Genomic DNA, 115,343 nt, shown 5'->3' on the forward strand with positions numbered 1-115,343 from the left:
TTTAGAATCATCAACTTCCATAAGTTGCAAATGTGCTGCTTTTGTGATGCGTTCTTTTGCTCTTAGTTCATCTTCTTTGGTTTTAATCCCTGCAAGTTCAACCAAAATCTTATCATCACCTTGTTTAGCAACTGTTGGCTCTGCTAAACCAAATTGATCAAGCCTATTTCTTATGGTTTCAACTGCTTGCAAAAGTGCAAAATTTTCTATATTTTTTACTTCTTCTGAGGTAAAAGAAATTTTATAGTGCATATTTTCACTTTGTATATTAATTCCTTTTATTTCTTTAAGCAAATTTTCAACTTTTGCAATATCTGCATTATCAAGCAAAGTAAATTCTAAAATATCATCATGGGTATTTAAGCCATCATTTAAAATATTTTCTTTATTAAAAGAATAACTCAATGAAGATGCAATTGATTTTATTTTAGATTTTACAGCTTCTTCATTATCTACACCTAAGAGCATATAAAGCCCACCTTGCAAATCAAGCCCTAAATTAATCTTCGCACCACGTTCTGACTGCAAAAAAGAAGGGAGTGAAAAAGCCACTCCAAAAATAAATACCGCTATAAAAATAATCAAGCGATAATTGATTTTAGAATTACGCATCAATTTTCTTTGCTATAAATTCTCTTGAAATTTTTGCAGTAACATTGTCTTCATTAAGCTTAACTTTGATAAAATCCTCCTCTGGTTTTACGACTTCACAAATAAGTCCGCCATTGGTGATGATTTTATCTCCTTTTTGCAAAGACTCAAGCATTTGTTTATGTGCTTTTGCTTGTTTTTGTTGTGGTCTAATTACCAAGAAATAAAAAATTGCAAATAACACTACAAGAGGTAACAATGAAGTTAAAATTGAATTTTCTGCCATATTTTTCCTTTATTCCAAAAAAATTAAACACTAATTCTATCATTTTTAAAATAATAAAAGTCTTTTTTATTGCAATTTTACTTTCAAATTCTATTTATCTATCATTTTTTGAAAATATTTTTACACAAACCATTAGTCCATTTTTAGCTATTTGGGGGTTAGTTTTACTTCTAAAAAGTAAAACTTCTAAACAATATTTTTGGATAGGTTTTTTTGTAGGGATTCTTTGGTTTTGGTGGATTGGTTTATCTTCAATTTATTTTAATCTAAACTATTTAGTACCAATTATACCAATTATCATTGGTTTTATTTATGGACTACTTTTTAGATTATGTTATTTATTAAAATTTGATTTTTTAAGGCTTTGTGGAATTTTTTGCATAAGTTTTATCCATCCTTTAGGATTTGATTGGCTTAATTGGGGAATTTTTACAGTTTATGGTTTTTTTGACCCAAGTTATCGTGGTATTATTTGCATATTTTTAATAGCATATTTCATCTATGAGGGTTATATATCAAGATATTATAAAATAGCGATTGTTCTTATTTTATTCTTTAGTGGATTTCAATATAATGAAAAACAAGCTCAAACTCTTAATTTAAACTACAAACTCATCAATACTAATATCTCTCAAAATCAAAAATTTTTACAAGAAAATTTAAAATCAAATTCTGATATCTTAATTCAAGATATACTTCAAGCTATAAATGAAAAAAAAGAACTTGTAATCTTGCCTGAAACCGCTTTTGCTTTTGATTTAAAAAATACCAAATATGAGCTCATGCTTAAAGAATTATCTTATAAAATCACCATTATTACAGGAGCATTTCATGTTGAAAAAGAGCATACTTACAATAGCACTTATATCTTTAAAAAAGGCAATGTCTATATTTTAAATAAGCATTTTTTAGTTCCCTTTGGTGAAGAAATTCCATTTTTTAAAGACTTAACAAAAAAATATTTTCTCAAAAATATTGAAGAATTTTCCAAAGGTCCTGTACAAAGCAAATATAAATTAGATAATCAAATTATCACAAATGCAATTTGTTATGAAGCTACCAAAGAACAAAACTATCAAAATTCACAAATTATTATAGCCCTAAGCAACAATGCTTGGTTTAATAATAGTAGCGAATACAAACTCCAGCAACTCTTAATGAAATTTTATGCAAGTAAATATGGGGTTAGTGTTTATCATGCTACAAATGGCAAAGAGAATATAGTTATACTCCCTAAAAAGCTTTTAAGCAAAGATTGGAAAAATTTATCCAAAGAAATATTTAATGATAAAAAATAATATTAAAATTTTAATTTTAAAGTAATTTAAGTTATTTTATATTATAATTCTGTCAAACAATATTTTGACTTAGAGGGGTTTTTACCCCAAAGCTAAATTAATTTAGCTTCCTTCCTAACTTTTATATTTATGAGGGATATTGAAAAATATCCCTCTAAGTCAAAAATTAATATAACTTTATTAATTCTTTATAATTATACAAGCCTTGTTTAAGCTTGTATAATATTGTTAATTTTTTAAAGTAGCTTTTTAAACTGTTCTAGAGCATCAAGTTTTTCCCAAGGATAGTCCTTTTGTCCTACTTGCCCACGAGCTGCTACATCCGCATAAAGAAAAGTTTCTTTACTTGGTTTATCCAGATGAAATTTATCACGGATCCAATTTGGCGTTAAAGAGAAATTTTGCATTACAAAATCACTTAAAACATCGTCATTTACACTGGTATTTGTGCCCATACAATCCACGCTTACCGAAGTAGGTTTTGCAACACCTATAGCATAACTAAGTTGAACTATACATTTTTTAGCAAGCCCTGCTGCAACTATGTTTTTAGCTAACCATCTACCTGCATAAAGTCCACTTCTATCAACTTTAGTATAATCTTTGCTCGATTGCGCACCACCACCTATTGGAGAATAACCTCCAAAACTATCTACTATAAGTTTTCTTCCTGTTAAACCACTATCATGTAAAGAAGAATGATTAACATATTTACCAGTTGGATTGATTAAAATTCTAGTCTTATTAGGATCAAAAAGTTCTTTTGGTAAATTACTATCTAAGATAAGTTTCATCACTAAAGATCTTAAATCTTCTATTTTCATACTTTCAACACAAGGTGCAGAAACTACTATAGTATGAATACTTTGCGGTTTGCAATTTTCAAAATTCGCCTTAGTGCCATAATCTATAGTCACTTGAGTTTTAATATCCACTCCAAGTTCATGTGGATTTGCTTTTGCATAAGCATAAACTCTATCACATAGCATTCTTGCATAACTAATAGCTGCTGGCATATATTCCTCAGCTTCACAACTTGCAAAACCAAACATAATGCCTTGATCACCTGCTCCTGTTTCGCCATCTTCTTGATCGACACCTTGGTTGATATCAGGGCTTTGTTCATTTAAAAACACCATAACATCAACCTCATCAGGATGTAAACACTGCTCTTTGCTAAAATGGCCTGCTCCGTCATAACCAATGTTTTTTAAAACATCTTTAACTAAATTATCGTAATCAGCTTTACTAAGTTTGTGATTTGACTTAACTTCGCCTCCTATCACAACCTTATTTCCTGCGACAAAAACCTCACTCGCCACCCTTGAATTTTTGTCATTTTTCAAGAGTATATCCACTATCGTATCAGCGATTATATCAGCGCACTTGTCTGGATGACCTGCACTTACGACTTCTGAAGTGAATAGATACATAAAAAGTCCTTTCATTTAAAATGAACCACAATTGTATCCAAATAAACTTATCAAAGCTTGATAAATTAAAAATTCTCTAAAATTAAGCAAAAGTTAGTTAAAATCAACTTTTGATATAAAAAATATTTAAAAGGTTTTTATGTTTTCTAAAATCATTCAAAGCTACGCTAAAGGCAACCTCATAGTTCAAATTTGCATAGGTATAGCACTAGGAATACTTATAGGCATTAGCTCTAAAGAAATATCTGAAATTGCAAATTTACTTGGAATACTTTTTACAAGTGCCTTAAAAGCTATCGCTCCTATGCTTGTTTTTATTTTAATTTTAACCTCAATTTGCACTAAAGATTTTTCTCAAAGTGGTGCTAAGATCAAAAATATTATCATTTTATATATAGTAGGCACCTTTTTTGCTTCAGCTTGTGCAGTTCTTGCTAATTTTTTCTTCCCTGTAAAGCTTGTTTTAGATGGAGTTCAAACTGCTACAAACTCATCTCCAACCCACATGAGTGATATTTTCAAAGATCTTTTATTTAAAATTGTCGATAATCCCATAAATGCTCTTTCAAGCGGAAATTATTTAGGAATTTTAACTTGGGCAATAGCTGGAGGTATAGCATTAAAACACTGTTCTAACGAAGCAAAACAAGTTTTTATAGATATCAATGAAGGGGTTTTAAAAATCGTTAAATTTGTAGTAAAACTTGCCCCTTTTGGAATTTTTGGACTTGTGGCTAATTCTGTAGCACAAACAGGAGCACAAGGTTTGCTAAGTTATGTAAAACTTTTAATTTTACTTGTAGCTACTATGCTTTTTGTTACTTTTGTTATCAATGCCTTAATAGTCTTTTTTTATACAAGAAAAAATCCTTTTCCTTTAATTTTTATCTGCTTAAGGCACAGTGCATTTTTTGCTTTTTTTACAAGAAGTTCAGCGGCAAATATTCCTGTAAATATGGCACTTTGCGCTAAACTTGGCATAGATAAAGAATTTTATGGCATTTCTATACCTTTAGGAGCTACTATCAACATGGCAGGAGCAGCAGTTACTATAGCTATTTTAAGTCTTACTGCAGCCAATACCATTGGTATAGAAATCAGTCTTTTACAAGCCTTTTTATTAAGCATTATTGCCACCTTTGCAGCTTGTGGGGCTAGCGGAGTTGCGGGCGGATCTTTACTGCTTATACCTTTGGCTTGTTCTTTATTTAATATAGACTATGATATTGCTATGAAGGTAGTTGCCATAGGTTTTATTATAGGGGTTATTCAAGATAGTGTTGAAACTGCTTTAAATAGTTCTACAGATGTTCTTTTTACAGCAATTTGTTCTAAAAATGAATTAAATTACAATATCAAATAAGGTAAAAACATGCGTCATCTCATCACTACAAAGGATTTTAATAAAGTCGAAATTATGGAGCTTTTTAAAGAAGCAAGTGATTTCTTAGATGAAAAACCTAGGACTTTTCTTAAAGGAAAAAGCATCACGACAATTTTTTTTGAAAACTCTACACGCACCCTTTCATCTTTTGAAAGCGCTGCAAGAAGATTAGGTGCTAGGGTTTTACGCCTTGATGTTTCAAGATCAAGCTCTAGCAAAGGAGAAACTCTTTATGATACTGCTGCTAATTTAGATGCCATGAGTCCTAATGCTATTGTTGTAAGACACGCAAACTCAGGAGTTCCTTTGATATTAGCAAAGCATATGCATTGTCCAGTTGTTAATGGAGGAGATGGAAAACACGCCCATCCTACCCAAGCTTTACTCGATTTGTTTACGATTTATAATCATTTTCAAGGTAATGTTGAAGGTAAGAAAATTTGCATCGTAGGTGATATTAAAAACTCTCGTGTAGCAGCGTCCAATATAGAGCTTTTAAGTAGATTTAATCTTGATATTACCCTAGTAGCTCCACCACATTTTATGCCTAATACCCATCTTAAAAAACATTATAAGCTTGATGAGAATATCATAGCAAATTCAGATATTATCATGAGTCTTAGAACACAAACAGAAAGACATAATAAAACCGTTTATGCTTCACTTAAAGACTATGCAAATGATTTTTGCATTCAAAAAAGCTTAGTAAAGGATAAAAAGCTTATTTTACTACATCCAGGCCCTGTAAATCGCAATATTGACATAAGCGATGAAATGATGAGCAATGAAAGGACTTTAGTTTTAAAACAAGTTAAAAATGGAGTGGCTATTAGAATGGCTGTTCTTAAAAAACTCATACTAGAAAATGAAGGATAAAAAATGTTAGAATGGGATTTAAGTGCTTTATTTCACGATAAAGAAGCATTGCAAAATTTTACACAAGACCAAATCCAACAAAGTTTAAATTTTAAAAAAAACTATGAAAATAAACTTTATACATTAAATGCTAATGAGTTTTTACAAGCTTTAAAAGATTATGAAAATTTAAATCAAGCCCTTGGTAAAATCATGACTTATGCTTATTTGCTTTTTGCTAAAAACACTCAAAATGGTTCTTTTTATGCACAATACGAAGAAGAATGCAAAAAAATAGAAGAAAATTTACTCTTTTTCGAGCTTGAATTTTGCGAGTTAGCTCCTGAGAAAAGTCGAGAATTTACAACTTTTTGCAAAGATTATGATTTTTATCTTTCTAATTTATTGCAAAACAAACGCTATAATCTTAGCAAAAACGAAGAACGCATTATGCTCTATCTTTCCAATACAGGTGCAAATGCTTTTAGTAGACTTTTTGATGAAAGTATGAGCGCTTTAAAAATCCCTTTTGAAGGTAAAAAACTTAGCGAAGAAGAAGTTCTAAGCAAAATGTATGATGAAGATAGAAAAATACGCAAAAAAGCTGCTAAAAAATTCAGTAAAGTTTTGCAAAAAAATAGCAGACTTTTAAGTTTTATTATCAATATGATAAAAACAGAAAGAAAAAACATAAGCTTATTAAGAGGTTATGAAAATGCTGAAATTTCAAGACATATCAGCAATCAAATTTCACAAAAAAGCGTTGATTCTTTGATAGCAAGTGCGCAAAAACATTTTAACTTAGTATCGCAATTTTACAAAAGAAAAAAACAAATTTTAGGCTATAATGAGCTTAAAGACTATGACAGATATGCACCCATAGGAAAAGAAGCAAGTTTTGATTTTAAAACAAGTAAAAATATTGTTTTAGAGGCATTTCAAGCTTTTTCTCCTCAATTTTATGATATAGCAAAAAATGCTTTTGATCAAGGTTGGATTGATGTTTATCCGCAAGAAAATAAACAAGGGGGTGCTTTTTCGCATTCTGCAACTTCTGATGCACATCCTTTTGTTTTATTAAACTACACCAATAAAAGACGCGATCTTTTTACACTTGCACATGAATTAGGACACACTATCCATCAAAAACTTTCTTATAATGTAAGCTATTTAAATCAAAATACACCTTTAACCACCGCAGAAACAGCTTCAGTTTTTGCTGAAATGCTCGTATTTGATTTTATTAAAGATAAGTTAAAAAAAGAAGAACTCTTATCTTTATATGCAAATAAAATCGAAGATATTTTTGCAACTTTTTATAGACAGATTAATTTTACTTGTTTTGAAAGACGCTTACATGCTCAAGAAAATGAACTTAGCACTGAAGAAATCAATAAAATTTGGATGGAAGAATCTCAAAAGATGTTTCAAGACAGCGTAAAACTTACAAAAAATTATGCTTCTTGGTGGAGTTATATTCCTCATTTTATCCATTCTCCTTTTTACTGCTATGCTTATGCTTATGCACAACTTTTAGTTTTAGCTCTTTATGGACTTTACAAAAGTAAAAAATGTGAAAATTTTAAAGAACTTTATATCAAAATGCTTTCTTTAGGTGGAAGCGTGAGTCCAAAAGAACTAGTAGGAATGTTTGGATTTGATATAGAAGATGAAAATTTTTGGGAAATAGGCATAAAAGAAATTCAAAAACTCATCAATGAATTCATGGAGTTACAATCATGCTAGAAACAATCTTAAAAAATGAAAAATTTATCCATACCATGCAAAAGCATTGTTATGAAGTTATTTCACACCTTATAGAAGAAAATATAGAATTTTCCATAGTTGCAAATACAAATTTCATAGATTTTAACCCTGAACTTCCCAAAGAGCTTAATATTAAACAAAATCCTTATGCTCTTTTTGCTCTTGGAGGATACACCTTTGAATCCATACAACTAAATAAAGATTTCATTCAATTTCACGCAGGTTTTGGAAATGATGATTTTGATAGTTTTGTAAAGGTTGATTTAGGAGCTATCACGCAAATTCAAGTAGAAAATAGCATTTTATTCGTTAATTTTAGTCTTTATAAACGTGAAGATAGCAAAAATTTACAAAAATCTAAAAATATATTTTTAAATAATCCAAAAAATAAAGATATTTTCAAAAAATGAACCTATTTGAAGATTTAAATGATAGTCAAAAACAAGCGGTAAGCCACATTGATGGAGCCATGCTTATCCTAGCAGGCGCAGGTAGTGGAAAAACCAAAACTATCACCACTCGTCTTGCTTATCTTATCGGTGAAGTAGGCATCCCCTCACATAACACTCTTACTCTTACTTTTACAAATAAAGCAGCTAGTGTTATGCGTCATAGAGCATTAAATTTTCTACAAGGCAATCACAATCCTTTGCTTTGCACCTTTCATAAATTTGGACTTTTATTTTTAAAACTCCATTTTGAAAGATTGGAGCGTAAAAATAGTTTTATTGTTATCGATACAGATGATACAAAAAAAATAATTAAAGACTTAATCCATGATAAAAACAAAGATAATGTCTATGATATTATCCAATACATATCTTATTGCAAAAATGAAGGCAAAAGAGTAAGCAATGTCTTTGAAGATTTAAATTTACTAAAAGAACATAATTTTGAAAAATATCAAAATGAATACAAATTTGCCAACTATTACCGTGCTTATGAAGAATACTTATTAAAACAAAATTTTGTAGATTTTGATGATCTTTTATTGCTAAGCAATCTCATTTTAGAAAATGATATAAATTTTGCCAAAGAACAAAGCTTACTTTATAATTACATTACAGTTGATGAGTATCAAGATACTAATACCTTGCAATATAAAATTCTAAAAAATCTATGTTGTATGCATGAAAATATCACAGTTGTTGGTGATGATGATCAAAGTATTTATAGTTGGCGTGGAGCAAAAATTGAAAATATTTTAAATTTTCAAAATGATTTTAAAAATGTTAAACTTGTAAAACTTGAACAAAACTATCGTTCAGTAGGGACTATTTTACAAGCAGCAAATAATCTCATATCTCACAATGAGCAACGACTTGGAAAAACTTTAATCTGCACTAAAGATACTGGGGAAAATATTAAAATATTAAAAAACGAAAACGAAAAAGATGAAGGTTTATATATCGCTCAAGAAGTGAAAAAATTGCTAAATTCTGGAGTAGAAGCTAAAGAGATCGCCATTTTATTTCGAGTTAATGCACTATCAAGAGCAATAGAAGAAGCATTTATGAAGAAACAAATTTCTTATAAACTACTTAGTGGTATGCGTTTTTATGAGAGATTAGAAATAAAAGATTTAATCTCGTATCTTAGACTTATCTTAAATCCAAGCGATGATTTGTCGTTTAAACGTATTATTAATCGCCCCAAAAGATCCATAGGAGAAAAAGCCCTAAAAAATTTAGAAGAATATGCAAAAAAACGTCAAATTTCACTTTTTGATGCCCTATGCGAAAGCGATGGTGGTGTAGGAATTTTAACAACAAAAAAAGCACAAAATGAAGCAAATATTTTTATACAAAATATTCACACTCTAAAAAGCTACGATAATGCAAAAAAGGTTTTTGACAATATAGAAGAATTATTTAAAATCAAAGATTATTTTTCAGAGCAAGATGATGGAGATGAAAGAATCAGAAATCTTGATGAGTTTTATGCTAATCTAAGAGAAAAACTCAAAGAAGATCCCGAAGCTTCTTTAGAAGATCTACTTAGTGAAATTTCTTTATTAAGTGATCAAGATAATTTAGATGAAGAATGTGTTTGCTTGATGAGTATTCATGCTAGCAAAGGTTTGGAATTTGATTATGTTTTTATAATAGGCTTTGATGAAGGATTTTTTCCTTTAAATAGCGAAGAAAATCTCGAAGAAGAACGCCGTCTTGCTTATGTTGCCATCACTCGCGCCAAGAAATTTCTCACAATAAGTGTTGCAAATTCTCGTTTTTATCATGGTTCAAGAGCAAATATCAATCCTAGTCGCTTCTTAGAAGAAAGTAAATTAATCAATGAAAAATCAAAAAATCAAAATATACAAAAAACTAGTTTTTGCAAAGGAGATCTAGTTAAACATAAAATTTTTGGCATTGGCAGGGTTGTTGAAGTTAATAAAAGCGGAAAAGAGGAAAAGCTTAATATTAATTTTGGTGGTATAATGCGTGTAATCATGGCAAGCTTTGTGGAAAAAGCAGTATGAACAAGATCTTTGCAGCCTTTAAACCAAGGGGTTTGAGTTCTAATGCCTTTTTAAGTACTTTAAAGAAAAAATATAAAAATAAAAAAGCAGGATATTCTGGCACTCTTGATCCTTTCGCCAAAGGGGTTTTAATCGTTGCATTTGGACAATATACAAAACTTTTCCGTTTTTTAAAAAAAACTCCAAAAACCTATAAAGCTACTTTATGGCTTGGAGTTTACTCCTTAAGTCTTGATGATCAAAATATAAAAGAAATTAAAAATATAAAAGAATTTGATCTTGCAAATTTACAACAAATCATTGATCAAATGCAAGGAATTATCTCCTATACACCACCGCAATTTAGCGCCAAAAGAATCAATGGAACTCGCGCCTATGAACTTGCAAAAAAAGGTATAGAAGCAAATTTAAAACCTTGCCAAATGGAAGTATTTGATTGCAAGATCTTAAGCTATAATCATCCTTTTTTAAATATTGAAATCACAGTCAGTGAAGGTGCTTATATAAGATCTTATTGTGAACTTTTTGCTAGAAAACTAGGTATTAATGCGACTTTAAGCTCTTTAGAGCGCATTAAAGAAGGCAAATTTGTTTATAATAATGAGAAAAGCTTAAATGTGTTAAAATACATTAACCTAAAGCCAAATTTTATCAAGGATTTAAATAAACTCGAAAATGGTGCTAAAATTTTTGTCGAAGAATTAGAATTTCATGATGAAGGAGATTATTATATTGAAACAGAAAAATATTTTAGCATAATTAATATTAAAGAAAATACAGTAAAATATCTTCTAAATAAGGTTGAAAAATGTTAATATTATCAAGAAAAGAAAATGAAAGTATAATTATCGGAGAAGGTATAGAAATCAAAGTCGTTCAAACAGGGAAAGGATATGCCAAAATAGGCATAGAAGCTCCAAAATCCCTTATGATACTTAGAAAAGAACTTGTTCAACAAGTAAAGGATGAAAATTTGCATTCTGTTGTTCAGAATGATATTAAACTTGATGACTTAAGCAAAAAACTAATCAAATGAAAGCTTACGCTAAAGCAAATATTTTTTTAAAACTTACCGGTTTTGACTCAAGAAAATATCATCTTTTAGAATCACGATTTATACTTTTAAAAGATCTTTTTGATGAGCTTGAGCTTGTTGACAAAGAATCAGATTCTAAAAAAGAATTTGAAATCATTAGTAATTTTAAATGCGAAAATAATATTATTCAAAAGGCTTATTTGCTACTTTCTAGAAGATACAATAACGAATTAAAAGAATTATTTAGCAAAAAAAGCCTAAAACTCACAAAAAATATCCCAGTATGTGCTGGACTTGGCGGTGGAAGTAGCGATTGTGCGAGTTTTTTACTGCTAATGAATGAAACCCTAAATTTAAAATTAAACCTACAAGAGCTTATAAATTTAAGCATACAACTAGGAAGTGATATTGCCTTTTTTTTAAGTGGCTTTCACTCTGCTAATGTAAGTGGCTGTGGTGAAATTATAAAAGAATTTGAAGATGACATACCTAATTTAAAATGGACTTTTCCACAAATATCTTGCCAAACTAAAGCTGTTTATGATGAATTTGATAGAAAAATATTTGACTTTCAAAAAAACAATAATCAAGCGCAAATCTACAAAAAACTCAGCACAAAAGAGTTGTTGCAAAACTTTAAAAACAAAGAATTAAATGATTTATTTACTCCTTGTGCAACTTTATATCCTAAAATGAAGTCTTACTTGCAGGAAGATTTTTTTCTAAGCGGTAGCGGTAGTAGTGTTTTTAAGGTTGATCGATGAAAATTATTGCGAGAAATAAAAAAGCTTTATTTGATTATAGTATCATAGAACGCTTTGAAGCCGGAATTGTCCTTAAAGGAAGTGAAGTTGTAGCCTTAAGAGCAGGAAGAGCAAATCTTAAAGACTCTTTTGTTCGCATTATAAAAAATGAGATTTTTTTACTTAATTCTCATATTTCATTGCTTTACACTACACATTCTTTCTATAAACACGAAGAAAGAGGCGCTAGAAAGCTTTTAATGCATAGAAAGCAAATTGATAAATTATTAGGTAAAGTAAGTATAGAAGGATATACTATCGTTGCATTAGATCTTTATTTTAACACAAAAAATAAAGTAAAAGCTACCCTTGCTTTAGCTAAAGGGAAAAATTTGCACGACAAGCGTGAAACTTTAAAGAAAAAGCAAGCCGATTTAGAAGCTAGAGCTGCTATGAAAAATTACAAATAAAGGAAAATAAATGAAAAAAATTTCAGCCCTATTTTTAATAAGTTTAGCATTTTTTCTTAATGCTTGCTCCAAGGAAGAAGAAATTCAAAATGATTTTATGTTTGAAGAGTATCACAAAGGAGATAAAATAGTCTTAAATAGTGTAAATGGTGGAAGCAAAACTTTAATAAGAACAGATAAAGGTTTTGTGGTGGAAGGAGAGGAAGGAAAAGTTCTAATGTTTGATTTTTTTGGCACTTTTTGCACCCCATGTAAAGAAGAAGCTTTAGATCTTAGCAAACTTTGGAAAAATAATTCTAGCAAATTTATCATTATAGGACTTACACATTTTGAAGATGTTAGCGATGAAACAGTTAAAAAATTCGCGGATGATTATGGTGCTTACTATTTTCTAAGCAATGGCAGCTCTAATGATCGTATTATTGCTCAAATTTTAAAAGATATAGACTATCAAAATATGGAGCAACTTCCTTTTAAAGTTGTTTTAAAAAATGGAATTTATCAAAAAATAAGCGATTACTGGAATAATAATACTCCAACAAATTTTTATCTTGGTAAAATTCCAACAGAACTCATGCAAGAAGATTTAAATAAAATCTACAAAGGAAAATAATGCCAAAAACCCAAACTCTAGAGCAAACAAAACTTAGTGAACCAAAAATGTATAAAGTTATACTCTTAAATGATGATGTAACAACCATGGATTTTGTTATAGAAATTTTGATGAATATTTTTCATCAAAACCTTGAGAAAGCAAGTCAAACAATGTTAGAAATTCATCACAATGGTTCTGGAATTTGTGGCATTTACACCCAGGAAATAGCTCTTTCAAAACAAAAAAAAGTTATGGATGCGGCTAAACTTGCTAATTTTCCACTACAAGCAAAGGTGGAAGAAGAATGAAATACCAAGAAAATTTACAAAAATATCTTGATAATGCCAAAAATCTAAGCTTAATAAATCACCATGAATTTGTTACCTGTGAACATGTACTGTTTGCATTACTAAAACTAAGCACTGATTTTAAGGATATATTTGAAGAATTTTCAGATGGAGATCTTGAACTTCTAGAAACTGAATTAAAAAATTACATTTCTCAAAACAATCAAGTTATTAAACAAGAAATAGAACCTACAATATCTGTTGTTTTAGATGAAATCTTACTTTCATCTAAAAATAAAAATAATGAAATTAAAATTATAGATTTTTTAGAAAAGCTCATACAGGATTCAAGAAGTTATTCTAGCTATCTCTTAAAAAAACACAACATAAATCTTACCAAAATTCAAGAACTTCAAAATCATGAAAATATACAAAATTTAAGCAACCACACAAGTGATTTAACACTTTTGGCTCAAAATGGCAAGATTGATCCTTTAATAGGAAGAAAATTTGAACTTGAAAGAATGATGCAAATTCTTTCACGTCGCAAGAAAAATAATCCTATTTTAGTAGGAGAAGCAGGAGTTGGCAAAACGGCCATTGTAGAAGGATTAGCATTAGCTATTGCGGAAAAAAAGGTGCCTAAAAACTTACAAAATGCAAAAATTTTTAGTCTTGATATGGCTAGTATACTTGCGGGAACAAAATACCGTGGAGATTTTGAGAAAAGAATTAAAGAAATTTTAAATGAACTTGAGAAAATACCCAATGCTATTTTATTTATTGATGAAATTCACACTATAGTAGGAGCTGGAAGCACAGGAGAATCTCATACTGATTTTTCCAATCTTTTAAAACCAGCTCTAAGTAATGGAACTTTAAAATGCATAGGTGCAACAACTTTTATGGAATATAAAAATACTTTTGATAAAAATAAACCCCTAAGTCGCCGTTTTGCTAAAATAAATGTAGATGAACCAAGCCAAGAAGAAAGCTTGCAAATTCTTAAAGGATTAAAAAACAAATATGAAGAATTTCATCATATAAAATTAAACGATGAAATTCTTCAATATGCTGTAATTTGGGGTAAAAAATTTTTTAATGATAAATTTTTACCTGATTGTGCTATAGATCTGATCGATGAACTTGGCGCTTCTTTTGCTTTAAATCCAAAAGCTAAAAAAAATGCCAATTTAAAAGATTTAGAAAATGTTTTAGCAAAAATGACCCACCATCACAAAATATTTGAATTCGATCAAAATAAAGCTTTAATGAATTTAAAAACAAATTTAAAAGCAAAAATTTTTGGCCAAGATGAAGTTATAGATAGCCTTGTTTCATCACTTAAGCAAAGTTTTGCGGGATTTAAAAATTCCAATACACCACGCGGAGTGTTTTTGTTTACTGGATCAAGTGGAGTTGGAAAAACAGAACTTTGCAAAGCTTTAGCTGAATTTTTAGGTTTAAATTTAGAACGCTTTGATATGAGTGAATATGCAGAAAAACATACTATAAGTAAACTAATAGGATCTCCAGCTGGATATATAGGTTTTGAAGAGGGTGGACTTTTAAGCAATGCTATTCGCAAAAATCCTTTCAGTCTTGTTCTTTTTGATGAAATAGAAAAGGCTCATCCTGATTTAAGCAATACCTTTTTACAGATTTTTGACAATGCTGAACTCACCGACAATAGCGGTCTTAAAGTAGATTTTAAAAATACAATCATTATTATGACATCTAATCTAGGACTTAAAGAAAGCAATGAGCTTGGTTTTTTAAGTAAAAATGAAGAAAAAAGTAATCGTGCTATCAAAGATTTTTTTGCTCCAGAATTTATTAATCGCATTGATAAAATTTTACATTTTAATGATTTAAACGATGCTATACTTGTTAAAATTATCGAAAAAGAACTTGATGAAATTTCTAAAAATTTAAATAATATAAAATTATCAATGGATGATAAAGCCAAAATTTATTTAGCTAAAAAAGCCTATAATAAAGAATTTGGAGTAAGGCTTTTAAAACGCATAATTTCTGAGGAAATAGGAGAAAAAATCAGTGATGAAATTTTATTCGGAAAGCTTAAAAAAGGCGGTATAGCTAAAATCAAACTTGGTAAAAATGGAAAGCTCGAATTTATATTCTAAATTACTCAATGCACCTAAAAATGCTCCTGTATTTTTAAGTCAAAATTTAGAAGCTGATTTTATTGTAAAAGCTTATACTTTTGGTCTATTCCCATGGACAAGTAAACCTGTAACTTGGTGGTGTCCAGATCCTAGATGCATTTTAATTCCAAATCAAATTCACATCCAAAAAAATATGAAAAAATTTATTAATCTCTATCAAATTAAACTTGATTATGATTTTTTAAAATTAATTACATTATGTCGCGATACACGCTCTCAAAGCTGGATAGATGATGAATTTATTACCACTTATTATAAGTTATTTACCCAAGGCTATGCGCATAGCCTTGAACTTTATGAAAATAATGAACTTATAGGTGGAATTTATGGTTTAATTTTAGGCAAGGTTTTCTTTGGTGAAAGCATGGTAAGCATTAAAAAAAATGCATCTAAAGTTGCCATGATTAAACTTTGTGATTTATTAAAACCTTATGATTTTATCATAGATTGTCAAGTTTATAACCAACATTTAGAATTTATGGGTGCTCATAATATTTCTAGGAAAGAATTTTTAAATATTTTAAAAGAAAAATGCAATCAAGAAAGTGGTTTTAAAAATTTTAAAGATTTAATTACTTAAAAATAAGCGTGAAAATCACGCTTATGACATCGCTTTAGCAACTTCAGCAGAGCTTTCACGAATTTTCTCCATACACTCTCTTGCTTCTTTTGCAAGTTCAACACTCTGATTAACATCCTCTAAACCGCTTTTAATACTCTCAACCACTTGTGATGTAACATTACGAATAGAATTAATCGTAGTGGTAATTTCATTAACCGAATGCCCTGTTCTTTCAGCTAAATTTCTTACTTCATCAGCAACAACAGCAAAGCCTCTACCATGTTCACCAGCACGTGCTGCCTCAATAGCAGCATTTAAAGCAAGCAGATTAGTTTGATCAGCGATATCACTAATAGTCTGAATAATAGATTTAATTTCATCTGATTGTTGATTTAATGAGGAAACAAGATTTGAACTTTGAGACATCATATCAGCAATATTCTGAACATTTGAAACAGTGTTTTCAATTACACGATCTCCATCTTGAGTAAGATTATCATTTTTTTCTGCAAGTTCGCTTATGAGGCAAAGTTTTTCTTGATCTTTTTTAACTTGTTCGCTTATATCTGTAGCAAATTTAATAACCTTGTAAATTTTTCCATCATCATTTTTAACCGGATTATAACTTGCTTCAAGGTATACTTTTTTATTATTTCTTCCGTATCTTATATATTTACCTGATTGAAATTTGCCCTCTCTTAAATCTTCCCAAAATTGAACATAGTCCTTAGAGTGTCTATAATTAGAATCACAGAACATGCTATGATGCTTTCCTTTAATCTCATCAATATTAAAATCCATAGTTCTTAAAAAATTTTCATTAGCCGTAATAATAGTCCCATCAGGTTTAAATTCAATAATAGCCATAGAACGATTAGCAGCAGCAATAGTATTTCTAAGATCAAGCATTTCATAATGTCTTTGAGTTATATCATTGGCAAATTTAATAATTTTATAAACATGACCATTATTATCACTAATTGGAAGATAATTTGCTTCTAAATAAACATCTATCCCTCCCTTAGCTATACGTCTAAAAAGACCACTTCTAGCTTTTCCATCTCTTAAATCTTTCCAAAAATCACTATATGCTGAAGAATTAACAACTTCAGGCAAACAAAACATACTATGATGCTTACCCTTGATCTCTGAAAGGGAGTATTTCATAGTTGTTAAAAAATTTTGATTTGCCTCTAAAATAACGCCATCGGTAGTAAATTCAATTACCGCCATGGTATTCCCAATAGATCTTAAAATATCTCCTAAACCATTACATTTTTTTTCAAGTTGTTCAATTATTTTAGTATTATTTTTCTTAGCACCAAACATAAAACTCACCTTTTTAATAATAAATTATTTTAAAATTATATCATATTTATATAGTATTATTTACTTAAAATTATATTAATTTATAAGTTAAATATATCCTTTAAACCTACAATAATCATCTTAAACCCCATAGCAACAATAAATACTTGTGCTATACGAGAAAAAACATGTAAAATCAATTTTCCAACTATTTTTTCTATAGTAGCTGCAAAATGAAAAAGTATAAACATAAAAATAAAAGCTATCATTACTCCGCCAAGAGCAACATCAAGCCCACCATCTTCGGCTATAACAATAACGCTAGCTAAAGTTCCAGGCCCAACAAGCATAGGAAATGCCATAGGTATTAAACTCTGTCTTAAAATTTCCTTATCATCCATATCTTGATAAGGACTAAAATCCTTAGTTGCAATTTTTGTTGAAAAAAGTAAATTTTTAATAGCCATTATAATAAGAACCAAACCACCAGAAACCCTTAAATCATCCAATGAAACTCTAAAAATATAGTTCATAAATAAAGGTCCTGATAATAAAAACACCAAAACTATAGTAAAAGCTGTATAGAGAATAGTTCTAAAAAGTTTTTTTCGAAGCATTAAAGGCAATCCATCACTCATAGCCAAAAATTGAGTTAAATTACCAAAAGGATTTAATATAGCAAGTAAAGTAATTGCAGCAAAAAACATCAAATAAAGCTCAGAACCCATACTAGAAAACACTATCAATCCTTAGTTTTTACAAATTCCAAAGAAATAGAATTTACACAATGTCTTACATTTTTAGCAGAAAATCCTTCTCCTTCAAAAACATGACCTAAATGTCCATTGCAATTTGCACATACAATCTCGGTTCTAATCCCATCTTTATCAGGAATTCTTTTAACAGCCCCTTTTATTTCATCATCAAAGCTAGGCCATCCACAACCTGATTTAAATTTATCTTCGGATTTATAAAGCGAAGCTCCACATTGTTTGCATTGATAGATTCCCTTTTCATAAAAATCATTATATTTCCCACTAAAAGGAGCTTCTGTTCCTTTATTTAAAATTACTTTTTTTTCTTCTTCATTTAATTCTTTCATGATCTACCCTTGTAAAATAATTTTTATATTATATAATTAAATTTTCAATTTTAAATGATAAATTTTTATAATTTTCAAGAAAGTTTTAAATGCAAAAAGAATTTTTTCAAGAACTTCAAGATATTTTATATGAAAAAAATATAACTATAAAATTTCACTCTTTTCAAAATTTTTATGAAGACTTTAAAAGCCACAAATTTAATTTTAATCACGAGCATCAAAGCATTTTCAAAAAAAATACATCACAACAAATTACCTTGCTTCATCCTACGCGTATAAGAAGGCCTAAATTTGTCAATTCAACTCATGCGCTTGCTAAAATAATTCATTCAGTCGCTCATATAGAATTTAATGCAATTAACCTGGCTTTAGATGCGAGTTATCGCTTTAAAAATCTACCTTTGCAATTTTATTACGATTGGCTGGAGGTAGCAGATGAGGAAATTAAACATTTCAAACTTTTAAATTCAGTACTTAAAGAACTTGGTTACAAATATGGAAATTTTCCAGTGCATGATAATTTAGAATCTGCTCTAGAAGCTACAAAAGACTCTTTAAGCTTTAGAATGGGAGTAGTTCATAGAGGTTTAGAAGCTAAAGGGCTTGATGCCAACCCCTTTGTTGTTCAAAAACTTCAAAGTTCCAATCATTCCATTAAAAATCTTCTAATGGAATATCTTGAAATTATACTTAATGATGAAATAAAACACGTTAAAAAAGGAGATACTTGGTGGAAATTTGCAAATCAAAACAGGTATGATTTTATTGAGCTTTGCAAAACGTTTAAACAATTCTCTCTTGCGGGAAAAAAACTTAACATTCAAGCAAGAATCAAAGCTGGCTTCACTCAAGAAGAATGCGAAGTCATTGAAAAATTTTACTCTTGATTTCTTATCTTAAATTTTGAAACGATAATGGTATATAAAACCCGAATAATTCCATAAAGCACATACAAGCTTGCTAAAATTACTAAACTTTCAAGAGGGTAAAGATATAAAAATGAAAATATTATAATTAAAATAATCAAAACTTTTAAAACACTAGAACGATTAAAATCAAGCTTTTTAAAACTAGGATAACGTATATTACTTACCATTAAAAGCCCTAAAATTGCTTGAAGCACCAAAAAAACTACGCCATAAGGCTTTAAAAAATCATAACTGATAAACGCATAAGTCCATATAGTACTCACAACTGCTGCAGTAGGTATAGGAAGACCTATAAAAACGGAGGGTTCATAAGTGCCTGTGGTAACATTAAATCTCGCCAAACGAATAGCTCCAAAAACCACAAAAAAAGCTGTAATCAAAGATCCAAGTTTTCCAAAATCATAACCTATAGCCATATAAAAAAGAACCGCTGGAGCAACTCCAAAAGCTACTAGATCAGCCAAAGAATCAAATTCTACTCCAAATTTTGAAGTAGAATTTGTAAGTCTTGCAACACGGCCATCAAGCCCATCGCAAATCAAAGATAAAATAATATAAATCAAAGCTGTATAATAATTTCCATGTATTGAAGCTATAATAGAAATAACCCCTAAAAAAGCTGAAGCAGCTGTAAAAAGATTGGGTAAAATATAAATTAGTTGCGGTCTGTTATTCATTATTTTTCCTTACGCAAAATAGCCTAGCAATGAACCTGCTTTAATTTCATCATTTAAGCCTATATGAATTCTAGTATCTTTTGGTAAAAGTAAACTTATAGAGCCATTAATTAAAAAACCCATTCTATCTCCTGCTTTTAAATCATGAGAAATATTATCAAGCTTTAATTTTCTATCAAAAGAACCTGCATAGATTCGCAAGGCTATCGTTTTATTCTCTTTAACTTTTGCCAAAATAAAAGCTCTTTCATTCATCATTTTTGCAGATTTTAATTCACTGCACAAAAAAAGCCCATGTCGTAAACGAATATCTATTATAGACATTGCAAAAGGTGTATTAAAATTCCCAGCATCATAAAGAGCATTTTTAATAGCAATTTCAACACATTCACCCAAATCTTTATGATGAATATTTTCTATTTTAGTAACCCTACCATCCATAGGTGCAAAAATAGCTTTTTCATCGCTACAAACAAGTTCTCTTTTGGGCGCTCTAAAAAGAAAAATACAAATTACAATTAATGCTAATAGCAAGATGGAAAAAGAATAAAAAATCCACACAAAAATAAAAATTAAGCTTAAAATAATAAGACTTAAATATCCATATTTTGCAATAAAATCTTTCATTCTTCTACTTTAACTTCAGTTTTAACTTCTTCGAGTTCTTGTAAACGAGTTGGTAGACTATTTTGATCCTCAAACTCTTTAATAATCTCGCGCACTTTATTACCTTCAATAGTTTCTTCTTCATAAAGGGCTGCAACCATAGTCTCAATCGCTCCCTTATAAGTATTTAAAGTATCTTTAACATCTTTATAGCGTTCATCCAAGGTTTTCTTTACATAATCATCTAAAGATTCTGCCATCTTTTCAGAATAATCTTTGATAGTTTGTCCACCACTTAAGAAAGTATTTCTTTGTTTTTCAAGTACCATAAGTCCTGCAATTTCACTCATACCATACATAGAAATCATAGCTTTTATGATATCGGTTGCTCTTTCTAAATCATTACTTGCACCCGTTGAAATTTCACCTATAAACACTTCTTCAGCTGCACGACCACCCAAAAGTACATCTACTTCAGCGATAAGTTCATGTTTTTGCATTAAAAATTTATTTTCCTCAGGAGTATTTAAAGTATAACCTAAAGCCGCAAGACCACGCGGAATCACAGAAACCTTACTTACACGTTTTGCGCCTTTGGTAGTTTCAGCAATCAAAGCATGACCGCATTCATGATAAGTAACAATTTTCTTTTCTTTTTCATTAATACGACGTGATTTCTTCTCAAGCCCTGCTATAGCTCTTTCAACAGCTTCAACTAAATCATTTTGTTCTACATATTTTTTAGAATCCCTACCCGCTAAAAGCGCTGCTTCATTAATAATATTTGCAAGATCAGCTCCTGCAAGCCCTGCGGTTAAGCGTGCTATATCTTCTACTTTAACTTTTGGGGAGATTTTGACATCTTTCATGTGCACTTTTAAAATATCACACCTACCTTTAAAATCAGGTTTATCAACTAAAACTTGTCTATCAAACCTTCCTGGTCTTAAAAGCGCTGCATCTAAAACTTCTGGGCGATTTGTTGCTGCTAAAACAATGACTGGGGAACTTTCTGTCCCAAAGCCATCCATTTCAGCCAAAAGCTGATTTAAAGTTTGCTCTCTTTCATCGTTTCCACCCATCATGCCACTTGCTGCACGACTTTTACCAATAGCATCTATTTCATCTATAAAAACAATAGCAGGAGCTTCTTTTTTTGCATTTTCAAATAAATCTCTCACACGAGAAGCACCTACACCCACAAACATTTCTATAAAAGACGAACCTGAAACACTAAAAAACGGCACATCAGCTTCACCTGCAACTGCTTTTGCAAGCAAAGTTTTTCCTGTACCTGGAGGCCCAACAAGTAAAAGCCCTTTTGGAATTTTAGCTCCCAATTTAATATATCTTTCAGGATACTTTAAAAAATCTACAATTTCTTTTACTTCTTCTTTAGCTTCTTCAACACCAGCTACATCGCTAAATTTTACTTTAGGTTTTTCTGAATTTACAAGCTTCTTAGAACTTCCTATACCCAATATAGAACTTCCCATATTTTTTTGCATACGACTTGCCAAAAACATCCAAATACCAAAGAAAATAAATACTGGCAAAACCCATGAAAAAAGTATATCCGTAAACCAATTTGTTTCAGAATACGCACCATAAGCGATATTTTTACTATCTAGTAAACTCACAAGCTCAGGATCATTAACTTTTTTTGCTGTATAAACAGTATTGTGAGAGCTTGAAATCGCTTTGATTGTTGTTTGTCCTATACTAACTTGATTGATTTGTCCACTTTCAATAAGCTTTTTTAACTCAGAATAAGGGACATTTTTATTTACTTCATTGCCATTCAATGCCCCGCCAAAAGAACCATTGCCATCAAAAAATCCCTTAAAAATAATTATCATTATAATTGCAAAAATCGCAAAAATAAAAATGGGATTTTTGTTAAAAAAATTATTACCCTGCGGATTACCCTTATTATTTTGGGTATTATTATTCATTACTTATCCTTTTTTATTATTTTTATATACAAAACTACACCACTCATTGATTTGCATTTCATCAATGAGTTCCAAATCTTGAAATTTTTCTTTAATTCTTGTTGAATATTTATCTAAAATTCCTGACAAAATAAGTATAGCATTATCTTCTAAATGGTTTTTAATATCTTTTTCTAAAATTAAAATCACATCTGCAATGATATTTGCAACAATTAGATTATATAAACCATTTGCTTTATCTATAGATCCACACCAAGCCTTGTGAAAATCGACACCATTTAATCTTGCATTTTCTAAAGAACTATCAATAGCCAACTCATCAGTATCACAAATTTCAACATTACAACCAAACTTTGCCATAATAATACCCAAAATTCCACTACCACAACCAAGATCTAAAGCTCTTAATTTACTTTTAGAAAATTTTTGTAAAAATTTTACACAAGAATATGTGCTTTCGTGATGTCCTGAGCCAAAGGCTAAGGCTGGATTAATCTTTATATTTATACAATTCTTCTTTTCTTCTTGCCAAGTTGTATGGATGTAAACATTATCCACTAAGATAGGTTTTATGCCTTTTTTATATTCTTGTATCCAGTCCTTGTTTTCTTTCTCTACAAGACTTAAATTAGAAATAATTTTATGGTTTAAATTGAAAGTAGTTGTAAGTTTTTGAGCAAATATTTCAAGTGCCCATGAAAACTCTTCTAAACTCTCATGGGATCTAATGTAAACACCATTATCTTTCTCTTCTATGGCTTCTATACCTAAATCAAAAGCAAAATCAAGAAATAAATTTTTATACCGCTCTTCTACGATAAAGAACAATTCATAATATTTTTTTTGCATTTAGAATTTTAAAAATCAGCCTTTACTCAGCTGCACCTTCTCCACTTCCTGTTCCTAAAACATCTTCAAGTTTTTCCTTTAAAACTTGTGGAGTAAAAGGTTTTACAATATAGTTATTTACGCCAGCTTTTAAAGCAGTAATCACTTCAGCTTTTCCGCCCTCAGTTGTAACCATGATGATAGGCATATCTTCATATTTTTTCTCTGCTCTTACTTTTTTTACCAACTCCAAGCCATTCATTTCTGGCATATTCCAATCTGTAATTAAAACTTTTACATCTTCATTTTTAGTTAATAAATCCCAAGCTTCAACGCCATGCTCAGCTTCTAAAACATCATCGTGTCCAAGTCTTGTTAGGGTATTTTTAATAATCCTTCTCATAGTAGAACTGTCATCAACAACTAACAATTTCACAATTTCGTCCTTTCAAAGTTTTTATAGTTTTATTTTACCCTTTTTAGCCTTATTAATCAAGCTAAAAAATTTTAAAAAACAGCATTATATCATCTTTTACTTAAATTTTTACTCAAATATTATTATTTTTATACTTAACCGTAAATAAATATACACTTAAACCTAAAAGAAGCAAGCTCACTCCACCGATAAGATAAATCGCATAAATCATCTGAGAAAGATCACCAATAGCAAGTTTAAATACCAACATCAAAGCTTCTATAGCTAAAGCAATGATAATAGAACCCAAAAATCTCACCATAGTTTTTTGAATTCCACCTTCTTCTTTTTTTGTCCTTCCTAATACTTCTTGTTCGATCAAAGTTTTTGCCAAATCAAAAATAGCTAAAGCCAAAGTTATAGCGATGGTACTTTCAAACATATGTTCTATACCTATAGCTTGATTATCAAAAAGACTAAAAAAACCTTTTTGAAATAAAAAACAAGTAATCACAAATAAAACCAGTGCGAAGCAAAAATATACCGAACGACTAAATTGAGTAAAAACAAATTCAAATTTTCCTGCTTGAATAATCTTTAAAATATCTTCAAGTTTTATATCAATACAAACAACAAAAAGCAAGTTATTTTTATCATCGTAAATTGGCATAGAAGCTGTCACGCAAAGCTCATTATTTAAAACCGAAGGATAAGGATCGCTCAAAACACATCGTCTTAATTTTACAGCTCTATAAAAATAAGAACGAGTACTTCTATCCTCACCCTGCCCTATTTCATGAGCTTTATTTAAGGAAATCGCATTTTCTATTTGCATGCCTGAAATATCTAAAATATACAAAGCATCAAAAACAACAACTTCATGAGCTATTTTATCCAAAGCTGTTTTAATCGTTTCAAGGTGAATATCAGGAAGTTTATTGGGTAGATTTCTTGTTAAAATATAACTCATATAAGCTCTAGCACGATAGCGATTATCTTCAAATCTTTGTATATCTTTTATATACATTATACACCTTCTTTATTGTGTTTAAATTCAGGTACAATCTTTAATAAAGCCTCTGAAATATCTTCACATATTTGTAAATTTTCTATCTCTTTATTAAGCCAATCAAGATCAACCTTCTCATTCTTTGCTACAAAAATACTCTCATATTGCGTTTTAGCATCATTTTTATCAATCAAAAGCTCTTCATAAAGCTTCTCACCTTTTCTTAAGCCTGTGATTTTAATCTCTAAATCATTGCGATTAGAAAGTAAAAGCATTTTTTTAGCTAAATCTATGATTTTCACAGGCCTACCCATATCCAAAACAAAAAGTTCTCCCCCTTTTGCGATAGCCCCAGCTTGTAAAACAAGTTGCACTGCCTCAGCCACAAGCATAAAATAACGCACTATATCAGGGTGCGTTAAAGTTAAAGGCTCATTATTGGCAATTTGTGCTTTAAATTTCGGTATCACACTACCACTAGAACCTAAAACATTACCAAAACGCACACAAGCAACTTCAAAATTTTCATCACTCATACTTAAAGTATAAAGCTCGCAAACTCTTTTAGTACAGCCCATAATATTTGTTGGTCGCACTGCTTTATCTGTACTTATCATCACAAATTTAGTTACTTTATTTTCTTTAGCACTGTCGCATAAAATTTTGGTTCCTAAAATATTATTGATTACTGCTGAATGTGGATTTTGTTCGCAAAGAGGCACATGTTTATAAGCGGCTGCATGTAAAATAAGCTCGGGTTTATAAGTTTTTAATACCTCATCTAAACGTTGCTTATCTAAAATACTCAGTAAAATAGGAGTAATTTTTTCTTTATATAAATTTAAATCATCATTGATCTTATAAAGATTATACTCACTATGATCAACCATAATAAGATGCTTAGCACCAAATTTAATACATTGCTTACAAAGTTCACTGCCTATAGTTCCACCTGCTCCACTTACCAAAACTACCTTGTCTTTTAAAAAAGCCGCCACAGCACTATCATCTAAATCTTTTGGTTTTCTAGCAAGCAAGTCTTCTATGCTGATATCTCTTGCTTCGTTTCTTGTAAAAGAAAATATTTTTACATCGCAAATACCATAAGCTACAAGTTCTTCAAAAAGTTTTTTAAGCTCTTCTTGTTCAAGTCTTAAAGCAATAATGGCAGTTTTTACCCCTTGTTCTACATAAGATTTTATTTTTTCTTTTTCTTCTACAATAAATTTATCACAATAAGTCCCTATAAGCTCTTTTCTCGCATCAACTACGCCTACAGGAAAAAGCCCTAAAGAACCTTCTTTTGCACCTTTTAACAAATGCAAAGCCTTAGAAGTTGCCCCTACTACAATACAAGGAGTTTCTTCTTCTTTCATTCTAGAAGGTTTAAAATCCACAAGCATTCTTTTGCTAATTCTTAAAGTACCTATAAACATATAAGAAAGAACAAAATCTATCACAATAGCACTTCTTGGAAAAGGATTAAAAAAATCACTAAAAAAATAAAAAATAAGAAAAAAACAAAACTCAGCTAAAAGCAAAGCGATAAAAATCTTTCTTGCTTCATTGAGAGAAAAAAATCTCCAAGCTACTTTATAAATTCTAAAAACAAACAAAAATGAAAGTTTTAAAACAAGCAAAATAATAGCAGAAACCATCATACCATGATAAAAAATACTCGGAATATCTCCACTAAATCTCAAAGAAAAAGCCAGATAAACGCTAAGTAAAATTAAAACAATATCTGAAGTTAAAAAAAATGCTAATCTTTTGCTTTTATAAAAAATCATTTTAAGCCTTTATGCTCTTTAAGATCAGTTTTGAAATTTCATAAACATCATCTTTACTCATCGCCGTGCCACTTGGCAAACAAATTCCTTTTTGGAAAAATAACTCACTATTGCCATTAAGATAAGCCTTAGCTCCTTTAAATACTTCTTGAGCGTGCATAGCTTTCCATAATGGTCTTGTTTCTATTTGTTCATTTTTCAAATCTTCTATGAGTTTTGAAATTTTTGGATGCAAAGTAATATTTTTTTGACTGATATTTATATCTTTTTGACAAGAATTAAGTTCATTTTTATCAAAATCAATCAAAGCTGTACTTAACCAGCGATTGCTTCTTGAATTTTCTAATTCATCTAAAAAGCTAAAACACTCTCCTAAAAATTCTTTATACCACTCATAAATTTCTCTTTTTTTAAGCACTCTTTGTTCTAAAACCTCCATTTGTGCTACGCCAATAGCTCCTAAAACATTGCTTAAGCGGTAATTATAACCATAATCTAAATGTTCATAATGCAAACAATTTTCCCTAGCTTGAGTGCTATAAAATCTTGCTTTTTCAATCTTTTCTTTATTTTTTCCTATAAGCATACCTCCACCTGAAGTGGTGATAATTTTATTGCCATTATAAGAATAAGCTCCAAATTCTCCAAAAGTTCCTAAAGCTTTATTCTTATAAAAACTTCCTAAAGCTTCAGCAGCATCTTCGATTAAAACAATTTCATTTTCTTTGCAAATTTCAACAATTTCATCCATTTTAGCCGCATTGCCATAAAGATGAGTTAAAATCAATGCTTTTGGTTTTTTTTCACATTCTTTAATAGCAAGCTTTAATAAATCTACATCGATATTATAAGTTTCATCACAATCTATAAATACAGGTTTTGCTTTAAGATAACAAATAGGTGCTACTGAAGCGATAAAAGTGAAAGAAGAAGCCAAAACAATATCATCTTGTTTTACCCCTGCCACCCTTAAAGCTAAATGCAAAGCCGCTGTGGCTGAATTTAAAGCTAAGGCATTTTCACTTTTACTGTAAGCCTTGACACTTTGTTCAAAGCGATTTACAAATTCACCCAAAGGTGCTATATAATTGCTTTTGAAAACTTCTTCTATATATTTTAATTCATTACCACCCATATGCGGAGGAGAAAGAAAAAATCTCATGATTTATCCTTTGTGTAAAACAAAATTTTTATAAATTGACTCTATTTTACCTAAAAAAATTTACAAAGAATCAAACAAAAATCTTTTTATAATCATTTCATATTTTTCTTTTTGCAGGTACTCCCACAAAAACACCTTTTTCATCTTGATTTTTAACTAAAGTTGCTCCACCACCTAAAATACTATCATCTGCCAAACTTAAATTAGGCAAAACACAAGAATTAATCCCTAAAAAACAATTTTTACCAATTTTTACATTACCCGCACATTTAGCCCCCACACTCACATGAGAAAATTCCCCTATCACACATTCATGCTCAATTACGCTTGAAGTATTTAAAATCACACCTTTTTCTATTTTAGCTTTAGCGTTAATCACTACATAAGGCATGATTAAAATTCCTGCACTTTCTTCCACGATTGCGCTAGGACTTATAAGTGCACTTTTATGGATAAGATTGACAATTTTAAAGCCATTTTCTGAAATTTTTTGATAAATCTTTTTTCGAATTTCATTGTTTCCTATGGCTATAAAAAAATCATATTTAGGTAAGGTACTTTCAAATTTCATTCCTTTAAAATCATCTAAAAAAATACATTCTTTATAACCCATATTTTTAGCCACATCTTCACAAACAAGCCCATGACCACTAGCACCATAAATATAAATTTTTTCAGTTCTTGCCATTAAATTTCTCTGTTGTAACATGGCCTTCTTTGCTTACCCCACTTCGTTTTAAAACCTTTAAAGCTGTTAAAAACATGATTTTTAAATCAAGCAAAAAAGAAATATTTTTCACATAATACACATCAAGTTCGAATTTTTTCTGCCAAGAAATAGCATTTCTACCATTTACCTGCGCCCACCCTGTTATACCTGGACGCACTTTATGACGCAATTTTTGCTCTTCATTATAAAGGGATAAATACTCTACTAAAAGAGGTCTAGGTCCCACAAAACTCATATCCCCTTTTAAGACATTAAAAAGTTGTAAAAGCTCATCCAAGCTTAAGCTTCTAACAATTTTTCCAAAAGCTTTTAAGCGAAGCTCATCGCTTAATAACTCACCCTTTTCATCTCTTTCATCGCTCATGGTTTTAAATTTATAAATTTTAAAAATTTTTTCATCTAACCCGGGGCGATTTTGGGTAAAAATCACACCTCCTTGAGTGATTTTTAAAAGTAAAGCAGTGATTAAAATCACCGGAGAAAAAAGTACTAAAAGCACTAAAGCTAAAATAAAATCAAAAATTCTTTTAAAAACTTTTTCATACATTCTTAATTACCCTATCATAAAGTTTTAAATAACGCTGTGCGATATTATTTTCATCGTATTGTAAAGCATCTTGGGCGGCATTTTTAGCTAAATTTAATCTTAATTTTTCATCTTCTAATAAAAGTGAAATTTTTTCGCTTAAATCCTTAGCATTTTTTGTTTTTGCCCAAAGTCCATCATAAGCATTAGAAATAGCCTCTACACAACCTTCACAATCGCTCACCACTATAGCCTTACCACAAGCTTTTGCCTCCAAAACACTTACAGGAAAGCCTTCTTTATAGCTTGGCAAAACAAAAATATCACAATTTTGCAAAAGTTCTACGATATCACTTCTAGCACCCAAATAATGCACTGCGCCAGAGTTTAAAAACTCCAAACTCGCACAAGAAGGATTTTCATCTCTTCCACCAACTAAAACAAAATTTGCTTTGTCTTCTAGCATAGTAGCACTTTCATAAAATTCTTTTACACCTTTATGCCATAAAGCTCTTGCTATCATAAGTACAATGGGTTTTTTATCTATGTTTAAATTTTTCCAAAAAAGCTCTTTTTTTTCCGATTCTACATAAATAGGAAAAAAATTTTTTAAATTGATCCCTACGGATTTTATCACACAAATTTTACTTTCCTTAAGTCCTAAATTCCGCATAAACTCAGCATTACCTTCATTGACAAAAATAAATTGGTGTGCAAATTTAAAACTTAATTTATAAAGATTATTAATAACAAAACGCACTAAATTTGCCTTAAAACCTTGATCTATATAAAAAGATCCCAAGCCTTCTACCAAAGCAAAACGATAAGGAATTTTTGCCCATTTTGCTGCTAAAATTCCAAAGGTATTGCTTTTGTGTGCCGCACTTTGAATAAAATCAAGATTTAAATTTTTCAAAACCTTAGCAAGATAAAAAAAATTCTTTAAAACCACAAAAGGATTTAAACTAGCTCTTGAAAGCTCGTAAACAATTACTTTCAAGCCAAGATCTCTAAGTTTTTGTGTGTATTCATCTTGTGGCACTATAACAAAAACTTCATCTTTTCTATCTTTTAATGCTTTTATAATAGGCGTTCTAAAATGATAAATACTTGCTCCTGCATGTGATAAAAATCCTATTCTCATTTTCAACCCTTAAATTTTAAGTTTAAAAACCTTAGCATCTCTAGAATTAATCACCAAGTCAAATAAATTCTTATCATAATTTCCCAAAAAAAACATTTGCACATAAGCACTATTAAACATGGTTTTATCCATTAAAATAAATTGTGCGTAAGGAATAGCACTATCCTTTAAATAAAAAATATAAAACTGAGCCTTATCATCAATTGGAGTGATTTTGTATTCACCTTGTTTAATAGAATTAATCTCTACGATACTATTTACAGAAACCACATTATCACCTATTTTAAAACTTCTAAAATCATCGCTTAAAACCACTCCGTTGCTAAGATAAATTTCTCCATTTTTAACATCAAGTGGATAAGCTGTGCTAAAGGTAAAAGGTTTATCCAAAACTCCTGTATCTAAATTAATAAAAGAAAAACTAGCCACCGTAGAAAAAATCAAAGACATTCTAGCGGGCATATAAAGATAAATATCACGAGTTTTTGGTGTATCGATTTTAAAATCAGGTTTTGATAATGAAGCTAGAAACAAATCCACATTGCTTTGATTATAATCTTTCATCATGGCTTGTAAAATGTCTGTTTTTAAAATATCATTTTGCGGAGCATAAAAGCTTTTTTCTGTATATTCTACACTAAGTCTTGCCATATTAGCCGCAGCTTGTTCATCTTTGCTTAAAGCAAAAGAAGGGAAAAAATTATCCTTACCTAAATGCTTTCCACCATCTACTAAAGTTTTCGCATCGCTATAATAACGCACGGGATAACCATAATCCCACCAAGTTACCACATAATCTTCTCTATTGGCTATATTTTTTAATTGATTTAATAATGATGCTTCATTTTGAGAAAAAACTGTTGGTGCTTTATAGTTGTAAATATGGATAAATACTGGAGCTAAAGTCAAAATAGTTGCAAAAACAATACAAATATTTGAAGTTAATTGGCTATATTTTTTAACCAATATAGCCTTAAACTCGCTCAATAAAAAACCAAATCCTAAAGCCATTACAGGTACGGAATAAATGGTAAATCTAAGCCCCCCTTTTAAGGCTAAAAACCCAAGCACCAATATAGGTAAAGCCATAATCATACTTTTATGTTTTCTCAAAAGCCATACAAAACCAAACAAAGAAAACAAAAAAACAATTTCACTACCGCTAATTCTTCGCATAAATTCGCTAAGATCTACATTTTCAACTTCTTGTATGGTTTGATTGACATTAAAATACATAAAGCCCTGTGTTAAATTCGCACTTTCATCACTTCTAAAAATATAAAATTTAAGCTGATAAAGTATGGGATCAACCCCACCACTTAAAATCAAAAATATCAAAGTTACACTACCTAAAATTCCTATAATCATAAAATTTAAGCGTTTTTGCTCTAAGGCGAATAAAGCAAAAAGTATTACTATAATGGCACTTTGATAAAACCATGCTATATTTGAAAGAGTAAGAGAAGACAAAATCACAGCTATATAAAAAATCTTTTCTTTTCTATGAAAAATAAGTGTATAAATTAAAAAAAGTCCGATTAAAGCTACATTTAAAGTATAGCTTGAAGGATACCACCAAAGATAAATTCCTATAAATAACGGCAAGGCAATCAATGAAAAAAAGTCTTTTTTTAAAATCATTCTTACCATAAAAAATAAAATAAACATAGGCAAAACAATTACCAGCATATCCGTATCATAATACCCACTCATAGTGCGATTATAATAACTGTTTGCTATACTTGCTAAAAGAGCAGCTACAAAGCCCATTAAAGGGCGTTTGTATTCGTTAGCTAGTAAAACAATAGGAATCACCACTAAAGAAGATAAAAAAGTACTCATATATAAAATGATACTTTCAAAAGAAAAAGGTGTGATTTTATAAAGCCAATAAGTAAGCGTAGATAAAGAAGATCCATAATAACTCAAATCATTAGGCTGATGAAAACCTGCTATCATATCTCTTGCGCCCTCAGCAAAGGCATAGCCATCGTTTGAAATGATCATTAATTGATTATTGAAAAAATACTCATTAAACTCACTTGCCCACCAAATCCAGTAAAATCTACACAATACACTAAAAACATAAGCTAATATAATCATCGCAAACAAAACTAAATAAGGGTTTTTTAAATACTCTTTTTTCAACATCTTTTATCCTAATAAATATTTCAAAGCATCGCGTGCAATTTTTACTTTATCAAAGGCTTTAGCCCTAGTTTTAGCTTTGTTTTTATACGCTTTTCTTAATTTATCGTCTTCAAGCATAGTTTTTAAACCCTGAAACATAGAGTTTTCATTATCTACTTCTACTAAAAGTCCAAATTCATCATCGCCAAAAAGCTCTCTTGCACCACTTTTATGATCAGTGCAAACCACCGCACAAGAACAAGCCAAACTTTCGATTAAAACATTTGAAAAACCTTCAAAGACAGAAGCAAAAGCAAAAAATTCGCATTTAGCCATGTATTTATAAGGATTATTATCAAATCCTAAAAGCAAAACCTTTTCTTCCAAATTTAATTCTTTAATCAAAGCTAAAAGCTCATCTTTAAGCACACCTTCACCTAAAATCACAAGCTTTAAGCCTGTTTTCAATCTCGCATAAGCACGAATTAATAAAGCATGATTTTTACCTTTATCAAGCCTGCCTACACTTAAAATAAATTTATCTTTTAAAGCTATATCTTCAAGGGCTTTTTGCCCTATGTTTTCTAAATCGATGGCATTGTATAAAATTTCACATTTTTTTGGATTTATACTAAAATTTTGCACCAAATCTTCTAAATTTCCCTTAGAATTAGGCAAGATTAAATCAGCTTTTGGGTAAAGCAAAGAAATTAAAAATTTATTTACCAAAGAATTAAAATTATTTTTCATATACATCACACTTGGCGTAGTGCATTCATTGATCACAAGGCGAGTTTTGTTTCCAAACATTCTTGCCATTAAGGCTATATAATTAGGTCGATTTAAAAAAACAAATTCTGTATCAATACCCAAATTGCTGCAAAGTTTTTTGTATTTTAAAGCCAAAAAAGGTAGTTTTAAAAATTTCAAAATAGGATTTTCACTAGGTTTTGAACATTCTAAAAAATGAATTTGACACTCTGGAATTTCATAAGAAATTTTATCATTCATCAAGATCAAATGCACTTCAAATTTCAAACTTAAAATAGGCAATAAAGTCGCCACAACTCTTTCAGCACCACCACTTCCTAAAGAATAAATAAAAATGCCTAATTTTTGCATAAAGCCACCCGAATTTTTGATAATTTTTCAATCATATTATTTGGAATTATACTTAAAATGAGTAATATCAAAGCAGGAGCATTGATTTTTATACTCAGGCTTTTAAACAAACATTTATAAAGGGCTTTATAATTTTTTGCCAGTTTTGCATAATAAGCTGCCATTTTATAATAACTCACACAAGTTTTTTTATAATCTTTATCCTTACTCATTCTAAGTTCATTTTCTAAAATTTTAGCAAGCTCTAAATATCCCAAATACACCCTATGAGCATTTTTACTCGCACCCAAAGTCACGCTATCTTGCCTAAAAATCCTATAAATCCTAAAAGCCTTATGGATATAAAAACTTTTTTCCTTGTATAAATTTACCCAAAGCGTGGCTTCATTGCCATAAAATTCTTCATTAAAACGCTTGTTTTCAAGTAGAGATTTTTTAAAAACAGAAAAAAACTCTCCGCTAAATTTAGCCATTAAAAAATCTTTTTTAGAAATTTCACTATCTTTTTCCAAGCCCTTACCGCTAAATTCCTTGCTTAAATTTCCTTCTTTTTCTATCAAACAATTTCCAAAAACATGAGCATAACCCTCATTTGCTTTTTGCATTAAGGTGCTTAAAGCCCCAGATAAAAGTTCATCATCATCATCTAAAAAAGTTACAAACTCGCCACTTGCTTGATCTAAGCCATTATTTTTATTGCCATTTGGGCCTTGTTTGTAATTTTGATTTAAAAAATACTTAATGCGATCATCATCTTTTTGTAAATTTTGCACCACACTTTTAGTATCATCGCTAGAATTATCATCGCTTACAATAATTTCTAAATCTTTAAAATCTTGATTTTGTATGCTTTTAATAGCCTTTTCTAGTAAAACTTGACGATTAAAAGTTGGTACTATAACAGAAAGTTTAGGCATTTTTAACCTCAGCTATAAGCTTAAGCCATTCTTCTTTGATATGAGAAATTTCAAAGTCTTTACACCTTTGTTTGGCATTATTTACAAGTTCTTTTCTAAAATTTTCATTATTTAAAACAAGTTCAAGTTTTTTAGCAAGTGCTATTTCATCATCACAACCTATCAAAAGCCCATCATGATTATCTTTGATTAAATCCTTAGCACCATTATAATAAGAACTTGAAATTCTACAAACCTCAAAATACAAACTTTCAATTAAAACCGTTGGCAAACCCTCTACAAAAGAACAAAGACAAAGCACTTTTGCTTTTTCATAAAGAGTCTTGACATTTTCAACTCGTCCTAAAAAATCAACTTTTATTCCTAAAGATTTTACCTTGTATTCAAGTTCTTGCCTTAACTCTCCATCTCCTGCTATAACAAATTTATAATTTTCTTGCAAATTTTTATCCAAATGCGCTATAGCTTTTAAAAACATTGCAGGGTTTTTGTTGTGATCTAAACGCCCTATAAAAAGAACCAAATTTTCCTTTTCAAAACTAGAATCAAAAGGAATTTCATCACTAAAATGACAAGGATTTAATAAAAGCCTAACCCTTTTTACAAATCTTTCATAATACACCTTATCACTGCTCCCAAGCACACTTAAAGCATCACAAAAAGGATAGCTTACTCTTCTTAAAAAACGCCAAATTTTAGGTTTTAAATACGCTTCATTGCTATGCTCACTTATAATGAGTGGAGTTTTAAACCCTATTTTCGCAGCAATACAAGCAATATTAGTCGTATCCAAAAAAGAAATAAAAACATCAGCCTTACTTTCTTTCAAAGCCTTTCTTAAAGCAAAAAATTTCTTAAAACGACTTGCGATTTTATGATAAAGCGTATCAAATCTAAATTGTTCTAAACTTGTAACTTTAACTTCATTTTCAAGCTTATAAAAAGATTCTCCTGCATGAAATTTAATAATACTTACTTCATGCTCTTTGCAAAGTGCATTAGCTAAGGTTACTAAAACACGCTCAGCGCCTCCTGAATTTAAAGTTGCGATAATAAAGCTTATTTTCATCATTTCCCCTCTTTAAGCTTACCGTGTTCTAAACGATAAACCTTATCACATTGCGTTATCGTAGAAAGGCGATGTGCGATAATAATCATGGTTTTATCTTTAGAAATTTTATAAATTTCATCCATGATTTTTGCTTCACTTTGAGTATCAAGCGCAGAAGTTGCTTCATCAAGCACTAAAATTTCAGGCTCTAAATATAAAGCTCTTGCTATAGCTATGCGTTGTTTTTGTCCCCCGCTTAAATTACTCCCCCCATCACCCACTTTTGTTTGCACTCCTTGAGATAAATTTTTTATAAAATGCTCTAAATTTGCTTGTTTGATAACCCTATTAAGTTTTTCTTCATCAACCGCATCTCCAAAAGTGATATTTTTAGCTATACTGTCATTAAAAAGATAGATATTTTGCGGGATATAGCCTATTTTTTGGCGATAATTTTTTGTATTATTTGCATTTAATTCTTGCTCATCAATTAAAATTTGCCCTTCTTTTGGTTTTAAAAGTCCTATGATAAGATCTACTAAGGTACTTTTTCCGCAACCACTCTCCCCTATAAAAGCGATTTTTTCGCCTTTTTTAATGTTTAAGTTAAGATTTTTAAATAAATATTTTTTTCCCTCATAACCAAAGCTAAGGTTGTAAATTTTAAGCTCTTGATTAAAGCTTAATTTTTCCTCGCCCAAATTTTCTTCTTCTTGTCTTAAATTTTGATAAATAATATCCAAAGAAGAATGATAATAAAGCAAATCATGATAACTTGTAATAATACGATTTGCACTTGGCATTAAGCGATAAAGTGCTAAAACAAAAATAGAAATCGTGGATAAAATACCTGAAATATCACTTTCATTTTTCAACACCAAAAATACCACGATAAAAACAAGTACACAAAAACCTATTCCTTCAAGATAAATTCTAGGCACCGCAGCTACGCTTTCGTTGGTAATATTTGCTTTAGAAAAAGCTTCACTTTGCGCTTTAAAAAGACTTAATACTCCATCTTCTTTGGTTTTAAGCTTAATAAATTTGAAATTATTTAAATTTGTATTTAAAATTTCAAAGAAATTTTTCATCGCTTCTTCGCGTCTTGCTCCTGCTTTTTTAATGATAGGGCTTAAAATTTTCACTAAAATAAAGGCATTTAACACCATAAAAATACTTAAAAATAAAGTGATTTTATAATTAATCAAAAGCATTAAAGCATAAAGCAAAAGCACTACAAAAATTTCACTCATCAAAAGCAAAAATGATGAAATCATAGTGCTTAGATTATAAACTTCTCCTGTAATAGACTTTAAAATTTCAGATTGATTTTTTTGAGTAAATTTTTCATAATTAATATTTAAAAATTTAGAAAAAACCTTATAAGCGATCGCATGATAACGCCCTTTAGAAAATCTTGCCAAAAGATGAAAATAATACGCATTTAACAAAGCTCTAAACACATAAAAAACAATAAGCCCCACTCCAAAATAAACAATGATTTCAAAAACAGGGATATTAAGATATTCTTTTAGGCTGATTAAATATTTATTACGATCAAAATAAGAAAAATCACTGGCCAAAGTGATAAAAGGCATTACCAAAGAAATCGCAAAAGTTTCTATAAAAGAAATAAATATTGAAAAAACAAGCAAGAAAAATAAAAAATTTTTATCTTCCTTACTTAAAATAAAAAAAAGTTTTTTTAACACTGTTTTTCCCAATCAAAAGCAGATTTGCAAATAAGCTCTAAATCATCATATTTAGGCTGCCAAGAAGTAAGATTTCTGATTTTACTTGCATCAGAAATCAATACACTAGGATCACCCGCACGGCGTGGGGCAAGTTCTACTTTAAAATCCACTCCGCTAACTTTTTTCATCGCTTCAATCACTTCTTTTACGCTAAAACCATGTCCATAACCTACATTAAAAACATTGCTTTCATTCTCTTGTAAATAATCCAAAGCCGCTAAATGCGCACTTGAAATATCATCTACATGGATAAAATCTCTTATGCAAGTACCATCTTTTGTATCATAATCATCGCCAAATATGAAAAGTTTATCACGTTTTCCTGCGGCACATTCAGCTGCAACTTTTATGAGTAAGGTTGCTTTTGGATAGTGTTGTCCTAAAGTATAATCCATACAAGCACCTGCAACATTAAAATATCTTAAAATACAATGCTTAAATTCAGGATTTGCCATACTTGCATCACGCAAAACCTCTTCACTCATAAGCTTACTACGCCCATAAGGATTAATAGGTGCTAAAGGGCTTGTTTCGCTCACAACAGGAGTTTGTGGTTCGCCATAAGTGGCTGCCGTTGAAGAAAATATAAATTTATTTACTCCAGTTTGCAAACAAGTTTCGATGAGATTTGTCGTATTAACAGTGTTGTTCATATAATATTTTAAAGGGTTTTGCATACTTTCAAAAACTTCAATGCTTGCTGCAAAATGCACAATAGCGTCAAATTTTTCTCTCTCAAACAATGCTTTTACGCCTTGAAAATCACTTAAATCTTGTTCGAAAAATTGAAAAGCTCTTATTTTTTGCAAATCTTCTATTGCGATTTTAGAACCCTTAGAAAGATTATCTAAAACACAAATTTCATGATCTGTTTTTAAAAATTGTCTTAAAGTATGAGAACCTATATAACCTGCACCACCGCTAATAAGAATTTTCATCATCATTCCTTTTTTTTAAAAATGTCAAAAATAAATTTTAATATATTTTCTTAAATACTTAAGATCGAACTTTTGAAATTTCACTCTCACAAGCTTTTGCAAAAACTTCTGTATAAGAACAATCTGATTTTTTTGCACACAAGAAATCTCTCATATAAGAAAGAAAATTAACATAATCTTCTTCATCAACATTAGCTTTAATAAGTTCATATTTTAAAAAAAGCATATAGGTGTTTAAAACATCGCTTTCGCAATATTCGTGGATTTTTTCAAGTTTATTTTCATAAAAAAGTTCCATTACCTCATCGCCATGCACATCATATTTTCCTGGCAAACCCACCATAGAGCAAAGTGTATCAAGCTTTATTCCACGCCCATTAGATCCTAAGGATTCTAATAAATCACAATGTTTTAATTCTGAAAATCTTGTTTTATAATTATTCCATTTATCGCTTTGAGTATCTAAATAAGTTGCTGCTTTTAAATTGTATTTTAAAGCCCTTAAAACAAGAACAGGCATATCGAAATTTTTACCATTAAAACTGACTAATTTTGGCTCATAATTTTCTATAAAATTGAAAAAATTCTCAATCATTTCTTTTTCATTTTGCCCATCAATTTTATTTACTTTGATAAATTTTCCAAAATTATCGCTTAAAACCGCACAAATACTGATGATTTTATGATAAGGCAAAGGCAAAAACTCACTCCCGCTTTGTTCTTTTTGCCACTGAAGTGCTTTTAAACTTACCTCCAAATCACTTCCTTCAAAACCTAAAGTTTTGCGGATAAGCTCAACATCTGGCACACTCTCACAATCAAAAACACAAATATAACCTTCATTTTTTGCCATTTTTTAACCTTTTTTTAAATAATTTCGCTAAAATCATAGCAAAAATTTTAAAATATTAGGCTTTTAATGAAAATAGCAATTGTTCGTTTGTCAGCACTTGGTGATATTATCCAAAGTGCCGTGGTTTTGCAATTTATCAAAAATTTTAAAAAAGATATAGAAATTCATTGGTTTGTAGATGAAAAATTTGAAGGCATACTTAAAAACCATCCTTTAATAGACAAACTCTATGCCCTGCCCTTAAAAGACAAAAAAATTTTAAAAAGCCTAAAAATTCTTCTTAAAGCAAGAAAAAACAACTATAATGTAGTAATAGATCTACAAGGGCTTATAAAATCTGCTATTGTAAGTCGAATTTTAAGTAGAAATAATTTTGGTTTTGATAAAAATAGTCTTAAAGAAAGTTTTGCTCATAATTTCTATAACCAAAAACTTGAGTTAGATTACAATGAAAATGTATTTGTAAGATACTTAAGTCTTACCTCCTTTATGTTAAATACTGATTTTAATGTCAAAAATTTAGCCTTTAAACAAGATATTTTTAGCGTAGATGAAAATTTAAAACAACTCTTAAACAATAAACTCAAGCTCGACAAAAACGAAAAAAACATACTCATACACGTGGGTTCAAGTGTAGAAAATAAAATCTATCCTAAAACCAAACTTGCTATACTTTGCAAACTTTTAATCAATGAATTTCAACAAGCAAAAATTTGGCTCGCTTGGGGAAATGTAAAAGAATACGAATTTGCCAAAGAGGTTTTAAATCTTAGTGGTATTGATGAAACACATATAGAATTAGCACCAAAATTCAGCCTTGAAGAGCTAATGGCTTTTACAAAAATGATGAATCTTATCATAGGAAATGATAGTGGTCCAACACATTTGGCTTTTGCTTTAAATAAGGCATCTATTACGATTTTTGGTGCAACACCAAGCTACCGCAATGCTTTTCAAACTCATATCAATAAAATCATTGATGCAGGTAAAAAAATCCAAAATGCCAAGCATATCGATAAAAGTGATTTTTGTATCACGCGTATAGAAGAAGAAGATATCTTCAAACTTGCCAAAGGCTTACTTAATGAAAAATAGTGATAGAATATATCTTAGTCTTTATTATATTTTAAAATTTTTTGTTACTTTTATGCCTGAGTGTATCTTGCATTTTTTAGCTTTAATTGTAGCAAGAATCACTTTTTATCTTAACAAAAAACATCGCAAAATCATCGATACAAATTTGCAAATCTGCTTCCCTCAATACACTCAAAAAGAACGCGATAAATTGTCTTTGAAAATTTATGAAAATTTTGCTCAATTTGGAATTGATTGTTTGCAAAATCAAAACACCACCAAAGAAAAAATTCTCAATAAAGTAAATTTCATCAATGAAAATTTACTTATAGACGCTCTAGCTTTAAAGCGTCCTATTATCTTCACAACTGCACACTATGGAAACTGGGAAATTTTAAGCCTTGCTTATGCAGCTAAATATGGTGCGATTGCCATAGTAGGGAAAAAGTTAAAAAGTGAAATTATGTATGAAATTTTAAGCCAAAGTCGCACCCAATTTGACATAGAACTTATCGACAAAAAAGGCGGCATAAGACAAATGCTAAGCGCTCTAAAAAAAGGGAGAACTTTAGGAATTTTAACCGATCAAGACTGCGCAGAAAACGAAAGCGTAAGATTAAAATTTTTTAACAAAGAAGTGAATTATCAAATGGGAGCAAGCCTTATCGCACAAAGAAGCAATGCTTTGATCATCCCTGTTTATGCCTATAAAGAAGATGGTAAATTTTGCATAGAGTTTTTTAAAGCAAAAGATTCTCAAAATGCAAGCTTAGAAGAACTGACACTTTATCAAGCACAAAGTTGCGAAGAAATGATTAAAAAAAGACCTTGGGAATACTTTTTTTTTCATAGACGCTTTGCAAGTTATAATAAGGAAATTTACAAGGATGCAAAATGAATCTAAAGCAAATAAGTGTTATTATCATTGTAAAAAATGCAAAACAAACCTTGCTTGAATGTTTAAATTCTTTAAAAGATTTTGATGAAATTATTTTACTTAACAATGAAAGTAGTGATAATACCCTAAATATAGCTAATGAATTTAAAAAAGATTTTGCTAATTTGCACATTTACCACAGTGCTTTTATAGGTTTTGGAGCTTTAAAAAACCTTGCTTTAAGTTATGCAAAAAATGATTGGATTTTAAGCATTGATGCTGATGAAGTGCTTGAAAATGAGTGTATTAAAGAGCTTAAAAATTTAGAACTTCAAGAAGATAATATCATCGCACTTAGTCGTAAAAATCTCTATAAAGGCGAATGGATAAAGGCATGTGGTTGGTGGCCTGATTATGTTTTAAGAATTTTTAATAAAAATTTCACTCGTTTTAATGATAATTTAGTACACGAAAGCCTTGTTTTACCAAGTAATGTTAAAAAAATTCATCTTAAAAATGGATTAAAGCATCATGCTTTTAGAGATATTTCTCACTTAATTAATAAAATGCAGCACTACTCAAGCCTTTGGGCAAAACAAAATATACACAAAAAAAGTGGTGTTTTAAAAGCAAATTTAAGAGCTTTTTGGACTTTTTTTAGAAATTATTTTTTAAAAAATGGCTTTTTGTATAGTTATAAGGGTTTTATAATTAGCGTTTGTAATGCCTTAGGGACTTTTTTTAAATATATGAAATTATATGAACTTCAAAAGCAAAAGCCAAAAACTTGTGCTTTAATAATAACAACCTATAATCAAAAAGAACGCCTTAAGTTAGTGCTTGATAGTGTTAAAAATCTAACCTTTTTACCCAATGAAGTTTTAATCGCAGATGATGGTAGCAAAGAAGATACAGCAAGGCTTATTGAAGAATATCAAAAAAATTTTCCTTGCCCTTTAAAACACATTTGGCAAGAAGATGAAGGGTTTAGGCTTAGTAAAAGTCGCAACAAAACTATAAAAAACGCTGATAGTGAATATATAATAATTATTGATGGTGATATGATTTTGGAAAAAGATTTCATAAAAGAACATTTAGAATTTGCACAAAGAAGACTTTTTTTACAAGGTTCAAGAGTAATTTTAAATGAAAAAGAAAGCGAAGAAATTTTAAACAAAGATGATTATCGCATAGCTTTTAATAAAAAAGATTTTAAAAGTTCTAAAAATTCTTTTTTAGCTAAAATGCTTTACAGTCTTTCAAAAAAAGATGAAAAAATCTTTAAAAAAACCACTCTTATTAAAGGTATTAGGGGTTGCAATATGAGTTTTTTTAAAACTGATTTTGATAAACTTGATGGTTTTAATGAAAATTTTATTGGTTGGGGTAGAGAAGATAGTGAATTTGTTGCTAGATTTTTATTTAATAAAGGCATTTTTAGACGCTTAAAATTTAAAGCTATTGCTTATCATATTTATCACAAAGAAAATAGCAAAAAAATGCTCGAAAGCAATCATCAAATTTATTTAGATACCATCAAAAATAAAAAAATTTCTTGGAGAAATTAAGTTTTAAAAATAGCATTTTACATTTATAAATTTTTTTTAATAATTTATATTTAAAATAATTTATTTTTTTATTATTAAATAAAAATTTTAAAATATCAATTTGCAAATAAATCAAAACATATGACTTTAAATTTTCTTTAAGAATTTTATTTTCTTTTATATATTTTAAAATATAAAAATAATCATCCAAACATTCCTGAATTTTCTCTTTATTTTTTTGTCGCTTAGTAATCGAAAAAGAATGATCTACATAATTATACAAATGCAAATCAACTTGCAAGTATTCATCATCTTTTAAATTGTTTATCAAGAAAAAAACCGCAAGCATATCTTCGGCTACAAGGAGTTTTTTATCTATCAAAAAAAGTTCTTCTAGGGATTTTAAATAAAAATCCTTTTTTACAAACAGAGTGCAGATATTCCAATAAATTCCTTTAAATTCTTTTAAATTTTTAAGTGTATCTTTAAATACTGATTTTAATTTAATTCCATTACTAATCTGAGTAAAAGAAAATTGGCATATTTTATAAGTATTTATTAAAAGTATTAATTTTTCGCAAGCATCAAGCTCCAAATAATCATCAGGGTCTAAAAACATCAAATACTCACTATTTGAATGTTTAACACCATTATTTCTTGCTGCAAAAGTACCCAAATTTTTTTCATTGTGAATTATTTTTATTCTTTCATCTTTTTTGGCATATTCTTTAGCTATATCTATACTTTTATCACTCCCACAATCATCCACTACAATTATTTCTATATCTTTAAAAGTTTGATTGATACAACTTTCTAAAGCTTTGGCTATATATTTTTCTACATTAAAAGTTGGCAAGATGATTGAAATTTTAGGCATTGTTTTTCTTAAAAATCTTTTTTGGGTGGCGAAAATATAATCTTAACATAAATTTAAATCTAAAAAGTTTTAAATTGATACCCACTAAAGTAAATAAATCATTTATATTGAGATAATTTAAGGGATAGTATTGCTCAAGATAATAATGAATATAATGTAAAAATATTTTATTTGGAGTTTTTTTGTCTAAAATATTACTTTCTTTGCAAAAAAGCAAAATATTAACCCCAATTACACACATACAATAAGCTTTAAAATAAGCTCTAAGCTTAGAATAATCATCGAAATAATATCTTAAAGGTTCTAAATAAAAAGGTATGCTTTGTGGTATTATCTTTTCTTTTTCACTTTTTATTATAGAATTAGCTCGAATTCTATAAATTAATAATTCTTCTTTAACACAAGTTATTTTTTTAGCACTTAAGAATAATATAGTTCCAAAATCATGATCTTCGTGATAAATCCCATAAGTAAAACGAAGCTTATAAATATTTAACAACTTTGCTCTAAAGCTTCCTTGCCAAGCAAAATAAAACTCACAAATATTATTTTTTTTAAAAAAATCAATCCCACTGATATTTTTAGTGTATTTACAATTTAAATAAATATCGCACTCTGCTTTTTGTCTAAAAACTTGCTCTTCTTCAAGGAATTCTTTAATATTATGTGTGCAAATATCTATATCATCTTTACTCATCTCATTTACGCATTTTTCAATACAATCAAGCTCTAAATAATCATCGGAATCTAAAAAGTGAATAATATTATCAGGTAAATCTTGAATGATAAAGTCATTAAGATTTTTAAGCTTTGTTTGGATTATATTTTTACTAAGTTTTGTAAAGTTTTTATTTATTTCTTCTTTTGTAAGTTCTTTTGTACTATTTTTAAAAGTGTTTGATTGTTTATAACTAATAATATTTTCTTCATTTTCAAAAAAATCTCTTAATTTAATGCCTTTTATAAATTCCAAACCCGCATTTCTAGCTGAACTTAAGCCACCATTTCCTTTTGCAATAAGAAAAATTCTTTCATCTTTTTTGGCATATTCTTTAGCTATATTTAAGCTATTATCAGTACTACCATCATCTACTAAAATAATATCTAGATCTTTATAAGTTTGATTTATAACGCTTTTTAAACACTCATCTAGGTATTTTTCTACATTATAGATTGGGATTATGACGGAAATTTTACACACATTAATTCTTTATTAAATTTTAAGCTTAACAATACCAATACTCCAACATGGTATTCTAAGCGATAATTATAACACATTTAATTAAATTTATTTTTAAAATACTTTTCCATCAAAAATCTTTTCAATAAAAAATATTTTATTATAAATTTATTTTTTATTTTTTTCATTGTATATATCATATAATTATATTTTAATCGATATAGTTTTATTTCTCGATGTAATTTATATACGATTAATTTACCAATCATTATTTTTAAAAAAACATACAAATACAATTCAATATTCTTTTTATGATGATTTAAAAATTCTAGTAAAATTCCAATAACCATTTTTTCATCTTGTAAGTTTTTTTCAATTTTGACAATATCATTAGTCCCAACAGAACTATTGTCATTTTCACAATAATAATAAATATTTTTTGCACTAGTAGTAATTTTTCCACAATTTAAAATAATAAAAAAATAAATTAATGCATCTTCTGCCATAATTAATCTAGTATTTAATATCTCTTTTTCTAAAAAAGAAAAAGATGCTAAATATATTTCTGTTTTAATAAGTTTAGAACAAAGATTCCAATAACAGATATTTTTATTTTGAATTATGATATTCTCACAATATTCAAAAATAGTAAAAGTTTGATCTTGTAAAAAATTTCCCCTATTTATAACCCCTGAAATTCTTTTATATATAAAATCAAACCATATAAAATCACTTTCTTTTTCAGTGTTTAAAATTCTCACACACTCTTCACAAGCATTAAGTTCTAAATAATCATCAGGGTCTAAAAACATAATATACCCCCCCCCGCCAGCTGCCTTAACTCCTTCATATCTAGCTCTTAAAAGACCTAAATTTTTTTCATTGTGAATTATTTTTATTCTTTCATCTTTTTTGGCATATTCTTTAGCTATATCTATACTTTTATCACTCCCACAATCATCCACTACAATTATTTCTATATCTTTAAAAGTTTGATTGATACAACTTTCTAAAGCTTTGGCTATATATTTTTCTACATTAAAAGTTGGCAAGATGATTGAAATTTTAGGCATTGTTTTTCTTAAAAATCTTTTTTGGGTGGCGAAAATAAAATCTTATTTTATTTTTTATATTAATAAAAGGAAGGAATTTATCATAATGTTTATCGCAAAAACTAAGATTATAATTTAATTTAAGACATAAATCAAGGATATTGTGCTTTTGAAGTAAAAATCCATAAATACACGATTTATAAAAATGATTTTTATTCATTTTATAAATTCTCCACATTTCAGAAAATAAATGCAAACAAAGTCTGTTTTCATCGAAAATTTTTTTATCTATAAAATCTCTAGTATTACCACAAGAAATTTGACAAGTATCTTTATAGTCTAGAGCATGTTTTTCTAAATCATATTCTTTAACCCATTTAGCTAAAAACCAAGGACCTATAATACCCCAAGGAATTATTTTGTTATCATCAACAATCTTTTTTGCTTCATCTATAATTAATTTTCCAAATTCACTTTGTTTTGGGAATTTAAGGAGTGAAGTTGTGATTCTAGCTTTGCTTGGATCATCATCAATTTCTTTAGAAAAAATATATTCTTTTTTATCATAATCATAATGGTTTAAACACACCATATCAAGATCCACCCATACCCCCCCCCCTGAGATAAAGTAGATTAAACCTAAAAAAATCTGAAAAAGCAGCTACTCCAGCTCCCCTATCATCGCTAAAATATTCTTCAAAAGGTATGATTTCATTTGCATCTTTAAGTATAAAATTATCAAACAGCTCTTGGAATTTTAAAAAAATTTTATCTTCTAAATTATAAGTATATAGATGGAATTTATACCCATGATCAAGCCAAGATTTAATCGTAAGAATTTCCATTAAACCTATACCCTTATAGCCTTTAGGAGTATACCAAAAACTTGAAATTTCAGTCATTGTTAGCCTTTTAATATTAAAAATATAAAAACTTAATTATATAAAATCTAATCTTAAATTCTATTTTTTAAATCCATCTCTTCTTTCTTTAAAACCTCAAATAGCTTTTGATGAAAGGTATCATTTTCAAAGTCTAAAGAAAGCTTTCTTATAAGTTCATTACTTTTCTTTTTATCATAATAATTTTGATTTAAAATTTCTTTATTTTTATTCTCATATCTTCCATTTGGATTAAATTCATAATGATAAATGCAAGTTTTAAAAACAGCTATTTTCTCACAAAACATAAAATAAACATAACAAAAAAGCACATCTTCGCCATAACTTAAACGCTCATCTATTTTAATTTTCTCAAAACTTTTTAAGATGATATCTTTTCTAAAGCACTTCGCCCAAACCGACCAGCAAAAATGCCTTTGTTTACTTAAAAAATCTAAAAATTCCTTTTGATTAAAAACTTCATCTTGTTTAAAACGATAAAATTGTTTGGTTTTTACTCTATGCACAAAGGCATCAAAACAAAGCAAATCAAAACCTTTTTTCATCTCTTTAAATGTTATTTCACAAGCATCGAGTGTTAAAAAATCATCACTATCTAAAAACATTATAAAATCAGAACTAGAATGCAAAACCCCCAAATTTCTACTTGCAAAAGTGCCTAAATTTTCTTCATTTTGAAAGATTTTTATCCTTGGATCTTTTTTGGCAAATTCTAAAACCATATTTAAACTATTATCTTTACTTTTATTATCGATAATCAAAATTTCAATATCTTTTAAAGTCTGATTTATACAACTTTGTAAAGCTCTTGAGATAAAATCGCAAGAATTAAAAAGCGGGATTATGATAGAAAGTTGTGGCATATTTTTCCTAAATTTTGTTAAAATAATAAAAACAATTCTATCAAAGTTTAGGAAATTTATGAAAATTTTTATACACCTTCCCACTTGGCTAGGCGATGCGGTGATGGCTTCACCTGCTTTATACGTTATAAAAGAACATTTTAAAAATGCTCAATTTATCCTTTATGGATCTTTGGTTTCCACAGCACTTTTTAAAGAATTTCCTAATTCTAAAATCATCATAGAAAATAAACAATCCCGCTACAAACAAGCCCTATCTTTACGCAAAGAACTTGGTAAGATCGATTTTAGCTTTGCTTTTAGATCTGCGTTTTCTTCTAAGATTATCTTACATATTCTTAAAACAAAACAAAGATATTTTTTTGACAAAAACAAGCACAAAGAAGAACATCAAGTTTTAAAATACCTTTATTTTATAGAAAACTCACTTCACATAAAAGCTCACCTTAAAGACTTAAAACTTCCCTTTAAGCTAAAATTTCAAAGCCCTCTTGTCTTAAAAAATGGCAAAAAAATTCTAGGACTCAATCCTGGTGCAAGCTTTGGAAATGCAAAAAGATGGGATGCGAGTTATTTTGCTAAAGTGGCTTTAAATTTCAGCCAAAGTCATGAGATTTTAATCTTTGGCGCAGGAAAAGCCGAACAAGAACTTTGTAATGAAATTTATCAAATTTTAAAAGAACAAAACATAAAAGTAAAAAATCTTTGCAATAAAACTACCATCAAAACCCTTTGTCAAAATATCGCTTTTTGCGATCTTTTCATCACAAATGACAGTGGCCCTATGCACATAAGTGCAGTTTATAAGGTAAAAACCGTGGCTATTTTTGGCCCTACAAAATTTACTCAAACCTCACCTTGGCAAAATGAAAACGCAACATTAGTGCATTTAAATCTAGCTTGTATGCCTTGTATGCAAAAAACCTGCCCTTTAAAACACCACAAATGCATGAAAGATTTAAAGCCTGAAGTGATTGTAAAAGCGATTCAAAATTTAACTAATATCTAATTTTTTCTTAATGTAAAAAGTATAAGATAGTTTTAAAATATTTCTATAAAGTCTAAAAATTTCTCTAATAATTTTTCTGTAAAATTTAGCCTTCAAAAATAAACGTCTAGCTTGAGAAATTGAACTTTCTATTCTACAATCATGTTTTAATAATAAAGGCTTTTTAACTATATTTAACACATTATGTTTATAAAACATATCCATATAATCATCTACGGCATAGATCCAATTTTTAGCATATTTAAGAAATTTCATTGCAGCACTTACTTGCAGTACATAACCTTGAGTTCCAGCAAGCTTTTCAAAACTTAAATAATATCCACCCTCGCTCAAAAAATACAATCTTTTATCGAACAAATAACAAAGTCTTATATATTCATATTTGCTCTTTAATAGCTCATCTATATATTCTTGCCCCATTATTAAAAATTCATCGCTAAATTCTACATCATCTTCTAGGATGATTATAGGCTCATCAAGCTTCACACATTCTTGCCAAAGTTTATAATGACTAGCAAAACAAGCTTTTTCTCCATCAGAAAGCTCTCTGCCCAGCACCCAAGAACCCCACCAAGGAAAATGATCTTTAAATTCCAAATGTTCTTTATTTTTAGCATCAATAGCTTTAAAGAAAATAAATTCTAATTTATTTTTTAAACTAGGATTTTTTTCAAAAAGCTTTTGAATTTGTTTTTTCATATGCTCTTTTCTATCTAAAGAACGCTCTAAATTTATGATAAAAACTTTCATTAAAAACCCTCATCGATGATCTGACAAAGTGTGTGTATGATTAAAATGTGCATTTCTTGAATTCTAGCCGTATCATCGCTTGGCACAACAAGATTATGATCACAAAGCTTATTCATCATTCCACCGCCCTTTCCACTAAGCCCTAAACAAAGCATATTAAGTTCTTTTGCTTTTTTAAAAGCTTCTAAAACATTGAGACTTTTTCCACTGGTTGAAATGCCGATTAAAACATCATTTTCATTTCCTAAAGCCTCCACTTGTCTTGAAAAAACAAACTCAAAACCATAGTCATTTCCTATAGCACTAAGCGCTGAAGTATCGGTTGTAAGCGCTATACCTGCTAAAGCCTTGCGTTCTTTTTTATAACGCCCACTAAGTTCAGCTGCAAAATGCTGTGCATCAGCTGCACTTCCACCATTTCCGCAAATTAAAATTTTACCACCTTTTTTAAGACATTCACATAAAAGCTCGCCTATTTTAGCGATTTGTCCTTTTAAAATTTCACTTTCTTGAACGATTTTTTGATGTTCTTGCCATTCTTTTTCTACTAAATTTATCATTTTTTATCCTTAATCTTTTCTATAATCTTACTCGTACTAAATCCTTCTTCAAAATCGATTAATTCAACTCTTGAAATCAAATTTGAACCTACAACAAGCTTATCTTTATAATCAGCTCCTTTAACCAAAATATCAGGCTTTAAAAAGCTTATAAGTTCTAAAGGTGTGTCTTCATCAAAAATCACTACAAAATCTACAAAATAAAAAGCTGCCAACATACAAGCTCTTTGAAACTCTGAATTTACAGGACGACTCTCACCTTTGAGTCTTTTCACACTCGCATCTGAGTTCAAACCTACAATCAAAACATCGCCCAATCTTTTAGCTTTCTCAAGATATTTTATATGTCCAAAATGCACGATATCAAAACAACCATTTGTAAAAACAATCTTTTTATCATTTTGTTTTAAAAGCGTTAAAAGCTCTTCTTTATTTTTGATCTTTTTCTCAAAACTCATACTTTTAAAACTTCTAATCTCATCAAAACTCACACTCACACTACCTATTTTACTTACTACAACGGCTGCAGCTTCATTGGCAAGTTCACAAGCTTTAAAAATTTCAATTTCATTTGCCAAACAAAAAGCCAAAACGGCAATCACACTATCGCCCGCTCCTGTTACATCATAAACTTCTAAGGCTTTAGCAGGTGCGATTTTTAAACCCTCATTAAAAAGCGCAATCCCCGCTTCTGAAAGAGTGATGATAGAATAACGCAAAGAAAAATCTTCTTTTAATTTTTTAATCCCTTTTTCTAAATTTTCACCCTCTAAATTTTCAAATTTCAAAGCCTCTAAAGCTTCTTTTTTATTAGGCGTGAGTAAGGTTGCACCGCTATATTTACTAAAATCACTGCCTTTAGGATCAACTAAAACAGGGATATTTAAAGCCTTAGCCTTTTCTATCACAGCCTTACAAACCTTAGGCGTTAAAATACCCTTAGCATAATCGCTTAAAACCACAGCCTTAAAGTCTTTAATCTTTTCATCAAACAAAGCTATAAGTTCATTTTCAAGCAAAATTGCACTTATGTCTTCTTCATCTAGTCTTAAAACCTGCTGATTATGTGCCATAATGCGATTTTTAAAAGGGGTTTTGCGTCCTTTTTGGATCAAAAATTCTCCTTTTAAATTTTCTTGTAAAAATTTCCCACTCTCATCATCACCCACAACACCAAGCGCAAAAACATCAGCCCCTAAACTTTTTAAATTTGCATAAACATTCGCAGCCCCGCCTAATCTTTTATCTTCCTTAAGAGTTTTAGCTACCAAAACAGGGGCTTCAGGACTGATACGCGAACAATCACACCAAGTATAATTATCCACCATAAAATCCCCTATAATCAAAATTTTAGGTTTTTGCTGGCTTAAAAACTCAAGCATTTACTTCCTTTTCAAAAAGTCTTTTTATCTCATCTAAATAATCTTTAATCCCCTCTTCAAGACTAAATTTTGGTTGATAATCCCAAGTTTGATCTAGTTTTGCTTCAGTATGGAATTGATAAGATTTTGCATAAGGATTTGGGATATATTCACAAGGCAAATCAGTCTTTAACTCTTTTTGCAAAATATCGACTATATCTTGAAAGGTTCTTGCTTTACCACTGCCTACATTATAAACCCCGCATTTTGAATCAAGGGCGATTAAATTGGCATTAATAACATCTTTAATATAAGTAAAATCTCTATAAATTTGATCACTTCTTTCAAACAAGCGTGGATTTTTTCCTGCTAAAATTTGATGGCCAAATTGTAAAACCATAGAAGCGGTTTTGTCTTTATAAAATTCGCCTTTTCCATAAACATTAAAATATCTAAGTCCTACCAAATGAGCTTTATCGTAATATTTTTTCGCTAACTTATCCATCATCAATTTTGAAAAAGCATAAGGATTTTTTGGTCCTTCATCCTTACCTACAGTTTGTGGACTTTTTGCATCACCATAAACCGAAGCTGAACTTGCATAAATAAGCTTTGCATTAAGATCTATGCTAAGTTCTATAAAATCTTTAAAAGTATTTAAATTGGTTTGCAAAACCTTAGTTTGATCAAAAACCGTAGTGTCTGAAATTGCTGCTTGATGAAAAATAATCTCTGGCTTAAAATCTTCAATCTTTTTTAAAACTTTTTCATCGTTAATATCGCCTGCAAAAAGTTCTCCATCAAATTCAAGTAAATTTTTAAAATGTCCAAAACTTTGTAAATTTCCATTTTCAAAAGTCGCACTGCTACGCATTTTATCAATGATTAAAATTTCATGTTTTTCTTGCAAATTTAAAGCCAGTTGCGAACCTATAAATCCTGCACCACCTGTGATTGCTACTCTCATTTAAATGTCCTTTTCTTTAAAAAAACTCAAAATTTCTTTTAAATTTTTAAATTGTCTAAAAAAATCGCCTTCTTTTTTTTCTTCATTTACCAAAATCAAAGTGCCAATATTAGCATTTAACCCTGCTTGCATATCGCTTAGATTATCTCCGATAAAAATAGAATTTTTCATATCTAAATTAAACTCATCTTTTGCTTTTAAAAGCATTCCTGCTTTAGGTTTGCGACATTCACAACCTTCTAAATGCGGACAATGATAAATTTTATCAATTTTTATACCTTGTTTAGTAAATTCTTTAAGCATATAATCACAAAGCTTAAAAAAATCACTTTCCTTATAATATCCTCTTGCAATGCCTGATTGATTTGTCGCTATAAAAAGCAAATATTTTTTAGCTAAAAAATATCTACAAAGTTCAAAAATTCCATCACAAAATTCAAAATCTTCTATTTTATAGACATATTTTTTATCTATATTAATCACACCGTCTCTATCTAAAAATAATGCTTTTGTTTTCATAAAAAACATTATAATATAGCTTTTTTGAAAAGAAAATAAACATTATCTTTATTTTCTTAAGATTTTTATAAAAATAAAGATATATAATATCTGGCAATCTAATTTTTACTGAGGAGAAATCAAATGAAAAAATTATTAGTAGTTTCTGCTTTGGCATGTCTTGGTGTTTCTGCTTTTGCTGCAGATGGTGCTACACTTTTTAAAAAATGTGCAGTATGCCATGGTGCAAATGCTGACAAAGTTTACTTAAACAAAGTTCCAGCTTTAAAAACTCTTTCTTCTGCTGAAAGACTTCAATACATGAAAGAATATTCAGAAGGCAAAAGAAATGCTTATGGTCAAGGTGCGATCATGAAACTTAACCTTAAAGGTTTAACTGAAGAAGATTTTAAAGCTATTGAAGCTCATATTGAAACTTTAAAATAATTTCTAAAAAAGGCTTTCCTTTTTAAGAAAGCCTTTTTTTATCCAAAGCTTCTTTTTTACGCCTTTCTAATTCTATAGCATCACGCAAAGAATCCTCATCATCATTTAAAGTAGTAAATTTATAATCATCATCAAATTGCTTATTTTTAATCCCCCAAAGCAAAGTTGCCAAAATGATAAAAAACGCTAAGATAGAAACTCCTATCATCATCATGATTATACTATTCATTCTTTGATCCTTAAAGCATTTAAAACGACTATTATACTACTAAAAGACATAGAAATAGCAGCAAATAAAGGATTTATCATACCCAAAAAAGCCAAAGGTATGGTACAAGCATTATAAAACAAAGAAAAAGCAAGATTTTGCTTGATAATTTTAAAGGTATTTTTAGATAATTTGATAGCTTTTTTTAAAGAAAGTAAGTCATTTTTCAAAAGCAAAACATCACTACTCTCGATGGCTAGATCACTTCCTTCTCTTAAAGTCATCGAAACACTTGCATATTTTAAAGCTAGTGCGTCATTTACCCCATCACCTACAAATAAAACTTTGTAATTTTTACTTAATTTTTCTATAGTTTTCATCTTATCTTCAGGCAAACAAGAAACTTGATAATTTTGAATTTCTAACTTTTTAGCGATTTTTTCCACTGCTTTTTGATGATCGCCACTGAGTATCATTAATTCTTTCTTTTCTTTTTTAAGATAAGCGATAAGCTCTTTTGCACCTTCTCTTAAAACACTATCAAACTCAAAAAAAGCTAAAATTTTACCTTCCTTGGCAAAAATAAAATGCGTATTATCAAATTCTTTAGCCACAATACCCTTTTCTTGCAAAAATTTAGAACTTCCGCCTAAAAGCAACCCTTCATTTAACTCAGCACTTAAACCTTTAGCTTGAATACTCGAATGCTTTTTAAAATCCAAATTTAAATCCTTAGCTCCTTTTTGCTTTAAATATAACACAATATTTTGAGAGATAGGATGTTTAGAAAGTTTTACAAAATTATAAAGCTCGTTTAAATCAAGCGCTTTATCTAAAAAAACCTCTTTAAGTTCAAGCTCTATTTTGGTTAAAATACCCGTTTTATCAAACACCACACAATCACATTTGCTTAAATCTTCTATCACGCTAGAACTTTTAAATAAAATATGCTTTTTTAAAGCCCTACCTAAAGCCACAAGATTGCTCACTGGCGTTGCTAAAGCCAAAGCACAAGGACAAGCGATAATCAAAACTGCAATCGCATTGACTAAAGAAATTTCGAAACTCTCTTCTTTATAAAAAAACCAAAAAGCAAAACAAATAAAAGCGATCAATAAAACCGTTCTAGAAAAATAAGCCAAAAGACTATTGACCAAACTTTCAAGTTTTGCTTTTTTAGAACTTGCAAGTTCTAAAAGCTGGATAATTTGACTGAGTTTTGAATCCTTGTAAAGCTTTGTTGCTTCATACTCCACACTTCCATCAAGCACTATACAAGCTGAAAAAATTTCATCTTCTTTTTGTATGAGTTTTGGGGTATTTTCTCCATTTAAAGAAGAAGTATCCACACTCATTTCACCACTTTTACAAATCCCATCGATTAAAATTTTATCTCCAGTTTTAAGCAAAATTCTATCCCCTAAACAAACCTTTTGAACTTCTTTAGGAGCAAATTCTTTACCATTGAAAACTAAAACTTCATTTTGTAAAAAATCATTAAGCCCATCTATGGTATCTAAAGCACGCTTTTTGCTAAACATCTCAAGATATTTACCTATAAAAACAAAGCAAATTATCATCGCCACAGAGTCAAAATACACTTCCCCTACCCTAAAAAACATGGCCCATAAAGAATAAACATAAGCCAAACTCGCTCCGCTAATCACCAATACATCCATATTTAAACTATGCATTTTTAAAGTTTTAAAAGCACTTTTATAAAAATGAGATCCCGTATAAAAAAGCACAGGAGAACAAAGGATAAATTCAGCAAAATTTAAAATATCCTTAGTGTCCTTATCCATACCGCTAAAAAATCCTGCGTATTTTGCCACTGCTATCCACATGATATTCATCACACAAGCTATAGCCACAACAAGCTTAGAATAAAATTCCCTTTTTAGTAAATCCGCTTTTTTTGAAGCCTTGCTCGCATCATAAGCACTCGCTTTATAGCCTATGCTTTCAATAAGTCTTAAAATTTGCACCAAAGAAATACTTTGCTCATCAAAAACAATGCGTGCTTTATGGTTTAAATGATTAATATCAAGTTCTAAAATTCCTTCTTGTTTGGTTAAAATTTTCTCATTAAGCCACACACAAGCTGCACATTCTATACCGTGTATCATGAGATAAATTTCACTAAATCCTTCTTTGGTTTTAGTGATAAACTCATCATAATTTTTCATTTCATTTTGAAAATTTACAGAGCTTAAAGTTTGATTTCCAAGCTTTTCATAAAACTCATCTAATCCACTTTCATGCAAAATTTCCCAAACGCTCTCACAACCTTTACAACAAAAAAATTTACCCTTATACTCTATCATTTGGGCTTGTTTATAATCAAGTTTGCAATGTTCACATTTCATAATCATTCTTTAAAAAAATATTTTTTATAATTATAAACAAATTTGACAAAAAGTGCATTTTTTTATTAAAATCACATTTTACAAAAATTATTCTGCTAAATCTTACGAGGACTTATGGAAAAAGAAAAAAAACAACATCAAAGAACCCACGTTCCAGTGGAAGGTTATAAAATCGAAGAATTAAAATTATTAGATTTAGAAAATCTAGTTAAAATCGCCAATGAATGTGAAATCGAAAACCCAAGAGAATTTCGCCGCCAAGAACTTATTTTTGAAATTTTAAAAGCACAAACAAAAAAAGGCGGTTTTATACTTTTTACAGGGATTTTAGAAATTTCTTCCGAAGGTTATGGCTTTTTAAGAGGTATGGACTCTAATCTTAGCGATAGTGTTAATGACGCTTATGTTTCAAATTCACAAATTAAAAAATTTGCTCTGCGTGTAGGCGATATCGTTACAGGACAAGTTAGAGAACCAAAAGATCAAGAAAAATACTACGCTCTTTTAAAAATCGAAGCGATCAATTATCTGCCTTTACAAGAAGCCAAAGAAAGACCTTTGTTTGATAACTTAACCCCTATTTTTCCAACAGAAAAAATCAAACTCGAATACGATGCAATGAAGCTTACAGGTCGTGTTTTGGATCTTTTTACTCCTATAGGAAAAGGACAACGCGGGCTTATCGTTGCTCCACCACGCACAGGTAAAACAGAGCTTATGAAAGAACTTGCTACTGCTATTGCAAAAAACCACCCAGAAATGCATTTAATCGTACTTTTAGTCGATGAAAGGCCTGAAGAAGTTACCGATATGCAAAGATGTGTAAAAGGCGAAGTTTTTAGTTCTACTTTTGATTTACCTGCTTATAATCATGTGCGTGTAGCTGAACTCGTGATAGAAAAAGCCAAAAGAATGGTAGAAACAGGCAAAGATGTTATCATCTTGCTTGATAGTATCACAAGACTGGCACGTGCTTATAACACCGCAACTCCAAGCAGCGGAAAAGTCCTAAGCGGCGGGGTGGATGCTAATGCCCTACACAAACCAAAACGCTTCTTTGGTGCAGCTAGAAATATAGAAAATGGAGGCTCTTTAACTATAGTTGCTACAGCTTTAATTGATACAGGTTCAAGAATGGATGATGTGATTTTTGAAGAATTTAAAGGCACAGGAAATAGCGAAATAGTTCTTGATAGAAATATCGCCGATAGAAGAATTTATCCTGCGATTAATATCATCAAATCAGGAACAAGAAAAGAAGAATTACTCCAAGGCGTAGCAAATCTTCAAAAAATTTGGGCGATCCGTTCAGCGATTTCTCAAATGGATGATGTTGAAGCGTTGAAATTTTTATATTCTAAAATGCTTAAAACCAAAGACAATGTAGAACTTTTATCTATAATGAACGAGTAAAAAATGCTTCAAGCTTTAGCGATTAAATACAGACCAAAAACTTTTGATGAACTTATAGGACAAAAGACAGTTAGCGTAAGTTTAAAATACGCCCTAAATCATAATCGCTTAGCTCATGCTTATCTTTTTTCAGGACTTAGAGGAAGTGGAAAAACTTCAAGTGCTAGAATTTTTTCTCGTGCTTTAGTTTGCGAACAAGGACCAAGTGATACTCCATGTGGCACTTGCAAACACTGTCTTGCAGCACTTGAAGGCAAACATATAGACATTATAGAAATGGATGCTGCAAGCAACCGTGGGCTTGAAGATATACAAGCCTTAATCGAACAAACCAAATACACCCCTTCTATGGCAAGATTTAAAATTTTCATCATTGATGAAGTACATATGCTTACCCCACAGGCTGCAAATGCACTTTTAAAAACCTTAGAAGAACCCCCAAGTTATGTTAAATTTATACTTGCAACCACAGATCCTTTAAAACTCCCAGCTACCGTGCTTTCAAGAACGCAACATTTTCGCTTTAAACAAATTCCCCAGAGTGAAATTTTAAATCATCTTAAAGAAATTTTACTTAAAGAAAATGTTAAATTTGAAGAAGAAGCTTTAAAATTTATAGCAAGAAGTGGCAACGGATCTTTAAGAGATACTTTAACCTTGCTTGATCAAGCCATTATTTTTTGTCAAAATGAAATCAGCATTAGTAAAACTACAGATATGCTAGGATTTTTAGATCCTGAAAAAATCAAAGCCTTTTATCAGGCTATTTTAACAAAAGACAAAGAAAAAGTTTTTGCATACTTAGAAGAACTACAAGACTATGAAGCCTCAAGCGTGATCGATGAAATGCTTTTTTATTTAAAAGAAAGTTTTTTTGCAAAAAGTACAGAATTTTCTACTTTAATTTATGAAAGATTTTTCCGTATTTTATCAAAAGCTAAAAATATGCTTTGCGATGATGATGGCTTTACGATTTGTGTTATGGCTTTTATGATGATGGAAGCAAGCCATTTAAAAGAAATTGATGCACAAATCCAAGAAATCAAACAAGAAAATACAACAAATATTACACCTAGGATCACACCTTCTCCTATCATACCTAATCTTGAGAAAAAAATAGAAAAAAATGCTTATGAAATCTTGCTTGATAGTATTTATGATAGGGATTTTGATCTTGCAGAATGCTTTAAACAAAGCACGAAATTTATTAGTTTTGAAAACAATACCTTAAATATAAGCTCAAATGCACAAGGACAAAATCGCGATACACTCAATAAAGGCTTTAAACTCATACAAGAACTTTTTAAAGCTAAATTTGGAGAAAATGCTAAAATTAATGTGCAAAAAGCACTAACAATTGATGAAAATAAGCTTCAATCCTTAACTCAAGAATTACCAAACAATGAAAATAAAAACATAGATATTCAAAGTTCTATTAATATGCTTAAAGAAGGAGCCAAAAAATTTGACCCACAAGAAGATCTTAAAGAGGCTCTTAAAGATTGTTTTGGAGAGCCTAGTATAGAAAATTAATCATCATTTTTAAGAGAGATGAAAATCAAAGCTAAAAACATATAAGTTACCAATCTTGTAGCATCAGCTAAACCGTTCCAAACCTTGCTCATCCACATTCCAAACCATTCTGCAGCAACTACTTGGAAGGCAAAAAACCATAAAATACAACAACAAGTTAAAGAAATAATCCCAAAAATCTTAGCATTATGAAAGCTTTGAGCATCTAAATTTCTAGCTTTAAACATATCATAAGCACCTTTTAGAGCTGTTAAGGTAATAAAAGTTTCAAAAAGAATAATTGCTATATAGCCTATATGATGAATCACAGGAGAAGTAATAGCCCTATAAACTATAGCATTACCTAAATAATCAGGCTTTGTATCCATACTCATCACATGCGAAACAAATTGGAAATTAGAATTGTAATCTGTCACATTTCCAAAAACCACTATACCTGCTAACGATGCAACGGTAAGCAAAATAATAATTTTTGAAAATCTAATCATTTTGCTTATGCAAAAACATTTTTGTTGCATTTATACTCTTTTAATAATATATTTTAGTAATATTAATTATATATAATATATTATTAATAAAAATTAAATTTTTAAATTCTTTTAAGTCTTAAAGAATTAAGCACTACAGTAATAGAACTAAAACACATTGCAAGTGCTGCTATATGAGGACTTAAAGCGATAAAAGGTACAAATCCTGCTGCGATGGGAATGCAAAGTACATTATAAATAAAAGCCCAAAAAAGATTTAGCTTAATAATACTGCGTGTTTTTTTAGCAAGCTTAAAGCATTTAAAAATAGCTGATAAATCATCTTTTATCAAGATAAAATCCCCTGTTTTTTTTGCAAGTTCATTTGCCTTTGAAAAACTTATACTCACACTTGCAGCAGATAAAGCCGCCGCATCATTGATCCCATCTCCTACAAAAAGAGTTTTTTCAAATTTTTGAATGATTTGTAGTTTTTCTTCACTCTTAAGTTGAGCATAAAATTCGTCTATTTGTAATTCTTTGGCTATTTTTTCTACATTTTTTACATGATCGCCGCTTAAAATAAAAGTTTTAAGATTTTGCTCTTTCAAATTTAACACAAGCTCTTTGGCTCCATCTTTTAAAGCATTGCTTAATAAAACACCGCCTAAACACTTTTTATTCTTAGCAAAATACACTCTAACATATTCTTTAAAAGAGTCAAAAAAGATATCACTTTCTTTTGTATCAATTTCATTTTCGTGCAAAAACTGCGCACTGCCTACGAGATAATTATCATTATCTTCTTTGTATTTTATGCCAGAACCCACAATCACTCTTCCCTCACCCTTTAAATCACAAATTTGATCTTTATGTAAAGCCTTAGCTATAGGATGAGAGCTTAAACTTTCAATTTGACATAATTTATCAAAATCATCTTTAGAAAGATTGTGTTTAAAAACACTCAATTTTTCCTTTGTTAATGTACCCGTTTTATCAAAAAAAGCATACTTAACTAAGGCTAATTTTTCTAAAGCAGCAGGATTTTTAATAAGAATGAAATTTTTTGCCGCATTTGTGCTTGCCACAACCAAAGCTATAGGTGTTGCAAGCCCTAAAGCACAAGGACAAGAGATCAAAAGCACAGCACAAGCGTGTAAAAAAGCCGTATTTAAATCTGTTTTTGCCGCCCAAAAAACAAAAACTAAAAAAGCAAAAAATATTATACCCCCTACAAAGTATTTAGAAATTTGATCTGCTAAATTTGCCAAAGGACTTTTGATATTTCCTGCTTCAAAAACTAGATTTTTGATTTGTTCTAAAGTACTATCCATAGCCTTTTTATTTGCCTTAATCCTTAAAGCACCATTTAAAACCACTCCTCCTGCTTGAACTTCATCGCCTTCTTTTTTTAAAACAGGTAAAAACTCCCCATTTAAAAAACTCATATCAAGCTCTGCACTTCCTAAAAGCACCACTCCATCTGCGACAATGCTTTCTCCTTCTTTTACCAAAAGCACATCACCACTTTTGACAAAAGAACTTGGAATTTCTTTGATACTTTCATCTTCAAGCAAAATTTTTGTCTTTTTTGTGTCTATATTTTCTAAAATTCTTTGATAATCTTGTGCTTTAAATTTGGCCTTACTTTCAAGATATTTTCCTAAAAGCACAAAAGAAATAATCATCATTGCACCGCTAAAATACAAATCTTCTTCTTTAAAAATTTGCAAATACACCAAAAAAGAATACACAAAAGCACTCAAAGTCCCTAAAGCTACAAGGGTATTCATATCTAAATTTTTGCTTTTAAGTCCCAAAAAAGCATGAGAAAAAAAGTCTCTCCCACAATAAAATATCCCAAAAAAACTCAAAGCCATTTGAATATTTTGCGAAAAAGAACTTCTAACAAACATTTCAAAATACATAATAATCACACTCAAAACTATACTTAAGAGCAAATTTTTTCTTAATTCTAAGTGTTTTTTTGCCTTGTATGCGTTCAAGCTTTGTTCATCTTCTAAAATTTCAAAGCCTAAATTTTTAATTTTTGTGATGATATCTTTATGTTTTTCTTGATCTTCAAGTAAAAAAACCCCGCTAGAATTCACATAAGAAACGCTAGCATCTTTAACACCATCAATTTTTTTACAAGCTTTTTCTATAGCATTAGAACAATTAACGCAAGTCATTTTGCCTATTTTTATACGCAATTCTTCCATTATAAACGCTCTACGATCTCAAAACCTAAATCTTGAAATTCTTTTGTAAAATTTGATACTTGATTTTCTTCTAAATTTAAACTTAAAATTTTTTGCTCCAAATCCACTTCTATATTTCCAAATTCATATTCAAGAGAATTTTTGATCAAATTTACGCAATTCATGCAATTAACATTTTTTACTTTAAATTTCATTTTCACTCCTTATAGGTTGTATAGTAATGTGCCCGATTTCAAATTCATGTAGTAACTTATGGGATAAATCCTGAGATAGTTTTTCAAATTCCTTTAGATCGTAAACTTTCACTTTTAAATGCATGGAAGCTACTAGCATTTTATTAGTGATTTGAGTGATATGCAAATCCACCACCTCATCCACGCTAGGATTTAAAAGCAAAACTTGTCTTACTTTTTCTATATCCACAGGAGAACTTTCAAGCAAGACATTAGCGCTTTGTTTAAGTAAGATAATCGCCCATCTTAAAAGCAAGATTGATAATACAATAGCTAAAATCGTATCTATATAAACAATACCGCTAAAATATACTACTATCCCACCTATAATAACCGCTAAAGAACCCAATAAATCACTCATCATATGCAAAAAAGCAGACTTCATATTGACATTTTCTAAATTTGCACCCTTAAACATCATCAAAGCATTAATCCCATTTACCAAAAAGCCTAAAATAGCTACAATTATCATGGTTTTAGCGTCAATTTCTTTTGGATTAATAAATTTTTCTATAGCTTCATAAATGATAAATAAAGCCGATAAAATAATGGTTAGAGCATTGATAAAAGCCACTAAAACTTCAAGACGAAAATACCCAAAGGTCTTTTGATGATCTTGCCATTTTTCTACAGCTATAATGGCTAAAAAACTAAGAGCTAAGGCAAAAACATCAGAAAACATATGCAAAGTATCGCTTAAAAGTGCTAAAGAATTTGAAAGGATTGAATAAATAAATTGCACAAGCATCATAGAAAAAGTCATTAAAAGAGAAATTTTTAAAATCTTTTTATCCACACTCCTTGCATCAGCATGGGAATGATGATGTTCATGAGAATGTTCTTCGTGATTATGATGACAAGATTTGTTAGCTAAAGGCTCGTGTGATAAAAATTTATACATCTTATATCCTTTTTTGCTTGACATTTTAAGATATTAAGCTAAAAAGGATATAAATATTTGTTATTTTTATAAAAATTAAAAGTCAAAAAGCTCGCCTAGCCAACTTTCTTTCTTTTTCTTTTTATAATAGTCATTGTGCTGATGATAAGCTGAGTCATTATATCTTGACTCTTGTCTTGGAGCTTGGTTAAAATTTGCTGTATTAGGGACACTGCGTTCTATGATTTTGTCAAGTTCTCCACGATCAAGCCAAACGCCACGACACTTTGGACAATAATCAATCTCAACTCCACTCCTATCACTCATAACCAAATCTACATTACAAACTGGACATAACATACAATACCTTTTTTTTAAATTTTTGATTTAAAATTATAAAAAGAAATATTAAACAAATTTACAACAAGTTTTAATGTTTTTTTGCATGTCTAGTCATCATAAAACTTTGTTCAAAAAATATAAGCAAAGTAACACTCACTCCTATAGCTAGAGCCAAAGTCACAGAAACAGTTGTAAAAAAATAATCAAAAAATTGAACCAAAAATTCAGACTTAGCCTTCAAATCATCACTGCGTATAAAAGAAATAAGATACAAAATTGCTTTATAAGCATAAATTCCAGGTATCATAGGAATAAGAGCAGGGAAAGCGATAATTTCAGCAGGGGTTTTGATAATTTTTGCTAAAGCAATTCCTAAACATCCTATGCAAAATGAAGCAACAAAAGTTGCAATTGCTAAAGTTTGAAAATGAAAATATTCCACCAAGGTAAAACGAAGCCCATGTGCAATTGCCGCTAAAAGAGCAGATAAAATAAGGGTTTTTAAAGGTGGATTACAAGCATAAGCAAACCCAAATCCCGCCACAGCAGCAAAAAACATATCTCTTAAAATAAATTCAATCATCTTAAAATCCCAAAATCCGAAATACTAAGCGTCATGTAAATTCCAAGTGCTATACAACAAATCAAAATAGCCACGCTGATAATACGGCTAAGCCCCATTAAAATATGATCTTTTAATATATCAATCACAGAATTTATAAAAAATACCCCTGGTATAAGATACAAGATACTAGAACCCAAAGCCACATCAGAAGTATTAGTATATCCCATATCCAGTCCAAAAAATACAAACCACGATGAGATAAAAGAACAAAGGATGTATTGAATTCTTAAATCAATCTTTGCTTTAGTTAAAATATATCTTAACAACAATCCCACAAAAGTTGCAAAAAATACTAAATTTCCAGCACCAAAATCACCACCAAAAAGCCTACAAAAAGCTGAATTTGCCATAGAAACAAATAAAAGATTAAGCAAATAAGAATGCTTTTTTTGTTGAGAAATTTGCTCAAAAACAACTTTTACTTTTTCAAGATCGTATTTGTGATCATATATAGCCCAGCTTAAAGCACTTAAATCAAAAATAAGCTTAAAATTAACATGGGCATGATGATTAGGTATAACATAAGTTCTTTGAATGGAGTTATCATCCATATCCACAACATTTAAAGTAATATGATGAAAAAAGAAATTGATATTTATCTCATAGCCATAAACCTCAGCTATTCTTCCTACGCATTTTGCCACCCTAGCTGTATAAGTTCCAGCACCTAGTAAAGTTTTAGTATATACGATTAAAAAATTAGTTAATCTTTGTATATCAGGTTTTTCCATATTTTAATAATCTTTGATTGAATTTGTTATAATTATAGCAAATTTTAAAATAAATAAGGAGAAAAAATGGCAAAAATCGGTATAGTTGGTTTAGGTTATGTAGGAGCTGCTAATGCTTATAGCATAGTTACTCAAGGAATTTGCTCAGAACTTTATTTATATGATATAAAACAAGATTTAGCTCTAGCTCATGCAAGAGATTTGGAAGATATGTCAGCCATTCATTTTTCTTATACAAAAATTTTTCATGTGCCAAATTTAGAAAATTTAGCTTCTTGCGATATTATCATTTTAGCTTTTAGAAAAGAAAGCTTAAAAGAATTACCTAGTCGCTTAGTAGAACTTCAAAACAATATCCTCGAACTTAAAGACATTGTCTTAACCTTAAAAAATGCTAATTTTAAAGGCAAATACATTGTCGCAACAAATCCAAATGACACCATAACTTACTACACTCAAGTATTAAGCCAATTACCTAAAAATCATGTTTTTGGTAGTGGAACAAATTTAGATAGTTCAAGACTTAAGAAATTTTTAGCCAAAGATTTAAACATAAATTCAAAAGATATTTTTGCTTGTATGATTGGTGAACATGGAGATTCTCAGTTTGCAGCACTTTCTAATGCAAGCGTTTTAGGACAAAATTTATTAGATTTTTATAAGCAAAAATTAGGCAAAGATTTAGACATACAAGAACTCGAAAAAGCCGTGATTAGCGAGGGATATTTCATCTATGAACGCAAAGGAAGAACAGAATTTGGCATAGGAACTTCTTGTGTAAATTTGGCCAAAGCCATCCTAGAAGATAGAAAAAGTTTACATCCTGTAAGTGTGGTTTTTGATGATATAGCTTTTTCAATGCCCGCTATCATAGGAAAAGATGGTATAGAAAAGGTTTTTGAATTAAAATTCAATGAAAAAGAAAAAATAAAATTAGAAAATTCAAAACAACAAATCAAAAACGCCATACAAAGCGTAAAAGATAAAATTTAAGCCTTTTTAAAAGGCTTTTTGATTTTGATATAAATTAAACTTGCTAAAATCACAAAAACAATTATAATGATTAAAATTTGAGTTAAATAAGTTTTAATCAACTCTTCATTTTGTCCTATATAATAACCCAAAAATACAAGTATAGCCACCCAAATAGCACTACCAAGTGCAGTAAAAAGTATAAAATTTACAAGTTTCATTTTTACCAAACCTGCAGGCATAGAAATATACTGACGAATCCCTGGCAAAAGACGACAAGTAAAGGTTGAAAATTCCCCATGTTTGTTAAAAAATTCTTCAAATTTAGCAAATTTGACTTCGTTTATACCAAAATACTTACCCCATTTTAATACAAAATTTTTACCCCAAAAAAAGCAAATATAATAATTAATCAAAGCCCCTAAAACAGAACCTAAAGTCCCACTAAGTATACAAAGAGTGATATCAAGTTCGCCTTTATGTGCCAAATATCCAGCAGGTATCATAACAACTTCACTTGGAAAAGGTATAAAACAACTCTCTAAGGTCATTAAGATAATAATACCCAAATACCCCCAAGCACTAGCCGTCTCAACAATAAAAGAAATGATTTCTTGCATATTAGCCTTATTTGAAGAAAATTTTAAAAAATTGTAGCTTAAAAGATTAAACAGTAAAAAGCGGTTTTATACCGCTTTTTTTATTTACCTGCAACTGAAACTTGATTTGGATTGTCCGCTGCACGAGCGATCATACACTCTTTTAAAACAGCAGCATCAGCTGGATCGCTAACTTTTTTATTAATCCAGCGTTCAACTTGTTTCATTGTTTTTGACTCTGGCTCTGGAGCTTCGTATTTTGCCATCAAACTTGCACAATCAGCCAAAGCAATGATAGGTAATAAACTTGCAAAAAGTATTTTTCTCATCTTTTGCTCCTTAGAATTTTACATTATACATTAACATGATATTATCAGCTCTTGCTTTATCTTTTTTCGCTCCACCAAATGGTAAGCCACGATTACCCCAAATATTTTGGATATTAGTATAACTTAAGCGTAAGAATTGATATCTATCAAGTTGATAAATCACATAAAAATCATGTGCTGTTCCTCTTGTCATTCTTATATTAAGCGGATCGTTGATACTTGGACGGCTCATAGTATACCAGTATCTACTTCCCCAGAAAAACTCATACCCTACTTTTAAAGCCTTGGTAAAATCATAGCGTCCGCCTACATGCACAGCATAGCCATCTTCTTCATTGAACGCACCATTTCCATAACCTTGCTTTTGAAGAATTCCACTTAATACAGGGCTTAATTGATTGTTGTTCCCGTGAGAATAACCTAAAGATAGAAAATAATTAAAATTCGTTCCAAAAGCTTTGTAATTTTCAAAATGAAGATTTGCTATAGTTAAATCTCCTAAATTTACCACCCCATCATCATCAAGAATAGTAGTAACACCATTACTAGGTAAACCAATTGGACCATTGTTAAGTGGTAAAGCAAAATCACTTAAATATGCAATATTAAATAATATTAAATTATCTCCCATACCTTCTATAGGAAGCTCTCCTTCTACTGCAGCATAGTAAAGATTTGCATCAGCATCTTTTTGATCGCTCATCCAGTCTCTTACCTTGCCTTCTTCATCCCATTGATAAGTTTTACCATAAGCTGCACGGATAGCTACTTTATGATCTTGCAAACCTTCAGGTTTATAAGTGATCACTGCTGCATCACCTAGAGCATTAATCGCTAAGGCTGGATAAGTTGATTGTCTTAAAGCATTGTTTCTAAGATTACTTCCTGGGCCATCGGTTCCTGGTTGTCTTCCTACAGTCGCAATCCATTCAGGTGTGATGTAGTAGTCAAGATAAGCTCTATCTACATAAAGTACAGGCCCGCTTGATCTTGTGTTTCTTCCTGCATCTAAGTCATAAGGAGTACCACTCCAACCCATTTGAGACCAATTTTTAGCCATAGATAAACGACCATAGAATTTGGTTTTATCATTAATATCAGCATTCATATTTAAATGAAGCTCATTCATCCATTTGTTATTAGCACTATAATCTTGTCCGCTAACTTTATAGTTTGTATTTGAAACTGCTGTTGAAAACTCAAGTCCAAATTTAACCTTGCTCAAAGCAGCTTGGAATTCTGTTTCATCGGCTCTATCATTAAGATCAGCAAGTTCAGCTTTTACAGCTTCATTTTGCTTAGCTTGAGCTTCCCTTTCTTTTCTGATTTGTGCAAGTTCAGCTTGAATTTGTGCAAGCTGTTTTTGAAGCTTGGTTATCTCATCATCTGTATTTTTAGCAAAAAGTGAAGATGAAAGAAGACAAGCACTTAAAATAAGTGAAAACTTAGTTTTCATAATCATAACTCCTTGTAATTTTGTTACATTTAGCAAATTAAAATTGTGATTATAGAAAAAAAAGTTTAAAAAAAAATTATACATTAATCATTTTTAGCTAGTCAAACTTATGACTAGCTTTGTAAATATTATAGTTTCAAAAAAGTTTTAAAATTTTAAATTTTTAAATTTTATCGCAAATTTTTATGTCTAAAATTTTATCTCCTTGGCGTATAGAGTCTAAAACTTCTAAACTTTCTTCATCTTTTGGATCAATTTGCCCAAAAACAGTATGAACCCCATCTAAATGAGCTTGAGGGCTGTGACAAATGAAAAATTGAGAACCACCCGTATCGCGTCCTGCGTGTGCCATAGATAAGGTTCCACACTCATGTTTATGCTCTTGATCATCACATTCGCAAATGATTTCATATCCAGGCCCACCTACACCATTGCCGTGTGGACAACCTCCTTGTATGACAAAATTTGGGATCACACGATGAAAATTTAAATCTTTATAAAATCCCTCATTAGCCAAAGTAGCAAAATTACAAACCGTTTGCGGAGCCTCATCGCCAAAAAGTTTTAATTTCATTGTGCCTTTTTCAGTTTCTATAAGAGCAAATTTGTATTCATTTACTTTGCTTGTGTCGATTGTTTTTATCATTATTTCTCCTTAATCTATATTTGTATAAACAGCTTGAACATCATCATCATCTTCTAACTTATCTAAAAGTTTTTCTATATCGCTAAGCTGTTCTTCGCTAAAGCTTACAGGATTGTTTGGCATATACTCAAGTCCTGCTTTTTTAAGAACTAAACCCTTAGTCTCTATAGCAGAACTTAGCTCACCAAAGGCAGTATAATCACCACTAATTACTAACTCTTCTTCATTTTGTTCTAATTCTTCAAGCCCTGCATCGATCAAATCAAGTTCTAATTCTTCTAAATCTCCTGCAAATTTTTCAAGATGAAAAACCGCTTTTCTAGTAAACATAAAGCCTAAAGATCCATTTTGTAAAACTTCTCCACCATTTTTGCTAAAAATGGCTTTAACATTAGCCACGGTGCGCGTAGGGTTATCGCTCATACATTCAACTATAACCAAAGCTCCATGTGCAGCTTTTCCTTCATAATGAATGTTTTTAATATCTGCGCTATCTTTTCCACTCGCACGCTTAATAGCCGCATCTATATTATCTTTTGGCATATTATTTGCTTTTGCTGTGGCTATAGCACTTCTTAATTTTGGATTCATATCAGGATCAGTGCCACCTTCTTTAGCAGCTACTTGTATGGCTTTAGCAAGCTTAGGAAAAAGCTTACTCATTTTATCCCATCTAGCCTCTTTAGAAGCTCTTCGGTATTCAAACGCTCGTCCCATAAATTCTCACTTTCTTTAAAGATTTTTAAACTTAAAAGTATAAACTAAAAAGGCTAATTAAAGCTTTAAATGGTATGATTTTACCATTTATTTTTGGGGAGAAGCTTTTTGAATATCGCAAAAAAAGAACTTTTTGTTGCTTGGTTTTTCTTGATTGCTGCTATTGTATTTGAAGTTTTAGGCACTAGTTTTTTAAAAATGGAAAATCAAGTTTTAGGCTATATATTTATGGCTTTATTTATAGCTTTTTCTTATTTTTTTATGGGCAAGGCGATTAAAAAAATTCAAGTAGGCATAGCCTATGCTGTATGGGAGCTTTTAGGGATTATTCTTATACTTTTAGTTTCTTTTATAGTTTTTAAAGAGAGTTTAACCTTAACTCAAATTCTAGGCATTATTCTTTCTATCGTTGGAATTATCATGATTAATATAGGCGAGGTTAAAGAATAATGTATATTTTTATCATTGTTTTATCAGCATTGTTAGATATCGTAGCAAATTTATTGCTAAAAAAATCAGATGGTTTTAAGCATAAAATTTGGGGCTTGGCTGCGATTGTCAATGCTATACTTGCTTTTTTTCTACTTTCTTTTTCTTTAAAATATGTTCCTTTAAGCATAGCTTACTCAACTTGGGGTGCTATAGGCATCATAGGAACTTGTCTTGGTGGATGGATTTTATATAAAGAAAAATTAAACAAAATAGGAATTTTAGGTATCATTATCGTAATAATAGCAGTATTTTTGCTAAATTATTAAAACAGCAAAATGCGGTTTTAATGTTCCATTTTGTTTTTTGCTTCAATACCCATTAAAGAAAATGCGGTTTTAATACTAAGAGCAACCAAAGAAAATAATTTAAGCAAATCATTTTCATTTGCAGAGCCTACAACTTTATTTTCATTGTAGAATTTATGAAAATTTGCAGCTAAATTTTTAAGATAATCAGGAATTTTTTGCAAAGCTCTAGCCTCAAAAGCATCGTTTAAAACAGCCTTTAAATTCAAAGCTTCAAAAAGCAAATTTACGCCATCTTGATTTAAACTTTGTAAATCAGCTTTCATTACATCATCGATTTTTTTACCAGCTTTAGCAAATACTTGATGAATTCTAGCGTGTGCATAGTTGATATAATACACAGGATTAGAACTATCTTCTTTTTGCAAATCACTAATATCAAATTCCAAATGCGTATCGCATTTTTTGCTCAAAAAGATATAACGCAAAGCATCACTTCCTATCTCATTAACCACATCGCTCATCAAGATAAAATTTCCTGCTCTTTTACTCATTTTATAAGGTTCTCCATCTTTAAGTAGGGAAACCATTTGTGCTAAAATAATCTCAAGATTATTAGAGTCAAATCCCAAAAATTCCATCGCAGCTTTCATTCTAGGGATATAACCATGATGATCTGCTCCCCAAATATTAATACACTTTCCATAACCACGACTCATTTTATCTTTATGATAAACAATATCTGCTGCCAAATAAGTCCCGCGTCCATCTTCACGGATAATTACTCTATCTTTTTCATCGCCTTTTTGCGAAGAAGCAAGCCAAATTTTACCTTCTTGCTCGTAAATTCCTTTATGCTCTTTTAAAGATTCTAAAGTTGCATTTAAAGCATCATAATACGATCTTTCGCTTACATAGCTGTCAATTTTAATCTTTGCTTGTTCTAAATTTTGTTTAATCAAAACAAGCATTTTATCTTTTGCCCAATCAGCCAAACTAGGGATATTTTCTTCGCTAAAAAATTCTTTACCAAATTTTTCAAAAGCTTCTTTTGCTAAATCCGCTATATACTCGCCTTTGTAATATTGCTCTGGATATTCAACATTTTCATGAAGTATACTTTCTTTCACACTTAGTAAAATAGAAAGCCCTAGTAAATAAATTTGATTACCCGCATCATTGACATAGTATTCTGTATTAAATTTATAGCCCAAATGTCTTGCAAGTCTTGTTAAGGTGTCTCCAAAAACAGCGCCTCTTGCATGTCCTATGTGTAAAGGCCCAGTAGGATTTGCACTCACATATTCAAGCAAAAAACTTTCTTGTTTTTTTTCTCCTTTAGTAAAATCATTTGGATTTGTTAAAGCCTGATTTGCAAGTTCATTTAAAAAAGTTTTGGAAATTCTAAAATTTAAATACCCATTTACAGCTTCAACTGATTCAAAACAATCATGATTTTGAAATTTGCTCGCTAAGTCGCTAGCGATCAACATAGGGGATTTTTTTAATTCCTTAGCCAGTGAAAAAGCCAAAGGGGTAGCAAAATGTGCTAAATTTTTATCCTTTGGATTTTCAAGCGCAAAATCACACTCTAAAATCTTTTTAATTTCATTAAAAATAATACTTTTCAAAAGACTAAACCTTAAGCTTTTTTTGTTTCGTCTATACTTGCATCAGCATTTGTATTATTAGTTGTGTTTTTATTTTCTTCTATTTTTTGAGTATTTTTTGCTACTTCATCATCATTATTCATTTCATCTTTAAAAGTTTTAATACCTTTGCCTAAACCCTTTGCAAGTTCTGGAATTTTTTTTGCTCCAAAAAGCAATACAACAATCAATAAAATAATCAACCAATGACTTGGACTTGACCAACCACCCATTTTATTCTCCTTCATTCCAAATATTTTGAATTTGCCCTAGATTCTGCCCTTTGGTTCTAAATTTATGGGCGATTAAAATCGCTCGCAATGCTTCATAACTTTGCTTTAACTCATCGTTAATGATAAGATAATCATACTCGCTAAGCTCTTTCATCTCATCACTAGCGTTTTGTAATCTTTTTTCTAGTTGTATTATTGTATCAGTATTTCGCTTAATAAGTCTTTTTTTTAACTCATCTTTATTTTTTGTAGTAATAAAAACAGAAACAATCTTATCAGCCATTTTTTTTCTGGCTATTTTAAATCCTTGCACATCAATATCAAAAACAACTATTTTTCCATTATCTAAAGCATTTTGAGTGTGCTTTAAAGAAGTACCATAAAAATTTTCATGCACTCTAGCCCATTCTAAAAAATGATCACTATCTATACCTTTTTGAAATTCTTCATGGGATATAAAATGATAATGTATTCCATTTTTTTCACCCTCTCTTGGTTTGCGAGTTGTTGAAGAAATAGAAAAATAAAGCTCATCTTCAAATTCATCAAAAAGTTTTTTTAAAAGAGTTGATTTTCCAGCACCACTAGGACCTGAAATCAACAAAACAAAACCTTGCAATTTCAATCCTCTTTAAAACTAATGTTTATATTTATATTCATATTCATACCCTTAAGAGCAGCTTTTAAGGTATCATCTTTAATACTTGAAGTGATCGCTCCTGCTATGCTTTGGCTAAGCTCATTAACTATCTCTTCGCTATTATCATCTTTAGTTACATCACTTACTATAGGCTCTTCGTTTTTTTCTAAGATTTCCTCTCCAAGAGCTTCTTGTATATCACTTTCTTTCAATGTATCAAAATCACTTATATTTAAATTTGGCACAACCACTTCCTCTTCATTTGTTCCTAATTCTTTATCGTCTAAAATTGGTTCATCTTTAAAATCTTCTAAGACCTTGCTACTATTGTCACTATCAATACCATAATCAAGCTCATCAAGTTGAGCTAGTTCTTCTTTGATTTGATCTTGAGTACTCAAATTTGAAGCAAAATCATCTATTTCATCTTGAACATCTTCTTCCACAACAGGAGCAAACTCCTCTAAATTTTCCTCTGATTCTTCATTATATTTTGCTTGACCTAAAAATTCAGCATCCTCAGGAAGATCATCAAAATCCATTTCTTTTTCTTGCTCTTCAACCTCAGGAAGATCATCAAAATCGCTTATATTAGCTTGTAATTCTTTGTTATCTTCTAAATCTTCATCATTTTTATCATCTAGCTCATCTAAACTAGGCTCAGTATCCAAAGCTGTATGTTCTTGGCTTAAGTCTTCTTTTTCGCTTTCACCATCTTCTAAAGTTAAATCTAAATCAATTTGAGTGTCTTCTTGAGTCTGTTCTTTAATTGTTTCTTGTTCTAAATTGTCATGTTCTAAATTTTGAGTTTCTAAAGTTTTGTTTGCATTATCATCTTGAGCATCATCATCAAAACTCAAATCTTCCATTCCCTCTGAATTTATATCTAAAGAATTTTCATCAGGCAAATCATCTAAATTTAAATTATCTAAATCCAAGCTTATATCAGCATAAGGATTTTCATCATTGCTTAACATTGGCAAATCAATAGATGTATGCTTGTTCGCATCTTTATTATTAAGTAAATTTAAAAAATCTGTAGGTAAAAAAGGTTTTTGTAAAATTTGCGCATCTATATCTTCTACATTTTGATTTCGCGGGGCTAAAAAAATCAATCTATCGCATTTTTCTTTAAGAATTTTTAAAGGTGCTGGAGTATCACTATCTACAACAATCACATCATAATTACCCAAATTTTCACTATAAGCATTAAGTTCTTCAAAATCATAAGACATTTTTTTAGCACTAAGGCTTACAAGTCTTGAAACTACAGGGTTTTCATTTAAAAGTAAAATTTTCATCACTTTAATCCTTAAAAAATAATCGCTATTTTACGATAATTTCATTTATCCTTTCCTTAGGAGAAAAAAAGAGTTTGCATATGAGTAAAAAGTTCTAAAATTAAATTTTTAAAATATTGCATCATAACTAGTAAAATAGCAATTAAAACTACAAAACCTAGAGCTATCTTTATAGGATAGCCAATAACTAAAAGATTAAATTGTGGCATTGTTTTCATCAAAAGTCCAAAAATAACATCGGCTAAAAGTGAAATTCCAAGTATAGGAAAGCTCATAGTAAAACCTATGATGAAAATATTAAACATACCCATATTTAAATAATGCATTAAATTCTCATGCGGATAAAATCCACCTAAACTAATATAACCCAAAGAATGACTTAAAAACAAAAGCATTAAATGATGGCCATCAAAAGCAAGAAAAAACATCAAAGCAAGTAAATTTAAAATTTGTGCCGTAATAGGCATACTCGTTCCAGAACTTGGATCTAATATACTTGCCATAGTAAATCCCATAGTAAAAGCAATCTGCTCACCTGCCATCATAATAATAGCAAAAATAATTTGAAGCATTAATCCTGCCATCATTCCAAAAATCACTTCACTAATAAGCTGTAAAACAAAAAAACTATCTAAATGCAAAGATTCTAATCTAGCCAAAGGATATAAATACATAGTCAAAAATAAAACTATAGTACTTTTTATTACCATAGGAATAGAATTATGTGAAAAAAAAGGAAAAAAAACTATAAGACCACTCATTCTAGCAAGAAGCAACATAAAAGTTACAACATTTTTATCGCCTAAATAATTAACAAATTCCATTAACGTTTATAGTATAAATTTTATCACAAAAACTTGCGAGCTTACTATCGTGAGTTACAAAAAATAAAGCCGCATCATTTTCTTTAACATAAGAAATTAAAAGTTCGATAACATTTTTAGCATTATCAAAATCCAAATTTCCAGTTGCTTCATCAGCAAAAATAATCTTTGGTTTTTTACAAAGCACACGTGCGATACTCACACGCTGTTGTTGTCCGCCGCTAAGCTTTCCTATTTTTTGATGTAAAAGCGTATCAATACCTAACCTTTTTAAAATTTTCTCATCTAAATCTTGACCCGATAAAACACTAGCAAGTTCGATATTTTCTAAAGCCGAAAAACCTTTAAAAAGATAATGTGTCTGAAAAATAATACCAAAATCATAACAGCGAATTTTTAATCTTTCGTTTTCATCTATCTGATAAAGACTAGAACCTTTAAAAAAAACTTCACCTTTTTTTGGAATCAATAAAGAAGAAAGTATATGCAAAAGAGTAGATTTACCACAACCGCTACTCCCTTGAATAGCAATGCAATCTTTGGTATTTAAAGTAAGATTTAAACCCTCAAAAAGCGGATAATCAAAACTATGGCTTAAATTTTCCGCTCTTAAGAGTTCCATTTTTAACCGTTTTTAAAGTTGTGCAGCAACTTCAGCCGCAAAATCTTCAGTTTTCTTTTCTAAACCTTCGCCAACTTCAAAGCAAATAAATTCAACAATTTTAATTTTTCCGCCAAATTCTTTTTCTTTTTCAGCAATTACTTGTTCTACAGTTTTTTTATCATCCATTACATAAAACTGACCCATTAAAGTAAGTTTGCTATCGAGTTGAGAATTATCGGCTATAAAGCTATTCATTTTACCTGGAATGATATTATCCCAAATTTTTTCAGGTTTACCTTGAGCTTTAAGTTCTTCTTTGATTTTTTCTTCAGCTTCTTTTAAAATTGCATCGCTTAATTGTTTGCGACTTGCAAATTGAGGAATTTTATGTTCAGGTTTATTTGGATCTTTCAGTCTGCGTCTTTCTTCATTTTCTTTTTCAAGTTCAGCAACCAAAGCTTTGTATTCATTTTCAACAAAAGTCATATCCAAATCTTCATAACTTAAATAACTTGGTCTCATTGCTGCAATATGCATACAAATTTGTCTTAACAAATCTCTTGATTTTGAAGCCACTTCAGTGCTATCACAAGCTGCAGCGATCACAACGCCCACACGGCCATTTGTATGGATATAACCATTTACAACGCCGTTAGCACCTGCTTTTAAAGTTGCAAATCTTCTTACAACTAGGTTTTCTCCTATAGTTGCAATTTGACTTTTTAAATATTCTTCAAATTTTACACCATTAATCGTACTTGAGTGAAGCTCTTCCACACTTTGCAAGCTATTGCTTTGAATATGAGCTGTAGTATCTTTTGTTAAAGCGATAAACTGATCATTTTTTGCCACAAAATCTGTTTCGGAATTAATCTCACTTACAGTTGCGCTTGTAAAATCATCACTTACTTTTACACTTACTAAACCTTCTGCAGCAAGTCTATCTGCTTTTTTAGCAGCCTTACCTAAACCTTTTTCTCTTAAAAGTTGTACTGCTTTATCAAAATCTCCATTAGTTTCACTCAAAGCATTTTTACAATCCATCATCCCCGCGCCTGTACTTTCGCGGAGTTCTTTTACCATTGCAGCAGTAATTTCAGCCATTATTCTTGCTCCTCACCGAAGTCTTCTTCGCTCATCGCTTCATCTAAAACTTCTTTTTTCTCTTCATCGGTGATTTCTTTTTCTTCATTTGCTAAAGCTTCGCCATCTTGTTCTCTTAAAGCTTTTCCTTCATTAATCGCTTCAGCCATTTCTTGGCAGAAAAGTTGCACTGAACGAATTGCATCATCATTTCCTGGAATAGGATAAGTTACCAAGTCAGGATCGCAGTTTGTATCTAGTGGAGCTACAACAGGAATTCTTAATCTATTTGCTTCTTGAACAGCAATTTTTTCTTTTACTGTGTCAATAACAAAAATCATATCAGGTTGAGTTTTCATATAACGAATTCCACCTAAATAAGCTAATAATTTTTCTTTTTTTCTTGTAAGCATTAAAGCTTCTTTTTTAGTTAAAAGTTTAATACTTCCATCTTCTTCCATTTTTTCAATTACTTCTAATTTTCTAATTGATTGGCGAATGGTACCAAAATTTGTCATCATACCGCCAAGCCATCTATGATTTACATAAGGCATACCGCATTTTTCAGCGTATTCTTTAATCGCTCCACCTGCTTGTTTTTTTGTCCCGACAAAAAGTATAGTTTTTCCTTCGGCAGCAGCGTCACGAACGATATTATAGGTATATCTAAAATATCTTAAAGTTTTTTGTAAATCAATTACATAAATACCTTTTCTCTCGCCAAAAATGAATTTTTTCATCTTTGGATTCCAGCGTCTTGTTTGGTGTCCAAAATGCACACCGCATTCTAATAAATCTCTCATACTAACCATGAGTTTCTCCTTGTAAATTTAGCTTTATTCCTCCACATCCCTTAATTTACACAAGCTAAAAAGGATTGATGCGTGTGAAATGAAGCTAATATTTTATCAAATTTAAGTTTAGTTTTTACTTATATATGTAGTCCTTGGTAAGGCTTAGATTATTATTGATTTCTTTTGTGATTAAAAATTGAAACAAATCCACGCTTCCAACGCGAAAAGCAGAGGCACAAGAACGAAGGTATAAATCCCACATTCTTATAAATTCTTCATCATATTTTTCCCTTACCTTGTCCAATACTTTGTTAAAATTTTCATCCCATAAATCTAAAGTTTTTGCATAGTGCATTCTTAAACTTTCTGCTAAAAGAAGATGAAAATCCCACTCACTCATAGCACTTACAACCTCTCTTAAAGAAGGTAAATATCCTCCTGGAAAAATATATTTATCTATCCAAGCATTTGTTTTTCCTTCAAACATGGCTAAAATAGAATGTAAAAGCATAGAACCTCCAGGTTTTAACACTTGTTTTACTTTCATGAAATAAAGTCCTAAATTCTCTTTGCCTACATGTTCAAACATACCCACAGAAACAACTTTATCAAAATAATTTTCAAATTCTAAATCTTGATAATTTTGAAGTCTTATTTCTATTTTATCTTCAAGACCAAGTTCTTTTACTCTTTCCTTAGCTTTTTTACACTGCTCCTCTGAAATAGTAATTCCAACAACCTTAACTCCATACTTTTGAGCCGCCATAATAGAAAGCCAACCCCAGCCACAACCTATATCTAAAAGCTTTTCTCCTTCTTTTAAATCAAGTTTTTTAAGAGTATGTTCTATTTTGTTAATTTGAGCTTCATAAAGAGTATTATTAGGCTCTTTAAAATAAGCGCAAGAATAGCTCATAGTATCATCAAGCCAAAGCTTATAAAAATCATTACCTATATCATAATGACTTTTGATATTTTTACTTTCCTGTTTTTGGGCTATTTTACTCAAGATATCCTCTGTATTTTTTAAAAAACGCTTATTTGAAAAATAATACAAAACTTTAGCTATTTCATCATAATCACCTTCTATTTCTAGTTTAGACTCCATATAATGTTTTGCAAAAACTAAACTCGTATCACTAAATAATTTTAAAAAAGGTATTTTTTCTTTGAAAATTAAAGAAAATTTAGCAGGCTGATTACCCACATGAAATTCTTCTTGATCCCAAAATACAATTCTAAAATTTCCATAATTCCATTTTGAAAGAATAAATTTAATCATTTGTTTTTCAAGCATAACATACTCCAACTAATAAAAATTATTATTTGATAGTATCTCTTAATTATGTTTAAAATTTGATAAAATTGAAGAAAAGATAGAATTTTTGCCACAGATATAAAATAGTGGCAAAAATTTTATAATACTAATGTAATTTAGACCAAACAGAACGCTTCCAACCTATAGCAAAAATACTTAAAATTACAAAGAATATCATTACATAAATTCCTGTAGTTTTTCTTTCTTCTTTTTTGCTATCACCCACTTGATCAATATAAGATACAACCTTAGCCTGTGCAGCTTCTGTTAAACCTACTCTTGGCATAGCGGTTCCTGGAAGAAGTTTTTGAGTATTATTAATAAAATCATGTAAATATTGCTCACCACGAGATCTTATCATCATAGAAAGATCAGGTGGAACAGAACCTAAATAAGTTTTTAAATCATTTTGATTTGATGGAGTAAAAAAGCTATCGTATTTCATATCATGACAACGTCCGCAAGCCTCAATAAAAGTTGCTTTATCTTTAGCAAATTTTATATCTTTTTCCATTAAAGCTGCTTTTTGAGCACTATTTTCCATTTTAGCATATTTTGCCTCAACATCTTTCTTAATAGTAGCATCTTCATTGGCTTCAAATTTAACACTCACATCTTTAAGATAGGCAATTACATTGGCTATATTTGCATTTGTAGCTTCTTCACTTTCTCCTGAAGTATCTTTATTGTAAGCTGTCATAATAAAAGCATCACCAAATTTATGATCTACTTTTAAAGCAAGCGCAGGATGAATAATCAAAGCTGCTAAAAATTTTTCATCAAAAATAGCACCAGCTGCACTGAGATCAGGCGGTATTACTCCCATAGAAGAATCAGTAATATTAGCTGCTATTCCATCTTCTTTTACACCATGACATGCAAAACAGTTATTTTCAAAAAATTCTTTACCTTTTTTTGCATCACCCTTAGCAAAATCGATCTTTGCAACATCTGCCCAAAGTGTTTCAACCTTGCTTAATTCTTCTTTTGCTTTTTCAAGTTCTTTGTTTGCACTCTCTATTCTTTTAGCATCTCCTGAAGCTTGTGCATCTTTTAGAGCTAATTCTTTAGCTTCAACTATACCTTTTGCAAAAGTAGTATCTTCAACAGCAAAATCAAAATTTGCAGGAGCAACATGAGGCTTCATCACTGAATGAGCATAAGGCTCTACCCCCCAATATACAAGTGCAGTAAAAACTACTACAACTAAAAATATTTTTATTTCTCTCATTGTTTAGCTCCTTTTCTCTCCATAATAGTAATAACCGGTAAAACTACAATAAGTAAAAGTAAAAATACTATAGAAGCGTAAAATCCTACCCAAGCATTTACACCTGTTGGAGGTAATTTTCCATAAACAGTTAAAACAATTAAATCAATAAGCAATATCCAAAACCAAATGAAAAATAAAGGTCTTTCATGAGCTGGTTTTACCACATCACTTCTATCAAGCCAAGGAAGCAAGAAGAAAATCACTTGAGCAATACCAAATGCAGCCAAACCTATATCAAAAGCTTTAATACCTGCAATATCAAAGAAAAATCCTCTTAAAACTTCATAACTCCATAAGAAATACCACTCAGGATAAATATGAGCTGGTGTTTTAAGCGCATTAGCTGGATCAAAATTAATTGGATCCATTGCAAATTCAAATTTAAAACAGACCAAATAAAAGAAGAAAATCATAAAAAAGCTTATATACATAAAATCTTTTGATAAAAATCCTGGCCAAAAAGGAATCACTTTAGAACCCTTTGTGTCACCTGCCATGTATTTTTCAGCCTCTAAATCAAAGTCAAGTTCTTCAGAAATTTCATTATTAACATGAGGAATTCTTAAAGAATAGAAGTGAAATGCTATAATAGCAATGATAACTATAGGAAGCAAGCACACATGAAGCATAAAAAATCTTGTTAAAGTTGGATCAGAAACCGCATAATCTCCACGAATCCAAATCACAAGCTCAGGGCCAATAAATGGTATCCCTCCAAAAAGATTAGTGATTACTTGAGCTGCCCAATAACTCATTTGTCCCCAAGGAAGCATATACCCACTAAAAGCTTCAGCAGAAAATACAACAAACAAAAGCATACCGCTAACCCAAATCATCTCACGACCTTTTTTATAAGAACCGTAATAAATTCCTGTTAGCATATGTATGTATATAATCAAAAATACAACAGAAGCGGCAACACCATGCATGTGACGCCAAAGCCATCCATAGTCCACCTCTTGCATAATAGTCTTATTCACACTATCAAAAGCAAGTGCAGTATCTGGTTTATAATACATCACAAGTAAAAGTCCTGTAACAAAAAGCACTGCAAAAAGAGTGGTTAAAATAACCCCCATTGCCCAAAGAAAGTTAATTTGCTTTGGTATCCAATATTTTACCATTAAAACATCAAGCAGTTTATGTACCGCAAGTCTTTGATCAAGCCAATCTACAAGACCATTAGCTTTTCTAATTTGTGCCATCTTAAGCCTCCGCTATCATTTTTTTATATTCAGGACCCTCTTCACCTAAAACAAGCTTGGTTCCATCAATTTTAAAAGGAGGAATTTCAAGAGGCTTTGGAGGAGGTCCAAAGACATTTTTTCCACTTGTGTCAAATTCTCCACCATGACAGGCGCATTTAAACAATTGCTCACTTGGTTGGTAAGCAGGTATACAACCCAAATGCGTACAAAGTCCTATAACCACAGTATAAGCTGCGTTATCTACCACAACATCACGTTTTTCATCTTTTGGCATACTCGCATCTTTTTTTAATATAAAAATAGGCTTTTTACGCCATTCTATAGTTCTAAGCTCTCCATCTTGCATTCCTGATAAATCTACTGTAGTAAAACCTGCAGCTTTAACACTTGGAAGCGGATCCCAAGTTTTTTTCATCGCAACAAGTGAGAAAACACCGCCTACAGCAGCTACGCTTCCAAATGCAAAGCCCATAAAGCTTCGTCTACTCTCAGATGTAGCCATAACTTGCTCCTTTCGATTTTATTTTTTAACCAAGTTAAAAGTTTATCGAAATTAAAATAAATTTTTTCTTTGTTTAACAAGTTTTGATATTTAGACAATAAGAGCAAAAAGAGAAAAAACAAGCACAGGTAAAGTTATCAAAAAGCCAAATTTACAATATTGCCAAAAAGAAATATTAATGCCTTTTCTAGCCAAAACTCCAAGCCAAAGCAAAGTTGCTAAAGAACCTATTGGCGTAAGTTTTGGACCTATATTTACACCTAAAAGATGTGCATAAATCATCAAAGAATCAAAAGAAAAATTCTCAAAATATTCTTTTAATGCCAAATCTCCGATTAAAACCATAGGCAAATTATTAAACACAGAAGATCCAAAAGCTGAAATCAAAGCCACACCAAAAATTCCACTCTTATCTTGCATCAAAAAAGCATAGCTTTTAACCAAAATTTCACTCACACCTATTTTATGTAAAGCAAAAACCACCATATAAAGCCCAAAACTAAAAAGCAAAACTCCATAAGGTGCTTCAAAAAGAATTTTAATACTTTTTTTACCTTGAATTTTTAAAATAATAAGCCAAAAAATTCCCGCCCAAAGCAAAGCAAAAAAACTTATTTTAATATTAAAAATTTCACCTATAAAAAAACTGATAATAAAAAGAAATAAAAATACTATGCAAAGAAAAAACAATTTCAATGAAATTTGCTCTTTTTTGATTAATTTAAATTCAAGCCTTTTAGGTAAAACTCTCACATAAAGCACAAAAACCGTAACTATAGTAGAAAGCAAAACAAAAAAATTTGGCAAAAACATATTTTTAGCAAATTCTAAAAATTCTATCTTAAAATAATTTGCTGTGATGATATTGGTTAAATTTGAAATAACCAAAGCGTTTGAACTTGCATCACATAAAAAAGAAAGGCTAAGTAAAAAAGAACTTAAAATAAAAGCATGATTTTTACAATCTTTAAGAGTTGAAAATAAAGCTATAATAATAGGTGTAATGATTAAAATCGCTCCATCGTTAGCAAAAAATGCAGAAAGAAAAAATACAAAAATCAACAAAAATAACATCATTTTTTTTGTACTGATATAAATTTTTTCTTGATTTTTCTCTCTAGAAAAATACAAAATTTTACTCGCAATAAAATCAAAAAATCCCAAAGCTTCCAAGCTAAAAGAAAGGATAATCAACCCAACCAAAGTTAAAGAACTATCCCAAACCAAAGAAAAAACAAAACAAGCATCTTTAAAATCTACCAATTGAAAAATAAAAACAAAAAAAGCCCCCAAGCTAGAAAATACCCAAATAGGTAAATTCCATGGACGCCAAAAAAGTAAAACCAAAGTAGATAAAAAAATAAAAAAAGCAAGCATTTAAGCTTTTTTCTTTTGCATTTTGATATAAATTTGCAAAATATCCAACGCTGCAGGAGTGATTCCACTGATTTGACTTGCAGCAAAAATGGTTGGAGGTTTATGATGATTAAGCTTTTCTACAACCTCATTACTCAAACCACTTACACTTTTAAAATCAAAATTTTCAGGAATTTTAAGCTCACTAAGATTTTTCATTTTTTCTACTTGAGCTTTTTGCATACTAATGTAATGATAATACTTTGCCTCATTTAAAATCTCTCTTAAGGAGTAATGATCCATGGTTTCAAATATAGGGTCAAGTTTTTTTAATTTTTCTATATCAAAACTTGCTCTTGCAACAATTTTTTGAAGATTGACTATAGAAGAAATTTTATCTTCTCCTAAACTCTCTAAAAAAGCATTATTTTGGTTGTTAGGCGTAAATTCTTTAGAAAGTAAAAATTCAAGTCCTTTTTGAAGATTGTTTGCGATATTTTGTATATAAGTAAAATCTTGCTCGCTTAAAAGCCCTAAATCATAGCCATATTTTCCAAGTCTAAGTATAGCATTTTCTTCCCTTAAAAGCAGTCTAAATTCCGCTCTTGAAGTAAACATTCTATAAGGTTCTTTTGTGCCTTTTACTACCAAATCATCGATTAAAACTCCTATATAAGCTTCATCACGCCTTAAAATCAAAGGCTCTTTCATATCTATGCTTAAGCTTGCATTGATTCCCGCCATAAAGCCTTGTGCTGCAGCCTCTTCATAACCTGTAGTTCCATTAATCTGTCCTGCACAATAAAGATTTTTAATCTTTTTAAGTTCTAAAGTATGCTTAAGTTCAGTTGGCTCTATATAGTCATATTCTATAGCATAACCAAAACGGGTTATTTTAGCATTTTCAAAACCCTTTACAGAACGCAACATTTGAGTTTGTACTTCATAAGGTAAAGAAGTAGAAAAACCATTGATATAATACTCCGTCGCATCGATAGTTTGAGGCTCTATAAAAAGATGATGGCTTTCTTTGTCGCTAAAACGATTGATCTTATCTTCTATAGAAGGACAATACCTTGGCCCCACACCTTCAATCTGTCCTGTAAAAAGCGGAGCACGATAAAAATTATTCTTAATAATCTCATGTGTAGTTGTATTAGTGCGTGCGATATAACAAGGAAGTTGAGTAGGATTGAAATTTCTTGAACGAAAACTAAAAGCTTTAGGATTTATATCACCATCTTGAATTTCAAGCACGCTAAAATCAATGCTTTTTGCATCCACTCTTGGGCAAGTTCCTGTTTTTAAACGTCCCATTTTTAAACCCAAAGTTTGCAGATAATTTCCTAAATTTACCGAAGCAAGCTCCCCTACCCTTCCTGCTTGAAGTTTATTTTCACCTACATGAATAAGTCCATTTAAAAAAGTTCCTGTTGTTAGGATGACTTTTTTGGCAAAATATATATTTTCTAAATTTGTTTTTACGCCTTTAACTTCATCATTTTCTACGATTAAAACACTCGCTTGTTCTTGAGAAATTTCTAAATTTGGAAGTTTTAAAAGTTTATTACGTGCAATGATACGGTATTTATCCATATCAATTTGTGCCCTACTTCCTTGAACGGCTACACCCTTACTTTCATTTAAAATGCGAAATTGTATCCCTGCTTCATCGGTGATTTCACCCATAAGACCACCCATGGCATCAAGTTCTTTTACCAAATGCCCTTTAGCAAGTCCACCTATGGCTGGATTACAACTTGCCGCTCCTATTTGCTCAATCAATGTAGTTAAAAGTAAGGTTTTTTTACCCATTCTAGCAGCAGCAGCACTTGCTTCAACACCTGCATGTCCACCACCTATAACAATGACATCAAACATATTTTACCTTGAAAAATGTGAATTTTTAAAAGAAAGATTATATAATATTTGGACTTAAAACAAACTCGTTTTAAGTCTAACAAAAATTTATTTAGCTTCTTGAAGAGAAAAGATTAGCTCATTATAAGTTTTATCTGCATCTTTGCAGAAATTTTTAAGCATCTCAACACCCTTATTTAAGCCTTGTTGCTGTTCTGCTCTTAAAAGATCGCTATAAAGACTTTCTATTGTAGAAATAGCGCTTTTATTTGGCATACGACGAACGGAATAATAGCCTATGATATTATTATTAACATCTATTGATGGGGTTACATTTGCAAAAACCCAATAGTAATTGTTATCTTTGGTTTTATTTTTTACGTAAGCAAAAATTTCTTTGCCTTCTTTCATATAATCCCATAAATATTTAAAAACAGTTTTTGGCATCTCTTCATGTCTTACTATGTTATGAGGTTTATTTAAAACTTCACCCATGGTATAACCTGCATACTTTAAAAAATCATCATTTGCATAAACTATTTTATCTTTTAAATCTGTTTTAGAAGTAATTAAACTATCTTCTTGTAAAAAAATTTCTCTTGACATTTTCCCACCCTCTTAATTTATATTTTTAATTTTGCTAAGATTTCAGCACTTCTTTGCTCTAGTGATTTAATATCATTTACAATCGCATCATAAGCTTTTTGATCGATATAATCTTGACTTGATTCTTCTATTGCTTTTTTAGCGTTATCTTTTATAAATTCTTTAGCTAAATTTAACTCAGTTTCAGAACTAAGCTCATTAATAACACCTTGAGCTCTCTCATCTTGACAAAGATTAGAAATTGGATCTACACTTTCAAGATTGAAATTTTGAGCCCCATTTAAATTTAAATATATATTTGATTTATAAAGAATATGATCGATTTTAACCACAGACAAAATCAATCTCTTTGCAAAGGATCCAAAATTAACACCAAGAGCACTACTATTTTCTTCTAGACGTTTAAAAGCTTGAGAAAATTTATTAATTCTTTCTTCAGATTCACTAACAATGTTAAAAACTTGCTCACTGCCACTTTGGATATTTACAAAATCTTGTTGCATAGTCTGAATTGCAATAGAAATTTCGCTTGTAGATCTTTGAGTTCTTTCTGCTAACTTTCTAACTTCATCAGCCACAACCGCAAAGCCCCTACCATGCTCTCCTGCACGCGCAGCTTCAATAGCAGCATTTAAAGCTAGAAGATTGGTTTGATCGGCTATATCACGTATTACTTCAACCACTGAAGTGATATTTTGTGAATTAGCCACAAAAGTTTGTACTGTCTCCTTGCTCGAATTTACAACATCCATTAAAGAACCCATAGCACTTTGAAGAGAATCCACCTCTGAACCATTTTCTGTAGCTGTATGAGAAATGGCATCCACTGTATCATATACATTTTTCATCATGCTAATATCTTGATTTAATGAGCTAGAAATTTGAGACATGTCTTTATTTTGATTTCCAAGGCTTAAATCCATTAAAGTTCTTGATAAAGCATTTTTAAAAGTAGATCTTGCTGTCACTTCTATGTTTGCTAAAGCTTTATTTATAAATTCGATATTATGAGCAAAAATTCCTTTTAAACCTTCAGGCAAAGCCTTGCGATAAAATTCACCTTTTTGAGAACAAGAAATAGAAGTATTAATTTCCCTTAAGTAAGCTTCTAGCCCATCAATAGTATTGTTAAGATTATCTGCTATTTCGGCTAATTTTTTGCTTTTTGTTTTTACATAGATAATTCTATTGTCAAAATTTCCTTCTTTTAACTCTCTACAAAGAACCAAAAGTTTATCTATCATTATTTGCTCATCTTTGTGTTGTCTAAGCAAATAAATCATTAAAACAGCGATTAAAACAAAAATTATCGCTCCAACAAAAATATGAATAAAAATGACACCTAAAACACCGATAACACTTAGAAAAATAGTTGATAATAATCCATTTTTCACCATAAATTTACCCCTTTTATTGAAAATTTTTTGAAATCATAAATCAAAACAATACTTTAATAATATATTACTTTAATTTTTAGGCGAAAATTATACAATAAAAAAGATTAAATATATCTTATTTAGTTATTTTCTTGTAAGTTAAAAATAAGTTCATTATAAGTCATTTTATAAGAACTTACAATATCCATTAAAGCTGAAACTCCAGCATTAATGCCTGATTTTTGCTCTTTTTCAAGTAAAATTTTATAAACTTCTTCAATTATAGAAAGAGATTTTCTATTGGGTGCACGACGAACAGAATAATAATTGACGATATCTCCATTAGCATCAAATGAAGCACTTACATTTGCAAAAACCCAGTAAAAATTACCATCTTTGGATTTATTTTTCACAAATGCAAAAATTTCATCTCCTTTTTGAATATAATCCCAAAGACATTTAAATACAGTGCGTGGCATATCTTCATGTCTTACTATATTATGAGATTTATATAAAAGCTCATCGACTTTATAACCTGCGTATTTTAAAAAGTCATTATTGGCATAAATGATATTCCCCTTAAGATCTGTTTTAGAAGTAATTAAAGCATTTTCAGACAAAACTATTTCTTTCATAATTTAAAACATCCCAATAAAACAAATAAATCAAAAATAGAATTATTACCAATAATAAATAACAAAAAGCAAACTGAATTACAAAATTATAAAATTTTCAAAAATATTTTAAATTTTATAATGCAAATAATGAGAAATTTTGTAACGTTTATATAAAAAATTATCATATCATATAAAAGAAAGTATTTCTAGATTTGTTTTTTTGTTAAAATTTACGATACACATTGTTAAAATTATATTTTACAAAGATCAAAAGGAGTGAATAAACTTGGAAACTTTAAGTCAAACTTTAGCTGAAAGAAAACCGCCTTTATATAAACGTATTATCAAAAGTCTTGGATTTTGGGTGATTATAGGCATTATTACAGGTATTGTACTTGGCTATACAGATAAAGAATTAGCCATTGCTAGCAAACCAGGAGTTGATTATTTTATAGGTGCTTTAAAGGTTCTTATAGGCCCTATTATTTTTGTTACTTTGGTTTTGGGCATCATTAGTCTTGAAAGTTTAAAAAAAGTAGGTAGCATTGGTGCTAAAGCGGTTATTTACTTTGAAGTTGTAAGTACTTTAGCACTTGCTATAGGTATTTTTATGGCAAATGTTATGCAACCAGGCCATGGAATGAATCTTGATCCAAGTCAACTTGATACAAAAAGCGTTCAAAAATACATTTCTCAAACCACAGAAGTAAGTGCGAGCTCTGAGATTATGCATATTTTAAAAGATGCTATGCCTACTGATATTATCACACCTTTTACAGAAGGAAAAACCATACAAGTTTTAGTTATTGCTATAATTACTGCTTTGATTATTTCTTTAATGAGAATAGAAGACAAACAGGCAATTCAAAGAGTTTTTGAAGTGGTACAAAATTTTGTTTTTAAAATTCTACAAATCATTATGTATTTTAGTCCTATTGCCGCCTTTTCAGCAATGGCTGTACTCATAGCTCAATACGGAATTGGCTCTTTGATCAACTTAGCATATTTACTTTTAGTAATGCTGATTTCATGTCTTGTTTTTATATTTGGAATCTTAGGTCTGATTTGTTATTTTGCAAAAGTAAATATCTTCAAATTTATGAGATTTATCTCAAGAGAAGTATTGATCGTTTTTGCAACCAGTTCAAGCGAGTCTGCACTTGCTCCTTTAATGAGAAAACTAGAAAAAGCAGGACTTTCTAAAGCAACAATCGGACTTGTTTTACCAACGGGATATAGTTTTAATCTTGATTGTACAAATATTTATCTAGCTATGAGCTTAATCTTTCTAGCACAAGCTTTCAATGTAAATTTAAGTTTAGCACACGAAATCAGTATTTTAATAGTATTAATGATAGCCTCAAAAGGTGCAGTAGGTGTAACTGGATCAGGTTTTATAGTGCTTGGAAGTACGCTTGCGGCTCTAGGAAATATGGAAATTTCAGAAGCAAATGCAACCTTAGCACAAGTTCTACCAGTAGCTGCTATAGGTGTTCTTTTAGGTGTTGATAAATTTATGTCTGAAATGAGAGCGGTTGGAAATCTTTGCGGAAATTCAGTAGCAGCTTTAATCGTTGCTATCTGGGATAAACAAATTGATTGGGAAAAATTCCGCTACGCTATGGACAATCCAGAAAAATTTCATAATGCTGGAATGAACTAATGAGTTCTTTGGAGGAAATCATATCGATTAACCTCCTCTAAAGTATTATCTTTTTTTCTAAATTGCTTTAAAAAACTTTCATTGAAATTAAAACTAAATCCAACTTGAACAACAGTATCATCAACAGTCTCTCTTGCACTATAATCACGACGCAATAAATTTAAACTAAATACACTATAAGGAGAGTAAGATACTTGATAATTAGTTTTATCATTATCCTTACTTATATCAAAAGCAAAAGCGGTATAAGTTGGAATTACAAAACTCATTCCAAGCTGTAATTTTTTTTCTGCTTCATTGGGTATATAATAATTACTATAAGCCTTTATAAATTTACTATAACCAAACTCTGTACCAAAGCTTTTAGTATCTTTTTGTTCCTTTTGTTTATCAATAAAACCATTAACTCCAAATAAAAAATCATCTTTTTCATAACGATTGATTAAACCCCCTGAGTAATTATAATTATCTTGAGCCACAAAAAGTTCTTTTTGAAAAAGCAAAGAATTATTCTCCCCCTCATAAAGAGAACTTAAATTTTTAACCTGCGCGTTTTCATTTTGAAAATCCAAATTCCCATCTGTTTTATCTATACCATTATTATTTTCTAAGGTTTTTGAAAGTAAGCTATCAAAAGTGCTTTTAAAATCCACATTCTCTTCTTGAATTTTTGGAGCTTCTTTGGTATTTTCATAATCAAAGTGCTCCCAAGAATTTTGATTATTATTTTTTGCTAAAGCCTCTGTAAGTTCATCGGCATTGAGTAAAGAAAACAATGCTATTATATAAAAAATACCCCTCATTATTCTTATATTCCTTATTATTTCTTGTTTGAGTATTTATTATAAAAAAATAATATAAATAAAAATTCCACAAAGACTAAAAAATAAAATTAGCAAATTTAAAGTAAATAAGTGTATAATTAAAATAAAAAAGGGTTATTAATGCAAAAAGACAACCTCATAGCTTTTGTTATTTTTATTATCAGTACTATCGCATTTGTTATTTGGGGATTTGGTTATATTTCGCAACATCAATTGATTCTTTTTATTCTTGCTTCTATATTTGGCATTTTTATGGCATTTAATATAGGTGGAAATGATGTAGCCAATTCTTTTGGAACAAGCGTTGGCGCAAAAACAGTAACCATTAAACAAGCTTTAATTATAGCAGCTGTTTTTGAGCTAAGCGGGGCAATCTTCGCAGGCGCAGAAGTTACTAAAACCATACGCAGCGGTATTGTTATTTTTCCAAATTCTTTAGATCCTATGCTTTTTGTTATCATTATGCTTGCTGCACTTTTAAGCTCTGGGGTTTGGATTTTTATTGCAACCAAGAAAGGCTTACCTGTATCAACCACACACAGTATAGTTGGTGGGATTGTAGGTGCTAGCATTATGATGGGGCTTTTAAAATTTGATGGAATCCAAACACTCTCTATGATTAAATGGAGTGAAATTTTAAGAATAGCTATTTCTTGGATAGCTTCTCCTCTTTTAGGGGGTATTGTAGCTTATATTATTTATTCATATATTGATAAGAAAATTTTAAAACCATCAGAAAAACTAAATGATGATTTGAAAAATATCAAAAAAGAAAGAAAAAAATTCAAAGAAGAATACTTTTTAAATTTAAAAACAAAATCCCAAGAAGAACAAATCAAAGAACTTTCCGCTATAGCTTTAGATGAGGAAGAACAAGAAAATAATTTCTATAGAAATAAAATGAAGGAATTTAAGGATCAAGAAAAAGATATAGATATTTACTCTATTTTAAAAACTCATATGCCAATCATTGCTTGTATTGCTGCTGCTATCATTTCGGCAATGTTTTTATTTAAAGGTTTAAATAATGTTAGCACTTTAGATATTTTACAAAACTTTTGGATTATCGGAATTATAGGAACTATAAGTTATGTTGTAACATTTGCTATAGTCAAAATCGTTAAAAAAACAGAACTTAATAAAACTACTGATAGAATTTTCTCATGGTTTCAAATATTTACAGCCTCTAGTTTTGCATTTTCACACGGAGCCAATGATATAGCCAATGCTATAGGTCCTTTTGCAGCGATTTTAGATGTCTTAAAAAACGGCACAATTAACGCGACTTCTCCTGTACCTTTTGCTGCTTTAGCTATGTTTGGAGTTGCTCTAGTTGTAGGGCTTTGGTTTTTAGGTAAAGAAGTGATTACTACAGTGGGTTCAAAACTTGCAACCATACGCCCTACTACTGGATTTTCTGCAGAACTTGGTGCAAGTATAGTTATACTCTTAGCTACACAATTTGGAATTCCTGTTAGCTCCACCCATATACTCATAGGTGCTATCTTGGGTATAGGAGTGTATAATAAAAACGCAAATTGGATTATGATGAAGCCTATAGGATTGGCTTGGATTATCACTTTACCAGCCGCTGGTATTATGGCAGCACTTGTATTTTTAGGATTTAAACTATCTTTAGGAATTTAAGTAAAGCTTATTTTTCTAAAATATTTTTTCCTTTAATTATATGCATTTTAATCTTTCCAAAAAGTTTATCCTCAGAATAAAGAGAACTTTTTGGAGCAAAAATTTCTTCATTCTCATCAAAAAGAACTAGATTAGCTTCTTTGCCAACTTCTATAACTCCACTATTTAAACCTAAAAATTCACTAGGATTTTTACTTGTAAATTGACAAAGCTCTTGCCAATTTAAAAATCCTTCTTTGATTAAAAAAGTATAACAAAGACTTATAAATTCGCATATGCTATGAATTCCAAAAGCCGCTTCATCAAAAGCTAAATCTTTTAAAGAAATTGATTTTGCACTATGCAGGGAAGTCAAAAAGCTAATTTTTCCTTCTTTTAAAGCCACTCTTAAAGCCAAAACATCTTCTTTGCTTCTTAAAGGTGGCATAAGTTTCGCAGCCGTATTAAAATCTTCACAAGCACTATCATCTTTGATAAGATGATGAATGCTTACAAGTTTTAAATCCTTTTCATCTAATAATACTAAAGAATCTTTCAAACTTAAAAGATCAAAAATAACTTTATTTTTATAAAATTTAGCCAATTCTTTCATTTTAGCCATCTGGCTAGTTTCAGCGATTTTACTCATGCCTATAAGCCCTAGCTCAAAGCTCATTTCACAATCATTCATCACTCCATTATCATCAAAATCCTTATCATAACAACGCACAAAAATTGGAGAGTCTTTCATAAAAGCATATTGTGAACTTACTTTTAAAGTATTTGCATCTAAAGAGCTGTCAAGTTCTAGAGCACAAGCACCTTTATTTAAAAGAGTGGCTAAATTTTTAAGCTTGCCGTTTGTATCCTTAACCCGCACACTTGAAAAAATTTGCATCTTTCTTTGAGCTAAATTTTGTAAAAATAAAGCAAAACTTTCTTCATCAAAATCCATGCAATCACGCAAAACTATACTAGAAATTCCTCCTTTTAGACACTCATTTTCTAAAAGCTCTAAATTAGCTAAAGAAAATTTATCGTTTTTTAAACTCACACACAAATCCACAAAAGATGGAAGTAAAGTCATACCTTTAGCATCTAAAATTTCTTCGCCTTGTAAATTAGAACCAATATTGGTAATTTTTCCTTCTTTAATCTCTATATCTTGTAAAGAATCTCCATAAATTTTTGCATTTTTAATTATCATGATTTTTCCTTAATCATTTTGCTTTAATAAATTCTGCGTTGCTTCTTGCACGCTTTTACCCTTAAAAATTGCCACTACTTCATTTACAATAGGTGTATAAATTCCTTTCATTTTTGCTAGTTTTTCTATAGCATAAGCAGTTTTTACACCTTCTGCTACTTCATTAAGTTCGGCTAAAATACTATCTAATTTTTGATTTTGCGCCAGTTTTAAACCTACTCTATAATTTCTTGATAAAACACTCGTTGCAGTTAAAAACAAATCCCCTGCCCCACTTAACCCTAAAAAAGTTTCTTCTTTAGCACCAAAAAATTTACCAAAACGATGCATTTCTATAAGCCCTCTTGAAATCAGTGCCGCTCTTGCATTATTGCCAAGTTTTAACCCATCACTAATCCCACTTGCAATTGCTAAAACATTCTTATAAGCACCACAAATTTCAGCACCACGAACATCATTATCAATATAAGTTTTAATAAAATCAGGGAAAAAACTTGCAAATTTTTTACAAAGCTCTTGATTTATCCCGCTAATCATCAAAGCAGTAGGAAGTTTTTGCATTACTTCAGCAGCAAAAGAAGGACCGCTTAAAACACAAAAATTTTCTTTTGGTATAAAATCTAAAAAAATTTCATCTAAAAATTGACAACTTTGATCTTCTATGCCTTTTGAAGCAATTAAAATTTTTTGTCCCTTGTTGATGAAATTTTCTTTAAGCCAAGCACGCATCCCTTGAGAACTTAAAGCAAAAACAAGATATTCACATTCTAAAGCTTCTTTTATGCTAACAAAATCTTCTAAATCACGCTGATGCAAAGAACTGATAAAACAATTGTGATTTTCTTTTAAGGCTAGATGTAAAGCACTGCCCCATTTTCCCGCACCAATAACCGCTATACGCATCAACCAAGCTTTGTTTTTAAAATTTCATTTACTTTTGCAGGATTAAAAGCTCCTTTGCCTTCTTTCATGGTTTGACCTACAAAGAATCCAAAAAGCTTCTCTTTACCACTTTTATACTCTGCAACCTTATCGGCATTTGCATTTAAAATTTGTTCAATCACCGCTTCTATGGCTGAGTCATCACTTACTTGTTTAAGTCCTAGCTTTTCTATAGCTTCATCAATTTCCACGCTAGTATTTTCAAATACAAAAGCCAAAACATCTTTAGCCGCTTTTGCACTGATAGTGCCATCTTCTATGCGTTTAATTAAAACTCCAAGCTTTTGAGCATCTACAGGAGAATTTTCTATAGTCAATTCTCCTTTTAAAAGTCCCATAAGTTCAGTATTTAACCAATTTACGCAAAGTTTAGGATTTAAATTTTGAGAAATAAGACTTTCAAAAAAACGACTCATTTCTAAAGAACTGATTAAAACCTCTGCATCACTTTCTTTTATACCAAGCTTGTCTATAAAGCGTACTTTCTTCTCATCAGGAAGCTCAGGGATTTTAATATCCAAAAACTCATCTTTTAATAAAACAGGCAATAAATCAGGATCAGGAAAATAGCGATATTCTGCCGCTTCTTCTTTGCCACGCATACTTCTTGTAACTAAATTTGTCGTATCAAAAAGTCTAGTTTCTTGAACTACTTCTTGTTCGTAAGTTCCATCTTCCCAAGCCTCACTTTGTCTTTTTACCTCATATTCTATAGCTTTTTGGATAAAACGAAAAGAATTAAGATTTTTAATCTCTACTCTAGTATAAAGTTTTGTATCGCCCTTAGGTCTTATACTAACATTTGCATCGCATCTAAAACTTCCTTCTTGCATATTTGCATCTGAAATGTCTAAAAAGCGTATAATAGAATGAAGTTTTTTAAGATAAGCTACTGCCTCATCGCTACTTCTAAGCTCAGGTTCGCTGACAATCTCAAGCAAAGGAGTTCCTGCACGATTTAAGTCCACTTTAGAAAAATTATTTTCGTGGATATTTTTACCTGCATCTTCTTCTAAGTGTGCTCTTGTAATACCTATGCGTTTATTTTCACCCTTTACATTGATAAAAAGCTCACCCTTTTCTACTATAGGGATATCAAATTGTGAAATTTGATAGGCTTTAGGTAAATCTGGATAAAAATAATTCTTACGATTAAAAACACTTTTTTTATTAATTGTTGCATTGACAGCTTTTCCAAAAGCTATAGCTTTTTTTACAGCCTCTTCATTTAAAACAGGCAAAGCTCCTGGTAAGGCCAAACAAGTGGGACAAACATTGGTATTTGGAGCTTCTCCAAAAGAAGTTGCACATGAGCAAAAGATTTTTGTTTTTGTATTTAACTGAGTATGAACTTCAAGACCTATAACTACTTCAAACATAAAATTTCCTTGAATTTTTAAATGTTTTATTTTATCTTTTTTTCTTTTAGAAAGGCTTTAAATATTAACTTTAAATGCTATAATTCTTAGACAATTTATATTTAAGGAGTTAAAATGCCATTATTAGACAGCTTTAAAGTTGACCATACTAAAATGCCAGCTCCTGCTGTGCGTTTAGCTAAAGTTATGAAAACACCTAAGGGTGATGATATTAGCGTGTTTGATTTGCGTTTTTGCATACCAAATAAAGACATTATGAGCGAAAAAGGTACTCATACCTTAGAACATTTATTTGCAGGATTTATGAGAGATCATTTAAATTCAAATTCAGTTGAAATTATTGATATTTCACCTATGGGTTGTCGCACGGGTTTTTATATGAGTTTAATTGGAACACCAGATGAAAAAAGTGTTGCTAAAGCTTGGAAAGCAGCTATGAAAGATGTTTTAAGCGTAAGCGATCAAAGCAAAATTCCTGAACTTAATATCTATCAATGCGGAACTTGCGCAATGCATTCTTTAGATGAAGCCAAACAAATTGCCCAAAAGGTTTTAAATCTAGGTATTAGCATAATGAATAACAAAGAATTAAAACTCGAGAATGCTTAAAAAGAATCTTTATTTTTTAAACAATTAAGCTTTAATTAATATATTTTTATATATGATTTTGAAATTTTATTATTTTAAAAGGAGAAAAAATGAAACTGATGTGCGAGATGTGTAGTATCTAGTGCGTCCTTTGGCTTAACATTATGTTTCCAAAGGTCCAAAAAGTGGATAAGGAGATATAATGTGTAAGAAAGTCAAAAAAGTTTATTTTTTCAAAATACTCATTTAAAATCTTAACTTACAAAAATTTCTCTAATAAAATTTTAATTCAAAATATCTTCTTATCCTTAATTTTAATTTAAGGAGCAAAAATGAACTTACCTATACTTGATTTACAAGCTTATGAAAAAGATAAAAGCACTTTTCTTAAAAATTTAAGAGAAATTGCTTCTAAAATAGGTTTTTTTTATCTTATCAATACCAGTATAGATAAAAATTTAAACGAGAAATTATTCAAACTTGGCAAAGAATTTTTTAATCTTTCTAGAAGTTCGAAAGAGCTTATTTCTATGGTACATTCTCCTCAATTTAGAGGTTATACTAGCGAAGGTTTTGAATACACAGCAGGATCTAAGGATTATAGAGAACAACTGGATATAGGCACAGAAAGAGATGCTTTAAACTGGAATTTAAACTCACCCTTATGGCAAAGACTAGAAGGTCCTAATCTTTGGCCTAGTGAAATTCCAGAACTTAAAAAAACTTTCTTAACTTGGCACAAACAAACCAAAAAAGCTTGTTTAAAGCTTTTAAAAGCCTTCGCTCAAGCTCTTGATCTACCTAACAATGCTTTTGATAAACTTTATGGAGAAAATTCTTACGAACATTGCAAAATCATACATTATCCAAAAAGCTCAAAAAATATCACTCAAGGCGTAGGTTCACATAAAGATGGTGGGCTTATCACTTTTGTTTTTCAAGAAAAACAAAGCGGATTTGAAGCTTTTATAGATGGTAAATGGCTTAGTATACCCCCACTTGAAAATAGCGTTGTAGTTAATATAGGAGAATTTTTAGAACTAGCTACCAATGGCTATTTAAAAGCTACTATTCACCGCGTGAATTTAAGCCCAAAAGAACGCTTTAGCATAGCTTATTTTCTTGGAGTGCAGCTTGATAAGGATATACCTATTTTTAAGTTAAATCCAGAGCTTGCTAAAGAAAGTAAAGGTGTGGATACTGATCCTAAAAATCCACTTTTAAGAAATGTTGCAAGTAATTATTTTAAAAGAATGATACGCTCTCATCCTGATGTAGCAAGTATTTATCATAGTGACTTGATAGAAAAATTTAGTTTTGCATAAAGGAGAAAAAATGACTTTATTTACTAAAGCTTTTTGCGTTGCTACTCTTTTTACCGGTTTTGCATGGACAAATGAAGAACTTAAAGTTGGCTCTTCTATAACACCTCATGCAGATATTTTAAGATTTATAAAATCAGCACTTCAAAAACAAGGTTATGATTTAAAAATTTATGAATTCAATGATGGAGTAATCCCTAATGTAATGGTTGAAAATGGTGAGTTAGATGCTAATTATTTTCAGCATGAACCCTATTTAAAAGAATTCAATCAAAGACAAGGCACCCATCTTGTAAAAGTTGCCAGTATCCATATAGAACCTATGGCAGTGTATTCTAAAAAACACAAAGAATTTCACCCCAGGGAAGGACAAAGCATTTCTATACCCAATAATCCTACAAATGAAAGCCGTGCTTTACGCATTGTAGCAAGCAAAGGACTTATAGAAGTTAAGGATAATGAGCTCATCACTCCTTTAGATATCACTAAAAATCCTAAGAAGCTTAAATTTGCAGAGTTAAAAGACGCTCAACTTACAAGGAGTTTAGATGATGTAGATTATTCTCTTATTAATAGCAATTTTGCTATTTTAGCAGGTTTAAACCCTGTAAAAGATGGGCTTTATACAGAAAGTAAATATAGTGAATATGGCAATATCATCGCTGTTAAAGAAGGTAATGAAAACCTTCCTAAAATCAAAGCCCTAGTAAAGGCCTTGCAAAGCGATGAAGTTAAAAAATTTATAGAAGAAAAATATCAGGGTGCTTTAATCCCTACATTTTAAGGAGAATAAATATGAAAAATTCAATCATTTCTTATCCAAGAATAGGTGCAAATAGAGAATTAAAATTTGCTATTGAAAAATACTTTAAAAACCAAAGTTCTAAAGAGGAGCTTTTAAAGAGTGCTAAGGATTTAAGGATTAGACACTGGCAAGAAATTCAAAAAGCTGGCATTGATTTTATCCCTAGTAATGATTTTTCACTTTATGATAATGTCTTAGATGCAGCTGTGCTTTTTAACATTGTTCATACAAAGTATAAAAATTTAAATTTAGATGCTTTAGATGAATACTTTGCTCAAAGTCGAGGTTATCAAGGAGAAAATGGAGATGTTACAGCCTTAGCAATGAAAAAATGGTTCAATACAAATTATCATTATTTGGTGCCTGAGTGCGATAATGCTGATATTATAGCTTTAACAGGGGATAAAATTTTTAAAGAATATCTCGAAGCTAAAGAGCTTGGCATAGAAAGCAAGCCTGTTTTAATAGGCATTTTCACACTTTTTAAACTCATTGCCTTTAAAGATGAAAAAACTCAAAAACTCGCTAAAGAAAAGCTTTTAAACGCTTACATAGAGCTTTTTGATAAACTAAATGAACTTAAAGTGACATGGCTTGAACTTGATGAGCCTTATTTGGTTTATGATTTAAGCAAGGAAGATATCGCTTTGTTTGAAGAATTTTACCAAGAACTTTTAAATCACAAAAAAGATCTTAAAATTTTACTTCAAAGCTATTTTGGAGACTTAAGAGATATTTATCCTAAACTTTTAGAAAGCAAATTTGATGCTTTGGGTCTTGATTTTATCGAAGGTAAACAAAGCTTAGCCTTAGTTCAAAAATACGGCTTTGCTAAAGATAAAATCCTTTTTGCAGGTCTTATTAATGGCAAAAATATCTATACTAATGATTATGCTAAAAGCCTAAAGCTTATTAAAGAGCTTCAAAAATATACACAAAATATCATCTTAAACACTTCTTGCTCACTTTTACATGTGCCTTATAGCACTGAATTTGAAAGCAAATTAGATTCAAACTATCTTAAACTTTTTTCCTTTGCCAAAGAAAAACTTCAAGAACTTAAAGATTTAAAAGAAATTCTAAATTCTAGCGAAGAAAATCCGCTCTTTAGAGCCAATCAAGAGCTTTTTAAAAATATCCCAGAGCGTTTAGATGAAAAAGTCAAAGCAAGGCTTAAGGCTTTAAAAAAAGAAGATTTTACCAGAACGCCTAGTTTTAAAGAACGCGCCTTAATCCAAAAAGAATTTTTAAAACTCCCTCTTTTACCAACCACAACCATAGGTTCGTTTCCTCAAAGTGCTGATGTAAGATCTAATCGCCTTGCCTTTAAGCAAGAAAAAATTTCAGCTCAAAACTACACTGAATTTAACCAACAAAAAATCAAAGAATGCATACAAATTCAAGAAGAAATAGGACTTGATGTTTTAGTGCATGGAGAATTTGAAAGAAATGATATGGTGGAGTATTTTGGAGAGAATCTAAAGGGCTTTTTATTTACTCAAAATGGTTGGGTGCAAAGCTATGGCACAAGGTGCGTTAAACCTCCTGTGATTTGGGGTGATGTATCGCGCATAAAGCCTATTACCTTAGCTTGGTCTAAATTTGCACAAAATTTAAGTCAAAAAATCGTAAAAGGCATGCTAACTGGGCCTGTAACCATACTTAATTGGTCCTTTCCAAGAGAAGACATTAGTCTAAAAGAAAGTACTGAGCAAATTGCCTTAGCTATAAGAGATGAAGTATTAGATCTTGAAAATGCAGGTATAAAAATCATACAAATTGATGAAGCCGCTTTGCGTGAAAAACTGCCTTTAAGGAAAAGTGATTGGCATAGTGAGTATTTAAATTGGGCTATTCCTGCTTTTAATCTTGTGCATAGCGGGGTAAAAGCTAAAACTCAAATTCACACTCATATGTGTTATAGTGAATTTAGTGATATCTTAAAAGAAATTGACGCTATGGATGCTGATGTGATTTCTTTTGAAGCTTCAAGATCAAACTTAAGTCTTTTAGATACCCTAAAAGCTATTCGTTTTAAAACTGAGGTGGGACCAGGAGTTTATGATATACATAGCCCTAGAGTTCCAAGCGTAGAAGAATTAAGTTTAACTATAGAAAAAATTTTAAACAAATTACCTAAGGAGCAAATTTGGATCAATCCAGACTGCGGACTTAAAACAAGAGCCTATGAAGAAGTTATAGCCTCTCTTAAAAATTTAGTTACGGCTACGCAAAAAATACGAGAACAATTATAAGGAGTTTTCATGTGTAGTTTTTCTTTTGAAGTTTTTCCACCAAGAAAGGATGAAAATATCAAAAATCTTCATGCTATCTTAGATGATTTAGGGCAATTAAGCCCTAATTTTATCAGCGTAACCTTTGGAGCTGGAGGCTCTATTAACTCACAAAATACTTTAGAAGTTGCAAGCTTAATCCAGGAAGAATATCAAATTCCTAGCATAGTACATTTACCTTGCATCCATTCTAGTAAAGAAAAAATCACTCAGATACTTCAAAAATGCAAAGAAAAAAATCTTAATCAAATTCTTGCTCTAAGAGGCGATATATGTGAAAATTTAGAAAAAAGTAAAGATTTTTCTTATGCTAGTGATTTAATTTCTTTTATAAAAAAACAAGAATACTTTGAAATTTATGCCGCATGCTATCCTGAAAAACATAATGAATCTAAAAATTTCATCGAGGATATACACCATCTTAAAACTAAGGTAAATGCAGGAACAGACAAGCTCATTACTCAACTTTTTTACGATAATGAAGATTTTTATACTTTTAAACAAAATTGTGCTTTAGCAGGTATTGACATACCTATTTACGCAGGTATTATGCCTATTACTAACAAAAGACAGGTTTTAAAAATTTCTCAACTTTGCGGAGCTAAAATCCCTCCTAAATTTGTTAAAATTTTAGAAAAATATGAAAATAATGCTTTGGCTTTAGAAGATGCAGGTATCGCTTATGCTTGCGATCAAATTGTCGATTTAATCACAAGTGGCGTAGATGGAATTCATCTTTATACTATGAATAAATCCAAAGCGGCTATTAAAATTTATGAAGCTGTAAAGCATTTGCTTAAAGAAGAGCTTCATGCTTAGAAAATAAACTATTTTTTGCTTTTATCTTAACTTATTTTCATTTTTTAGCTTATGGTTTTCTATAAGTAAAACAAAAATTAAAGATAAAAGCAAACCTGGTATAATACCCAAGCAAAGATAGAAAAAAGAATTATATTTAAAAAAGAAGAAAAGTGCACCAAAAAGCATTAAAGCTAAAGATGCACCTTTGAAAAATTCTAAAATATAGATCAATGACCTTCCTCAACAACAGTTGCACCCGCTAAATATACATAAGTTAAAATCATAAAAATAAAAGCTTGTAAAAATGCCATAAAAGTTAAAAGCACATAAGCAGGAAGTGGAGCTATATAAGGAACTAAAGCTAAAATTACCATCAAAAATAAATCGTCACCTTTAATATTTCCAAACAAACGGAAGGACAAAGAAACCACACGAGAAAGATGAGAGACTATCTCTATAGGAAACATCAAAGGAGCTAAAAGTTTAATAGGTCCCATGAAATGAGCAAAATACTTTACAAAACCTTGCGCCCTAATACCCTCAAAATGATAATATACAAAAACTATAATAGCCAAGGACAAAGTCAAATTTAAACTTGCAGTTGGAGAGTGAAAACCAGGTATTATGCCTATAATATTACTAAAAAACACTATAATCCCCAAAGTTGCAACCAAAGGAAGATATTTTCTTGCACCTTTTTCACTTCCCATGGTATCTCTACCCATAGATAAAACTCCCTCTAAAAAAGCCTCGCCTAAATTTTGCATACCGCGTGGAACAAGTTGCATAGAACGAGTAGCCATCATAGCCACTATAACAGCAATTAAAGCTACCAAACCTATGTGAAAAAAATAAGAAAAAGTATGACTTGCATCAAGCAAAGAGCTAAATAAAAATAAATCTTTCATGGTTTCCTCAAAAATTTTATTCTAAACTCGGAATTTTAGCAAAATCTTACTTATATTTTAATGAAAATTTACATCCATTCTAAAACTTGTGAAAGTTCTTTAGCAACAAAACACTTAAGCCCTATATCTTCCAAAGGCTTAGAAGGAACAATGGCATTTTTAAATTTTTGCATTTTAGCTTCTTTTAAACGCGTATCAAGGCTAAAAACCTCTCTAATTTCTCCATTTAAACTAAGCTCCCCTATAAAAATACTATCTTTGCTCAAAGGGCGATTTTTAAAACTTGAAATAATAGCTGCAACCACAGCTAAATCCGCAGCAGTTTCACTTACTTTTACTCCGCCGCTAATATTTACAAATACATCATAATGCCCTAAAGGAATTTCAAGTTTTCTTTCAAGCAAAGCCAAAAGCATATCTAAGCGATTTTTTTCATATCCTGTAGCGCTGCGTTTTGGATAAGAACTTTCACACACTAAAGCTTGAACTTCTAAAACCAAGGCACGAGATCCTTCCATCACAACACCTAAAGCACTTCCTGAAATAGCCTTTCCACGAGTAAAAAAACGATTTGCTAAATCTTTTGCGCTAATCAAACCCTTAGCAGTCATCTCAAAAATACCTACTTCATTCGTTCCACCAAAACGATTTTTAAAGCCTCTTAAAAGTCTGATTTCTTTAGTGGCATCTCCTTCAAAATAAAGCACCACATCTACCATATGCTCAAGAACCCTAGGCCCTGCTATAGCACCTTCTTTAGTAATATGCCCTATGATAAAAGTACTGATATTATAAGCCTTGCTAACACGCATAAGTTCAAAAGTAATCTCACGCACCTGAGTGATGCTTCCTGCTGCTGAAGTGACTTTATTTGAATATAGAGTTTGTATAGAATCAATGATAAGAATACTATAATCCTTTTTATGTAATTCTTCTAAAATATTTTCAAGGCAAAGTTCAGTAAGTAAAAATAAATTCGGAGTATTAGCCTCAAGGCGATCAGCTCTTAATTTAATCTGAGCTTTACTTTCTTCGCCACTGACATAAAGCACTTTTTTACCCTGTTTGGCTAAATTTGAAGCAATTTTTAACAAAAGCGTAGATTTTCCCACACCTGGACTTCCGCCTATAAGCACTAAAGAACCTTCAACAAGCCCTCCGCCTAAAACCAAATCAAGCTCATTATCATCTGTGCTGTATCTTGTAAAATGTTCTAATTCCACATCTTCAATACAAACAGCTTCACTTGTTTTCATACTAACTTGCACAAGCTCTTTTAAAACTTTAATTTGCTCAGCTTTTAATTCTACAAAACTATCCCAAGCTCCACAATCAGGACATTTTCCAAGCCATTTGCTTTGTTGATTTCCACAAGCTTGACATTCAAAAAGTGCTTTATTTTTTGCCATTATTCAAAAATAGGATCTAATAAAGTATCTAAATAAGCACTTGCATTAAATTCTTGCAAATCCGTCATTTGCTCACCCACGCCTACATAAAAAATAGGAAGCTCAAGCTCTCTTGCTATACTAAAAAGTGCACCCCCTTTAGCTGTCCCATCAAGCTTTGTGATAATCACACCATCAAGTTTTACAAGCTCATTAAAAGCTTTAGCTTGTAAAATTCCAGCATTTCCCTGTGTTCCATCTAAAACTAAAATTTTTCTATGGGGTGCACCTTCTAAAGCTTTGTTTGAAATTCTCACAATTTTTTCAAGCTCATGGGCTAAATTTTTTTGATTTTGCAAACGCCCTGCTGTATCGATAATAACTCTATCAAAATCCTTTGCTTTTGCTTTAGAAATGGTATCAAAAGCAACCGCTGAAGGATCATGCCCTTGTGCAGTTAAAACTATATCTACATCCACTTTTTGCGCCCAAAGTTTTAATTGTTCAATCGCACCTGCTCTAAAAGTATCACACGCTCCTAAAATCACTTTTTGATTTTGGTTTTTATATAAATAAGCAAGTTTAGCAATACTTGTTGTTTTTCCTGCTCCATTTACTCCTAAAATAAGCTCTACAAAAGGTTTTTCTTGATTGGTTTCTTTTTTTTCATAAAGAAAATAAGAACCCATAACACGCTTTAAATCTTCTTTTTTTACTTCATTTTGAGGTGGTAAATAATAAATTATCTCTTCAACTATTTCATAACTTACATCTGCTTCAAGCAAAATTTCTTCAAGCAAATCTTTGGTTATCTTTTTATTCTCTCCTTTAATCCCAACAATATTTTCAAGAGTTTTTGCAAGTCCTTTTTTAAAAAAATTAAACATTAAAGTATAGCCTTTTGTATATCGATTTCTAGCATTTCTTCAGGAATAAGCCCTAAATACTGATTAATCAATTTAGAATGCTTATTGTAAAGAAACATGGTAGGAATTCCATTTACCCCACCTAAAGCTTTAGCTAAAAGATAGTTATTTTCACCATTAGCGACTTTATAAGATATTTTATGCTGTTCTATAAATTTTTGAATCTCATCGTTAGATTTATCTTCTAATAAAACCCCAACTATATTAAAATCATTATTATACTTTTCTTGTAATTTATTAAGATGAGGGATTTCAGCAATGCAAGGGGTACACCAAGTGGTAAAAAATACAAACAAAATTGCCTTACCTTCATCGTTGAAATTTAAAACGACATTTTCTTTTTTAACTGAAATTGATCCTCCATCAATCAAATTAAGTTTAAAATTCATATCATCACTTTGATTTATACTTGCCTCGGTGCTTAAATTTACATCATTTTGCTGTTTTTCTTTATCATTGCTACAAGCAACAAACAAACAAGATATTGCCACTAGTAAAAGTATTTTTTTAATCTTCATTATTTATCAATCCTTTATTCTTCTTTATAAAAATGCTAAAATTATAACATACATAAGATAATATTTTTTTAAAGACATATTAATGGAAAAAACAGATTTTAGAGCATTGCAAAAAATACGCCTTTTCAAACATTCAAAACTAAATTTCAAACAAGATTATAAAATATTTAAAGAATGTCTTAAAATAATAAAACTATTTAAAGCTAAAAATATTTTAATTTTTATTCCTTTGCATTATGAACCAAACTTAATAAAATTTCGCCATATTCTTAATAAAAATTACAAACTTTTTGTTCCATTTATGCAAGATAAAAGTTTAAAAATTGTAAAATTAAGATTGCCTTTTATTAAAAAAAGGTTTGGGGTTTTAGAGCCTATAGATTCTTTTTTTAAAGCAAAAATTGATTTAGCTATTGTGCCTGTAATTGGCGTCGATAAAAATTTAAAAAGAATAGGACATGGGCAAGGTTTTTATGATAGATTTTTTGAAAATTTAAATTACAAACCTCATATAATATTTGTCCAAAGTATAGATGCTTTAAGTCAAAATAATCTAACACAAAAGCATGATATTTCAGGAAAATTATACATAAACCCTTATAAAAAATATTACAAGAAAGAAAGAAAAAATGATAGAATCACTTATCGCACTTATAGCCGCTATAGTCGGACTCGGTATAGGATATTTAGTTGCAAAAAAAATCAATGATGCCAAATATGAAATTTTCGTAGAACAAGCCAAAGCTAAAGCCAAAGCTATAGAATACGAAGCGGAGCTTATTTTAAAAGATGCAAAAAATTCAATTCTTAATGCAGAATTAGAAGTTAAAAAAAAATACGAAGAAAAAACTCACAAAATTCAAAAAGATTTTAATCAAAAATTTGATGATCTTTCTAAAAAAGAACAAAAACTTCAGCAAGAAGAAGAAAAACTAAAAGAAGATAAAGAATACCTTTGCAAGTCACAAAAATACATTCAAAACTTACAATCTGATGTTGATAAATTAAAAAATAAATATCAAGAAAAACTTGACGATGTTTTAAAAATTTTAGAACATTCGACAGGACTTACACAAAATGAAGCCAAAGAAATCATTCTTAAAAAAGTAGAAGAAAATTCTCGCGAGCAAATTGCACATATAGTAAGAAAATATGAAGAAGAAGCAAAAAATGAAGCTAAAAGAAAAGCTAATTTCATCATTGCTCAAGCTACTTCTCGTTTTGCAGGTGAATTTGCAGCTGAAAGACTTATCAATGTTATTAACATTAAAAACGATGAACTTAAAGGACGTATCATTGGTAAAGAAGGGCGCAATGTTAAAACCTTGGAAATGGTTTTAGGTGTTGATATTATCATCGATGATACACCAGGTGCTATTATAGTAAGTTGTTTTAATCTTTATCGCCGTGCTATTGCTACAAAAGTTATAGAACTTTTAGTTGAAGATGGCAGAATTCAACCCGCGCGCATAGAAGAAATTCACGAAAAAGTGTGTAAAGAATTTGATAGTGCCATTCTAGAAGAAGGCGAAACCATAGTTATGGATCTAGGTTTAAATAAAATACACCCTGAAATTGTAAAACTCATAGGAAAACTCAAATACCGAGCAAGCTATGGACAAAACGCTTTAGCACATTCTTTGGAAGTGGCTCACCTTGCAGGAATCATTGCTGCTGAGTGTGGTGGAGATGAGAATTTAGCACGTCGTGCGGGAATTTTACATGATATAGGAAAAGCATTAACCCATGATTTTGAAGGATCTCATGTGGATTTAGGTGCAGAACTTTGCAAACGCTACAAAGAGCATCCTGTAGTAATCAATGCTATTTACGCACATCATGGACACGAAGAAGCTACAAGCATAGAATCAGCAGCTGTTTGTGCAGCAGATACTTTAAGTGCTGCACGACCTGGAGCTAGAAGAGAAGTGTTAGAAGCTTTCTTAAAAAGAGTCAGTGAGCTAGAAGATATCGCTAAAAGTAAAGAAGGAATTAAAAATGCCTATGCAATCAATGCCGGAAGAGAAATTCGCGTCATAGCCAATGCTCAGCTTGTTAATGATGATGAAAGTGTACTTTTAGCTAAGGAAATAGCAGCTGAAATTCAAGAAAAAATGCAATATCCTGGTGAAATTAAAGTCAATGTTATACGTGAACTTAGAGCTGTAGAATACGCTAAATAAGGTTTATTATGCAAGATATGATTGATACTTTAATAAAATATGGTTATATTGTTTTATTCTTTTACTCTTTAGGGGGCGGGATGGTTGGAATTTTAGCTGCAGGAGTTTTAAGTTCTCAAGGAAAAATGGATCTTAGTTTTTGCATTGCTCTTGCTTTTATTGCTAATACCATAGGTTCAACTTTGCTTTTTATACTTGGAAAATATTATAAAAAAGACATTATGCCTTATTTTAAAAAACACCGACGCAAGATAGCCCTTGCTATGATAAAAACAAAACAACATGGAATTATTTTACTTGTAACTCAAAAATTTATTTATGGTTTAAAAACTTTCATTCCCATAGCTGCAGGTATGGTAAAATATAATTTTATTAAATTTTTTATTATCAATACTCTAGCTAGTTTGGCATGGGCTATTGTTCTAGGTTTTACTGCTTATACTTTTGGGTATGTTATTGAAGCAATTTTTGATAAACTGAGTTTATATCCTTATGCTGCTCCTTTATTTTTATTATTTTTAGCCGGAATAATTTGGCTTTATTTAAGTAAATTTTCTAAAAAATAATGTCTCTATGGAATTCTTTTTCTTACTCTTTTAAAGAATTTCATTATTTATTTTTCTCTGTTGTTGTTATTTTTATTTTTAATATCCTTTTAGAATATAATAATTTTTTAAACTTTAAAAACCAAAAACATTACCTTATAGACAACGCTCTATTAACGCACCAATATATAAAATATAATAAAAAAAATAAAAAATACTGGGTTTTAAAGTTACAAACTGAAAACTTCACTTTTTATACTACAAGTTTTAAGGATTTAAATTTAAGTAAGAATCAATTTTTAAGCCTTAGAATTATCACCCATAATATTAACTTTAAAGACTATCTGAGTAAAAGTTTTTACGCACCTTCTTATGATTTTGAAAAATTAAAAGAAAAAGAATACAATCCCATTATATCTTACTTCTTAAATCAACATACAAATGAAAAGATTAAAGAATTTTATGGTGCTTTATTTTTTGCACTGCCCATATCTTTAGAGCTTAGAAACGATGTAAATTACTACGGTATAGCACACCTTATAGCAATTAGCGGTTATCACATAGGCTTACTTTTTAGTTTAATTTTCTTTATTTTAGCTCCAATTTATAGTTTTTTCCAAAAAAGATATTTTCCTTATAGAAATTTACGTTTAGATTTAAGTATTTTAATTTTTGCACTACTTTTAGCTTATGCTTGTTTAATAGGATTTGTCCCTTCTTTTGTGCGCTCCTTGATTATGGCTTTTTGGGTTTTTTATCTATTGTGTAAAAATATAAAAATCATTAATTTCGTTACGCTTTTTTGTAGTATTTTATTATGCATTTCTCTTTACCCTAGACTTTTATTTAGTATTGGATTTTTATTTTCTATTTTAGGTGTTTTTTATATTTTTTTATATATGCATCATTTTGCAAATAAATTTAATAATCTTATAAATATTATTTTGCTTAATATTTGGACTTTTTTTGCTATGGTTTTGCCTGTGCTTTATTTTTTTCCACTTATAAGCTACCAACAAATTTTAGGTATTATTTTGAGTGGAATTTTTGTAATATTTTATCCTTTAGTATTATTTTTGCATCTTATAAACTATGGAGATTTGCTCAATTTTATCTTAGATGAATTTTTTAAATTTAAAATTTATGGAACTAATATCCATATCCCATTTTGGATTTTTATAAGTTATCTTATTGCTTCTTTAATCTCTGTGCGATTTAAATATCTAGCTTTTCTTTGTATTTTTGCGAATTTTATTCCCTTTATTATGATTGTGATTTAGAAAATAATAGAGTTTAAGCCCAAAAAGATAAATAATCCAAGAAATATAAATCCAAATAAAAAAGAATAAAATAGTAGAAAAAGATCCATAAACGCTAGCGTATGTTTTATTATATACCACGTAATATACAAATAAATTTTTTCCTATATACCAAATAGTACCCGCTCCAAAAGATACTAAAGCTAAACTTTTAAGAGTTCCCTTATGAACAGAACTTGAATAAGATATAAAAAATAAACCCCAAATAATTACAAAGGGTAAAATTTCAAAAAAATTAAACCCTATTTTATAATCATCTAAAGTTTGTTGGATAAAACCTGAAATATAAAAACTAAGCCCAAGCCCCAAAGGAACAAGAGTTAAAAGAGTCCAATAAGAACTAATACTTTGCCAAAGTCCTTTAGGTTCATTTTTAGTAATGCGATTGATTACAAAATCATAGCCTGAAAAAAAAGCTAAAGAAGTAAATGCCATAGCAATAAGACCTACAATACCCAAATTTACACTATTTTTTAAAAAAGTATCGATGTAGGTAGCAACAACATCTTGTTGCGTTGGTATTAAAAAAGCAAAAATTACTTGCTTTGCTTTTTCATAATAAGCTTTAAAACTGGAAATTTGCGTAAAAACAGAAAAACATACAAATAAAATAGGTATTAAAGATAATACAGTATAAAAACTAAGCGCTGCTGCATAATTTAAAATTTCCTTATCACGCAAATTTAGTAAAATAGTAAAAAAATTTTTCACCTTCTAAAGTCCCATTTTAAAAGGATTTAGTATATTATTTGGATCAAAAGCTTTTTTAATATTTCTCATTAAATTCATTTCGGCTTCAGAAAAAGCTAAATTCATAAAAGGTGCCTTAGAGAGTCCGATACCATGCTCTCCGCTTAAAGTTCCTCCAAGTTTCACTGTTAATTTAAAAATCTCTTCCACAGCTTCATAGCCTTTTTTCACCTGCTCTTTATCATTTTTATCAGGAACCATAACATTAGTATGCACATTTCCATCCCCTGTATGTCCAAAACAAGGAATTTTAAAACCATATTTTTTAGAAATCTCATCTATACCTTCAAGTAAAGTAGGTAGTTTAGAACGCGGAACTGTAATATCTTCATTAAGTTTTAAAGTTCCATACATGGCAATGCTTTGAGAACAATTTCTTCTAGCAAACCAAATATCTGCGGTTTCTTGTTCATCTTTTGCTATTTTAAATTCGCTAGCGCCAGCTTCTAAAAAATAATATTCTAAATTTCTTAAATCCTCATCAATAGCCTCTTTAACATTACCATCCACATCAGCAATCAAAATAGCTCCAGCTTCTATAGGCAAACCTTTATTAAATTTGCTCTCAACTGCTCTAATGCTAAGATTGTCTAAAAATTCCATAGATACAGGACTTACACCGCTAGCAAGACTTTTGTAAACCGCATTCATAGCACTTTTTACACTTGGAAAAATAGCAAAAGCAGTTTTTTTAAATTTAGGCAAAGGTATTAATTTTAAAGTAAGCTCACTTAAAACTGCCAAAGAACCTTCACTAGCGATTAAAATTCCTGCCAAATTATAACCTGCTACATCTTTAATAGTGCGTTTCCCTGCACGAATGATTTCTCCGCTAGGCAAAACAGCCCTTAAAGCCATCACATAATCTTTTGTAATGCCATATTTTGCAGCTCTCATTCCCCCAGCATTTTCGCTTACATTACCCCCTAAGCTTGAATACTCCATGCTAGCAGGGTCAGGTGGGTAAAAAAGTCCATATTTAGCCACTTCTTTTTGTAAATGTATATTAATAACCCCAGGTTGCACAACAGCCACTAAATTTTCAAGATCAATTTCTAAAATTTTATTCATATGCTTTTCAAAAGCAAGCACCACCCCGCCATTAACAGCTAAAGCTCCTCCTGTAAAACCAGATCCTGAGCCTCGAGGTATGACTATGATATTATTTTCATTGCAAAATTTTAAAATTTGAGCAATATCTTCTTCATTTCTTGGAAAAAGAACCCCATCAGGTAAATAATGTTTTTTTGTCGCATCATAGCTATAAGCTCTTTTGTGAATTTCATCAAAATAAGCGTTTTCTTCTCCTAAAAATCGTTTAAAATATTGTTCAAATTCTTTTTTCATGTTTATTGCACCTTAGGAAGATTAATCAAAGCATCATAATACCTATAATAATTTCCTATTTCTTGAGAGTTAAAATCAAAAAAATTACTTTTATATCCACCTATACGAGAATAAAAAGGAACCTGAACGCTAGTTGGCTTGCTTATAGGCACTTCATAAAGCTTATTAAAATCTTGACAATCCACAACTTCTGCATGATTTTCCAAAGCCACAACCAAAATGCCGACCGCATTATCATCACAAAATTGCCTAAGATCTGAACGCTTAGGAGAAAGAGTAGCCGTTCTAATTAATTGTGCTCCAAAAATATCAATATGGGTAAAATATATCTGCGGAAATTCTCTAACAAGTTCATTATAAGTTTGTTCATCAGGAGCAATTACTAATCCTCTATCATAAAGAAAATTTAAAACAACCTCATCACCTACTTTAGGTAAAACATTTGGTAAAGGCAAAGCATCTTGCTTAAGAGCTGAAAAAACACTAAATTCTAATTTTGCCAAACCATTTTTTTTATCTATAACACTTGCTCTAGCGATGATACTTTGCGAATTGCTAAAATGTTGCACTACTACGCCACTTGAATAAAGTTTTATATCATCACTATCTTTAATATAACCATAAATATCATCAACTTTTACAAGTTCACTTTTTATAGGTTTTAAATCAAATCCAACCGCAAAGAGGCTAAGGTTTAAAGCTAAAAAACACACTATAGTTTTAAACAAATTTGCTCCTTAAATAAAAATTTATAGAATTATAATCCTTTTTTGTTAAGCAATTGTAAGAAAAATAAAGTAAAATATAGCTTTCAAATTTCAAAATTCTTTTAAAAATTAAGGTTATCTCATGAAAAAATTATTGCTTTTATTTATTTTTGTTGTTCAAAGTTTTGCAGCTTTAAGTGTTGAAGAGCTAACTTGGGATAATGGAGATACCTTGCTTAAATTCTTACAAAGAAATTCCATACCTATGTCGCTTTATTATGGACTTGATAGAGAAGATCAAGAACTTGCTTCTGATATAGCCTATAAAATAAAATATCAAGTTTTAAAAGATGAAAACAACAACATAGAACAAGTTTTAATTCCAATTAGTGATGATTTACAAATTCATATCTATAAAGATAAAGATAGACAATACACTCTTGCTTTTACTCCTGTATCTTATCAAAAAGAAGATAGAATTTTACATTTAACCATTAAAAGCTCTGCTTATCAAGATGTCTATGAAGAAAGTGGTAGCAGTACTTTAGCTCGTGCTATGGTTCGTGCTTTTCGAGGAAGTATAAATTTTCGCAATATCCAAAAAGGTGATGAAGTAACCCTATATTATGAACAAAAAAGACGCATGGGTAAACTTTGGGGTGATATAAATATAAAAATGGCAATGGTAGAAATCAATAAAAGCGCTAGAGAAGTCTTTTCTTATAATGATATATTCTATGATCGTGATGGCAAAGAATTAGAATCTTTTTTACTTACAAAACCTGTGAATTACACTAGAATTTCTTCTCCTTTTACAACAGCAAGATATCATCCTATATTAAAACGCTATCGTGCCCATCTTGGTATAGACTATGCTGCACCTACTGGAACTCCTGTGAAAAGTGCTGGCAAAGGAATAGTAACCTTTATAGGCACAAAAGGTGGTTATGGAAATGTAATTCAAATCAAGCATGACTCAGGTTATATGACTTTATATGCTCATCTTAGTCGTTTTGCAAAAATTAAAAACGGACAAAAGGTAAATCAAGGACAAGTAATTGCATATGTTGGTTCAACAGGTATGAGCACAGGGCCTCATTTGCATTTTGGAGTATATTTAAATAATAAAGCTATAAATCCTGCATCTGTTGTAAAAATCGCCAAATCAGAACTTAGTGGAAAAGCAAAAGAGAATTTTAAACATATCATAGCTGGATACGAGCAGGTTGTTAAAGAAGCCCTAGCCTCGAATCAACCTAATCCCCCAAAAGAAGAAGATTTTGAAAACTATATAGAATTTTAATTACTCAACAACGCTTTATCTTTTGCATTGATTAAAGAATTTAGAAGAGTTGCAAGCTCTTCTTTTTCTTTTTCACTAATTTCACAAAAATCTGCATCAATTAATTGTTTCACCAAAGCTTCATTTAACAAATCCCCATCGCCAAATTCTCTAGCTTTTTGAATGATTTTTAACACTCTTAAATCTTTTCTTTCATACATTTTAATCCTTTAAATAAACCACGCTCACAAAACGCTTAGGCGTTTTATCGCGACGATAAGAAAAAAAACTCTCATCATCAAAACTACAAATTCCACAATCTTTAATATTTTCAATGCCTAAATTTTGAGCTTGAAATTTTACCAAGGCTTTTAAATCAAGTTTATTATCTTGAACAAATTCTTTAAATTCTTTTTTAGCAAATTCTAAAATTTCTCCATCTATTTCATAATTTTTAGCACAAATTCCAGGTAAAATAAAAAGATGAAATTTATTCTTATCTAAATGTGAATTTTGCATAGTAATTTGATCAACGCATTCTTTTAGGATATTTTCAAAGCTTCCTTTTCTACCTGAATGCAAAGCTGCTATAATGCCACTTTCATGATATAAGATCAAAGGCAGACAATCCGCACTTAAGACACAAAGAGCAGTATTTTTTTCTTTACTTATAAGTCCATCACAACTGAGATTTTTTAAATTTTCATCATAAATGATAACTTTATGAGAGTGAATTTGATCCATAAAAACACATTTTTCAATATCTTTAAAACCTAAATGAGAAAATAAATTCTCATTATGAATTTTAGCCCTAAAAACATTATAATCCTTATCAAAAGCACAAAAAATACCGACTTTATCATTTTCTAATAAAGATAAGAAATTCTTTCCACTTCTTCCCATGATAATCCTTTGTTTTTACCTTGTAATTGTGCATAAATATAACGAGCAAGCAAATCGCTTTCTATATTTATTTTTCTACCTACTTGATAGTCCTTAAAAAGCGTTTCTTTAAAAGTAATAGGAATAATAGTAAGCCTAATACCATTTTTTAAAATTTCATTGATAGTAAGGCTTACCCCATCAACAGCTATACTTCCTTTTTCTGCCATAAATTTCATAGCTTCTTTAGGTAAAGTTATATGAAAATCCACTCCATTTTCATCCTTTTGAATCTTTTCAAGTATACCAATAAAATCAATATGCCCTTGCATAAGATGTCCATCGATTCTATCGCCATATCTTAAAGCAGGTTCTATATGAACTTTATCTTTTAAATTCTCTATAGCTATATGAGTGCGACTTTCGCGAGAAAGTTCCACTTCAAAACCTCCCTCATAAAGTTTTGTCACACTCAAACAAGCTCCATTTACAGCTATACTATCGCCAAGATTTGGACGATGCTTAGCTGTTAAACTTAAAGTATTGTTTTGATAAGATTGAACTTTGGCAATTTCTCTTATGAGTCCATTAAACATTTTTTACCTTAGAAAATCTTATTTAATAATTTATTTACCGCTTTATCCACTTTATTGCCTGTATTTTTAGCACCATCACTCACGCCGCCACCTACTACATTTTTAATAGAATTTAAAACACTTCCTGCATTTAAATTTACTTTAGGATTTTCTGTAGTTCCTGTAATACTTCCTTTAAAATTAGCTCTATCGAGTTTAATATCAAAAGGCAAATTTAAAGCTCCACTTTTAGAATTTAAAGCTCCTGATTGTACTAAAATATAAGAACGATCTGCTTGCATATTAAGATCAAGCTTGATATTTTCTTTTTTAATCAAAGCTTTAGCATTAGCAGTACGATAAACATCATCTGTAATATCTTTTAATGTTAAAATTTTTAAAGCATTGGTAATAAGATTTGGTTTTAATTTACCCTCTTTCATATCCAAATTAACCTCGCCTTCTTCGCTTAAAAGATTGTAATTTGCCTTCATGTCCGCCTTACCTTGATAAATATCCATAAAATCCAAACCCTGAGCTAGACTACTTAAATCCACTCCGTTTAAATCAGCAAGTAAAAGGTTATCTTTAAATGTGCTTTGAAGTTTTCCTTCAAATAAATTTGGACTATTTACAACAAAATTTAAACTCTTATCAAAACCTACCTTTCCATTAAATTCTGCCTTACCTTTAAGTTTTCTATCTAACAAAAAGCCTAGTTTTGAAAAATCATTTATCCTTAAATTAAAATCCGAATTTAAAAGCATCTTACTTATATCAAAACTTCCTTGTAGTTTTGTAAGATCAGCTAAAGATGAATTTAAAACAGAATCAAATTGAGCGATATTGTTTTTAAAATTAATTTTGGTATTTAAATCATAACTTGTATTGTTTGGAAAATTTTTATTTAAAATTTTACTTAAAGTTGCAGCATTTAAAATGCCTTTAGCCTCTAAATTTGCTTTACCATTAAGGTTGTTAAAATCGATATTATTTAAATTAACTTTTGCATTAACAACCCCACTGGCATAATTTGGCATACCTGCTATAACAAAAAGTTTAGATAAATCAAGTTTATCAATGTTCAAATCAAGTTTTTTACCATTTGAATCAGCTTTGATTACGCCATCTGCCAAATTTGCATTTGCATTTAAATTTTGTATTTGAGTACCTATAATATAAGCTTTTGCATTAAGATCTGCCTTACCTTGTAATTTTTGTCCCGCTATAGCACTAAACTGAGACAAATCATCAATAAAAGCATTTAAATCTGTATTTAACTCACTATTTTTTAAATTATAAGTTCCTTGAAGTTTTTTGATATTAAGTAAATTTGAAGCAAGTAAAGCATTGTAAGAAATATTACTATTTTTTGCATTTGCTTTAGCATCAAGACTAAAAATTGTATTTGGAAGTTCTATTTTAGCAATTTTTTTAAGCTCATTGGTGTTAATCTTTGCATTGTTTATTTTTGCCTCAAGATCGAAATTAGAAAAATCCAAATCCGCATTTAAAAGTTTAGCATTTAAATTTCCAGAAACTAAAGCTCCATATCCTGCAAGAGCTAATAATTTTTCCAAACTTGCTTCATTAATATCTGCAAAAATTTTATTATTTTTCAAACTTGCCTTTACCTCTCCACCAAGTCCGATAACTTGAGCATTTAAACTTGATAAGGCATTATTTACAACACTTGTTTCGCCTATCACTCCCAAACTACCATTTAATCTAGTTTTTGTAAGTTTTTCAAGCTTTGCAAGAGAAGGAATATTTAAATTAAAATCAGTACTTAAAATATTCTTACTCATATCATAAAGAGTTTTTTGGGTTTGTAAGTTAAGATAATCATTGTAAATTTTACTTACAGCATAAATCTTATCTTCTTTAACATTGGCTAAAATTTCTGCTTTAGGATTAGAATTTAAAGGCAAGTCTAAAGAAAAATCTTTTT

General features: G+C 30.2%; 116 protein-coding genes and 2 pseudogenes (2 of these 118 running past the window's edge). 37 read left to right on the forward strand and 81 right to left on the reverse strand.

All coding sequences use genetic code 11. The annotated features are described in order from the left end of the window. Together secD and yajC are read right to left on the reverse strand one after the other, a co-directional pair. A protein-coding gene (gene secD / locus FBF22_RS05320; RefSeq protein ID WP_002882590.1) for a protein translocase subunit SecD crosses the window boundary here: on the reverse strand, positions 1–612 show its 5' end (the start). The gene continues 969 nt to the left of window position 1, outside the view; 612 of the gene's 1,581 nt are visible here — the first part of the coding sequence; its start codon is at positions 610–612; its stop codon lies off the left edge, out of view. Then, positions 605–877 carry a preprotein translocase subunit YajC gene (gene yajC, locus FBF22_RS05325; protein ID WP_002786346.1) on the reverse strand — a complete coding sequence of 91 codons (273 nt, stop codon included), beginning with the start codon at positions 875–877 and terminating at the stop codon, positions 605–607. Before yajC ends, secD begins: the two co-directional genes overlap by 8 nt. Here yajC and FBF22_RS05330 point away from each other — a divergent pair. Further along, on the forward strand, positions 850–2,175 hold the full coding sequence (locus tag FBF22_RS05330) for an apolipoprotein N-acyltransferase (RefSeq protein ID WP_002884947.1): 1,326 nt from the start codon (positions 850–852) through the stop codon (positions 2,173–2,175). The two genes, yajC and FBF22_RS05330, sit on opposite strands and share 28 nt — an antisense overlap. 236 nt (positions 2,176–2,411) lie before the next feature. On the opposite strand, the gene metK is transcribed toward FBF22_RS05330, so the two are convergent. Further along, a complete protein-coding gene (gene metK / locus FBF22_RS05335; protein ID WP_002852836.1) occupies positions 2,412–3,608 on the reverse strand; it encodes a methionine adenosyltransferase in 1,197 nt (398 codons plus the stop codon). Between the two features lie 139 nt (positions 3,609–3,747). Here metK and sstT point away from each other — a divergent pair, with 139 nt between their 5' ends. The 13 genes from sstT to aat are packed head-to-tail and all read left to right on the forward strand — an operon-like array spanning position 3,748 to position 15,996. Then, positions 3,748–4,971: a serine/threonine transporter SstT gene (gene sstT / locus FBF22_RS05340; protein WP_002884950.1), complete on the forward strand. Its 1,224-nt coding sequence runs from the start codon at positions 3,748–3,750 to the stop codon at positions 4,969–4,971. Positions 4,972–4,980: 9 nt separating this feature from the next. Next, on the forward strand, positions 4,981–5,868 hold the full coding sequence (locus FBF22_RS05345; protein ID WP_165433264.1) for an aspartate carbamoyltransferase catalytic subunit: 888 nt from the start codon (positions 4,981–4,983) through the stop codon (positions 5,866–5,868). A 3-nt stretch (positions 5,869–5,871) separates the two neighbouring features. Then, the gene (locus tag FBF22_RS05350) at positions 5,872–7,593 is read left to right on the forward strand and encodes a M3 family oligoendopeptidase (protein WP_002884952.1); all 1,722 of its coding nucleotides are present in this window, start codon (positions 5,872–5,874) and stop codon (positions 7,591–7,593) included. Then, a complete protein-coding gene (locus FBF22_RS05355) occupies positions 7,587–8,024 on the forward strand; it encodes a hypothetical protein (RefSeq protein WP_002884955.1) in 438 nt (145 codons plus the stop codon). Before FBF22_RS05350 ends, FBF22_RS05355 begins: the two co-directional genes overlap by 7 nt. Next, positions 8,021–10,096, forward strand: a complete 2,076-nt coding sequence (locus FBF22_RS05360) for a 3'-5' exonuclease (RefSeq protein ID WP_002878810.1) — start codon at positions 8,021–8,023, stop codon at positions 10,094–10,096. The genes FBF22_RS05355 and FBF22_RS05360 overlap by 4 nt, the downstream gene beginning before the upstream one ends. After that, the gene (gene truB / locus FBF22_RS05365) at positions 10,093–10,911 is read left to right on the forward strand and encodes a tRNA pseudouridine(55) synthase TruB (RefSeq protein ID WP_002884967.1); all 819 of its coding nucleotides are present in this window, start codon (positions 10,093–10,095) and stop codon (positions 10,909–10,911) included. Before FBF22_RS05360 ends, truB begins: the two co-directional genes overlap by 4 nt. Further along, positions 10,905–11,132, forward strand: coding sequence for a carbon storage regulator CsrA (csrA, locus tag FBF22_RS05370; RefSeq protein WP_002852854.1), 228 nt, complete (start codon positions 10,905–10,907; stop codon positions 11,130–11,132). Before truB ends, csrA begins: the two co-directional genes overlap by 7 nt. Next, positions 11,129–11,896, forward strand: coding sequence for a 4-(cytidine 5'-diphospho)-2-C-methyl-D-erythritol kinase (locus FBF22_RS05375; RefSeq protein WP_002884970.1), 768 nt, complete (start codon positions 11,129–11,131; stop codon positions 11,894–11,896). Before csrA ends, FBF22_RS05375 begins: the two co-directional genes overlap by 4 nt. After that, positions 11,893–12,345 (forward strand): SsrA-binding protein SmpB, encoded by a 453-nt coding sequence (gene smpB, locus FBF22_RS05380; RefSeq protein ID WP_002884971.1) that lies wholly within the window; start codon positions 11,893–11,895, stop codon positions 12,343–12,345. The genes FBF22_RS05375 and smpB overlap by 4 nt, the downstream gene beginning before the upstream one ends. 10 nt (positions 12,346–12,355) lie before the next feature. Continuing rightward, the gene (locus tag FBF22_RS05385; RefSeq protein ID WP_002872545.1) at positions 12,356–12,958 is read left to right on the forward strand and encodes a TlpA disulfide reductase family protein; all 603 of its coding nucleotides are present in this window, start codon (positions 12,356–12,358) and stop codon (positions 12,956–12,958) included. Further along, a complete protein-coding gene (locus tag FBF22_RS05390) occupies positions 12,958–13,248 on the forward strand; it encodes an ATP-dependent Clp protease adaptor ClpS (RefSeq protein WP_002852892.1) in 291 nt (96 codons plus the stop codon). The genes FBF22_RS05385 and FBF22_RS05390 overlap by 1 nt, the downstream gene beginning before the upstream one ends. Continuing rightward, entirely contained in the window at positions 13,245–15,374 is a 2,130-nt protein-coding gene (locus tag FBF22_RS05395) for an AAA family ATPase (RefSeq protein ID WP_052777652.1), read from the forward strand. The genes FBF22_RS05390 and FBF22_RS05395 overlap by 4 nt, the downstream gene beginning before the upstream one ends. Then, on the forward strand, positions 15,349–15,996 hold the full coding sequence (aat, locus tag FBF22_RS05400; RefSeq protein ID WP_002826100.1) for a leucyl/phenylalanyl-tRNA--protein transferase: 648 nt from the start codon (positions 15,349–15,351) through the stop codon (positions 15,994–15,996). The genes FBF22_RS05395 and aat overlap by 26 nt, the downstream gene beginning before the upstream one ends. A 21-nt stretch (positions 15,997–16,017) precedes the next feature. Here aat and cetZ read toward each other — a convergent pair whose 3' ends face one another. The 3 genes from cetZ to FBF22_RS05415 all read right to left on the reverse strand — a co-directional run bounded on the left by cetZ (position 16,018) and on the right by FBF22_RS05415 (position 18,388). Next, positions 16,018–17,307 carry an energy taxis response protein CetZ gene (cetZ, locus tag FBF22_RS05405; RefSeq protein ID WP_002858314.1) on the reverse strand — a complete coding sequence of 430 codons (1,290 nt, stop codon included), beginning with the start codon at positions 17,305–17,307 and terminating at the stop codon, positions 16,018–16,020. An 80-nt stretch (positions 17,308–17,387) separates the two neighbouring features. Then, on the reverse strand, positions 17,388–18,014 hold the full coding sequence (locus FBF22_RS05410) for a MarC family protein (RefSeq protein WP_002864805.1): 627 nt from the start codon (positions 18,012–18,014) through the stop codon (positions 17,388–17,390). Between the two features lie 14 nt (positions 18,015–18,028). Beyond that, positions 18,029–18,388: a methionine-R-sulfoxide reductase gene (locus FBF22_RS05415; RefSeq protein WP_002826104.1), complete on the reverse strand. Its 360-nt coding sequence runs from the start codon at positions 18,386–18,388 to the stop codon at positions 18,029–18,031. 89 nt (positions 18,389–18,477) lie between these two features. On the opposite strand from FBF22_RS05415, the gene FBF22_RS05420 reads away from it, so the two are divergent. Next, entirely contained in the window at positions 18,478–19,275 is a 798-nt protein-coding gene (locus tag FBF22_RS05420) for a ferritin-like domain-containing protein (RefSeq protein WP_002852814.1), read from the forward strand. Here the strand turns inward: FBF22_RS05420 and pssA are convergent. From pssA to FBF22_RS05510, 18 genes are all read right to left on the reverse strand, one after another. After that, positions 19,266–19,994 (reverse strand): CDP-diacylglycerol--serine O-phosphatidyltransferase, encoded by a 729-nt coding sequence (gene pssA / locus FBF22_RS05425; RefSeq protein WP_002852812.1) that lies wholly within the window; start codon positions 19,992–19,994, stop codon positions 19,266–19,268. The genes FBF22_RS05420 and pssA overlap by 10 nt on opposite strands. Positions 19,995–20,003: 9 nt before the next feature. Then, positions 20,004–20,621 carry a phosphatidylserine decarboxylase gene (locus FBF22_RS05430; RefSeq protein WP_002852690.1) on the reverse strand — a complete coding sequence of 206 codons (618 nt, stop codon included), beginning with the start codon at positions 20,619–20,621 and terminating at the stop codon, positions 20,004–20,006. Beyond that, on the reverse strand, positions 20,618–22,555 hold the full coding sequence (gene ftsH / locus FBF22_RS05435) for an ATP-dependent zinc metalloprotease FtsH (RefSeq protein ID WP_002852796.1): 1,938 nt from the start codon (positions 22,553–22,555) through the stop codon (positions 20,618–20,620). Before ftsH ends, FBF22_RS05430 begins: the two co-directional genes overlap by 4 nt. Positions 22,556–22,558: 3 nt before the next feature. Continuing rightward, complete coding sequence (locus FBF22_RS05440) at positions 22,559–23,404, reverse strand: 50S ribosomal protein L11 methyltransferase (protein WP_002856135.1); 846 nt, start codon at positions 23,402–23,404, stop codon at positions 22,559–22,561. A gap of 22 nt (positions 23,405–23,426) precedes the next feature. Beyond that, positions 23,427–23,819 (reverse strand): chemotaxis response regulator CheY, encoded by a 393-nt coding sequence (locus FBF22_RS05445; RefSeq protein WP_002866134.1) that lies wholly within the window; start codon positions 23,817–23,819, stop codon positions 23,427–23,429. A gap of 112 nt (positions 23,820–23,931) precedes the next feature. Beyond that, complete coding sequence (locus FBF22_RS05450; RefSeq protein WP_002856519.1) at positions 23,932–24,825, reverse strand: PDC sensor domain-containing protein; 894 nt, start codon at positions 24,823–24,825, stop codon at positions 23,932–23,934. After that, positions 24,825–26,597 (reverse strand): UDP-N-acetylglucosamine 4,6-dehydratase (configuration-retaining), encoded by a 1,773-nt coding sequence (gene pglF, locus FBF22_RS05455; RefSeq protein WP_002884076.1) that lies wholly within the window; start codon positions 26,595–26,597, stop codon positions 24,825–24,827. The genes FBF22_RS05450 and pglF overlap by 1 nt, the downstream gene beginning before the upstream one ends. Before the next feature lies 1 nt (position 26,598). Further along, positions 26,599–27,759: a UDP-N-acetylbacillosamine transaminase gene (pglE, locus tag FBF22_RS05460; RefSeq protein WP_002852877.1), complete on the reverse strand. Its 1,161-nt coding sequence runs from the start codon at positions 27,757–27,759 to the stop codon at positions 26,599–26,601. Between the two features lie 97 nt (positions 27,760–27,856). Further along, positions 27,857–28,447 carry a UDP-N-acetylbacillosamine N-acetyltransferase gene (pglD, locus tag FBF22_RS05465; RefSeq protein WP_004308598.1) on the reverse strand — a complete coding sequence of 197 codons (591 nt, stop codon included), beginning with the start codon at positions 28,445–28,447 and terminating at the stop codon, positions 27,857–27,859. After that, positions 28,434–29,036: an undecaprenyl phosphate N,N'-diacetylbacillosamine 1-phosphate transferase gene (gene pglC, locus FBF22_RS05470; RefSeq protein ID WP_038401435.1), complete on the reverse strand. Its 603-nt coding sequence runs from the start codon at positions 29,034–29,036 to the stop codon at positions 28,434–28,436. Before pglC ends, pglD begins: the two co-directional genes overlap by 14 nt. Continuing rightward, a complete protein-coding gene (gene pglA, locus FBF22_RS05475) occupies positions 29,029–30,159 on the reverse strand; it encodes a N,N'-diacetylbacillosaminyl-diphospho-undecaprenol alpha-1,3-N-acetylgalactosaminyltransferase (protein WP_052777650.1) in 1,131 nt (376 codons plus the stop codon). Before pglA ends, pglC begins: the two co-directional genes overlap by 8 nt. Before the next feature lie 9 nt (positions 30,160–30,168). Then, a complete protein-coding gene (gene pglB / locus FBF22_RS05480) occupies positions 30,169–32,310 on the reverse strand; it encodes an undecaprenyl-diphosphooligosaccharide--protein glycotransferase (protein WP_052777649.1) in 2,142 nt (713 codons plus the stop codon). A 3-nt stretch (positions 32,311–32,313) separates the two neighbouring features. After that, a complete protein-coding gene (pglJ, locus tag FBF22_RS05485) occupies positions 32,314–33,411 on the reverse strand; it encodes an N-acetylgalactosamine-N,N'-diacetylbacillosaminyl-diphospho-undecaprenol 4-alpha-N-acetylgalactosaminyltransferase (RefSeq protein ID WP_002884080.1) in 1,098 nt (365 codons plus the stop codon). Further along, complete coding sequence (gene pglI / locus FBF22_RS05490; RefSeq protein WP_002884081.1) at positions 33,399–34,328, reverse strand: GalNAc(5)-diNAcBac-PP-undecaprenol beta-1,3-glucosyltransferase; 930 nt, start codon at positions 34,326–34,328, stop codon at positions 33,399–33,401. The genes pglJ and pglI overlap by 13 nt, the downstream gene beginning before the upstream one ends. Further along, complete coding sequence (gene pglH, locus FBF22_RS05495) at positions 34,321–35,400, reverse strand: GalNAc-alpha-(1->4)-GalNAc-alpha-(1->3)-diNAcBac-PP-undecaprenol alpha-1,4-N-acetyl-D-galactosaminyltransferase (protein ID WP_079264332.1); 1,080 nt, start codon at positions 35,398–35,400, stop codon at positions 34,321–34,323. The genes pglI and pglH overlap by 8 nt, the downstream gene beginning before the upstream one ends. Further along, entirely contained in the window at positions 35,397–37,091 is a 1,695-nt protein-coding gene (gene pglK / locus FBF22_RS05500; RefSeq protein WP_002935022.1) for an ABC-type lipopolysaccharide transporter PglK, read from the reverse strand. Before pglK ends, pglH begins: the two co-directional genes overlap by 4 nt. Then, a complete protein-coding gene (gene galE / locus FBF22_RS05505) occupies positions 37,085–38,071 on the reverse strand; it encodes a UDP-glucose 4-epimerase GalE (RefSeq protein WP_165433263.1) in 987 nt (328 codons plus the stop codon). Before galE ends, pglK begins: the two co-directional genes overlap by 7 nt. A 58-nt stretch (positions 38,072–38,129) precedes the next feature. Further along, positions 38,130–38,924 carry a 3'-5' exonuclease gene (locus FBF22_RS05510; protein WP_052777648.1) on the reverse strand — a complete coding sequence of 265 codons (795 nt, stop codon included), beginning with the start codon at positions 38,922–38,924 and terminating at the stop codon, positions 38,130–38,132. A 66-nt stretch (positions 38,925–38,990) separates the two neighbouring features. On the opposite strand from FBF22_RS05510, the gene waaC reads away from it, so the two are divergent. Genes waaC through FBF22_RS05525 form a run of 3 tightly spaced genes read left to right on the forward strand, consistent with a single transcriptional unit; the run spans position 38,991 to position 42,443 of the window. Then, positions 38,991–40,019, forward strand: coding sequence for a lipopolysaccharide heptosyltransferase I (waaC, locus tag FBF22_RS05515; protein WP_002884086.1), 1,029 nt, complete (start codon positions 38,991–38,993; stop codon positions 40,017–40,019). Beyond that, entirely contained in the window at positions 40,009–40,896 is an 888-nt protein-coding gene (gene htrB, locus FBF22_RS05520) for a lipid A biosynthesis lauroyl acyltransferase HtrB (RefSeq protein WP_002867215.1), read from the forward strand. The genes waaC and htrB overlap by 11 nt, the downstream gene beginning before the upstream one ends. Continuing rightward, entirely contained in the window at positions 40,893–42,443 is a 1,551-nt protein-coding gene (locus FBF22_RS05525; protein WP_002867216.1) for a glycosyltransferase, read from the forward strand. Before htrB ends, FBF22_RS05525 begins: the two co-directional genes overlap by 4 nt. On the opposite strand, the gene FBF22_RS05530 is transcribed toward FBF22_RS05525, so the two are convergent. From FBF22_RS05530 to FBF22_RS05550, 5 genes and pseudogenes are all read right to left on the reverse strand, one after another. Beyond that, positions 42,412–43,299: a glycosyltransferase family 2 protein gene (locus tag FBF22_RS05530; protein WP_115768225.1), complete on the reverse strand. Its 888-nt coding sequence runs from the start codon at positions 43,297–43,299 to the stop codon at positions 42,412–42,414. The two genes, FBF22_RS05525 and FBF22_RS05530, sit on opposite strands and share 32 nt — an antisense overlap. After that, entirely contained in the window at positions 43,292–44,500 is a 1,209-nt protein-coding gene (locus tag FBF22_RS05535; protein WP_052847090.1) for a glycosyltransferase family 2 protein, read from the reverse strand. Before FBF22_RS05535 ends, FBF22_RS05530 begins: the two co-directional genes overlap by 8 nt. A 77-nt stretch (positions 44,501–44,577) precedes the next feature. Then, on the reverse strand, positions 44,578–45,552 hold the full coding sequence (locus tag FBF22_RS05540; RefSeq protein ID WP_100614661.1) for a glycosyltransferase family 2 protein: 975 nt from the start codon (positions 45,550–45,552) through the stop codon (positions 44,578–44,580). Continuing rightward, a pseudogene (locus tag FBF22_RS05545) lies at positions 45,545–46,433 on the reverse strand (glycosyltransferase). Before FBF22_RS05545 ends, FBF22_RS05540 begins: the two are co-directional and overlap by 8 nt. Positions 46,434–46,486: 53 nt before the next feature. Next, entirely contained in the window at positions 46,487–47,296 is an 810-nt protein-coding gene (locus FBF22_RS05550; RefSeq protein ID WP_002884487.1) for a glycosyltransferase family 2 protein, read from the reverse strand. A 58-nt stretch (positions 47,297–47,354) separates the two neighbouring features. Between FBF22_RS05550 and waaF the strand changes: the two genes are divergently transcribed. Then, complete coding sequence (gene waaF, locus FBF22_RS05555) at positions 47,355–48,305, forward strand: lipopolysaccharide heptosyltransferase II (protein WP_002884485.1); 951 nt, start codon at positions 47,355–47,357, stop codon at positions 48,303–48,305. Here the strand turns inward: waaF and FBF22_RS05560 are convergent. The 5 genes and pseudogenes from FBF22_RS05560 to gmhB all read right to left on the reverse strand — a co-directional run bounded on the left by FBF22_RS05560 (position 48,291) and on the right by gmhB (position 52,505). Further along, the gene (locus tag FBF22_RS05560; RefSeq protein WP_002884483.1) at positions 48,291–49,055 is read right to left on the reverse strand and encodes a glycosyltransferase family 25 protein; all 765 of its coding nucleotides are present in this window, start codon (positions 49,053–49,055) and stop codon (positions 48,291–48,293) included. The two genes, waaF and FBF22_RS05560, sit on opposite strands and share 15 nt — an antisense overlap. After that, positions 49,055–49,615, reverse strand: a complete 561-nt coding sequence (gmhA, locus tag FBF22_RS05565) for a D-sedoheptulose 7-phosphate isomerase (RefSeq protein ID WP_002869619.1) — start codon at positions 49,613–49,615, stop codon at positions 49,055–49,057. The genes FBF22_RS05560 and gmhA overlap by 1 nt, the downstream gene beginning before the upstream one ends. Beyond that, positions 49,612–50,997 carry a D-glycero-beta-D-manno-heptose-7-phosphate kinase gene (gene rfaE1 / locus FBF22_RS05570; protein WP_002884480.1) on the reverse strand — a complete coding sequence of 462 codons (1,386 nt, stop codon included), beginning with the start codon at positions 50,995–50,997 and terminating at the stop codon, positions 49,612–49,614. The genes gmhA and rfaE1 overlap by 4 nt, the downstream gene beginning before the upstream one ends. Beyond that, positions 50,990–51,943, reverse strand: a complete 954-nt coding sequence (rfaD, locus tag FBF22_RS05575) for an ADP-glyceromanno-heptose 6-epimerase (protein WP_052777643.1) — start codon at positions 51,941–51,943, stop codon at positions 50,990–50,992. The genes rfaE1 and rfaD overlap by 8 nt, the downstream gene beginning before the upstream one ends. Beyond that, positions 51,944–52,505: pseudogene (gmhB, locus tag FBF22_RS05580) on the reverse strand (D-glycero-alpha-D-manno-heptose-1,7-bisphosphate 7-phosphatase). Between the two features lie 80 nt (positions 52,506–52,585). Between gmhB and FBF22_RS05585 the strand changes: the two are divergent. After that, positions 52,586–52,888: a cytochrome c gene (locus FBF22_RS05585; RefSeq protein WP_002852762.1), complete on the forward strand. Its 303-nt coding sequence runs from the start codon at positions 52,586–52,588 to the stop codon at positions 52,886–52,888. Between the two features lie 22 nt (positions 52,889–52,910). Here the strand turns inward: FBF22_RS05585 and ccoS are convergent, their stop codons facing one another. Together ccoS and FBF22_RS05595 are read right to left on the reverse strand one after the other, a co-directional pair. Next, positions 52,911–53,117, reverse strand: a complete 207-nt coding sequence (ccoS, locus tag FBF22_RS05590) for a cbb3-type cytochrome oxidase assembly protein CcoS (protein WP_002852798.1) — start codon at positions 53,115–53,117, stop codon at positions 52,911–52,913. Continuing rightward, the gene (locus FBF22_RS05595) at positions 53,114–55,471 is read right to left on the reverse strand and encodes a heavy metal translocating P-type ATPase (protein ID WP_165433220.1); all 2,358 of its coding nucleotides are present in this window, start codon (positions 55,469–55,471) and stop codon (positions 53,114–53,116) included. Before FBF22_RS05595 ends, ccoS begins: the two co-directional genes overlap by 4 nt. A gap of 108 nt (positions 55,472–55,579) precedes the next feature. On the opposite strand from FBF22_RS05595, the gene rho reads away from it, so the two are divergent. Together rho and FBF22_RS05605 are read left to right on the forward strand one after the other, a co-directional pair. Next, positions 55,580–56,878: a transcription termination factor Rho gene (rho, locus tag FBF22_RS05600; RefSeq protein ID WP_002852852.1), complete on the forward strand. Its 1,299-nt coding sequence runs from the start codon at positions 55,580–55,582 to the stop codon at positions 56,876–56,878. A 3-nt stretch (positions 56,879–56,881) separates the two neighbouring features. Continuing rightward, positions 56,882–58,411 carry a DNA polymerase III subunit gamma/tau gene (locus FBF22_RS05605; RefSeq protein WP_002860245.1) on the forward strand — a complete coding sequence of 510 codons (1,530 nt, stop codon included), beginning with the start codon at positions 56,882–56,884 and terminating at the stop codon, positions 58,409–58,411. Here FBF22_RS05605 and FBF22_RS05610 read toward each other — a convergent pair. The 7 genes from FBF22_RS05610 to FBF22_RS05640 form a co-directional block, all read right to left on the reverse strand. Then, positions 58,408–58,929: a DUF2165 family protein gene (locus FBF22_RS05610; protein WP_002884471.1), complete on the reverse strand. Its 522-nt coding sequence runs from the start codon at positions 58,927–58,929 to the stop codon at positions 58,408–58,410. The two genes, FBF22_RS05605 and FBF22_RS05610, sit on opposite strands and share 4 nt — an antisense overlap. 71 nt (positions 58,930–59,000) lie before the next feature. After that, positions 59,001–61,100, reverse strand: a complete 2,100-nt coding sequence (copA, locus tag FBF22_RS05615) for a copper-translocating P-type ATPase CopA (protein ID WP_002884469.1) — start codon at positions 61,098–61,100, stop codon at positions 59,001–59,003. Beyond that, complete coding sequence (locus FBF22_RS05620; RefSeq protein ID WP_002859258.1) at positions 61,100–61,294, reverse strand: hypothetical protein; 195 nt, start codon at positions 61,292–61,294, stop codon at positions 61,100–61,102. The genes copA and FBF22_RS05620 overlap by 1 nt, the downstream gene beginning before the upstream one ends. Further along, entirely contained in the window at positions 61,284–62,234 is a 951-nt protein-coding gene (gene czcD, locus FBF22_RS05625; protein WP_002884449.1) for a CDF family cation-efflux transporter CzcD, read from the reverse strand. The genes FBF22_RS05620 and czcD overlap by 11 nt, the downstream gene beginning before the upstream one ends. Before the next feature lie 75 nt (positions 62,235–62,309). Next, the gene (locus FBF22_RS05630; RefSeq protein WP_002831611.1) at positions 62,310–62,573 is read right to left on the reverse strand and encodes a zf-TFIIB domain-containing protein; all 264 of its coding nucleotides are present in this window, start codon (positions 62,571–62,573) and stop codon (positions 62,310–62,312) included. A 70-nt stretch (positions 62,574–62,643) separates the two neighbouring features. Next, positions 62,644–63,138 carry a threonine/serine exporter family protein gene (locus FBF22_RS05635; RefSeq protein WP_002853757.1) on the reverse strand — a complete coding sequence of 165 codons (495 nt, stop codon included), beginning with the start codon at positions 63,136–63,138 and terminating at the stop codon, positions 62,644–62,646. Continuing rightward, on the reverse strand, positions 63,135–63,911 hold the full coding sequence (locus tag FBF22_RS05640) for a threonine/serine exporter ThrE family protein (protein ID WP_002884442.1): 777 nt from the start codon (positions 63,909–63,911) through the stop codon (positions 63,135–63,137). Before FBF22_RS05640 ends, FBF22_RS05635 begins: the two co-directional genes overlap by 4 nt. A gap of 66 nt (positions 63,912–63,977) precedes the next feature. Between FBF22_RS05640 and FBF22_RS05645 the strand changes: the two genes are divergently transcribed. Then, entirely contained in the window at positions 63,978–64,904 is a 927-nt protein-coding gene (locus tag FBF22_RS05645; RefSeq protein WP_002884440.1) for an L-lactate dehydrogenase, read from the forward strand. Here the strand turns inward: FBF22_RS05645 and FBF22_RS05650 are convergent. From FBF22_RS05650 to FBF22_RS05670, 5 genes are all read right to left on the reverse strand, one after another. Then, positions 64,901–65,503, reverse strand: coding sequence for a DedA family protein (locus FBF22_RS05650; RefSeq protein ID WP_002822507.1), 603 nt, complete (start codon positions 65,501–65,503; stop codon positions 64,901–64,903). The two genes, FBF22_RS05645 and FBF22_RS05650, sit on opposite strands and share 4 nt — an antisense overlap. A gap of 80 nt (positions 65,504–65,583) precedes the next feature. Next, positions 65,584–65,811, reverse strand: coding sequence for a hypothetical protein (locus FBF22_RS05655; RefSeq protein WP_002822505.1), 228 nt, complete (start codon positions 65,809–65,811; stop codon positions 65,584–65,586). A 10-nt stretch (positions 65,812–65,821) separates the two neighbouring features. Continuing rightward, on the reverse strand, positions 65,822–67,267 hold the full coding sequence (locus tag FBF22_RS05660; protein WP_002884439.1) for a DUF3373 family protein: 1,446 nt from the start codon (positions 67,265–67,267) through the stop codon (positions 65,822–65,824). A gap of 163 nt (positions 67,268–67,430) precedes the next feature. Further along, on the reverse strand, positions 67,431–67,913 hold the full coding sequence (locus FBF22_RS05665) for a peptidylprolyl isomerase (protein ID WP_002884437.1): 483 nt from the start codon (positions 67,911–67,913) through the stop codon (positions 67,431–67,433). Between the two features lie 9 nt (positions 67,914–67,922). After that, positions 67,923–68,630: a YebC/PmpR family DNA-binding transcriptional regulator gene (locus tag FBF22_RS05670; protein WP_002884436.1), complete on the reverse strand. Its 708-nt coding sequence runs from the start codon at positions 68,628–68,630 to the stop codon at positions 67,923–67,925. Between the two features lie 108 nt (positions 68,631–68,738). On the opposite strand from FBF22_RS05670, the gene FBF22_RS05675 reads away from it, so the two are divergent. Both FBF22_RS05675 and FBF22_RS05680 read left to right on the forward strand, forming a co-directional pair. Continuing rightward, positions 68,739–69,080, forward strand: coding sequence for a multidrug efflux SMR transporter (locus FBF22_RS05675; protein WP_002884435.1), 342 nt, complete (start codon positions 68,739–68,741; stop codon positions 69,078–69,080). Beyond that, a complete protein-coding gene (locus FBF22_RS05680) occupies positions 69,080–69,388 on the forward strand; it encodes a multidrug efflux SMR transporter (protein ID WP_002780599.1) in 309 nt (102 codons plus the stop codon). The genes FBF22_RS05675 and FBF22_RS05680 overlap by 1 nt, the downstream gene beginning before the upstream one ends. A 17-nt stretch (positions 69,389–69,405) precedes the next feature. On the opposite strand, the gene argS is transcribed toward FBF22_RS05680, so the two are convergent. The 17 genes from argS to cetC all read right to left on the reverse strand — a co-directional run bounded on the left by argS (position 69,406) and on the right by cetC (position 86,629). Next, positions 69,406–70,998 carry an arginine--tRNA ligase gene (gene argS, locus FBF22_RS05685; protein WP_002884434.1) on the reverse strand — a complete coding sequence of 531 codons (1,593 nt, stop codon included), beginning with the start codon at positions 70,996–70,998 and terminating at the stop codon, positions 69,406–69,408. Between the two features lie 11 nt (positions 70,999–71,009). Beyond that, the gene (locus FBF22_RS05690; protein ID WP_002852866.1) at positions 71,010–71,249 is read right to left on the reverse strand and encodes a twin-arginine translocase TatA/TatE family subunit; all 240 of its coding nucleotides are present in this window, start codon (positions 71,247–71,249) and stop codon (positions 71,010–71,012) included. 1 nt (position 71,250) lies between these two features. After that, on the reverse strand, positions 71,251–71,874 hold the full coding sequence (gene gmk / locus FBF22_RS05695; protein WP_002860253.1) for a guanylate kinase: 624 nt from the start codon (positions 71,872–71,874) through the stop codon (positions 71,251–71,253). Then, a complete protein-coding gene (locus tag FBF22_RS05700) occupies positions 71,871–73,190 on the reverse strand; it encodes a hypothetical protein (protein WP_002871685.1) in 1,320 nt (439 codons plus the stop codon). Before FBF22_RS05700 ends, gmk begins: the two co-directional genes overlap by 4 nt. A 56-nt stretch (positions 73,191–73,246) precedes the next feature. Beyond that, a complete protein-coding gene (fliR, locus tag FBF22_RS05705) occupies positions 73,247–74,014 on the reverse strand; it encodes a flagellar biosynthetic protein FliR (protein WP_002871684.1) in 768 nt (255 codons plus the stop codon). Continuing rightward, the gene (locus tag FBF22_RS05710; RefSeq protein WP_165433221.1) at positions 74,001–74,636 is read right to left on the reverse strand and encodes an ABC transporter ATP-binding protein; all 636 of its coding nucleotides are present in this window, start codon (positions 74,634–74,636) and stop codon (positions 74,001–74,003) included. Before FBF22_RS05710 ends, fliR begins: the two co-directional genes overlap by 14 nt. A 12-nt stretch (positions 74,637–74,648) precedes the next feature. After that, positions 74,649–75,722, reverse strand: a complete 1,074-nt coding sequence (tsf, locus tag FBF22_RS05715; protein ID WP_002868580.1) for a translation elongation factor Ts — start codon at positions 75,720–75,722, stop codon at positions 74,649–74,651. After that, complete coding sequence (rpsB, locus tag FBF22_RS05720) at positions 75,722–76,513, reverse strand: 30S ribosomal protein S2 (RefSeq protein ID WP_002853455.1); 792 nt, start codon at positions 76,511–76,513, stop codon at positions 75,722–75,724. The genes tsf and rpsB overlap by 1 nt, the downstream gene beginning before the upstream one ends. A gap of 115 nt (positions 76,514–76,628) precedes the next feature. Continuing rightward, entirely contained in the window at positions 76,629–77,792 is a 1,164-nt protein-coding gene (locus tag FBF22_RS05725) for a cyclopropane-fatty-acyl-phospholipid synthase family protein (RefSeq protein WP_002852655.1), read from the reverse strand. A gap of 127 nt (positions 77,793–77,919) precedes the next feature. Further along, on the reverse strand, positions 77,920–79,044 hold the full coding sequence (locus tag FBF22_RS05730) for a cytochrome c1 (protein WP_002871683.1): 1,125 nt from the start codon (positions 79,042–79,044) through the stop codon (positions 77,920–77,922). Beyond that, complete coding sequence (locus FBF22_RS05735; RefSeq protein WP_002852758.1) at positions 79,041–80,291, reverse strand: cytochrome bc complex cytochrome b subunit; 1,251 nt, start codon at positions 80,289–80,291, stop codon at positions 79,041–79,043. Before FBF22_RS05735 ends, FBF22_RS05730 begins: the two co-directional genes overlap by 4 nt. A 1-nt stretch (position 80,292) precedes the next feature. Then, positions 80,293–80,796 carry a ubiquinol-cytochrome c reductase iron-sulfur subunit gene (gene petA / locus FBF22_RS05740; protein ID WP_002852880.1) on the reverse strand — a complete coding sequence of 168 codons (504 nt, stop codon included), beginning with the start codon at positions 80,794–80,796 and terminating at the stop codon, positions 80,293–80,295. Between the two features lie 90 nt (positions 80,797–80,886). Beyond that, the gene (locus tag FBF22_RS05745; protein WP_002871682.1) at positions 80,887–82,173 is read right to left on the reverse strand and encodes an ArsB/NhaD family transporter; all 1,287 of its coding nucleotides are present in this window, start codon (positions 82,171–82,173) and stop codon (positions 80,887–80,889) included. After that, the gene (gene mnmG, locus FBF22_RS05750; RefSeq protein ID WP_002871681.1) at positions 82,174–84,033 is read right to left on the reverse strand and encodes a tRNA uridine-5-carboxymethylaminomethyl(34) synthesis enzyme MnmG; all 1,860 of its coding nucleotides are present in this window, start codon (positions 84,031–84,033) and stop codon (positions 82,174–82,176) included. Between the two features lie 87 nt (positions 84,034–84,120). After that, positions 84,121–84,618, reverse strand: a complete 498-nt coding sequence (gene cetB / locus FBF22_RS05755) for a bipartate energy taxis response protein CetB (RefSeq protein WP_070294443.1) — start codon at positions 84,616–84,618, stop codon at positions 84,121–84,123. Between the two features lie 17 nt (positions 84,619–84,635). Continuing rightward, positions 84,636–86,015, reverse strand: coding sequence for a bipartate energy taxis response protein CetA (gene cetA / locus FBF22_RS05760; protein WP_002799338.1), 1,380 nt, complete (start codon positions 86,013–86,015; stop codon positions 84,636–84,638). A gap of 119 nt (positions 86,016–86,134) precedes the next feature. Beyond that, positions 86,135–86,629: an energy taxis response protein CetC gene (gene cetC, locus FBF22_RS05765; protein ID WP_002859273.1), complete on the reverse strand. Its 495-nt coding sequence runs from the start codon at positions 86,627–86,629 to the stop codon at positions 86,135–86,137. 268 nt (positions 86,630–86,897) lie between these two features. On the opposite strand from cetC, the gene FBF22_RS05770 reads away from it, so the two are divergent. Then, complete coding sequence (locus tag FBF22_RS05770) at positions 86,898–88,274, forward strand: cation:dicarboxylase symporter family transporter (protein ID WP_002884430.1); 1,377 nt, start codon at positions 86,898–86,900, stop codon at positions 88,272–88,274. Here the strand turns inward: FBF22_RS05770 and FBF22_RS05775 are convergent. Next, positions 88,271–89,077: an inverse autotransporter beta-barrel domain-containing protein gene (locus FBF22_RS05775; RefSeq protein WP_002873176.1), complete on the reverse strand. Its 807-nt coding sequence runs from the start codon at positions 89,075–89,077 to the stop codon at positions 88,271–88,273. The two genes, FBF22_RS05770 and FBF22_RS05775, sit on opposite strands and share 4 nt — an antisense overlap. Positions 89,078–89,218: 141 nt before the next feature. On the opposite strand from FBF22_RS05775, the gene FBF22_RS05780 reads away from it, so the two are divergent. Next, entirely contained in the window at positions 89,219–90,745 is a 1,527-nt protein-coding gene (locus tag FBF22_RS05780) for an inorganic phosphate transporter (protein WP_002856300.1), read from the forward strand. A 7-nt stretch (positions 90,746–90,752) separates the two neighbouring features. Here the strand turns inward: FBF22_RS05780 and FBF22_RS05785 are convergent, their stop codons facing one another. From FBF22_RS05785 to gatB, 3 genes are read right to left on the reverse strand one after another with little or no spacing between them, the layout of a single operon-like run. Further along, positions 90,753–91,931, reverse strand: coding sequence for a metal-dependent hydrolase (locus FBF22_RS05785; protein ID WP_002884426.1), 1,179 nt, complete (start codon positions 91,929–91,931; stop codon positions 90,753–90,755). A gap of 9 nt (positions 91,932–91,940) precedes the next feature. Continuing rightward, the gene (locus FBF22_RS05790; protein WP_079264017.1) at positions 91,941–92,837 is read right to left on the reverse strand and encodes an NAD(P)H-dependent glycerol-3-phosphate dehydrogenase; all 897 of its coding nucleotides are present in this window, start codon (positions 92,835–92,837) and stop codon (positions 91,941–91,943) included. Next, a complete protein-coding gene (gene gatB / locus FBF22_RS05795) occupies positions 92,834–94,252 on the reverse strand; it encodes an Asp-tRNA(Asn)/Glu-tRNA(Gln) amidotransferase subunit GatB (RefSeq protein ID WP_002859278.1) in 1,419 nt (472 codons plus the stop codon). Before gatB ends, FBF22_RS05790 begins: the two co-directional genes overlap by 4 nt. Before the next feature lie 114 nt (positions 94,253–94,366). Between gatB and luxS the strand changes: the two genes are divergently transcribed. The 5 genes from luxS to metF all read left to right on the forward strand — a co-directional run bounded on the left by luxS (position 94,367) and on the right by metF (position 100,080). Next, on the forward strand, positions 94,367–94,861 hold the full coding sequence (gene luxS / locus FBF22_RS05800; RefSeq protein WP_002859279.1) for an S-ribosylhomocysteine lyase: 495 nt from the start codon (positions 94,367–94,369) through the stop codon (positions 94,859–94,861). 311 nt (positions 94,862–95,172) lie between these two features. Continuing rightward, positions 95,173–96,165 carry an isopenicillin N synthase family oxygenase gene (locus FBF22_RS05805; protein WP_002858100.1) on the forward strand — a complete coding sequence of 331 codons (993 nt, stop codon included), beginning with the start codon at positions 95,173–95,175 and terminating at the stop codon, positions 96,163–96,165. 10 nt (positions 96,166–96,175) lie between these two features. Then, positions 96,176–96,946, forward strand: coding sequence for a MetQ/NlpA family ABC transporter substrate-binding protein (locus FBF22_RS05810; protein WP_002884424.1), 771 nt, complete (start codon positions 96,176–96,178; stop codon positions 96,944–96,946). An 11-nt stretch (positions 96,947–96,957) separates the two neighbouring features. Then, positions 96,958–99,222 (forward strand): 5-methyltetrahydropteroyltriglutamate--homocysteine S-methyltransferase, encoded by a 2,265-nt coding sequence (gene metE / locus FBF22_RS05815; RefSeq protein ID WP_002884422.1) that lies wholly within the window; start codon positions 96,958–96,960, stop codon positions 99,220–99,222. 9 nt (positions 99,223–99,231) lie between these two features. After that, a complete protein-coding gene (gene metF / locus FBF22_RS05820) occupies positions 99,232–100,080 on the forward strand; it encodes a methylenetetrahydrofolate reductase [NAD(P)H] (protein WP_002859283.1) in 849 nt (282 codons plus the stop codon). Between the two features lie 21 nt (positions 100,081–100,101). On the opposite strand, the gene FBF22_RS05825 is transcribed toward metF, so the two are convergent. The 5 genes from FBF22_RS05825 to FBF22_RS05845 all read right to left on the reverse strand — a co-directional run bounded on the left by FBF22_RS05825 (position 100,102) and on the right by FBF22_RS05845 (position 103,802). Beyond that, a complete protein-coding gene (locus FBF22_RS05825; RefSeq protein ID WP_002852856.1) occupies positions 100,102–100,293 on the reverse strand; it encodes a membrane protein in 192 nt (63 codons plus the stop codon). Then, positions 100,290–100,970: a F0F1 ATP synthase subunit A gene (locus FBF22_RS05830; protein WP_002852750.1), complete on the reverse strand. Its 681-nt coding sequence runs from the start codon at positions 100,968–100,970 to the stop codon at positions 100,290–100,292. The genes FBF22_RS05825 and FBF22_RS05830 overlap by 4 nt, the downstream gene beginning before the upstream one ends. A gap of 68 nt (positions 100,971–101,038) precedes the next feature. After that, positions 101,039–102,379 (reverse strand): DNA repair protein RadA, encoded by a 1,341-nt coding sequence (radA, locus tag FBF22_RS05835; RefSeq protein WP_002884419.1) that lies wholly within the window; start codon positions 102,377–102,379, stop codon positions 101,039–101,041. Next, positions 102,379–103,245 carry a signal recognition particle-docking protein FtsY gene (gene ftsY / locus FBF22_RS05840; RefSeq protein WP_002852840.1) on the reverse strand — a complete coding sequence of 289 codons (867 nt, stop codon included), beginning with the start codon at positions 103,243–103,245 and terminating at the stop codon, positions 102,379–102,381. Before ftsY ends, radA begins: the two co-directional genes overlap by 1 nt. Continuing rightward, a complete protein-coding gene (locus FBF22_RS05845; protein ID WP_002869638.1) occupies positions 103,245–103,802 on the reverse strand; it encodes a TlpA disulfide reductase family protein in 558 nt (185 codons plus the stop codon). The genes ftsY and FBF22_RS05845 overlap by 1 nt, the downstream gene beginning before the upstream one ends. 82 nt (positions 103,803–103,884) lie before the next feature. Between FBF22_RS05845 and FBF22_RS05850 the strand changes: the two genes are divergently transcribed. The 4 genes from FBF22_RS05850 to FBF22_RS05865 are packed head-to-tail and all read left to right on the forward strand — an operon-like array spanning position 103,885 to position 107,810. Beyond that, positions 103,885–104,511, forward strand: a complete 627-nt coding sequence (locus FBF22_RS05850; protein ID WP_002860439.1) for a 5-formyltetrahydrofolate cyclo-ligase — start codon at positions 103,885–103,887, stop codon at positions 104,509–104,511. Further along, a complete protein-coding gene (gene rny / locus FBF22_RS05855; protein ID WP_002884416.1) occupies positions 104,432–105,985 on the forward strand; it encodes a ribonuclease Y in 1,554 nt (517 codons plus the stop codon). Before FBF22_RS05850 ends, rny begins: the two co-directional genes overlap by 80 nt. 8 nt (positions 105,986–105,993) lie before the next feature. Next, a complete protein-coding gene (locus FBF22_RS05860; protein WP_002884414.1) occupies positions 105,994–106,551 on the forward strand; it encodes a DedA family protein in 558 nt (185 codons plus the stop codon). Next, positions 106,551–107,810 (forward strand): ComEC/Rec2 family competence protein, encoded by a 1,260-nt coding sequence (locus tag FBF22_RS05865; RefSeq protein ID WP_002873165.1) that lies wholly within the window; start codon positions 106,551–106,553, stop codon positions 107,808–107,810. Before FBF22_RS05860 ends, FBF22_RS05865 begins: the two co-directional genes overlap by 1 nt. On the opposite strand, the gene FBF22_RS05870 is transcribed toward FBF22_RS05865, so the two are convergent. Genes FBF22_RS05870 through FBF22_RS05880 form a run of 3 tightly spaced genes read right to left on the reverse strand, consistent with a single transcriptional unit; the run spans position 107,754 to position 110,674 of the window. Next, positions 107,754–108,560 carry a YihY/virulence factor BrkB family protein gene (locus tag FBF22_RS05870; protein WP_165433222.1) on the reverse strand — a complete coding sequence of 269 codons (807 nt, stop codon included), beginning with the start codon at positions 108,558–108,560 and terminating at the stop codon, positions 107,754–107,756. The two genes, FBF22_RS05865 and FBF22_RS05870, sit on opposite strands and share 57 nt — an antisense overlap. Before the next feature lie 3 nt (positions 108,561–108,563). Next, positions 108,564–109,946 carry an FAD-linked oxidase C-terminal domain-containing protein gene (locus FBF22_RS05875; RefSeq protein WP_002855885.1) on the reverse strand — a complete coding sequence of 461 codons (1,383 nt, stop codon included), beginning with the start codon at positions 109,944–109,946 and terminating at the stop codon, positions 108,564–108,566. Between the two features lie 2 nt (positions 109,947–109,948). Continuing rightward, a complete protein-coding gene (locus tag FBF22_RS05880) occupies positions 109,949–110,674 on the reverse strand; it encodes a plasminogen-binding N-terminal domain-containing protein (protein WP_002884409.1) in 726 nt (241 codons plus the stop codon). A gap of 121 nt (positions 110,675–110,795) precedes the next feature. On the opposite strand from FBF22_RS05880, the gene FBF22_RS05885 reads away from it, so the two are divergent. Next, positions 110,796–111,956: a M23 family metallopeptidase gene (locus FBF22_RS05885; protein WP_002884404.1), complete on the forward strand. Its 1,161-nt coding sequence runs from the start codon at positions 110,796–110,798 to the stop codon at positions 111,954–111,956. Here the strand turns inward: FBF22_RS05885 and FBF22_RS05890 are convergent. The 4 genes in view from FBF22_RS05890 to FBF22_RS05905 are tightly spaced (at most 8 nt apart) and all read right to left on the reverse strand, a layout consistent with a single transcriptional unit that may run on beyond the window. Continuing rightward, positions 111,953–112,156 (reverse strand): hypothetical protein, encoded by a 204-nt coding sequence (locus FBF22_RS05890; protein WP_002859287.1) that lies wholly within the window; start codon positions 112,154–112,156, stop codon positions 111,953–111,955. The genes FBF22_RS05885 and FBF22_RS05890 overlap by 4 nt on opposite strands. Before the next feature lies 1 nt (position 112,157). Then, positions 112,158–112,838, reverse strand: a complete 681-nt coding sequence (locus FBF22_RS05895) for a polyphenol oxidase family protein (protein WP_002859288.1) — start codon at positions 112,836–112,838, stop codon at positions 112,158–112,160. After that, entirely contained in the window at positions 112,802–113,413 is a 612-nt protein-coding gene (locus FBF22_RS05900; protein WP_002859289.1) for a riboflavin synthase, read from the reverse strand. Before FBF22_RS05900 ends, FBF22_RS05895 begins: the two co-directional genes overlap by 37 nt. A gap of 8 nt (positions 113,414–113,421) precedes the next feature. Continuing rightward, positions 113,422–115,343 carry the 3' portion of a hypothetical protein gene (locus tag FBF22_RS05905; protein WP_002884402.1) on the reverse strand. 619 nt of this gene lie beyond the right edge of the window, so only the last 1,922 of its 2,541 coding nucleotides appear in the window; the start codon falls outside the window, past its right edge; its stop codon occupies positions 113,422–113,424.

The sequence above is a fragment of the Campylobacter sp. CFSAN093260 genome (assembly GCF_012890095.1).
Lineage (GTDB): Bacteria > Campylobacterota > Campylobacteria > Campylobacterales > Campylobacteraceae > Campylobacter_D > Campylobacter_D jejuni.

Bases quoted from the DNA above. Each gene is read 5' to 3' on its own strand.
- FBF22_RS05330 (WP_002884947.1), top strand. From the start codon at position 850: ATGAAGTTAAAATTGAATTTTCTGCCATATTTTTCCTTTATTCCAAAA.
- yajC (WP_002786346.1), bottom strand. From the start codon at position 877: ATGGCAGAAAATTCAATTTTAACTTCATTGTTACCTCTTGTAGTGTTA.
- metK (WP_002852836.1), bottom strand. From the start codon at position 3,608: ATGTATCTATTCACTTCAGAAGTCGTAAGTGCAGGTCATCCAGACAAG.
- sstT (WP_002884950.1), top strand. From the start codon at position 3,748: ATGTTTTCTAAAATCATTCAAAGCTACGCTAAAGGCAACCTCATAGTT.
- FBF22_RS05345 (WP_165433264.1), top strand. From the start codon at position 4,981: ATGCGTCATCTCATCACTACAAAGGATTTTAATAAAGTCGAAATTATG.
- FBF22_RS05350 (WP_002884952.1), top strand. From the start codon at position 5,872: ATGTTAGAATGGGATTTAAGTGCTTTATTTCACGATAAAGAAGCATTG.
- FBF22_RS05355 (WP_002884955.1), top strand. From the start codon at position 7,587: ATGCTAGAAACAATCTTAAAAAATGAAAAATTTATCCATACCATGCAA.
- FBF22_RS05360 (WP_002878810.1), top strand. From the start codon at position 8,021: ATGAACCTATTTGAAGATTTAAATGATAGTCAAAAACAAGCGGTAAGC.
- truB (WP_002884967.1), top strand. From the start codon at position 10,093: ATGAACAAGATCTTTGCAGCCTTTAAACCAAGGGGTTTGAGTTCTAAT.
- csrA (WP_002852854.1), top strand. From the start codon at position 10,905: ATGTTAATATTATCAAGAAAAGAAAATGAAAGTATAATTATCGGAGAA.
- FBF22_RS05375 (WP_002884970.1), top strand. From the start codon at position 11,129: ATGAAAGCTTACGCTAAAGCAAATATTTTTTTAAAACTTACCGGTTTT.
- smpB (WP_002884971.1), top strand. From the start codon at position 11,893: ATGAAAATTATTGCGAGAAATAAAAAAGCTTTATTTGATTATAGTATC.
- FBF22_RS05385 (WP_002872545.1), top strand. From the start codon at position 12,356: ATGAAAAAAATTTCAGCCCTATTTTTAATAAGTTTAGCATTTTTTCTT.
- FBF22_RS05390 (WP_002852892.1), top strand. From the start codon at position 12,958: ATGCCAAAAACCCAAACTCTAGAGCAAACAAAACTTAGTGAACCAAAA.
- FBF22_RS05395 (WP_052777652.1), top strand. From the start codon at position 13,245: ATGAAATACCAAGAAAATTTACAAAAATATCTTGATAATGCCAAAAAT.
- aat (WP_002826100.1), top strand. From the start codon at position 15,349: ATGGAAAGCTCGAATTTATATTCTAAATTACTCAATGCACCTAAAAAT.
- cetZ (WP_002858314.1), bottom strand. From the start codon at position 17,307: ATGTTTGGTGCTAAGAAAAATAATACTAAAATAATTGAACAACTTGAA.
- FBF22_RS05410 (WP_002864805.1), bottom strand. From the start codon at position 18,014: ATGGGTTCTGAGCTTTATTTGATGTTTTTTGCTGCAATTACTTTACTT.
- FBF22_RS05415 (WP_002826104.1), bottom strand. From the start codon at position 18,388: ATGAAAGAATTAAATGAAGAAGAAAAAAAAGTAATTTTAAATAAAGGA.
- FBF22_RS05420 (WP_002852814.1), top strand. From the start codon at position 18,478: ATGCAAAAAGAATTTTTTCAAGAACTTCAAGATATTTTATATGAAAAA.
- pssA (WP_002852812.1), bottom strand. From the start codon at position 19,994: ATGAATAACAGACCGCAACTAATTTATATTTTACCCAATCTTTTTACA.
- FBF22_RS05430 (WP_002852690.1), bottom strand. From the start codon at position 20,621: ATGAAAGATTTTATTGCAAAATATGGATATTTAAGTCTTATTATTTTA.
- ftsH (WP_002852796.1), bottom strand. From the start codon at position 22,555: ATGAATAATAATACCCAAAATAATAAGGGTAATCCGCAGGGTAATAAT.
- FBF22_RS05440 (WP_002856135.1), bottom strand. From the start codon at position 23,404: ATGCAAAAAAAATATTATGAATTGTTCTTTATCGTAGAAGAGCGGTAT.
- FBF22_RS05450 (WP_002856519.1), bottom strand. From the start codon at position 24,825: ATGTATATAAAAGATATACAAAGATTTGAAGATAATCGCTATCGTGCT.
- pglF (WP_002884076.1), bottom strand. From the start codon at position 26,597: ATGATTTTTTATAAAAGCAAAAGATTAGCATTTTTTTTAACTTCAGAT.
- pglE (WP_002852877.1), bottom strand. From the start codon at position 27,759: ATGAGATTTTTTCTTTCTCCTCCGCATATGGGTGGTAATGAATTAAAA.
- pglD (WP_004308598.1), bottom strand. From the start codon at position 28,447: ATGGCAAGAACTGAAAAAATTTATATTTATGGTGCTAGTGGTCATGGG.
- pglC (WP_038401435.1), bottom strand. From the start codon at position 29,036: ATGTATGAAAAAGTTTTTAAAAGAATTTTTGATTTTATTTTAGCTTTA.
- pglA (WP_052777650.1), bottom strand. From the start codon at position 30,159: ATGAGAATAGGATTTTTATCACATGCAGGAGCAAGTATTTATCATTTT.
- pglB (WP_052777649.1), bottom strand. From the start codon at position 32,310: ATGTTGAAAAAAGAGTATTTAAAAAACCCTTATTTAGTTTTGTTTGCG.
- pglJ (WP_002884080.1), bottom strand. From the start codon at position 33,411: ATGCAAAAATTAGGCATTTTTATTTATTCTTTAGGAAGTGGTGGTGCT.
- pglI (WP_002884081.1), bottom strand. From the start codon at position 34,328: ATGCCTAAACTTTCTGTTATAGTACCAACTTTTAATCGTCAAGTTTTA.
- pglH (WP_079264332.1), bottom strand. From the start codon at position 35,400: ATGATGAAAATAAGCTTTATTATCGCAACTTTAAATTCAGGAGGCGCT.
- galE (WP_165433263.1), bottom strand. From the start codon at position 38,071: ATGAAAATTCTTATTAGCGGTGGTGCAGGTTATATAGGTTCTCATACT.
- FBF22_RS05510 (WP_052777648.1), bottom strand. From the start codon at position 38,924: ATGGCAAAAAATGAAGGTTATATTTGTGTTTTTGATTGTGAGAGTGTG.
- waaC (WP_002884086.1), top strand. From the start codon at position 38,991: ATGAAAATAGCAATTGTTCGTTTGTCAGCACTTGGTGATATTATCCAA.
- htrB (WP_002867215.1), top strand. From the start codon at position 40,009: ATGAAAAATAGTGATAGAATATATCTTAGTCTTTATTATATTTTAAAA.
- FBF22_RS05525 (WP_002867216.1), top strand. From the start codon at position 40,893: ATGAATCTAAAGCAAATAAGTGTTATTATCATTGTAAAAAATGCAAAA.
- FBF22_RS05530 (WP_115768225.1), bottom strand. From the start codon at position 43,299: ATGCCTAAAATTTCAATCATCTTGCCAACTTTTAATGTAGAAAAATAT.
- FBF22_RS05540 (WP_100614661.1), bottom strand. From the start codon at position 45,552: ATGCCTAAAATTTCAATCATCTTGCCAACTTTTAATGTAGAAAAATAT.
- FBF22_RS05550 (WP_002884487.1), bottom strand. From the start codon at position 47,296: ATGCCACAACTTTCTATCATAATCCCGCTTTTTAATTCTTGCGATTTT.
- waaF (WP_002884485.1), top strand. From the start codon at position 47,355: ATGAAAATTTTTATACACCTTCCCACTTGGCTAGGCGATGCGGTGATG.
- FBF22_RS05560 (WP_002884483.1), bottom strand. From the start codon at position 49,055: ATGAAAGTTTTTATCATAAATTTAGAGCGTTCTTTAGATAGAAAAGAG.
- gmhA (WP_002869619.1), bottom strand. From the start codon at position 49,615: ATGATAAATTTAGTAGAAAAAGAATGGCAAGAACATCAAAAAATCGTT.
- rfaE1 (WP_002884480.1), bottom strand. From the start codon at position 50,997: ATGCTTGAGTTTTTAAGCCAGCAAAAACCTAAAATTTTGATTATAGGG.
- rfaD (WP_052777643.1), bottom strand. From the start codon at position 51,943: ATGAGAGTAGCAATCACAGGTGGTGCAGGATTTATAGGTTCGCAACTG.
- FBF22_RS05585 (WP_002852762.1), top strand. From the start codon at position 52,586: ATGAAAAAATTATTAGTAGTTTCTGCTTTGGCATGTCTTGGTGTTTCT.
- ccoS (WP_002852798.1), bottom strand. From the start codon at position 53,117: ATGAATAGTATAATCATGATGATGATAGGAGTTTCTATCTTAGCGTTT.
- FBF22_RS05595 (WP_165433220.1), bottom strand. From the start codon at position 55,471: ATGATTATGAAATGTGAACATTGCAAACTTGATTATAAACAAGCCCAA.
- rho (WP_002852852.1), top strand. From the start codon at position 55,580: ATGGAAAAAGAAAAAAAACAACATCAAAGAACCCACGTTCCAGTGGAA.
- FBF22_RS05605 (WP_002860245.1), top strand. From the start codon at position 56,882: ATGCTTCAAGCTTTAGCGATTAAATACAGACCAAAAACTTTTGATGAA.
- FBF22_RS05610 (WP_002884471.1), bottom strand. From the start codon at position 58,929: ATGCAACAAAAATGTTTTTGCATAAGCAAAATGATTAGATTTTCAAAA.
- copA (WP_002884469.1), bottom strand. From the start codon at position 61,100: ATGGAAGAATTGCGTATAAAAATAGGCAAAATGACTTGCGTTAATTGT.
- FBF22_RS05620 (WP_002859258.1), bottom strand. From the start codon at position 61,294: ATGAAATTTAAAGTAAAAAATGTTAATTGCATGAATTGCGTAAATTTG.
- czcD (WP_002884449.1), bottom strand. From the start codon at position 62,234: ATGTATAAATTTTTATCACACGAGCCTTTAGCTAACAAATCTTGTCAT.
- FBF22_RS05630 (WP_002831611.1), bottom strand. From the start codon at position 62,573: ATGTTATGTCCAGTTTGTAATGTAGATTTGGTTATGAGTGATAGGAGT.
- FBF22_RS05635 (WP_002853757.1), bottom strand. From the start codon at position 63,138: ATGATTGAATTTATTTTAAGAGATATGTTTTTTGCTGCTGTGGCGGGA.
- FBF22_RS05640 (WP_002884442.1), bottom strand. From the start codon at position 63,911: ATGGAAAAACCTGATATACAAAGATTAACTAATTTTTTAATCGTATAT.
- FBF22_RS05645 (WP_002884440.1), top strand. From the start codon at position 63,978: ATGGCAAAAATCGGTATAGTTGGTTTAGGTTATGTAGGAGCTGCTAAT.
- FBF22_RS05650 (WP_002822507.1), bottom strand. From the start codon at position 65,503: ATGCAAGAAATCATTTCTTTTATTGTTGAGACGGCTAGTGCTTGGGGG.
- FBF22_RS05655 (WP_002822505.1), bottom strand. From the start codon at position 65,811: ATGAGAAAAATACTTTTTGCAAGTTTATTACCTATCATTGCTTTGGCT.
- FBF22_RS05660 (WP_002884439.1), bottom strand. From the start codon at position 67,267: ATGAAAACTAAGTTTTCACTTATTTTAAGTGCTTGTCTTCTTTCATCT.
- FBF22_RS05665 (WP_002884437.1), bottom strand. From the start codon at position 67,913: ATGATAAAAACAATCGACACAAGCAAAGTAAATGAATACAAATTTGCT.
- FBF22_RS05670 (WP_002884436.1), bottom strand. From the start codon at position 68,630: ATGGGACGAGCGTTTGAATACCGAAGAGCTTCTAAAGAGGCTAGATGG.
- FBF22_RS05680 (WP_002780599.1), top strand. From the start codon at position 69,080: ATGTATATTTTTATCATTGTTTTATCAGCATTGTTAGATATCGTAGCA.
- FBF22_RS05690 (WP_002852866.1), bottom strand. From the start codon at position 71,249: ATGGGTGGTTGGTCAAGTCCAAGTCATTGGTTGATTATTTTATTGATT.
- FBF22_RS05700 (WP_002871685.1), bottom strand. From the start codon at position 73,190: ATGAAAATTTTACTTTTAAATGAAAACCCTGTAGTTTCAAGACTTGTA.
- fliR (WP_002871684.1), bottom strand. From the start codon at position 74,014: ATGGAATTTGTTAATTATTTAGGCGATAAAAATGTTGTAACTTTTATG.
- FBF22_RS05710 (WP_165433221.1), bottom strand. From the start codon at position 74,636: ATGGAACTCTTAAGAGCGGAAAATTTAAGCCATAGTTTTGATTATCCG.
- tsf (WP_002868580.1), bottom strand. From the start codon at position 75,722: ATGGCTGAAATTACTGCTGCAATGGTAAAAGAACTCCGCGAAAGTACA.
- rpsB (WP_002853455.1), bottom strand. From the start codon at position 76,513: ATGGTTAGTATGAGAGATTTATTAGAATGCGGTGTGCATTTTGGACAC.
- FBF22_RS05725 (WP_002852655.1), bottom strand. From the start codon at position 77,792: ATGCTTGAAAAACAAATGATTAAATTTATTCTTTCAAAATGGAATTAT.
- FBF22_RS05730 (WP_002871683.1), bottom strand. From the start codon at position 79,044: ATGAGAGAAATAAAAATATTTTTAGTTGTAGTAGTTTTTACTGCACTT.
- FBF22_RS05735 (WP_002852758.1), bottom strand. From the start codon at position 80,291: ATGGCACAAATTAGAAAAGCTAATGGTCTTGTAGATTGGCTTGATCAA.
- petA (WP_002852880.1), bottom strand. From the start codon at position 80,796: ATGGCTACATCTGAGAGTAGACGAAGCTTTATGGGCTTTGCATTTGGA.
- FBF22_RS05745 (WP_002871682.1), bottom strand. From the start codon at position 82,173: ATGCTTGCTTTTTTTATTTTTTTATCTACTTTGGTTTTACTTTTTTGG.
- mnmG (WP_002871681.1), bottom strand. From the start codon at position 84,033: ATGTTTGATGTCATTGTTATAGGTGGTGGACATGCAGGTGTTGAAGCA.
- cetB (WP_070294443.1), bottom strand. From the start codon at position 84,618: ATGTCAAGAGAAATTTTTTTACAAGAAGATAGTTTAATTACTTCTAAA.
- cetA (WP_002799338.1), bottom strand. From the start codon at position 86,015: ATGGTGAAAAATGGATTATTATCAACTATTTTTCTAAGTGTTATCGGT.
- cetC (WP_002859273.1), bottom strand. From the start codon at position 86,629: ATGAAAGAAATAGTTTTGTCTGAAAATGCTTTAATTACTTCTAAAACA.
- FBF22_RS05775 (WP_002873176.1), bottom strand. From the start codon at position 89,077: ATGAGGGGTATTTTTTATATAATAGCATTGTTTTCTTTACTCAATGCC.
- FBF22_RS05780 (WP_002856300.1), top strand. From the start codon at position 89,219: ATGCAAAAAGACAACCTCATAGCTTTTGTTATTTTTATTATCAGTACT.
- FBF22_RS05785 (WP_002884426.1), bottom strand. From the start codon at position 91,931: ATGATAATTAAAAATGCAAAAATTTATGGAGATTCTTTACAAGATATA.
- gatB (WP_002859278.1), bottom strand. From the start codon at position 94,252: ATGTTTGAAGTAGTTATAGGTCTTGAAGTTCATACTCAGTTAAATACA.
- luxS (WP_002859279.1), top strand. From the start codon at position 94,367: ATGCCATTATTAGACAGCTTTAAAGTTGACCATACTAAAATGCCAGCT.
- FBF22_RS05805 (WP_002858100.1), top strand. From the start codon at position 95,173: ATGAACTTACCTATACTTGATTTACAAGCTTATGAAAAAGATAAAAGC.
- FBF22_RS05810 (WP_002884424.1), top strand. From the start codon at position 96,176: ATGACTTTATTTACTAAAGCTTTTTGCGTTGCTACTCTTTTTACCGGT.
- metE (WP_002884422.1), top strand. From the start codon at position 96,958: ATGAAAAATTCAATCATTTCTTATCCAAGAATAGGTGCAAATAGAGAA.
- metF (WP_002859283.1), top strand. From the start codon at position 99,232: ATGTGTAGTTTTTCTTTTGAAGTTTTTCCACCAAGAAAGGATGAAAAT.
- FBF22_RS05830 (WP_002852750.1), bottom strand. From the start codon at position 100,970: ATGAAAGATTTATTTTTATTTAGCTCTTTGCTTGATGCAAGTCATACT.
- radA (WP_002884419.1), bottom strand. From the start codon at position 102,379: ATGGCAAAAAATAAAGCACTTTTTGAATGTCAAGCTTGTGGAAATCAA.
- ftsY (WP_002852840.1), bottom strand. From the start codon at position 103,245: ATGTTTAATTTTTTTAAAAAAGGACTTGCAAAAACTCTTGAAAATATT.
- FBF22_RS05845 (WP_002869638.1), bottom strand. From the start codon at position 103,802: ATGAAGATTAAAAAAATACTTTTACTAGTGGCAATATCTTGTTTGTTT.
- FBF22_RS05850 (WP_002860439.1), top strand. From the start codon at position 103,885: ATGGAAAAAACAGATTTTAGAGCATTGCAAAAAATACGCCTTTTCAAA.
- rny (WP_002884416.1), top strand. From the start codon at position 104,432: ATGATAGAATCACTTATCGCACTTATAGCCGCTATAGTCGGACTCGGT.
- FBF22_RS05860 (WP_002884414.1), top strand. From the start codon at position 105,994: ATGCAAGATATGATTGATACTTTAATAAAATATGGTTATATTGTTTTA.
- FBF22_RS05865 (WP_002873165.1), top strand. From the start codon at position 106,551: ATGTCTCTATGGAATTCTTTTTCTTACTCTTTTAAAGAATTTCATTAT.
- FBF22_RS05875 (WP_002855885.1), bottom strand. From the start codon at position 109,946: ATGAAAAAAGAATTTGAACAATATTTTAAACGATTTTTAGGAGAAGAA.
- FBF22_RS05885 (WP_002884404.1), top strand. From the start codon at position 110,796: ATGAAAAAATTATTGCTTTTATTTATTTTTGTTGTTCAAAGTTTTGCA.
- FBF22_RS05890 (WP_002859287.1), bottom strand. From the start codon at position 112,156: ATGTATGAAAGAAAAGATTTAAGAGTGTTAAAAATCATTCAAAAAGCT.
- FBF22_RS05895 (WP_002859288.1), bottom strand. From the start codon at position 112,838: ATGGGAAGAAGTGGAAAGAATTTCTTATCTTTATTAGAAAATGATAAA.
- FBF22_RS05900 (WP_002859289.1), bottom strand. From the start codon at position 113,413: ATGTTTAATGGACTCATAAGAGAAATTGCCAAAGTTCAATCTTATCAA.